Origin of the sequence: Acinetobacter sp. ANC 4216 (assembly GCF_004331195.1) — a bacterium.
Lineage (GTDB): Bacteria > Pseudomonadota > Gammaproteobacteria > Pseudomonadales > Moraxellaceae > Acinetobacter > Acinetobacter kookii.
Window position 1 is genome coordinate 57672 of sequence record NZ_SJOC01000002.1, and the last position, 115343, is coordinate 173014.

The 115343-nt window shown below is 44.7% G+C and carries 98 protein-coding genes, 8 tRNA genes and 1 pseudogene (2 of these 107 cut by a window edge); 52 read left to right on the forward strand and 55 right to left on the reverse strand.

Annotated elements, in window-relative coordinates; all coding sequences use genetic code 11:
* The 8 genes from E0H88_RS01775 to hcaE form a co-directional block, all read right to left on the reverse strand.
* Positions 1 to 759, reverse strand: partial view of a cation diffusion facilitator family transporter gene (locus E0H88_RS01775; RefSeq protein WP_131272880.1) — the 5' portion only. Its footprint begins 180 nt before the window's first position; only the first 759 of its 939 coding nucleotides appear in the window; the start codon lies at positions 757 to 759; its stop codon lies beyond the left edge, outside the window.
* Between the two features lie 268 nt (positions 760 to 1027).
* Positions 1028 to 1930: a DMT family transporter gene (locus E0H88_RS01780; protein ID WP_131272881.1), complete on the reverse strand. Its 903-nt coding sequence runs from the start codon at positions 1928 to 1930 to the stop codon at positions 1028 to 1030.
* A 308-nt stretch (positions 1931 to 2238) separates the two neighbouring features.
* Positions 2239 to 3471 (reverse strand): 3-phenylpropionate/cinnamic acid dioxygenase ferredoxin--NAD(+) reductase subunit, encoded by a 1233-nt coding sequence (gene hcaD / locus E0H88_RS01785; RefSeq protein WP_131272882.1) that lies wholly within the window; start codon positions 3469 to 3471, stop codon positions 2239 to 2241.
* An 11-nt stretch (positions 3472 to 3482) separates the two neighbouring features.
* Complete coding sequence (locus tag E0H88_RS01790; RefSeq protein ID WP_131272883.1) at positions 3483 to 4445, reverse strand: 3-carboxyethylcatechol 2,3-dioxygenase; 963 nt, start codon at positions 4443 to 4445, stop codon at positions 3483 to 3485.
* Positions 4446 to 4515: 70 nt separating this feature from the next.
* Entirely contained in the window at positions 4516 to 5331 is an 816-nt protein-coding gene (gene hcaB, locus E0H88_RS01795) for a 3-phenylpropionate-dihydrodiol/cinnamic acid-dihydrodiol dehydrogenase (RefSeq protein ID WP_076752999.1), read from the reverse strand.
* Positions 5332 to 5333: 2 nt separating this feature from the next.
* Positions 5334 to 5660, reverse strand: a complete 327-nt coding sequence (hcaC, locus tag E0H88_RS01800) for a 3-phenylpropionate/cinnamic acid dioxygenase ferredoxin subunit (protein WP_076752998.1) — start codon at positions 5658 to 5660, stop codon at positions 5334 to 5336.
* Positions 5660 to 6178: a 3-phenylpropionate/cinnamic acid dioxygenase subunit beta gene (gene hcaF / locus E0H88_RS01805; protein WP_076752997.1), complete on the reverse strand. Its 519-nt coding sequence runs from the start codon at positions 6176 to 6178 to the stop codon at positions 5660 to 5662. Before hcaF ends, hcaC begins: the two co-directional genes overlap by 1 nt.
* Positions 6175 to 7542, reverse strand: coding sequence for a 3-phenylpropionate/cinnamic acid dioxygenase subunit alpha (gene hcaE, locus E0H88_RS01810; RefSeq protein ID WP_131272884.1), 1368 nt, complete (start codon positions 7540 to 7542; stop codon positions 6175 to 6177). Before hcaE ends, hcaF begins: the two co-directional genes overlap by 4 nt.
* A 282-nt stretch (positions 7543 to 7824) precedes the next feature.
* Between hcaE and hcaR the strand changes: the two genes are divergently transcribed.
* Positions 7825 to 8724 carry a DNA-binding transcriptional regulator HcaR gene (gene hcaR / locus E0H88_RS01815; RefSeq protein WP_131272885.1) on the forward strand — a complete coding sequence of 300 codons (900 nt, stop codon included), beginning with the start codon at positions 7825 to 7827 and terminating at the stop codon, positions 8722 to 8724.
* A gap of 287 nt (positions 8725 to 9011) precedes the next feature.
* Positions 9012 to 9683 carry a DUF1345 domain-containing protein gene (locus tag E0H88_RS01820; RefSeq protein WP_131272886.1) on the forward strand — a complete coding sequence of 224 codons (672 nt, stop codon included), beginning with the start codon at positions 9012 to 9014 and terminating at the stop codon, positions 9681 to 9683.
* 55 nt (positions 9684 to 9738) lie between these two features.
* On the opposite strand, the gene E0H88_RS01825 is transcribed toward E0H88_RS01820, so the two are convergent.
* The 8 genes and pseudogenes from E0H88_RS01825 to E0H88_RS16305 all read right to left on the reverse strand — a co-directional run bounded on the left by E0H88_RS01825 (position 9739) and on the right by E0H88_RS16305 (position 18273).
* Positions 9739 to 10596, reverse strand: coding sequence for an alpha/beta fold hydrolase (locus E0H88_RS01825; protein WP_131272887.1), 858 nt, complete (start codon positions 10594 to 10596; stop codon positions 9739 to 9741).
* A 295-nt stretch (positions 10597 to 10891) separates the two neighbouring features.
* Complete coding sequence (locus E0H88_RS01830; protein ID WP_131272888.1) at positions 10892 to 12181, reverse strand: OprD family outer membrane porin; 1290 nt, start codon at positions 12179 to 12181, stop codon at positions 10892 to 10894.
* Positions 12182 to 12611: 430 nt separating this feature from the next.
* Positions 12612 to 13631: a 4-hydroxy-2-oxovalerate aldolase gene (gene dmpG, locus E0H88_RS01835; protein ID WP_092819102.1), complete on the reverse strand. Its 1020-nt coding sequence runs from the start codon at positions 13629 to 13631 to the stop codon at positions 12612 to 12614.
* 11 nt (positions 13632 to 13642) lie between these two features.
* On the reverse strand, positions 13643 to 14539 hold the full coding sequence (locus E0H88_RS01840; protein WP_131272889.1) for an acetaldehyde dehydrogenase (acetylating): 897 nt from the start codon (positions 14537 to 14539) through the stop codon (positions 13643 to 13645).
* A 38-nt stretch (positions 14540 to 14577) separates the two neighbouring features.
* Positions 14578 to 15375: a 2-keto-4-pentenoate hydratase gene (locus E0H88_RS01845; protein ID WP_131272890.1), complete on the reverse strand. Its 798-nt coding sequence runs from the start codon at positions 15373 to 15375 to the stop codon at positions 14578 to 14580.
* A gap of 650 nt (positions 15376 to 16025) precedes the next feature.
* Positions 16026 to 16694, reverse strand: coding sequence for an HAD-IA family hydrolase (locus E0H88_RS01850; protein ID WP_131272892.1), 669 nt, complete (start codon positions 16692 to 16694; stop codon positions 16026 to 16028).
* Between the two features lie 277 nt (positions 16695 to 16971).
* Positions 16972 to 17910 carry an RluA family pseudouridine synthase gene (locus E0H88_RS01855; protein ID WP_131272894.1) on the reverse strand — a complete coding sequence of 313 codons (939 nt, stop codon included), beginning with the start codon at positions 17908 to 17910 and terminating at the stop codon, positions 16972 to 16974.
* Between the two features lie 54 nt (positions 17911 to 17964).
* A pseudogene (locus E0H88_RS16305) lies at positions 17965 to 18273 on the reverse strand (hypothetical protein).
* Positions 18274 to 18671: 398 nt separating this feature from the next.
* Between E0H88_RS16305 and E0H88_RS01860 the strand changes: the two are divergent.
* The 6 genes from E0H88_RS01860 to E0H88_RS01885 all read left to right on the forward strand — a co-directional run bounded on the left by E0H88_RS01860 (position 18672) and on the right by E0H88_RS01885 (position 24869).
* On the forward strand, positions 18672 to 22019 hold the full coding sequence (locus tag E0H88_RS01860; protein ID WP_131272896.1) for an Rne/Rng family ribonuclease: 3348 nt from the start codon (positions 18672 to 18674) through the stop codon (positions 22017 to 22019).
* 195 nt (positions 22020 to 22214) lie between these two features.
* Complete coding sequence (locus tag E0H88_RS01865) at positions 22215 to 24056, forward strand: long-chain-acyl-CoA synthetase (RefSeq protein WP_131272898.1); 1842 nt, start codon at positions 22215 to 22217, stop codon at positions 24054 to 24056.
* Between the two features lie 193 nt (positions 24057 to 24249).
* Positions 24250 to 24325 (forward strand) — tRNA-Lys (locus tag E0H88_RS01870).
* Positions 24326 to 24348: 23 nt separating this feature from the next.
* Positions 24349 to 24424: transfer RNA gene (locus E0H88_RS01875), tRNA-Lys, on the forward strand.
* Between the two features lie 58 nt (positions 24425 to 24482).
* Positions 24483 to 24558, forward strand: a tRNA-Lys gene (locus E0H88_RS01880).
* Between the two features lie 235 nt (positions 24559 to 24793).
* A tRNA-Lys gene (locus E0H88_RS01885) sits at positions 24794 to 24869 on the forward strand.
* 106 nt (positions 24870 to 24975) lie between these two features.
* Here E0H88_RS01885 and E0H88_RS01890 read toward each other — a convergent pair.
* Positions 24976 to 25581 carry a hypothetical protein gene (locus tag E0H88_RS01890; protein WP_131272899.1) on the reverse strand — a complete coding sequence of 202 codons (606 nt, stop codon included), beginning with the start codon at positions 25579 to 25581 and terminating at the stop codon, positions 24976 to 24978.
* Positions 25582 to 25894: 313 nt separating this feature from the next.
* Between E0H88_RS01890 and E0H88_RS01895 the strand changes: the two genes are divergently transcribed.
* Positions 25895 to 26158 carry a PspC domain-containing protein gene (locus E0H88_RS01895; protein WP_092819110.1) on the forward strand — a complete coding sequence of 88 codons (264 nt, stop codon included), beginning with the start codon at positions 25895 to 25897 and terminating at the stop codon, positions 26156 to 26158.
* Positions 26159 to 26247: 89 nt separating this feature from the next.
* Here the strand turns inward: E0H88_RS01895 and E0H88_RS01900 are convergent, their stop codons facing one another.
* Complete coding sequence (locus E0H88_RS01900) at positions 26248 to 27348, reverse strand: HPP family protein (protein ID WP_131272901.1); 1101 nt, start codon at positions 27346 to 27348, stop codon at positions 26248 to 26250.
* A 177-nt stretch (positions 27349 to 27525) separates the two neighbouring features.
* On the opposite strand from E0H88_RS01900, the gene E0H88_RS01905 reads away from it, so the two are divergent.
* The 3 genes from E0H88_RS01905 to glyS all read left to right on the forward strand — a co-directional run bounded on the left by E0H88_RS01905 (position 27526) and on the right by glyS (position 32009).
* Entirely contained in the window at positions 27526 to 28881 is a 1356-nt protein-coding gene (locus tag E0H88_RS01905) for an SIR2 family protein (RefSeq protein ID WP_252151965.1), read from the forward strand.
* A gap of 69 nt (positions 28882 to 28950) precedes the next feature.
* Positions 28951 to 29940, forward strand: coding sequence for a glycine--tRNA ligase subunit alpha (gene glyQ / locus E0H88_RS01910; RefSeq protein ID WP_131272903.1), 990 nt, complete (start codon positions 28951 to 28953; stop codon positions 29938 to 29940).
* Positions 29940 to 32009 (forward strand): glycine--tRNA ligase subunit beta, encoded by a 2070-nt coding sequence (gene glyS, locus E0H88_RS01915; RefSeq protein ID WP_131272905.1) that lies wholly within the window; start codon positions 29940 to 29942, stop codon positions 32007 to 32009. The genes glyQ and glyS overlap by 1 nt, the downstream gene beginning before the upstream one ends.
* Before the next feature lie 26 nt (positions 32010 to 32035).
* Here glyS and E0H88_RS01920 read toward each other — a convergent pair whose 3' ends face one another.
* Positions 32036 to 32986 carry a hypothetical protein gene (locus E0H88_RS01920; RefSeq protein WP_131272907.1) on the reverse strand — a complete coding sequence of 317 codons (951 nt, stop codon included), beginning with the start codon at positions 32984 to 32986 and terminating at the stop codon, positions 32036 to 32038.
* 111 nt (positions 32987 to 33097) lie between these two features.
* Between E0H88_RS01920 and E0H88_RS01925 the strand changes: the two genes are divergently transcribed.
* The 3 genes from E0H88_RS01925 to E0H88_RS01935 all read left to right on the forward strand — a co-directional run bounded on the left by E0H88_RS01925 (position 33098) and on the right by E0H88_RS01935 (position 34820).
* On the forward strand, positions 33098 to 33487 hold the full coding sequence (locus E0H88_RS01925) for a hypothetical protein (protein WP_131272909.1): 390 nt from the start codon (positions 33098 to 33100) through the stop codon (positions 33485 to 33487).
* A 370-nt stretch (positions 33488 to 33857) separates the two neighbouring features.
* Positions 33858 to 34193 carry a hypothetical protein gene (locus E0H88_RS01930; RefSeq protein ID WP_131272911.1) on the forward strand — a complete coding sequence of 112 codons (336 nt, stop codon included), beginning with the start codon at positions 33858 to 33860 and terminating at the stop codon, positions 34191 to 34193.
* A 195-nt stretch (positions 34194 to 34388) separates the two neighbouring features.
* Positions 34389 to 34820, forward strand: coding sequence for a hypothetical protein (locus E0H88_RS01935; RefSeq protein ID WP_092819117.1), 432 nt, complete (start codon positions 34389 to 34391; stop codon positions 34818 to 34820).
* A 121-nt stretch (positions 34821 to 34941) separates the two neighbouring features.
* Here the strand turns inward: E0H88_RS01935 and E0H88_RS01940 are convergent, their stop codons facing one another.
* From E0H88_RS01940 to E0H88_RS01950, 3 genes are all read right to left on the reverse strand, one after another.
* Positions 34942 to 35895, reverse strand: coding sequence for a 2-hydroxyacid dehydrogenase (locus E0H88_RS01940; RefSeq protein ID WP_131272913.1), 954 nt, complete (start codon positions 35893 to 35895; stop codon positions 34942 to 34944).
* A 112-nt stretch (positions 35896 to 36007) separates the two neighbouring features.
* Complete coding sequence (locus tag E0H88_RS01945; RefSeq protein WP_131272915.1) at positions 36008 to 36205, reverse strand: hypothetical protein; 198 nt, start codon at positions 36203 to 36205, stop codon at positions 36008 to 36010.
* Between the two features lie 144 nt (positions 36206 to 36349).
* Positions 36350 to 37630 carry a hypothetical protein gene (locus E0H88_RS01950; protein ID WP_131272916.1) on the reverse strand — a complete coding sequence of 427 codons (1281 nt, stop codon included), beginning with the start codon at positions 37628 to 37630 and terminating at the stop codon, positions 36350 to 36352.
* 120 nt (positions 37631 to 37750) lie between these two features.
* Here E0H88_RS01950 and E0H88_RS01955 point away from each other — a divergent pair, with 120 nt between their 5' ends.
* Positions 37751 to 38533, forward strand: a complete 783-nt coding sequence (locus tag E0H88_RS01955; protein ID WP_131272917.1) for a class I SAM-dependent methyltransferase — start codon at positions 37751 to 37753, stop codon at positions 38531 to 38533.
* Positions 38534 to 38544: 11 nt separating this feature from the next.
* Positions 38545 to 39159 carry a hypothetical protein gene (locus tag E0H88_RS01960; RefSeq protein WP_131272919.1) on the forward strand — a complete coding sequence of 205 codons (615 nt, stop codon included), beginning with the start codon at positions 38545 to 38547 and terminating at the stop codon, positions 39157 to 39159.
* A gap of 80 nt (positions 39160 to 39239) precedes the next feature.
* Here E0H88_RS01960 and E0H88_RS01965 read toward each other — a convergent pair whose 3' ends face one another.
* From E0H88_RS01965 to E0H88_RS01975, 3 genes are all read right to left on the reverse strand, one after another.
* On the reverse strand, positions 39240 to 39650 hold the full coding sequence (locus E0H88_RS01965) for a GFA family protein (protein ID WP_131272921.1): 411 nt from the start codon (positions 39648 to 39650) through the stop codon (positions 39240 to 39242).
* A gap of 83 nt (positions 39651 to 39733) precedes the next feature.
* Positions 39734 to 40936, reverse strand: coding sequence for a TIGR03862 family flavoprotein (locus tag E0H88_RS01970; RefSeq protein WP_131272923.1), 1203 nt, complete (start codon positions 40934 to 40936; stop codon positions 39734 to 39736).
* Positions 40937 to 40943: 7 nt separating this feature from the next.
* The gene (locus E0H88_RS01975; RefSeq protein ID WP_171458657.1) at positions 40944 to 41618 is read right to left on the reverse strand and encodes a class I SAM-dependent methyltransferase; all 675 of its coding nucleotides are present in this window, start codon (positions 41616 to 41618) and stop codon (positions 40944 to 40946) included.
* Between the two features lie 83 nt (positions 41619 to 41701).
* Between E0H88_RS01975 and E0H88_RS01980 the strand changes: the two genes are divergently transcribed.
* Together E0H88_RS01980 and E0H88_RS15840 are read left to right on the forward strand one after the other, a co-directional pair.
* The gene (locus E0H88_RS01980; RefSeq protein WP_086195257.1) at positions 41702 to 41887 is read left to right on the forward strand and encodes a DNA gyrase inhibitor YacG; all 186 of its coding nucleotides are present in this window, start codon (positions 41702 to 41704) and stop codon (positions 41885 to 41887) included.
* Between the two features lie 598 nt (positions 41888 to 42485).
* Positions 42486 to 42671, forward strand: coding sequence for a hypothetical protein (locus tag E0H88_RS15840; protein WP_165493262.1), 186 nt, complete (start codon positions 42486 to 42488; stop codon positions 42669 to 42671).
* Between the two features lie 42 nt (positions 42672 to 42713).
* Here E0H88_RS15840 and E0H88_RS01990 read toward each other — a convergent pair whose 3' ends face one another.
* The 5 genes from E0H88_RS01990 to E0H88_RS02010 form a co-directional block, all read right to left on the reverse strand.
* A complete protein-coding gene (locus E0H88_RS01990) occupies positions 42714 to 43358 on the reverse strand; it encodes an MBL fold metallo-hydrolase (protein WP_131272927.1) in 645 nt (214 codons plus the stop codon).
* A gap of 21 nt (positions 43359 to 43379) precedes the next feature.
* Positions 43380 to 44393 carry a ferrochelatase gene (gene hemH / locus E0H88_RS01995; protein WP_131272929.1) on the reverse strand — a complete coding sequence of 338 codons (1014 nt, stop codon included), beginning with the start codon at positions 44391 to 44393 and terminating at the stop codon, positions 43380 to 43382.
* 66 nt (positions 44394 to 44459) lie between these two features.
* On the reverse strand, positions 44460 to 45488 hold the full coding sequence (locus tag E0H88_RS02000; protein WP_131272931.1) for a DUF4062 domain-containing protein: 1029 nt from the start codon (positions 45486 to 45488) through the stop codon (positions 44460 to 44462).
* 126 nt (positions 45489 to 45614) lie between these two features.
* A complete protein-coding gene (murI, locus tag E0H88_RS02005) occupies positions 45615 to 46487 on the reverse strand; it encodes a glutamate racemase (RefSeq protein WP_131272932.1) in 873 nt (290 codons plus the stop codon).
* Between the two features lie 48 nt (positions 46488 to 46535).
* The gene (locus E0H88_RS02010; protein ID WP_092819131.1) at positions 46536 to 47147 is read right to left on the reverse strand and encodes a DUF1285 domain-containing protein; all 612 of its coding nucleotides are present in this window, start codon (positions 47145 to 47147) and stop codon (positions 46536 to 46538) included.
* 184 nt (positions 47148 to 47331) lie between these two features.
* Between E0H88_RS02010 and E0H88_RS02015 the strand changes: the two genes are divergently transcribed.
* Positions 47332 to 49044 (forward strand): electron transfer flavoprotein-ubiquinone oxidoreductase, encoded by a 1713-nt coding sequence (locus E0H88_RS02015; protein WP_092819132.1) that lies wholly within the window; start codon positions 47332 to 47334, stop codon positions 49042 to 49044.
* Positions 49045 to 49188: 144 nt separating this feature from the next.
* Here E0H88_RS02015 and tusA read toward each other — a convergent pair whose 3' ends face one another.
* Positions 49189 to 49446 (reverse strand): sulfurtransferase TusA, encoded by a 258-nt coding sequence (gene tusA / locus E0H88_RS02020; protein WP_092819133.1) that lies wholly within the window; start codon positions 49444 to 49446, stop codon positions 49189 to 49191.
* A gap of 200 nt (positions 49447 to 49646) precedes the next feature.
* Between tusA and E0H88_RS02025 the strand changes: the two genes are divergently transcribed.
* Complete coding sequence (locus E0H88_RS02025) at positions 49647 to 50486, forward strand: CorC family transporter (protein ID WP_092819134.1); 840 nt, start codon at positions 49647 to 49649, stop codon at positions 50484 to 50486.
* Positions 50483 to 52042, forward strand: a complete 1560-nt coding sequence (lnt, locus tag E0H88_RS02030; RefSeq protein WP_131272933.1) for an apolipoprotein N-acyltransferase — start codon at positions 50483 to 50485, stop codon at positions 52040 to 52042. The genes E0H88_RS02025 and lnt overlap by 4 nt, the downstream gene beginning before the upstream one ends.
* Positions 52043 to 52243: 201 nt before the next feature.
* Here the strand turns inward: lnt and E0H88_RS02035 are convergent, their stop codons facing one another.
* From E0H88_RS02035 to gspF, 3 genes are all read right to left on the reverse strand, one after another.
* Positions 52244 to 52579 carry a hypothetical protein gene (locus E0H88_RS02035; protein WP_131272934.1) on the reverse strand — a complete coding sequence of 112 codons (336 nt, stop codon included), beginning with the start codon at positions 52577 to 52579 and terminating at the stop codon, positions 52244 to 52246.
* A gap of 282 nt (positions 52580 to 52861) precedes the next feature.
* The gene (gene gspG / locus E0H88_RS02040; RefSeq protein WP_131272935.1) at positions 52862 to 53365 is read right to left on the reverse strand and encodes a type II secretion system major pseudopilin GspG; all 504 of its coding nucleotides are present in this window, start codon (positions 53363 to 53365) and stop codon (positions 52862 to 52864) included.
* A gap of 72 nt (positions 53366 to 53437) precedes the next feature.
* On the reverse strand, positions 53438 to 54643 hold the full coding sequence (gspF, locus tag E0H88_RS02045) for a type II secretion system inner membrane protein GspF (RefSeq protein WP_131272936.1): 1206 nt from the start codon (positions 54641 to 54643) through the stop codon (positions 53438 to 53440).
* A gap of 152 nt (positions 54644 to 54795) precedes the next feature.
* On the opposite strand from gspF, the gene E0H88_RS02050 reads away from it, so the two are divergent.
* The 8 genes from E0H88_RS02050 to E0H88_RS02085 all read left to right on the forward strand — a co-directional run bounded on the left by E0H88_RS02050 (position 54796) and on the right by E0H88_RS02085 (position 63239).
* Positions 54796 to 57018, forward strand: coding sequence for a primosomal protein N' (locus E0H88_RS02050; protein ID WP_131272937.1), 2223 nt, complete (start codon positions 54796 to 54798; stop codon positions 57016 to 57018).
* Between the two features lie 59 nt (positions 57019 to 57077).
* The gene (locus tag E0H88_RS02055; protein WP_131272938.1) at positions 57078 to 58919 is read left to right on the forward strand and encodes a monovalent cation:proton antiporter-2 (CPA2) family protein; all 1842 of its coding nucleotides are present in this window, start codon (positions 57078 to 57080) and stop codon (positions 58917 to 58919) included.
* A gap of 50 nt (positions 58920 to 58969) precedes the next feature.
* Positions 58970 to 59845, forward strand: coding sequence for an Hsp33 family molecular chaperone HslO (hslO, locus tag E0H88_RS02060; RefSeq protein ID WP_131272939.1), 876 nt, complete (start codon positions 58970 to 58972; stop codon positions 59843 to 59845).
* A gap of 247 nt (positions 59846 to 60092) precedes the next feature.
* Positions 60093 to 60533 (forward strand): DUF2147 domain-containing protein, encoded by a 441-nt coding sequence (locus E0H88_RS02065; protein WP_228143247.1) that lies wholly within the window; start codon positions 60093 to 60095, stop codon positions 60531 to 60533.
* A 431-nt stretch (positions 60534 to 60964) separates the two neighbouring features.
* Complete coding sequence (locus tag E0H88_RS02070; protein ID WP_131272940.1) at positions 60965 to 61432, forward strand: DUF2147 domain-containing protein; 468 nt, start codon at positions 60965 to 60967, stop codon at positions 61430 to 61432.
* Between the two features lie 141 nt (positions 61433 to 61573).
* The gene (locus E0H88_RS02075; RefSeq protein ID WP_131272941.1) at positions 61574 to 62539 is read left to right on the forward strand and encodes a DnaJ C-terminal domain-containing protein; all 966 of its coding nucleotides are present in this window, start codon (positions 61574 to 61576) and stop codon (positions 62537 to 62539) included.
* 10 nt (positions 62540 to 62549) lie between these two features.
* On the forward strand, positions 62550 to 62888 hold the full coding sequence (locus E0H88_RS02080; RefSeq protein ID WP_092819145.1) for a chaperone modulator CbpM: 339 nt from the start codon (positions 62550 to 62552) through the stop codon (positions 62886 to 62888).
* 93 nt (positions 62889 to 62981) lie between these two features.
* Entirely contained in the window at positions 62982 to 63239 is a 258-nt protein-coding gene (locus E0H88_RS02085; protein WP_092819146.1) for an HP1242/YdcH family protein, read from the forward strand.
* A gap of 109 nt (positions 63240 to 63348) precedes the next feature.
* Here E0H88_RS02085 and E0H88_RS02090 read toward each other — a convergent pair whose 3' ends face one another.
* From E0H88_RS02090 to E0H88_RS02115, 6 genes are all read right to left on the reverse strand, one after another.
* Positions 63349 to 64584 (reverse strand): magnesium transporter CorA family protein, encoded by a 1236-nt coding sequence (locus E0H88_RS02090; RefSeq protein ID WP_092819147.1) that lies wholly within the window; start codon positions 64582 to 64584, stop codon positions 63349 to 63351.
* 249 nt (positions 64585 to 64833) lie between these two features.
* A complete protein-coding gene (gene pnp / locus E0H88_RS02095; protein ID WP_171458658.1) occupies positions 64834 to 66921 on the reverse strand; it encodes a polyribonucleotide nucleotidyltransferase in 2088 nt (695 codons plus the stop codon).
* A 269-nt stretch (positions 66922 to 67190) separates the two neighbouring features.
* Positions 67191 to 67460, reverse strand: a complete 270-nt coding sequence (rpsO, locus tag E0H88_RS02100) for a 30S ribosomal protein S15 (RefSeq protein WP_005007057.1) — start codon at positions 67458 to 67460, stop codon at positions 67191 to 67193.
* 962 nt (positions 67461 to 68422) lie between these two features.
* Positions 68423 to 70186 (reverse strand): exodeoxyribonuclease V subunit alpha, encoded by a 1764-nt coding sequence (gene recD, locus E0H88_RS02105; protein ID WP_213074923.1) that lies wholly within the window; start codon positions 70184 to 70186, stop codon positions 68423 to 68425.
* A gap of 63 nt (positions 70187 to 70249) precedes the next feature.
* Positions 70250 to 73948 carry a UvrD-helicase domain-containing protein gene (locus E0H88_RS02110; protein ID WP_131272944.1) on the reverse strand — a complete coding sequence of 1233 codons (3699 nt, stop codon included), beginning with the start codon at positions 73946 to 73948 and terminating at the stop codon, positions 70250 to 70252.
* An 8-nt stretch (positions 73949 to 73956) separates the two neighbouring features.
* On the reverse strand, positions 73957 to 77649 hold the full coding sequence (locus E0H88_RS02115) for an exodeoxyribonuclease V subunit gamma (RefSeq protein WP_131272945.1): 3693 nt from the start codon (positions 77647 to 77649) through the stop codon (positions 73957 to 73959).
* A gap of 183 nt (positions 77650 to 77832) precedes the next feature.
* Here E0H88_RS02115 and E0H88_RS02120 point away from each other — a divergent pair, with 183 nt between their 5' ends.
* Positions 77833 to 78339 carry a hypothetical protein gene (locus E0H88_RS02120; RefSeq protein WP_092819152.1) on the forward strand — a complete coding sequence of 169 codons (507 nt, stop codon included), beginning with the start codon at positions 77833 to 77835 and terminating at the stop codon, positions 78337 to 78339.
* 44 nt (positions 78340 to 78383) lie between these two features.
* Here the strand turns inward: E0H88_RS02120 and pap are convergent, their stop codons facing one another.
* Positions 78384 to 79802 carry a polyphosphate:AMP phosphotransferase gene (gene pap, locus E0H88_RS02125; protein ID WP_092819153.1) on the reverse strand — a complete coding sequence of 473 codons (1419 nt, stop codon included), beginning with the start codon at positions 79800 to 79802 and terminating at the stop codon, positions 78384 to 78386.
* Positions 79803 to 80007: 205 nt separating this feature from the next.
* On the opposite strand from pap, the gene E0H88_RS02130 reads away from it, so the two are divergent.
* The 16 genes from E0H88_RS02130 (at position 80008) to E0H88_RS02205 (ending at position 98760) form a co-directional block, all read left to right on the forward strand.
* On the forward strand, positions 80008 to 80709 hold the full coding sequence (locus E0H88_RS02130; protein WP_092819154.1) for a DUF8198 family protein: 702 nt from the start codon (positions 80008 to 80010) through the stop codon (positions 80707 to 80709).
* 171 nt (positions 80710 to 80880) lie between these two features.
* Positions 80881 to 81825 (forward strand): bifunctional demethylmenaquinone methyltransferase/2-methoxy-6-polyprenyl-1,4-benzoquinol methylase UbiE, encoded by a 945-nt coding sequence (ubiE, locus tag E0H88_RS02135; protein WP_092819155.1) that lies wholly within the window; start codon positions 80881 to 80883, stop codon positions 81823 to 81825.
* 11 nt (positions 81826 to 81836) lie between these two features.
* Complete coding sequence (locus tag E0H88_RS02140) at positions 81837 to 82523, forward strand: ubiquinone biosynthesis accessory factor UbiJ (protein ID WP_131272946.1); 687 nt, start codon at positions 81837 to 81839, stop codon at positions 82521 to 82523.
* A gap of 12 nt (positions 82524 to 82535) precedes the next feature.
* Positions 82536 to 84155, forward strand: coding sequence for an ABC1 kinase family protein (locus tag E0H88_RS02145; protein ID WP_131272947.1), 1620 nt, complete (start codon positions 82536 to 82538; stop codon positions 84153 to 84155).
* A 202-nt stretch (positions 84156 to 84357) separates the two neighbouring features.
* Positions 84358 to 85809 carry a hypothetical protein gene (locus tag E0H88_RS02150; protein WP_131272948.1) on the forward strand — a complete coding sequence of 484 codons (1452 nt, stop codon included), beginning with the start codon at positions 84358 to 84360 and terminating at the stop codon, positions 85807 to 85809.
* A 193-nt stretch (positions 85810 to 86002) separates the two neighbouring features.
* Positions 86003 to 86974 (forward strand): hypothetical protein, encoded by a 972-nt coding sequence (locus E0H88_RS02155; RefSeq protein WP_252151966.1) that lies wholly within the window; start codon positions 86003 to 86005, stop codon positions 86972 to 86974.
* A gap of 139 nt (positions 86975 to 87113) precedes the next feature.
* Positions 87114 to 88193 (forward strand): patatin-like phospholipase domain-containing protein, encoded by a 1080-nt coding sequence (locus E0H88_RS02160; RefSeq protein WP_131272950.1) that lies wholly within the window; start codon positions 87114 to 87116, stop codon positions 88191 to 88193.
* Between the two features lie 248 nt (positions 88194 to 88441).
* Positions 88442 to 89224: a bifunctional phosphoribosyl-AMP cyclohydrolase/phosphoribosyl-ATP diphosphatase HisIE gene (gene hisIE, locus E0H88_RS02165; RefSeq protein ID WP_131272951.1), complete on the forward strand. Its 783-nt coding sequence runs from the start codon at positions 88442 to 88444 to the stop codon at positions 89222 to 89224.
* A 15-nt stretch (positions 89225 to 89239) separates the two neighbouring features.
* The gene (locus E0H88_RS02170; protein WP_131272952.1) at positions 89240 to 90745 is read left to right on the forward strand and encodes a UvrD-helicase domain-containing protein; all 1506 of its coding nucleotides are present in this window, start codon (positions 89240 to 89242) and stop codon (positions 90743 to 90745) included.
* Positions 90746 to 90775: 30 nt separating this feature from the next.
* Positions 90776 to 92146: an ATP-binding protein gene (locus E0H88_RS02175; protein ID WP_131272953.1), complete on the forward strand. Its 1371-nt coding sequence runs from the start codon at positions 90776 to 90778 to the stop codon at positions 92144 to 92146.
* A 389-nt stretch (positions 92147 to 92535) separates the two neighbouring features.
* Positions 92536 to 95373 carry a monovalent cation/H+ antiporter subunit A gene (locus E0H88_RS02180; protein ID WP_131272954.1) on the forward strand — a complete coding sequence of 946 codons (2838 nt, stop codon included), beginning with the start codon at positions 92536 to 92538 and terminating at the stop codon, positions 95371 to 95373.
* 1 nt (position 95374) lies between these two features.
* Complete coding sequence (locus tag E0H88_RS02185; protein ID WP_092819165.1) at positions 95375 to 95740, forward strand: Na+/H+ antiporter subunit C; 366 nt, start codon at positions 95375 to 95377, stop codon at positions 95738 to 95740.
* Positions 95740 to 97548 carry a monovalent cation/H+ antiporter subunit D gene (locus tag E0H88_RS02190; protein ID WP_131272955.1) on the forward strand — a complete coding sequence of 603 codons (1809 nt, stop codon included), beginning with the start codon at positions 95740 to 95742 and terminating at the stop codon, positions 97546 to 97548. Before E0H88_RS02185 ends, E0H88_RS02190 begins: the two co-directional genes overlap by 1 nt.
* 2 nt (positions 97549 to 97550) lie before the next feature.
* Positions 97551 to 98072 carry a Na+/H+ antiporter subunit E gene (locus E0H88_RS02195; RefSeq protein ID WP_092819167.1) on the forward strand — a complete coding sequence of 174 codons (522 nt, stop codon included), beginning with the start codon at positions 97551 to 97553 and terminating at the stop codon, positions 98070 to 98072.
* Positions 98069 to 98344 carry a monovalent cation/H+ antiporter subunit F gene (locus E0H88_RS02200; protein WP_131272956.1) on the forward strand — a complete coding sequence of 92 codons (276 nt, stop codon included), beginning with the start codon at positions 98069 to 98071 and terminating at the stop codon, positions 98342 to 98344. The genes E0H88_RS02195 and E0H88_RS02200 overlap by 4 nt, the downstream gene beginning before the upstream one ends.
* Positions 98345 to 98355: 11 nt before the next feature.
* Positions 98356 to 98760 carry a Na+/H+ antiporter subunit G gene (locus tag E0H88_RS02205; protein ID WP_092819169.1) on the forward strand — a complete coding sequence of 135 codons (405 nt, stop codon included), beginning with the start codon at positions 98356 to 98358 and terminating at the stop codon, positions 98758 to 98760.
* Positions 98761 to 98902: 142 nt separating this feature from the next.
* Here the strand turns inward: E0H88_RS02205 and E0H88_RS02210 are convergent, their stop codons facing one another.
* The 10 genes from E0H88_RS02210 to tpiA all read right to left on the reverse strand — a co-directional run bounded on the left by E0H88_RS02210 (position 98903) and on the right by tpiA (position 106110).
* Entirely contained in the window at positions 98903 to 99310 is a 408-nt protein-coding gene (locus E0H88_RS02210) for a ribosome-binding factor A (protein ID WP_092819170.1), read from the reverse strand.
* Positions 99310 to 102015 (reverse strand): translation initiation factor IF-2, encoded by a 2706-nt coding sequence (infB, locus tag E0H88_RS02215; RefSeq protein WP_131272957.1) that lies wholly within the window; start codon positions 102013 to 102015, stop codon positions 99310 to 99312. Before infB ends, E0H88_RS02210 begins: the two co-directional genes overlap by 1 nt.
* A 10-nt stretch (positions 102016 to 102025) precedes the next feature.
* The gene (nusA, locus tag E0H88_RS02220) at positions 102026 to 103510 is read right to left on the reverse strand and encodes a transcription termination factor NusA (protein ID WP_092819172.1); all 1485 of its coding nucleotides are present in this window, start codon (positions 103508 to 103510) and stop codon (positions 102026 to 102028) included.
* Positions 103511 to 103550: 40 nt separating this feature from the next.
* Entirely contained in the window at positions 103551 to 104075 is a 525-nt protein-coding gene (gene rimP, locus E0H88_RS02225) for a ribosome maturation factor RimP (protein WP_092819173.1), read from the reverse strand.
* 210 nt (positions 104076 to 104285) lie between these two features.
* Positions 104286 to 104362: transfer RNA gene (locus tag E0H88_RS02230), tRNA-Met, on the reverse strand.
* 199 nt (positions 104363 to 104561) lie between these two features.
* Positions 104562 to 104638 (reverse strand) — tRNA-Met (locus tag E0H88_RS02235).
* Between the two features lie 76 nt (positions 104639 to 104714).
* Positions 104715 to 104791 (reverse strand) — tRNA-Met (locus tag E0H88_RS02240).
* 46 nt (positions 104792 to 104837) lie between these two features.
* Positions 104838 to 104922: transfer RNA gene (locus E0H88_RS02245), tRNA-Leu, on the reverse strand.
* A 53-nt stretch (positions 104923 to 104975) separates the two neighbouring features.
* Complete coding sequence (gene secG / locus E0H88_RS02250) at positions 104976 to 105305, reverse strand: preprotein translocase subunit SecG (protein ID WP_131272958.1); 330 nt, start codon at positions 105303 to 105305, stop codon at positions 104976 to 104978.
* A gap of 13 nt (positions 105306 to 105318) precedes the next feature.
* Entirely contained in the window at positions 105319 to 106110 is a 792-nt protein-coding gene (gene tpiA, locus E0H88_RS02255) for a triose-phosphate isomerase (RefSeq protein WP_092819175.1), read from the reverse strand.
* 281 nt (positions 106111 to 106391) lie between these two features.
* On the opposite strand from tpiA, the gene pilB reads away from it, so the two are divergent.
* The 4 genes from pilB to coaE are packed head-to-tail and all read left to right on the forward strand — an operon-like array spanning position 106392 to position 110823.
* Complete coding sequence (gene pilB, locus E0H88_RS02260) at positions 106392 to 108104, forward strand: type IV-A pilus assembly ATPase PilB (protein WP_131272959.1); 1713 nt, start codon at positions 106392 to 106394, stop codon at positions 108102 to 108104.
* A 26-nt stretch (positions 108105 to 108130) separates the two neighbouring features.
* A complete protein-coding gene (locus E0H88_RS02265) occupies positions 108131 to 109357 on the forward strand; it encodes a type II secretion system F family protein (protein ID WP_092819177.1) in 1227 nt (408 codons plus the stop codon).
* The gene (locus tag E0H88_RS16190; RefSeq protein ID WP_131272960.1) at positions 109357 to 110217 is read left to right on the forward strand and encodes a prepilin peptidase; all 861 of its coding nucleotides are present in this window, start codon (positions 109357 to 109359) and stop codon (positions 110215 to 110217) included. The genes E0H88_RS02265 and E0H88_RS16190 overlap by 1 nt, the downstream gene beginning before the upstream one ends.
* 15 nt (positions 110218 to 110232) lie before the next feature.
* Positions 110233 to 110823: a dephospho-CoA kinase gene (coaE, locus tag E0H88_RS02275; protein ID WP_131272961.1), complete on the forward strand. Its 591-nt coding sequence runs from the start codon at positions 110233 to 110235 to the stop codon at positions 110821 to 110823.
* Between the two features lie 19 nt (positions 110824 to 110842).
* Here coaE and E0H88_RS02280 read toward each other — a convergent pair whose 3' ends face one another.
* The 3 genes from E0H88_RS02280 to ppnP all read right to left on the reverse strand — a co-directional run bounded on the left by E0H88_RS02280 (position 110843) and on the right by ppnP (position 113019).
* Positions 110843 to 111760: a DMT family transporter gene (locus E0H88_RS02280; RefSeq protein WP_131272962.1), complete on the reverse strand. Its 918-nt coding sequence runs from the start codon at positions 111758 to 111760 to the stop codon at positions 110843 to 110845.
* Between the two features lie 44 nt (positions 111761 to 111804).
* Complete coding sequence (rlmB, locus tag E0H88_RS02285; protein WP_131272963.1) at positions 111805 to 112554, reverse strand: 23S rRNA (guanosine(2251)-2'-O)-methyltransferase RlmB; 750 nt, start codon at positions 112552 to 112554, stop codon at positions 111805 to 111807.
* A 141-nt stretch (positions 112555 to 112695) separates the two neighbouring features.
* Positions 112696 to 113019 carry a pyrimidine/purine nucleoside phosphorylase gene (gene ppnP / locus E0H88_RS02290; RefSeq protein ID WP_086195201.1) on the reverse strand — a complete coding sequence of 108 codons (324 nt, stop codon included), beginning with the start codon at positions 113017 to 113019 and terminating at the stop codon, positions 112696 to 112698.
* A gap of 522 nt (positions 113020 to 113541) precedes the next feature.
* On the opposite strand from ppnP, the gene recN reads away from it, so the two are divergent.
* Positions 113542 to 115203, forward strand: a complete 1662-nt coding sequence (gene recN, locus E0H88_RS02295; protein WP_131272964.1) for a DNA repair protein RecN — start codon at positions 113542 to 113544, stop codon at positions 115201 to 115203.
* Between the two features lie 63 nt (positions 115204 to 115266).
* On the opposite strand, the gene E0H88_RS02300 is transcribed toward recN, so the two are convergent.
* Positions 115267 to 115343, reverse strand: partial view of an LpoB-related protein gene (locus E0H88_RS02300; protein ID WP_131273009.1) — the 3' end only. It continues 907 nt past the right edge of the window; the window shows 77 of its 984 coding nt (coding positions 908–984); its start codon lies off the right edge, out of view — the gene reads right to left on this strand; its stop codon occupies positions 115267 to 115269.

The following is a 115343-nucleotide window of genomic DNA, read 5'->3' on the forward strand; positions in this document are numbered from 1 at the left end:
ATGCGCGCCCATCTGTTCGGTCAGCACACCATTGGCCGACTGAACCGCCTCATCTCCCTGCGCAATCAACAAGATGTCATTACGCAATTTTGGATCGGCCGTTTCACCCATCAATAATCCCTTGGTTTCACGGGCCAATAAAATGGCAGAAATTGCCAATACTATCCCAATCAGGATCGAAGCCACGCCATCCAGTTCTGGAATATTCAAGGCATGGGCCAGATAGATCCCGATCAGGGCAATCAGCAGACCACATAACGCGGCAGTATCTTCAAACAGTACGGTAAAGGTGGTGGGGTCTTTGCTGTGTCGAAAAGCCTCGAAATAACCTTGCTTGCCTTTCACCTTACGGAATGCTTTTAAGGCCACCAGCCAGGAGGTGCCTTCACATAAAATGGCGATGCTTAGCACAATATAGTTGATAGTGGGATTCAGCATTGCTTCAGGATGCAGCACATGTTGTATGCCCTGATAAATCGACACAATCGCACCCAGTGCAAAAACCATCAATGCCACAATAAAAGCCCAAAAATACAGCTCACGACCATAACCAAAAGGATGCTTATAGTTGGCGGGCTGCTGGGATTTTTTCATGCCATAGAGCAGCAAAATTTCGTTCAGTGTGTCTACCACCGAGTGAATAGCTTCACTGAACATGGCCGAACTGTTGGTGATATAGGCGGCCACAAACTTGACCAGTGCAATTGCCAGATTACCTGCCAGTGCTGCATAGACCACAATCTTATTCGAATCAGACATTCAAATTTGTCCCGGGTGTTTTTTTGTCAAGCGTTGTTATTATCAAATAGATCTATTTGATTTTTATAGCTCTTTGCATAGTACTCAATGTTTTTGTTGTCGTGGTTTATTCTTTTGTTGTTTTTAGCGTAACTGTTGATTATTTCGCCAGTAAGTATATTGATGTTTCATGTGAAACGCTGTGATGAAATATGATGCATTTTCACAATTCACGCAGATTGCAAGCTCATAAAAAGGAAGCCTAAACTTCCTTTTTTATCCTGTTGTATTAACGCAGCTTAGAAAAATACTGCTGGCGCCATTCTTTCCAGAAGTACAGCACAATCCCGAACATCACCATCACAATCCCGAAAAAGGCATTCGGACTGATATGTTCATTATTCAAGGTGGCACCCAAAACCAGGGCAATCACCGGCGTCATGACATTACTCAAGGACACGGTCGAGGCATTCAAACGCTTGATCAGCCAGAAATAACACAGCATGGCCACAATGGAAGACATGATCATGGTAAAGATAAAACCAATCATCGCCCGTCCGCCAGGCATAGCCGTTGGAAAATGCTGCCAGATAAACGGAATGATCAGCAGCGAACCCACCGCAGAAACAATAAGTGAACCGGTCGCCTGGGACATCGGTTTGAGTGGAGCATTAATCTGTTTGACCCAGAAAATCGAGCTGATATAGGACACCATGCTAATCAGCATCAACACCACACCAAGCGGATTGATTTTACTGTCGGCAGAATCGGCAAAGACAAAGCTCAGGCCGGAAACCGCAATCGCCATACCCAGCCATTGCAGCCAGATCAGCCTTTGGGTTTTTAAAATCACATGGCCGATCAGGCCTGCAATTAAAGGGGAAAAACCGAAGATCAGTGCCATTAGCCCTGAAGTCAGATAATTGGCGGCCAGATAGATAAACAGCTGCGCACCAATTAAATTAAGGCTGCCTGCCACATAACTTTTCAAAGAAGTCGAATCAAAAGGCAGCGGGTCACGCATCAGCTTTAACAGGAACAGGGCAATGACCGACGCGCCAAAATAGCGGATGATCAGCACCCACATTGGATGGACTTCCTGCACGCTCCAGACAATTGCCAGTGGCGTAGTGGCCCAGATAAATACCAATAAAGCGTAAATACTTGCCATGACCGGCAGTGATGATTTCATATCATTCTCAAAAAGAATTTGAATAGAATTGATAATAAAGGCGTTCGAAATATACAGTGCCAATAGAATATCGTGACTAGCGGCAAGGATGCCGCTCGCTGAACTGGGGTATAGGGATATACCCTCAGTTCAGCAAAGGATTTTTGTCACCTTGCGCCATGTATGGCTCATCCTTCAAAAGTGAAATACTACCTACGCAAAGTTTTAACAGACTATGAACGTCAATTGCGGTTGTGCTGTTTTTTAAACCACGCATAAAAAACAGACCTATGCAAGCATAGGTCTGTCCAGAAATATCTCAATAAAACTTAAGCAACTTTGCGTAAATCAAGGCTTAAATCAAGATGTTTTTCTGCCTCAAAAGCGGTATTTTTGCTGATCATTTTTTTCAAATGACGCATTTCTTTCGCGGCATTGACCGTAATACCGGCAACGATTTGACCATCGGTCACACCGTACATGACGAATGAATTTTCTGCGCCTTTGGCTGCATCCATTTCACCGCGAATATGCCATTCAGCTGCAGCCATATCGCCCACAAACTGGAAGTTGATATTGAGCTGATCGGTCCAGAACCAGGCCGGATTTGCTTTCGGATGCTCTACACCCATCACGTGACGTGCGAAAATGCCTGCCTGAAGGTTGGCATTTTCCCAGGTTTCAACACGACGGTGTTGGCCATCTTCACGAAGCTGGGTCGCAACGTCACCTGCTGCATAAATATCAGCATTTGAAGTCTGGCAGTTTTCATTGACCTGAATCGCAACATCCACGTCCAGACCGGCATCTACTGCAAGCTGTGCATTTGGCACAATTCCAATCCCGTAAACCACCGCGTCGGCACGAAGTTCTTCGCCACCTTCAAGAGTCACAACCACTTCTTCACCGTCTAACTTGCAGTCTGCAATCTTGGTTTCAAGACGTACATCCACACCATTTTGACGATGCTGCTCAAGCAGGAATTCGCTCAGGATACGTGGTGAACAACGGCCCATGACCATAGGACCCATTTCAATCACAGTCACCTGGCAGTCTTTGTAACGTGCCGATGATGCCAGCTCAAGACCGATCACACCACCACCGATCAGAATCAAACGACGGCCCGGTTGCAGCACAGGAACCAGCGCTTGAGAATCTTCAAGGTTACGCAGGGTATAAACGTGTTTGCCCAAAGCATCGAAGTTCGGTAAACGGCGCGCTGCACCACCGGTTGCAAGAAGCAACTTGTCATAAGCAACAAGGTCACCATTTTGAAGCTCAACCGTTTTCGCCTCGGCATTGATTTTCACCACGCCATTGCCACGAATGGTTTCCACACCCAAATCTGCCAGTTTTTGTTCTGACAGAATTTCGATTTTGGTTTCCTCTGGCTTTAAGATCACGTCTTTAGACAAAGGCGGACGCTCATAAGGCAGATGTGTTTCATCACCCACCAAAATGATTTTGCCTTCGTATTTGTTGGCACGGAGTTCTAAAATGGCGCTAGCACCAGCTTGACCAGCACCGACGATAACGATGGTTTCGATAGCATTTTGGCTCATGGGTTTAATCCTTATTTCAATTCTGCAGATACGATGCCGAAGCCCGCAATCCACTCACTAATATCTTCGTAGCAATGAGTTGTCATTTCATACTCACCGACTTCATGTAATGCAGCAAAAGCAGCCATCCAGGAACGGACTTCCTGACCACCACGGCCACCCTCGACACGAATTTCAGCTTCCGTCATCGCTTCAATGGCCGCAAAGTCTGCTTTCTTGAAAGTTTCAAGCAATGCACGATCCCACTCAGGGTTCAACGGCACTGCAACAGATTTATCACCGGCAGCCAGTTTTTGACCCACTGCGATAATTTTTGCCTGGCGGTTATTACGTGATTCTTCAGACGGGTTACGGCCACAAATCAAGAATTCTTCCACTTCTGGAGGCACTGAGCCCATTTGCGGCGTTGGTGGATCATGGGAAAGACCGCCTGTACCCAGTACCAGTACACGTTCATTTTCCAGGTTCAATGACTTGATGAACTGACCTACCGCACGGCCCAAAGCCACTGTACGTTTAGTCGTTGGCATTGGTGTAGCCGCACCATTGATGAAAACCGGAATGGTTGGATAACGGTCGAGCTGACCGCCACACAGGAAATGCAATGGCTGAGTCACGCCATGATCGGCTTGCATACGATATGAGTACGCAACATCCACACCTTCATCCAACACACGACGCACTAGATTAAGGGCTGTTTCTTCAGGCACATTAATGTGGTCATTGTCTTTACCGTAATCCCAGTCCCCTGCTGCTTTGGCACGAATACCCACGCAGAAGCTTGGCATCAGGTCATAGAAGAAGCCATTAAAATGGTCTGGACCAAAAGTAATGATTAACGTTGGATTATAGTCTTCAACTTCTTTGGCAAGTTTGGCAAAAGCTTCACGAACGGCTTGTTCTTTATGCTTTTCTTGCGGTGAAGCGAATTCCATTAATGGGCTGTGCGACGCACAAATAAGTTTAACGGCCATGAGAGACTCCAGAACGGAAGGTAGCCCAGAACAGGCTACCGAGTAAGTCCATTACATTTCAGACTGAATTTTATTCGTCAAAGAAACCTGCACGTGGTTGACGTAAACCACGAATACCCAGACCACATTCAGCGTTAATTAACACACCGGTCAAAGGACGGTTGTTTTGACGAGATGCCAAGAGCACGTATGAACCCGTCATGTCTTCCGGTTCAGGCAAGAAGTTCAGTGGCATACCACGTGCAATTTTCTCAGGATCGCGGGCATCCAGCAGGCCAAGATTTTCCTGACCCAATGATGCCGCACCTTTGATATTCACATTCATACCTGACGGTGCAACAGCGTTCACTCGTACTTTAGGCGCAAGTTCGTAAGCCAGTTCTTTCATAATGCCGACCCCTGCATGCTTAGATGCTGTATACACGGGGCCTCCGCCTGCCGAGTACAGTGCAGAGTTAGACAAAGTAAATATGATAGAACCTTCAGAAGCTATCAATGCATCCAGCGCAGCTTTAGCACCCAAGATGAGTGACTTGGTATTAATGCCCATGATTTCATCAAAGGCTTTTTCCAGTTGCTCACCCGATGTATTGACGATATCTGCATAATGATCCCAGATACCGGCATTGCCAACGAAACAGTCAAGCTTGCCGAAGCGCTCAACTGTTGCGTTTACAGCACGGACGTTGTCTTCATAGCTGGCCACATCACCTGCGATCGCAAGCACGCGGTCACCGAAATGTTCTTTCAAAGCATCAACTTTTGACTGTGAACGTTGAAGAACCGCAACTTGTGCACCTTCTTCCAGGAAACGTTCAACCAGTGCCCAGCCTAAGCCTGAACCACCACCAGTGATGAGTGCAACTTCGCCTTGTAGCCAACCCATGATTACTCTCCTGCCATTTCTACAAATAACTGACCATCTTCAACAATCACCGGGAAAGTCTGGATTGGATCAGTTGCTGGTAAACATAATGCTTGACCAGTTTTCAAACAGAAACGCGCTGAATGAAGCGGGCACTCTACAGTACCGTCATCTTCAAGATAACCTTCTGACATAGAAGCGTTACCATGTGAACAACGGTCGTTCATTGCGAAGAACTCACCGCCATTGTTGAAGACTGCAAGCGCTTCGATACCGTTTACGCCGCAATCTACTTTCAACGCTTCGCCTTCGTCTAATTCGTCAACTTGGCAAACAAAAATCTTATTCATTAGAAGAACACACTCAGGTTATGTGAGTTATAAGTCACCTGATCAAGGGTAATCTTACGGTTGAAGATCTGGAAACCTTGAGCAGTATCGACTTTGCGGATCTTGTCGTGACGCTTGCCACAGTAGATGGTGACATCTTTCTCTTTCTGTGTACGGTACAACAAGTACGTTACGTAAACGTCGTATTCACCTTCAACTTCCGTTGCCTCAACGATGATGTTAGACACCATGTGAGTGGTACGTGAAGGAGGTTCTTCAGCCCATGCCATACCTGTCTCAAGACGGGCAACACGGCGTTCCAGCAGGTCTTTGGTATCGTTAAATACCCAAGTTGTTGGTGGCTCGATCGAACGACGACGGTCACGAGTTTGAGCGTTCGGTGTGGTACGCAAGGTATAAGAAATATCTTCTGCCAATACGTCTAACCAATCGCGGAATTTCCAGTCGTCAAGCAGCTTTGCTTCACGATAGAGGAACTGACTAATTTGATGTTGAAGTTCTAAACTGATCTGACTCATTTCATAAGCTCCTTCTCGTATTCGTCAGCTGCTTTTTCCACGTCTTCCCATTTTTCATGGATCAATAAATCTGCCCAACGGCGGTACATGCCACGTGCTGCAGTTTCAGAGAAAATGTAGTTGGTAATACCCGGGATACCATCTTCACGAACTTTCTCGTTGCCCTTACCCATTTCCATGATCAAGGCATTCTTACGTGCTTTATAACCACGTAATACTTTTTGGATTTCGATCCAGTTCTCAGAGTCATCTTGCTCCAGGAAACCGGCAGGACCGAAGGCACGCGTTGCAGAACGTTCAAATGCTTCTTTCACTTCCTGAGACGCTTCAGCATCGGCAATACAGAATGCCCAAACTTCAGTTTTGTTTGGACCACGTGGGTGCCATACGCGAAGTGTTGCAGTACCGTTCAACCAAGACAATGTTGGGAACATGGTGTTGTGACCCGCAAGACGTAAAGCACGAACTTCGCCTAAACGCTCTTTCACTTCTTCGTAAGTTTCGCGGAAGTAGTTGGCAACTTCACCGTCAACCCATACGTTTGCATCTGGTTTTTCTGTGAAGAAGAAGCCTGAACCGTGACCACGTGAACCGTACTGGATCGCGTCTTTCGCAGTTTCCCATACAGGACGGGCTGTTTGCGCAGCACCTAATTTTTTAGATGATTCGTCATCAGGTTTTGCACCCAATACTTGAATCGCAGAGGCGTGAGAGAACAATGCGTGATATTGGTCAGATGCGAACTGTTCAGCTGCAAATTTCCAGTTACATTCGATTTCCCACTTGTGTACACCACCGATGATTTCAGTACCACCCGGACGACGATCTAATACGCCATCGAGATACCAGGCGATGTCACCCATGTATTCTTCCAGATCTGGGGTGGTTTCATCCCAGCATCCGAAGACTAAGCCTTTGTAAGACTTCACACGGTTTACTTCAACCAGACCCCACTGCTCTTTGCATGCGCCATGCGGGAAAGCACGCTCTTCAAGCGGGATGTCTTTTAAAGAACCATCAATACCGTAAGACCAGCCGTGGTATGGGCAAGTGAACGCACGGGTATTACCACAGTCTGCGAAGCTCACGCGCATAGAACGGTGACGGCACTGGTTTAAGAATGCTTTGATTGAGCCGTCTTTTTGACGTGCCACAATAATTGGATCTTCACCCATGTAGGTATTGAAGAAGTCACCAGCCTTAGGAATTTGGCTTTCATGGCAAAGGAATAACCAGGTACGACCGAACACACGTTCAAGTTCTAATTCATATAGATCTGGGTCTGTATAGATTGACGGTGAGATACGTCCATTTTGTGCATCGACTAAAGCGTCGATTTCGCGCACATCAATTTTTCCACTCATGAAAAGCTCTCCTGTGACCAGTAACGGCACAAAGTAAATAGACTCAACTTTTCAGCGATAATGGATTTTTAGCCAGTTTTGGGGAAATATTTTTTTTGTTTTAATTAAGATATTTTATGAATTATTTAAAATTTAGCTTTATATATTTAAACACTAATAAAAAATGCAAGATCATTTATTTTCTAAATGGCAGAATAATCTTCACCTAATAGTTGTTTATAGATTATACTGCTACAAAAATATAGTAAGACATTTTTTGGATTACTCTTTTGGACGAGTTATATGGAATTACGACACCTACGCTATTTTATCACCGTTGCAGAAGAACTTAACTTCAGTAAGGCTGCACTAAAGCTTTATACTGCTCAGCCTTCTTTAAGCCAGCAAATTAAAGATCTGGAAGAAGATGTTGGGGTAAAACTGCTTTATCGCACCAAACGCAAGGTTGAACTGACTGAAGAAGGTGCCGTATTTCTCGAGCAAGCCCGCTTAACCCTGGCACAGGCAGATAAAGCCATTGCCATGGCACGCCAGGTTTCCCAAGCCAAACAGCAAATGCTGCGTATTGGCTTTGTTCCGGTGGCGGAAATGAAAATTTTCCCTTATGTGCTGCCGAACTTGCGCGTGCAAAACCCTGATTTAAAAATTGATTTGCTCAGCTTAAACAATAATGAACAAATGAAGTTGCTGAAAAAAGGTGAACTGGATATCACCTTTACCCGACACAACTTTAACAGTGATGAAATTGAAAGTTTATTCGTGCTACGCGAGCCGCTGATCTTTATTTTACCGAAAGACCACCCTTTGGCTAAGTATGAACGCATTCCCGTTAAAGAATTGAATGGTATAGATTTTATTATTCCTGCTGCCGAGCAGTCCTTAACCTTGCATAATGCCATTATGGATTTTGCCCATGCCAATGGGATTGAATTCAATATTGTGCAAAAAGCCGATAACATCCTGTTTAACATCAACTCTGTAGGGATAGGTTTGGGCTGCACCATTCTGCCGGGCTATGTTGCGCCACTGACCATGGAAAATACCGTGATTCGCCCCTTGGATGTGGAACTGCCTTACCTCGACCTGTATGTGAGTTACCATAAAAACAGCAGCTCTGTTGCAGTGAAGAAATTTATTGAATTACTGACCCATGTGTTTTATCTAAACATTAACCGTAATTAAAAAAACTTTTACACTTTTGCACTGAATTAAAGCCACCATTATTTATTAGCAAAATAATGGTGGCTATTTTTATTACAATTTGTGTATTTTTGGACCGGACTAGACTTAAGTCTTACGCTTTTTTCTTATCGGCAATGCTGAATTGATAGGGAATAACGTACAACTTGTTTCCTTCATTCCTCATAAATGACATTTCATCATCGCAAATTACAACTTAAGTCTAATAAATTCTCCACAACTTTTTTAAAATGTTAAAAAACAACAATAACAATAAAGGGTTGATCATTATGCATCCTCTACGCCGTATAAAAACCGGGATTCAGCACCATCTTTATTTCTTTCTGACCTTTCCCTTTATTGCTGTGCTGTATGCTGCTTTTCAGGTGATGACTTCATGGAGCTGGTCCACCTGCCTGTTAATGAGCTGGAATATTGTCATTTATGCTTATTTATTTTTCACCCTGAAAAAACTCTGGCACATTGACCATGCGCATATCCTGCAACGTGCCAAGGAACAGGATGCCAGTAAATGGCTGATTCTTTTTCTGGTGCTGCTGACCTTAATCATCTGCTTCATCGCGCTGATTATTGAAGTGAATAATTTGCCGAGCAACACGCTCATTCAAACCGCTCATATCGTTTTATCCATGGTGACCATTACCTCCGCCTGGTTCCTGATGCATACCATTTTTGCGATTCATTATGCGCATGACTTTTATCTGGCACTCGACAGGAATAATGAAGGCGGGCTAGATTTTCCCAAAACCCCTAAGCCCACTTATCCCGACTTTTTATATTTTAGTTACATCGTCGGGACTTCCGCACAAACGGCGGATGTTTCCATTACCCACTCCGCAATGCGGGTTCTAAACACCCTGCACCTGCTACTGGCCTATGGATTTAATACCACCATTCTGGCCATCACCATCAATGTCGCAGCGAACTTTATCAGTCCTTGAGCAGCAACAAAAAAGGATGACCGAAGTCACCCTTTTGATTTGCTAGACAGCGAAATTAAACGCCACGAGCGGTTAAATAGTTTTTAATGACAGTATTGAACTCATCCGCTTTTTCCACTTGAGACCAGTGGCCACATTGGCTGAAAATGTGTGCATCAGCATTCGGTACGATATTCAGGATATCCCAGGTACGAGATACAGGAATCACCACATCTTGAGTACCATGAATCAACAATACAGGCACAGTGATGTCTTTCATTTTTTCGAAGTCTAACGGGAATTCGAAACGGTCACGGTCACGTGCGCCCACGACGTCCATCAAACGGTTCGATGCATAGTCATTTGCAGCAGAAGCAAAACGTACTTTTACCAGCTCGTCTGTGATCAGGTCTTTGTTTACCACGAACATCGACAATGTTTTCTTGATGCCTTCTTCAGTCAATACCGGGTTGGCATGTGCTTTCAGCGCAGCAGTCTGTTTTGCACCGCCTGTACCCATAGATACGATACCAAGTACACGTTCAGGGTAGTCTAAAGCCAACTGGAATGCCAACCAGCCACCGAGCGAGTTACCGACCAACCAGGTTTTTTCAATGCCCAGTGCATCTAAAGTACGCACCGCATGGTCTACCCAGGCACGGATACCGTAAGCTGTACCTGGCGCTACTACAGTTTGACCATAACCAATAGTGTCGATAGCGATACAACGCGCCTGTTCACCAATTGATGGCAGGTTTAGCCACCAGTTTGCCGCAGCAGATACACCGGTACCTGAACCGTGCAAGAACAGGATAGGCGTACCTTCACCCACTTCGTGATAGTGAGTCAACTCACCTTCTGCAGTTTCAATCCATTTGTCTTCTAAGCCAAAGAATGGATCTGTTGTATATTCAGGGATTTGAACAGTGCTCATACATACTCCTCGTACAGTCTTTAGCTTGCGTTTCCATCTTGATTCAGAATTTAACGTCAAGTTGACTCGGTGAAATTTACTTTTTTACCGCCTTATATTACCTGTTCAAAGCGGTCAAACTGATACAAATTTACGATCAAATACTATAAAAAAACGATAATTTAACTATTTGTTTTTAAAAACTTTATTAAAGAACAAACCCTTATTTTTATTAAGGCATTTAATAAAAAATAGCTTTCTACACAGCATAAAAAAAGCGACTGATTTAAAGCCGCTTTTTTATGACACCACTTAATTAGAACTTATAAGTATAAGTTGTTGCTACACGGTGTTCTTGAAGGTCGTTACCGAAGTTATAGTTGGTATCGATAAACATGTAGTTGAAGCCTAAGCCTTTTAACTTACCTTCAGGTACAACATAGTTTACGATCACGTTATTTTCGTTTTCTTTGCCTTCCTTCTTACCTGCACCTAGATCAATATTGTCACCACGGAAGTGACGTACTGTCGCAGTTAGACCAGGGACACCTGCTTCAGCAAAATTATAGGTATAACCTAAACTCCATGAACGCTCATCTTTACGAATGAAACTTGCAACAGACCAGTTATCTAGGAATGGTTGTGCTACCCAACCGCCCAATGTAGGGAACAGTGCGACATCACCAAAGTCGCCAAACATTTGTTGATAACCCAACTGAACAGTGTGCATACCGTGATTTACTTTAGCACCTGCAGAAACGGCTTGGCTGTCAATCTTGCCATATAGTTTATCGCCAGATTCACTATTGTCAAAATAGCGAACGTGGGTATCTAGTTTGGTTTTTTCAGCCAAAGTCGTTTTGTAGTTCGCAGCAACATAATGCTGTTGATAGATGTTGGTGACATCTGCATACCAGTAGCTACCACCCAATTTTGGTGTAAATTGATGATCTACGCCAACAATGTACATGCCATCATCAGTAGACTTATTCGCCGCTTTTGCTTTAGCAAAATCATTTTGTGGGAACAAGGTCAAATCTTGATATTGATTGTCATAACGTGCATTGATGCCATCAATATAAGCCAAGGTCAGCTTCGTATCTTTAAGCTCTTTAGATTCCAACCAAGCACCGCTATAAGTGGTTAATAATTGGCGCGATGGATCAAAGAACACCACAGGTGACATTGGCTGTAAGTCACCTACTTTTAATTCAGTTTCAGAAACTTTAACTTTCAAAGTTGCACCTAACTTAGCATTATCACGTTCAGTTTTCTTCTCATTTTCATTGTATGGCATATGAATGTCATTCACATTACCACGTGATTTTAGACCAATCGCATATTGTGCTAATAAATCAGCACCCACTTGAATGCCTGCACCAATATCGTGATAACCCGATTTAGCATCTAAAGTGACTGCTTGAGTCCAGTTGCCATAACCTGGGTTATAAACTCCAGCTGTATCTTGGTTATATTCACGGTCTAAATAAAAGTTTTTAAATTTTAATTGGACATTACTGTCGTCAACAAAATCTGCATTCGATGCAGTTGTTCCTAAAGTTGCTGTCGCAGCAAGCATTGCTATCCATAAGTTTTGACGACGCATGGCTGAATTCCTTAGTAATCAAATTAAGCTATGGCGCCATCATGCTCAACAATCACAAGAAACGAAATCCGACCAGAGTATTAAGATTTATTGCCTTTATGGCTATTTCCGCTGGTTTTTATTTTAAAGATTAAGCCCACGTTAAGAACTTTAAACAATAAGTCATTTTATCTTCCTTTCATTTCATTATTGTTAAACCTTTGTTTCAGGGTTTATTTTCAAATAATTCAGGCTTTTTGACCGCAAAAAAAAACTGATTAATCGCTTTTAAGTTTAACCCAGTCGAAAAATCACTTAAGCAATTGATTATATTAATATATTACAACTATTTCATGATATTTTTTATCTATAAAGCCAAGTGTCAAATCAAGGTCCAGCCATAAAAAAAGCGCCCTTCCGGACGCTCTTTTTCGCTTTGACTTAAAATAAATTAAGCATTGGCTTCTTTGGCTTTAGACATGGTCAATGCCAAGTCTTCAATCATGTCTTCCTGACCGCCGACTGTACCACGACGACCAAGTTCCATCAGGATTTCACGTGCAGACACGCCATATTTCGCTTCAGCACGTTTAGCAAATAACAGGAATGATGAGTAAACACCTGCATAACCTAAAGTTGCTGCATCACGGTCGGCACGAATCTGATGGGTCATCATTGGAATGATGAGATCTTCCGCAACGTCTTGCACCTTAAACAGGTCTACACCGGTTTCCATCTGCATACGGTTGGCAACTGCAACAAACAGTTCAAGCGGTGTATTACCCGCACCCGCGCCCAGACCGGCAGAGGCCAAATCGACACGTTTTGCACCCGCTTCAACCGCTGCAACCGAGTTTGCTACGCCCATGCCCAGGTTATGGTGACCATGGAAACCGATTTCGATGTCTGAACCCAGGTTGGCACGTAAAATACCCACGCGATCCGTTACATCTTTAGGCAACATATAGCCTGCAGAGTCAGTCACATAGATACAGTTTGCACCGTAAGACACCATTTTTTGTGCTTCTTCAAGCAGTTTTTCTGGAGAAGCCATGTGCGCCATCATCAAGAAGCCCACAGTGTCCATACCGAGTTTACGCGCAGCAGTAATGTGCTGTTCAGAAACGTCAGCTTCAGTTGAATGCGTTGCAACACGAATGGTTGCAACACCAACATCATGCGCCATTTTCAAATGGTCAACGGTACCAATACCTGGCAGTAAAAGTGCAGACACTTTAGCCTGTTTCAGGTTTGGAATCACCGCCTTCAAATATTCTTCATCAGTTGCCGCAGCAAAACCGTAGTTCACAGAGTTACCGCCTAAGCCGTCACCGTGAGTCACTTCAATTAAAGGTACACCTGCATCATCCAGAGCCGTTGCAATCGCAACCATTTGCTCAGGTGTAGTTTGATGGCGCATTGGGTGCATGCCATCACGTAAAGTCATATCATTAATAATAATCTTAGACATGAAGATGCTCCTTATGCTTCAACTGCGCTTAAAACACGTTCTGCAAACATTTCTGCGGTACGCGCAGCTGCTGCAGTCATAATGTCGAGGTTACCGGCATATTTAGGCAGGTAATCACCCAGGCCTTCAACTTCCAGGAAGATGGATACACGGTTGCCATCAAATACAGGACCGTTCACCAGTTTGTAACCTGGTACATATTTTTGAACTTCCTTGATCATCGCATGCACAGATTCTGTGATTGCAGCCTGATCTGGCTCACCTTCAACCAGGCAGTGAACCGTATCACGCATCATCAGTGGTGGCTCAGCCGGGTTAATGATGATGATCGCTTTACCTGCTTTAGCACCACCGACTTTTTCAATCGCACCGGCTGTGGTACGGGTGAATTCGTCAATGTTTTTACGTGTGCCCGGACCTACAGATTTAGTCGATACAGTCGCGATGATTTCACCATATTCAACCGGTTGAACACGCGAAATTGCGGCAACCATTGGAATAGTCGCCTGACCACCACAAGTCACCATGTTTACGTTTGGTACTTCGCCTGCATCTAACAAAGCTTCCAGGTTTACTGGTGGTACACAGAATGGACCGATCGCAGCAGGCGTCAAGTCAATCATCAACACGCCAAGTTCATTCAACTTACGGCTGTTTTCAGCGTGAACGTAGGCAGACGTTGCATCAAATGCAATTTTGATGTCATCTTCTAGAACGTGAGGAAGTAAACCGTCTACACCTTCACTTGTGGTTTTCAAACCCATTTTCGCAGCACGTGCCAAACCTTCAGAAGTTGGGTCAATACCCACCATCCATACTGGCTCTAAAAATTCGCTGCGTTGTAATTTATACAGCAAGTCAGTACCAATATTACCTGGACCGATCAATGCACATTTAATCTTTTTCATGAACAATTTCTCTTAAAAAACGCTCTTAAAATCTGGACTTATTCAGCAGCGAATGCAGCAGTTACTGAACCAAAACCTTCAATTTCAACCACGAATTCATCACCCGGGTTGGCAACAACCATAGGACCTAATGCACCCGTCAGGATGATGTCGCCTGCAAGTAAAGGACGGCCACGGCGTACCATTTCATCTGCCAGCCAAACCGCTGCGTTTAACGGGTTAGCCAGACATGCTTTACCCACACCTTGAGACACGATTTCTTCGCCGCGTTTCATGATCATTTTGCAGTTAACGAGGTCTAAATTTTCCAGTTTCACAGGACGTGAACCAAGAACATAAGCCGCAGAAGATGCGTTATCTGCCACAGTATCAATTAAACTGATTTTCCAGTTTTCGATACGGCTATCCACAACTTCTACAGCTGGCAGTGCATATTCAGTTGCACTGATAATGTCTGCATAAGTGTGTTTTTCTTGGGTTAAATCTTTGTTGATGATTAACGCGATTTCTGCTTCAACTTTAGGTTGAATCAACAGGCCGGCTGGAATCGCTTCGCCATCGCCATAAGCCATGTCAGCAAACAACATACCGAAGTCCGGCTGGTCTACACCCAGCTGTGCTTGCACAACTTTAGAGGTTAAACCGATTTTACGACCGGTTAAACGGCGGCCTTCAGCCTCTGCACGTTTGGTATTTACTTCCTGAACTGCGTATGCGATATCCACATCAGCACTTTCACCGCCAAGTTGCGGGCGAATCGGTGCAATCGCAGTTTTTGATAATTCAGCGTCACGTAATGCTTGCGCAACTGATTCAACAACAGCAGAATTCGACATCAATGTTTCCTTAAACTGCAAAAATTGGACTTATACCGTTATCGATGGAAATGCGATGAACAACGAGAAAAAAAATCTGTGAACTGATCAAAGCCATCAGCAAATGGGTGCTGCCCATCTTGGCAAACGCGTATATGTATAAACGGTTTTAGAATCGGAAAATTGCGCTTTTTATGCCAATACTTATTTTATTTATGACAATAGCTAATTCCTATAAATTGACTTGGTTTTATTTTAAAAAAACAGTCATATGAACTAAATATAAAAACCGCTTTCTCATCCAAGCTTCGGCTCAGATTGCCAGATTTCTAAAAGAGCCATCCATCTACGACTAAAAGACTAGATACTTTGCCCATTTTTAATACAGCTCATTTATTCGAGCGGGCAGATATAAATAAAATTTATTAAAGATTAATATTTTAAATTCTAGTGATTGATCAGCATCAGCTTTAGTTTATTTACTGCCAAAAACTTTTTTACACTGCCTTTTTCTATTCCCTCACGACCCATTTGAATATCAAGATAAACCTGTCCACCTGGCAACGGAACATCATGAGCCTTCATTTTTTAAGGGACTATTCGCATTAGATGAAATGAAATAAGAATAAAAAGGAGAATCTAAATCCTCCTTTTAACCGATTACACTGAGCTCAAACCGCCTGTTTTAAATTCACCTGGTTTAATAAAAGCTGATGCAAATCTGCGACATCCTCTGCAATGGCCAGCGGATGATAGCGGGCAAGGACTTCAGGCGTATGCACGCCATAACTTACTCCTATACGCGGCATGGCAATATTTTGTGCCATTTCCAGATCATAGGAAGTATCACCAACCATAATCGCATGTTCAGCCTGGACACCCGTTTGGGTCAAAATTTCTTCCAGCATTAAAGGATGGGGTTTAGATCGGGTTTCACTGGCCGCACGTGTCGCGGCAAACAGCTCCATGCTTTGTGTCTGCTTCAAGACACGATCCAGACCTTTACGGCTTTTGCCTGTAGCGACTGCCAGTTTTACATCCGCTTGAGCCAATGCTTCCAGCATGTCGGCAACACCAGCAAACCATTGATCACCCGTTGAGTTGGCAACGTAGTGCTCTGAATAAGACTGTAAAATATCGGCATGCAATTCAGGCACTGCCGGAAATAAACGCTGTGCGACTTCCGGTAAACCTAACCCGATAATACTTTTGGCATCTTCATCGGTTAAGGGTTGCTGGAATTGTTGTGCTGCGAACTGCAAACTCGCCACGATTTGACCGACCGAATCAAATAAAGTGCCATCCCAATCGAAAATGACCAGTTTTACAGGTGTGTTCATAAATGCTTTCCTAGTATTTGATTCAGTATTTAATTGTTCACCTTTCCCTAGCCCTCTCCTACAAGGAGAGGGAAACCCTTTTGCTTAGTCATTCATTTTTTACTAAATCAAAATACTGACTACACGAAGTCTGAGTTAATGACAGAATATTTTACGTGATGTCCCCTCTCCTTTTTAAAGGAGAGGGTTAGGGAGAGGTCATCCCTCTTAGCTTCTTTTTTCTAAAGAACTGAAATTCTGTAGTGGTTTAATAAAGGAGGGTTAAGATGGATTTTTATCAATCCTTCTTCTGTGCTCTAAGTTGCGCCACCAGACTCTGCATATCTTCCGGCAATGGCGCTTCAATCACAGGATAGCCCGGAATTTCCAGACGCATGGCATGCAGGCACAGACGACGTGGATTTGGACCTTTGTATTCCGTTTGATGACCGTATTTATCATCACCAATTAAAGGATGACCAATACTTAAGCCATGCACACGAATCTGATGGGTACGGCCAGACAGCGGTGAAGCATACACCAATGTGCCATGCATGAAACGCTCAGCCACATTCCATTGGGTTTTACTGTCCTTGCCTTCTTTAGACACACGAACCCGGCGTTCGCCATTGGCCAGTTCATAACGGTGCAAAGGTGCATCAATCAGCTGTTGATCCAGGCTCACCTGCCCTTTAACAATCGCGGCATAGGTTTTTTTGATTTTGTGTTCACGCAGCATATCCTGCAGTGTTTTTAAAGTGCTGCGCTTTTTACTGATCATCACCAGACCAGAGGTGTCGCGGTCAATACGGTGAATCAGTTCCAGATATTTTTTGCCGGTAGCCGCACGCAGACCTTCAATCAGCCCATAAGCCACACCGCTACCGCCATGCACCGCAATTCCTGAGGGCTTGTTCACCACCATCAGCCCTTCATCTTCATACACCACACGGCTGAGCAGGCTTTGAGCCACCTTGTCCGAGACCGGTGCCGCCGTTTCATCTTTCGCTTCAAAACGAATCGGTGCAACGCGAATCTGGTCGCCAATATTCAGTTTGGTTTCTGCCTTGATGCGCTTTTTATTGACCCGCACCTGTCCTTCACGGATTAAACGATAAATCCGACTTTTAGGCACACCTTTCAGTCTGGAAAATAAAAAATTGTCGATGCGTTGACCCAATTGATGTTCGTCCACTTCAAACCAGGTGACACTTTGCCATTCTTGCGTAGAATTCATACAGTTACAATGACCCAAAAAATACTAAAATTGATTAAAAACTGATCACTTAGGCTATGCTTTACACAAGAAAGATAAGCTTAGCCCATAGGCAGATGATGCAAGGTTTGATATAGTCAGCGCACGGATACCGCCGTTAGTGTGAAAAAATTTAATTACTTCAATCTTTTTTTGAAGCTCAATATTAAATTTCACCATTCACATTAAATACGGAAAGGTCCCTAAAGAATATGCCGACGCCGAAGGCTTATTATATCGGCAAAAAAGCAAACTGTTGCGTTTAATTGTACTTCGTACATAAATCAGTTTGCCCTAAAAAATATGTCGCCAACCTAGTTGGTTTTTAAACGTAAACTGATACACATCAGATTAGTCGCACCCTGAAGTCGCATTCAGGCTACAACGTTGATGCATTGGATCTGCACATAAAGCACCGATACGATGATAATTCCGTATCAAGATGCCCGATCATGAATTAATGAAGGGACGATCTTCAAGCTACGTGACAGTGAAAGTTACTCACATCCAATGCACCGTTAGTCCGCCAGTGAATCGTTCAGGTGACTTTAATCGTTTATAAGATTGAAGCCGTATTGCCATCTTCAATACGTGAATCAAAAACCGAAGCCCAAAAAAAGGCCGGTAAAAAAGCTCAGACCACAATTGCGTCATTTTGAGATCTGGGTGTTGATCCGTAATGTATGATGTTCGCTACGTGTATAGCGATGTCCTGCTGTGTATCACTATTAGGTGTTACACCCATGAAACGTATGTTGATTAATGCAACACATGCCGAAGAGATTCGCGTTGCACTTGTCACTGGTCAGCGTCTTTACGATTTCGATCTAGAAAATCGTACCCGTGAACAAAAAAAATCCAATATCTATAAAGGTCACGTGACTCGCGTTGAACCTTCTTTAGAAGCTGTTTTTGTAGAGTATGGGGCAGGCCGTCAAGGCTTCCTCTCTATGCGTGAAATCGCAAACTCGTATTACAAGGCAGATCCTCGCCAAACTTCAAATATCCGCGAATTGATCACTGAAGGTACCGAACTTTTAGTACAGGTGGAAAAAGAAGAACGTGGCAATAAAGGTGCTGCCCTGTCTACCTTCATTTCGCTTGCCGGCCGTTATTTGGTGCTTATGCCAAACAACCCGAAAGGTGGCGGTATCAGCCGTCAGATTTCCGGTTCAGTGCGTGAAGAACTGAAAGAAATGTTGGCTTCATTGAATATTCCGCGTGGCATGAGCGTGATTGTGCGTACCGCAGGTATTGGCCGCTCGCAAGAAGAACTGCAGCTTGACTTACAGCACTTGATGGATCTTTGGGCGCAAATCCAAAACACGGCAAGTTCAGGTCCATCACCAATGCTGGTCCATCAAGAAGCCGGTGTAGTGACTCGCGCAATTCGTGACTATTTACGTGATGATGTTGCAGAAATCCTGATTGACTCGGAACAAGCCTATAACGAAGCCTATAACTTCGTGAAAGCAGTCATGCCACGTCAAATCGACAAGTTAAAAACCTATACTTTAAATGAGCCTTTATTTGCTCACTTCGGTATTGAAAGCCAGATTCAAACGGCTTATGAGCGTGAAGTAAAACTTCCTTCTGGCGGTTCAATCGTGATTGACCAGACTGAAGCTTTAGTCTCAATCGACATTAACTCGGCTAAATCGACCCGTGGTCATGACGTTGAAGACACTGCTTTAAACACCAACCTGGAAGCAGCCGAAGAAATTGCACGTCAACTGCGTTTACGCGATATCGGTGGTCTGGTAGTGATCGATTTCATCGACATGACCAAAGACCGCAACCAGCGCATGGTGGAAGCGAAACTGCGTGAAGCCACCCAAAGCGACCGTGCCCGTATCCAGTTCGGTCAATTGTCCCGTTTTGGCTTGATGGAAATGAGCCGTCAACGCTTGCGTCCATCGCTGGAAGAAGCAACAGGTTACGTTTGCCCACGCTGTCATGGTACCGGTATGGTACGTGACTTGCGCTCTTTATCACTTTCAATCATGCGTAAAGTGGAAGAAATTGCACTGCGTGAACGTCACGGTGAAGTTCAGGTTGAAGTTCCGGTTGAAATTGCAGCATTCTTATTGAATGAAAAGCGTCACAGCCTGGTTTACTTAGAACAAACGTCAAATGTCCGTGTAACCGTATTGCCTCACCCGCACCTGGAAACACCACATTACGAAATTTCGTATAACCCTGAAGGTTTTGCCCCAACCAGCTATGAACGTACCGAAGCCACCCGTTCAAGTGAAAAAGAGTTAGGTTATGAAGCGTCTGAATGGCATTTAGGTGAAGAGCAACCAGCCCAGCAAGCTGCTCCACAAGCTTCAAGCCAGCCAGAGCGCAACAACAAGAAAAAACAGCAGCAACATGCTGTTCAACCACAAACTCAAGCCGCTGCCCCTGCTGCACCGTCGACCAGTCCATGTGCCTGGTTAGAAAACCTGTTTGTACAAAAACAGGCCGCAACTGTAGATCAGGCGCGTACTGCAAACAACGCTGCTGCGGCTATTGAACAAATGGTCAATGCTGGCGCCGTAAGCCGTGGTCAATTCGGTCAGGTGGTAACAGCTGCTGCACCTGCACCTGCTGCGACAACAAGCAGTAATGCTTACTTAACGCCAAATGCTCCTGCAAGCAACAAGCAGGAACCTCGTGAAGTTGCAGATAAATATTCTGACAAAGAAGAAAAATCGCAGCGTCACAATAAAAAGCGTAACAAGCCTAAAGAGCAACGCGAACAAGTTCAGCATGACAATCAGCAAAATCAGGTGCATGAAGAAATTGTTCAGGTTCCCCGTCATGAGCAACGCCAAGAACAGCGCCAGGATTCACGTGAAAACAAGCGCCCTTCTCGTCGTCAACAGGCTGATCAGCAAACCGAACAAAATGCTGTGCCACGCCGTGACCGTCGCAACCAGCAACGTCCGGAACGCCCAAATCGCCACCGCGATCAAAGCGTATTGAACGAACAGGCAGCGCAATCAGCTGCACCGGCTGCACCGGCTGCAATTGTGAATGAACAGCAACCTAAAGTCGAAGTGATTGATACACCTCGTCAGGAAGTTCTTGCAACTGCATTGGTGGTTAATGTCGATCAGGCGAAAAGTGAAATTGTTGCGTTAGATTCAGCACCTGCTGTGATTGAAGCATCTATTCCTCCAGCAGCTCCGGTAGCAGCTGAAGCGCAAGCGCCAGTCATCGAGAAGCCAGTGGTCGCGAAGGAAGAAAAACCTGCTGCAACTGAAACTCATGAGCCACACAAGCCACGTTCTGCAGACAAGCGTGCCAGCAACGACCCTCGTATGCGTCGTCGCCAAAAACGTGAAGCTCAGGCAAAACAGGCTCAGGCACCGAAGTTAAGCCCTTCTCAGGTTCCAACTTTGGGTCAATACACCGTGATCAGTCTCATTCGCCATGTTTATGGTGAAGATTGTTCCGTGCTGATTGAACAGTTCGGTTTAATTCCAACATTCAACCGTGCCTTGGTTAAATTTACCGAGCAGTATGCTGCAACGCTTTCTGTTCAGGCAACCGAAGCTGAAATACCAGCACAACCGGTAACACGTGATGTAGCAGTCACCAAAGCCGCCCCTGAAGCAGAACCTGCACCCGTGCTTGACTTGACGCCGCCAAAACCGGTGTCGGACAAACGCGTGGCAAATGATCCACGTGAACGTCGCCGTTTGGCAAAACAGGCTGCAGAACAGGCTTTAGAGCAAGCAAAGCAGGCGCATAACCAACCTGAAACTGCTCCGGCCGAAACTGTTGCTGTAACAGAAGCAGAAACGCCGACAGCCGAAGTGGCCGAAGCCGAAGTAACTCAAGCAGTCGTTGAACCAGTAGCAACTGAAGCAGTGGCTGAACCTGTTGCAGAAACGGTAGCAGCGCCAGTGGAAACTGAACAGGCCGCAGAACCGGTACAAGCTGAATTGGCGGTAGAAGCTGTTCAGCAGGATGTACAAACTCCGGCCGAGGCTACAGCAGAAGCTGAAAAAACCGAAGGTGAAGAAACGGATAAACCTGTCCGTCCTCGTCGTCCTCGCGGCCGTCCACCAAAGAAAGCAACCTCTGCAAATGAGTCATAATTTGTTCTAAAATTAGCTCTCGTGCAATGAAATAAAAAAACCTAGTCATTCCGGTGACTGGGTTTTTTTTGATACTTTTGTCAGATTAGGTTGATTGCACTAGACTGAAACGATTAAAAGACAAGTGTACAAATCATAGCAAGCATATTGCGAACAAATAGACTGTATTGGATTACGAAAAATAATAGGATTCATATGAACCACACTACACCGAGCGATCTTATCGGTATTGCGGATGTTGCAGCCAAAATACCTAAATTTATCAGCAAAGTCCCTCATTTATTGAGTGGTCTCAAACAGGCCTATTTGCGTACATCCAATACTCCAGCAGGCCTGGGAATTGCCTTTGAAAAAGCGGTAAGACACAATCCGCACGGCACGGCTTTATTATTTGAAGATCAGAAATTCAGTTACGAAGCACTGAATGAATGGGCCAACCAGATTGGACACTTTTATTTATCGCTCGGTGCGCAAAAAGGCGACGTGATTGCGGTGATGGTAGAAAACCGTCCGGAGCTGATTGCTACCGTTATTGCCCTGGCAAAAATTGGCGTTACCTCTGCTTTGGTCAATACCTCACAAAGCGGCAAGGCCCTGACCCACAGCATAAACCTAGTCAAGCCAATTGCCGTAATTGCCGGTGAAGAATGCCGTGCAGCTGTAGAAGAGGTTCGCCAAGATCTGGAACTGGCAGCAGACCGTTTTCACTGGTTCGCCGATCAGGCCACGCAACTGGATGCCGGCACAGCACCGCAAGGCTGGACCAATCTTGCAGAAAAAGCGGATCAATTTCCGAAATTCAATACCCCGACCACACACACCGTTCAAGGTAAAGATGGTCTATTTTACATCTACACATCAGGCACGACCGGCCTGCCTAAAGCGGTCATTTTCACCCATAGCCGCTGGACTTTGGCTTATGGCACCTATGGTCACGTGCTGGATTTAAAACCTGATGATGTCATGTACTGCACCCTGCCGCTGTATCACGCCACCGGCATTGTGGTGTGCTGGTGTGGCGTGATTGCAAGCAGTGCAACTTTTGCATTGCGCCGCAAATACTCGACCTCTGCTTTCTGGAAAGATGTCAAAAAATTTGATGCTTCGGCCATTGGTTATGTCGGTGAACTCTGCCGCTATTTAATGGATGCCCCCCCGTCTGAACTGGAAAAAGGTCACCGGGTCACTAAAATGATCGGTAACGGCATGCGCCCGAATATCTGGGACAAATTCAAGGAACGCTTCGGGATTGAAGAAGTACTTGAGCTGTATGCATCCAGTGAAGGCAATGTGGGTTTTAGTAACGTGTTTAACTTTGACAACACGGTCGGCTTCTCACCAACCCCTTATGCGATTATTGAATTTGATAAGGAAAGCAATCAGCCGGTGAGAGATGCCAAAGGCTGGTGTAAAAAAGTCAAAAAAGGTGAAGTCGGCTTACTGGTGGGCAAAATTACCCGCCGTTCACCTTTTGACGGCTATACCGATCCGGAAAAAAATAAGTCCGTGATTATGAAAGATGTGTTTAAACATGGAGATGCATTCTTTAATACCGGTGATCTGGTACGCGATATCGGTTTCCGTCATGCCCAGTTTGTAGACCGTCTGGGCGACACTTTCCGCTGGAAAGGAGAAAATGTGTCTACCACTGAAGTTGAAAATGTGCTCAGTGAATATGAAAAAATTGCTGAAGCCGTAGTTTACGGGGTGGAAATCCCCCATACCAATGGACGTGCCGGCATGGCAGCCATTACCTTGAATGAGGGTGCAGAATTAACCACCCAAGACTTGAAGCAGATGGCAAGCGAGTTTAAAAAATGTTTGCCAGCTTATGCAGTTCCGGTATTTTTGCGTGTTCAGGCACAAGTCGAAACCACAGGCACATTTAAATATCAAAAGAACAAACTGAAAGAGCAGGCTTTTGATCCCGACAAGACCGATGAGCGTTTGCTGGTACTCCTGCCAAATGCAACAGAATATTGTGATTTAACTGCGGAAATATTCAACAATATTCAAGCCTATCAATACCGTTTTTAATTGCAGAGCCGTTGTTTTTTTACGAGATTAAGCAAATTTGTTGTATTTATAATCAAACATCAACAAGTTTGCTAATTTTTACTTGCGCTCGTTTGATAACTTGCTACAATACGCTCCATCAAAACAAAGTGGTGTTTAGAAAGCTTTTATTTTCTTGCACTGCACATTCAGACAAGCGCTGAATGTTGGTTCAGGGTCGTTAGCTCAGCTGGTAGAGCAGCGGACTTTTAATCCGTTGGTCCCGCGTTCGAATCGCGGACGACCCACCACTTATTTTGATTGATCTAGAGATGGGTCGTTAGCTCAGCTGGTAGAGCAGCGGACTTTTAATCCGTTGGTCCCGCGTTCGAATCGCGGACGACCCACCATCTTTTTGAAGGCTTCTGACACGAAGCTTTTTTAGCTTTTAAAGCACTCTTTCTGAATGGGTCGTTAGCTCAGCTGGTAGAGCAGCGGACTTTTAATCCGTTGGTCCCGCGTTCGAATCGCGGACGACCCACCATTCTTTCTTAGGGCTTCTTTCTGTACTACACTTTCCGTACTACAATAGAAACGAAACCTGCAATATTCCGACCAAGACAAACCACACCGTTTCGGTTGATTCGCCATTCTCGAAATTTTGCTACACCGATGCTGCAAAACACAATGCTTGAATGCATTTTTAAAAAATCTTCGATTTTTTCTTGCACTCGGGTGAACCCTTAAAGCGATGCTTTAGGTTCACTAATCCTTACTCAGGGTTGTTAGCTCAGTTGGTAGAGCAGTAGACTCTTAATCTATTGGTCGAGGGTTCGAGTCCCTCACAACCCACCAAATTTCTTTATTATTCATCTTATTTCTACACGTCAATATAAAAAAAATACTGCACCTTTAAAACATTTTTTATCCGTCTGGCTCAATCAAGCCAGTATCCCCTGCTTTAACTGGCTTTCTCCTTAAGCAAACGGTAAGCCTGTTGTGGAAAAGGATTGCCTTCGGCAAAATATTGCTCGTTTAAGGCGGATGCATGTGCAATCTTGTCCAGATCCATGACCAGATTTTGATCTTTATCAATATTATAAAAAAATTCTACGCCATTTGAGCGATACAAAATCACCTGATGATTTTGCACATCATAAGACCAGCGATCTTGACGGTGATAGGGGTTTGAAGCGAAGCTGATTTGCCCCGAATGGATCAGGTTGCGATGGGCAATCCCATCCTCCAGCAAATTAATCACATAATCTGCTGTACCCTCTTTACATCTGACAAAAGGATCTTCACAGCTGATCGTAGCTTGATAACGGCCAATATAGGGCTGGGCACTTTTTGGCATGGTATTTTTAAGCCCTGGCTCGGTTTCCCCTACCGGAACAGTCGCCCGCCCCGCAACATCGGTCAGGCTTTTAGCCTGCTCACCACTCTGAGCTGACGTTTCTTTTCTGATTTGTTGTGCGACAGAATCTTCCAGAGGTTTATTGCAGCCCATTAAAGCTGCACACATCACCACCAAGAAACAGCCGTAATAATCCGTTTTTTGAACCACCTTTTCCCTCCAGGGCGTTAAACGTTCTTTGGCTGTCCCTAGCCATATTTGCCACTACAAAAAATAAGCTACAACGAAATGATCTTTAATTTACACTCATACATTAAAGCTTATTTTATTGATTTTTATTGATATAAATCAACTTATTTAACCGAAGAACATTTTAAATCACGACATCGCAATACGCACTTACATTTACATAACTTAACTATTTTTTATGGTGTGGCCCTTTAAAAAGAATCATTCATCTCCATTTTTTATTTATAAGCGAGTTGTTTTAACTGCTTTGCTATTTTCTATTAAGGAGACCTAGATGGCCAATGTTGGTTTATATCGCTCTAAGCGTCAAAACATGATTGCAGGTGTAATGGGTGGTATTGCTGAACGTTTTGGTTGGAATGTGACTTTACTGCGCATTATTTTTATTCTTGTTTCTGTCATGAGCGCAGCATTCCCGGGAATCCTGGTGTATTTAATCTTATGGCTTGTGATCCCCAAACAGCCCAATACCATGTTTGGTCAGACACCGGCATATAACAACCCGATCCGTACGGTAAATCCGGATCAAAATCGCTAACAACCCGTTGAACTCCATGAGTTGAGTTCGTTTTATGCTACGACTTTTACCCCAATCAGTCGTAGCTTTTTTTTGCTTTGTTTTTTGCTTTATGCCGCCACATTCAGCTGCTGGTTCAATGCCGCAATCATATCGGCACGGCTAATAATGCCCACCATTTTCTGCTTTTCCACCACAGGAATATAGTTAAACGAGCGCTCGACAAAATAAGGCACCAAATCCTGAATCGGTTGCTCCGGCTTTACGGTGATGACCTGCCGAACCATAATGTCCTTGACCTGACGCTGCCATGTGGTTCTTAAATCGGTTGCACGTTTAAACCATTCCACCACTTCGTATAAAGCCAGCGTGCCGACCAGTTGCTGCTGGGCATTAATCACCGGCAGGCTCATTAAATTCATGTGCTTGAATTTATCCAGGGCAGAATGGATATCCTCATTTTCATTCAAGCTAATCACGTCTTTGGTCATGATGTCCTGACACTTAAACTGGCTTATGCCGCGGGCATTGGCTTTCTCCTGGGCTGCCAGAATGATTTTTTGCAAGTCATATTCACTAATATCCAGCAGCTCGGTCTGCTGATCCAGCGTTGCCTGAATATCCTGCGGTTGAATGGTGACTTTTTGCGTTGGTGTCGGGTCTTTAGAACGCTGGTTGATCTGGGCCATTTGCGGATATTGTTTTCCAAGCAGGCGGTTAAACACAATTGCAATCACCAACAACAGCATGGAGTTTAATAACACCGGATAAAAAATAAAATGATATCCCAGCTCATGGACTGCCTCTCCCCCCAAAACGGCAGTAATGGCTACCGCCCCACTTGGCGGATGCAATGAATCGGTAGTCATCATCAAGATAATAGACATCCCCACCGCCACGCTAAAAGCTTCGGTCAGGTTAGGAATATACATGGCACAGGTCACCCCAATGATCCCGGCAATGATATTTCCCACCACCATATTCCATGGCTGTGCCAAGGGACTGGCAGGCACGGCAAACAGCAACACCGAAGATGCCCCCATCGGTGCGATATACCATGCATTGATATCCCCCAGCATCCACCAGCTTATGAAAGATGAAAGTGTCAGTCCAAGTAATGCACCCAGACCGCACAGCAGGCGCTCTTTCAGGGGAAGAACCTTGAAATTGGGTTTTAGAGTATTCAGCCATTCAAGTCGGGAATGAAACACGGCACGCCTTTTATTGTTTTGGGGAAGAAGCTGCAAATTATAGAAGGTTGAAGATTAAAGGTGTATTTATTTTATATCTTATATTTATCAATAAATCTGTGATCTCTTAAATATAAATTTGAAAAACATAACCTTAGCCATAATATAAAGATAAATTTATGACTTTATAAAAAATCAATGACACAAAATCGCGAAGAATTACTTAAACACCTAGCTGCTTCACTAAAAGATGCAAAAGAGCAAGGTGGTGCAATTTTATTAGTTGGTGCTGGAATTTCTGTTTCAGCAGGCATCCCACCTGCACAGCAACTCATGAAAATCGCGATTGAGAACTTTCCTGATTATTTTACTGAAGAAGAACAATGTCTTGCTCAAGAAGACATTAACCAACTGCAATACAATGACATTATGACAAAGTTATCGAACGTTAAGCGGAAAGAACTTTTTAAATGGTTTATTGAAGGAAATAAAACTAAGGGTATTAAAAAAGCAAAACTTAATTTTGCTCATATTGCAATTGCTGAGCTTTTAAAACAAGGTTATTTCAGTCGTATTCTCACTGTCAATTTCGATCCTCTTTTAATTCATGCCTGCTATATGGTCGGCATGTACCCTTTCCCTGCAATTTATGATTTGGGTGCAATGGGTCAAGTTAATGCAGAACTTTTACACGACCCGAGTATTGTTTATTTAAATGGTCAGCATGTAGGTTTTGTACAACGTAATACAACGGATCAGCTTGAAGCACATAAGGAAACTTTAACCCAAATTGTTCGCTCCACAGGTTGCTCGAAAACTTGGGTTGTTGCAGGCTATAGTGGTGAAAATGATCCTTTGATGGATGCTCTAAATGAATTACGCCCTTATAACAACTGGCTTTATTGGCTTGAATATAATGAGCAGGTGCTACAAAAAAGTAGCCATCAATTCTTAGAAAGTGATGAAGAGTGCAAAGTTATTTATAAAGCGGATGCCGATAATATTTTTATGCAAATTGCAGATCTTTTGAACTGTAATTTAGACTTTATAGAAAGTCCAAATGTTGAATTAGCCCTATACGAACGAGAAATTAATTTCCAGACCGCTGGGACTAAACAAAATTATTTTACAAAAAAAATTAAGCATTACAGGCAACTTTTATCACAACCAGAACTTATAAAGCTTTTAGAAGAAGTTGAGGATTTTAATACTTCTCTTATTTTACAAGGAATAACACAAAAAATAATTCATCTTTGCCAATCTTCTGATGAAGAGCAAATGCTTGAACTTGTAAAAATCGGTGATATTTTCAAAAAGCAAATAAATTTAGATGATAATCAATTTCAAAACTTTCAAAAAATTCCAATGCTTTTTGCAAACATTTTTATTCTAGCATATGAAAAAAATATCACTATTGATCCAAAACCATTAACCGATAATGGCTTATTAGAATTTGCTTGGATGTTTTGCGAAGTGGCAGAAAATATACAACCCAATTGCGCTATAGAAATTAGAAACCGTATTAACGATTTAAAAAAGTGCATCAATATTTAAACCTTTGCCACTCCCCTACAAAATCCTTATACTTAGAGCCAATTTTTCTCTAATTTTAATGGATGCTACATGAGTCGCGCCATATCGCATATTGATACATTTCAAGGCTTAATTCTTGCCTTACAAAACTACTGGGCTGAACAAGGTTGTGTGGTGTTACAACCTTACGATATGGAAATGGGGGCAGGGACATTCCACACTGCCACTTTCCTGCGTGCTTTAGGGCCAGAAACATGGAACGCGGCTTACGTACAACCTTCACGTCGTCCGAAAGATGGCCGTTATGGTGAAAACCCGAACCGTTTGCAACATTACTACCAGTTCCAGGTGGTGCTTAAACCCAACCCAGACAATATCCAGCAGCTTTACCTTGACTCGCTAAAAGCCATTGGTATTGATACCCTGACCCACGACATCCGTTTCGTGGAAGACAACTGGGAATCGCCAACACTTGGCGCTTGGGGCTTAGGTTGGGAAGTTTGGCTGAACGGTATGGAAGTGACCCAGTTCACTTACTTCCAGCAAGTCGGTGGTGTGGAATGCTATCCGGTGACTGGTGAAATTACTTACGGTCTGGAACGTCTGGCGATGTACCTGCAAGGTGTAGACTCGGTGTACGATCTGGTCTGGACCAAAGGTCAGTTCGGTACGGTCACTTATGGCGACGTATTCCATCAAAACGAAGTAGAGCAATCCACTTACAACTTTGAATATGCCCCGGTCGACAAACTGTTTGAACTGTTCGACTTCTACGAAGCTGAAGCAACCCGCTTAATGGAAGCAGAACTGCCATTGCCTGCCTATGAACAGGTGGTCAAGGCATCGCATAGCTTTAACCTGCTGGATGCCCGTGGTGCGATTTCAGTCACTGAACGTCAGCGTTATATTTTGCGTGTCCGTACTTTGGCACGCTCAATTGCAACAAGCTATGTTGCAGCACGTGCGAAACTGGGTTTCCCGATGGCGGAACCGCATCTACGTGATGAAGTATTGGCGCAGTTAAAAGCACAAGTTGAAGCAGAAGCAGCTCAAGCAGAAAAAGTGGCGGAGAACAAATAATGTCTAAACATACTGTTTTATTTGAACTTGGCTGTGAAGAACTTCCACCAAAAAGCTTAAAAAAATTACGTGATGCCCTTCAGGCCGAAACCGAAAAAGGCTTAAAAGATGCTGGTCTTGCATTTGATGCAATTGAAGCCTATGCAGCACCACGCCGCCTCGCATTGAAAATTGTCAATGTTGAAGGCGCCCAAGCCGATACACAAAAACGTTTTGATGGCCCTGCGAAACAAGCCGCTTTTGATGCGGAAGGCAAACCAACCAAAGCTTTGGAAGGCTTTATGCGTGGTCAGGGCATCACGGTTGATCAAGTTTCGACTTTCCAGGCCGGTAAAGTTGAAAAAGTGTGCTATTTAAAAGATGTCAAAGGCCAAAGCCTGGACGTACTTTTACCGCAAATTTTACAAAATGCGTTGGACAACCTGCCAATCGCAAAACGCATGCGTTCTGCGGCCAGCCGTACCGAATTCGTGCGTCCGGTAAAATGGGTCGTGTTGCTTAAAGACAACGATGTGATTGATGCAAGCATTCAGGATCACAAGGCAGGCAACGTGACTTATGGGCACCGTTTCCATTCGCCTGAAGCCATTACGCTGAACCATGCTGATGAATACTTGGCGAAGTTAAAAGCTGCTCACGTGGTTGCGTCTTTTGAAGAGCGTCAAGCCATCATCGACCAGCAAGTAAAAGCTCTGGCTGATGAAGTCAATGCGATTGCCATTGTCCCAAGTGACCTTCGTGACGAAGTGACTGCACTGGTGGAATGGCCTGTTGCGTTACGTGCAAGCTTCGAAGAACGCTTCCTAGCAGTTCCTCAAGAAGCGCTTATCACCACCATGCAGGACAACCAAAAGTACTTCTGTTTGGTCAATAGCGACAATAAACTTCAACCGTACTTCATTACGGTGTCAAACATTGAGTCGAAAGACCCTACACAAATTATTGAAGGTAACGAGAAAGTTGTTCGTCCACGTCTTTCTGATGCTGAATTCTTCTTCTTGCAAGATCAAAAGCAACCGCTTGCATCTCGTAAAGAGAAACTTGCCAACATGGTATTCCAGGCTGAGCTTGGCACACTGTGGGACAAATCGACACGTATTGCGAAGTTGGCTGTAGCATTAGCGCCGATCACTGGTGCAAACCCTGCTGATGCTGAAAAAGCTGCCCTACTTGCGAAATGCGACTTAACCTCTGAGCTAGTGGGTGAATTCCCTGAACTTCAAGGTATTGCAGGTACTTACTATGCACGCATTGAAGGCGAAAATGATGAAGTTGCGGAAGCATTAGGCGAGCAATACTTACCTAAATTTGCCGGTGATGTTTTACCAAAAACCAAAACCGGGACAACGATTGCTCTTGCCGACCGTTTGGATACCTTGACCGGTATTTTCGGTATTGGTCAAGCGCCGACAGGTTCGAAAGACCCGTTTGCACTGCGTCGTTCTGCGATTGGTATTTTGCGTCTAGTGACTGAAAACGAGCTTGATGTGTCAATTGAAGACCTGATCAAACTTGCTTTAGCTGCCTATGGCGATGTATTGAAAGATCACGACAAGACTTTGGCGGACGCTGTTGCATTCCTGGAAGGTCGTTACCGTGCCAAATACGAAGACCAAGGCGTTGCTGTTGACGTGATTCAAGCGGTTCAAGCGTTATCACCAAAATCTCCGCTTGATTTTGACAAGCGTGTCAATGCGGTCAATCACTTCCGTGACTTGCCTGAAGCGGCTGCACTTGCTGCTGCCAACAAGCGTGTTGCCAACATTCTAGCTAAAGAAGCAGAGCCGACTGGTGCTGTGGTTGAAGCGAACCTAGTGGAAGATGCCGAGAAAGCATTGTTTGCTGAACTTGCGAAAATTACGCCTGTGGTTGAGCCGTTATTTGCTGCCAAAGACTACACAGCTGCGTTGTCTGCTTTAGCTGCCCTGCGTGCGCCTGTAGATGCGTTCTTTGATGGCGTGATGGTGATGGCAGATGATGCTAACCTAAAAGCAAACCGTTTACGTATGCTTGCTCAGTTACGTGGCTTGTTTACCAAAGTGGCTGATATTTCAGTGTTGCAGCATTAAGTTCTGATTAATTCAAAAAACCCGCTTTAGAGCGGGTTTTTTATTTCATATTTTTCATCAATTTCAGCCATTAGGCTTTTGAAATAGTCATTTTTTTCATCAAGATAAAAATTATATATACGTGCCGCCTGATCATCATTCTCTAGCAGTGATTTTCTCATTAACTCAATTGCGACTAGATAATCTTCAATTTCATTAAACCAATATTCGTTCTGTAATAATCTATTTTCGAGAGACTTTTTCAAGTCAACATATTGCTCTTGGATATGATTTAGAGCCGTATAAGCAAAGAGCTTATTCTGCTCATCATAAATACTATGAATTTTTTCATACCAATAAGAAATCGGCAGCAAGTCAACTAATTTTTCATTTTCAAATTTCTTTTTAACTTCATTTTCCATAACAATTATTTCTTTATTTAGTCTTTTCAACAGAACTATTACTTCATCTAGTTGCTTCTTAAGTAATTTATGAATAGAAATTTCTTCATAAACAGTATGTTCTGCCTTTTTTGAATATCTCAATAAGTCAAAACCTAATTTATTAATAGTGATACGAGAAATAAAATTGTTAAATTCATTCTTTTCTTTCTCGCTTCTTCCTCCTTCATTATTTAGAACTGTATGACCAATCGAAGCATTCCTAACCTTACGGATCTTTTTTAGCTCACTAGTTGTTTCCCACTGAACTTCGAATACTTCATATAGATGCTTCAAACTATCTTGTTGAAGAATAAAACATTGCAAAATTCCATAGCAATAAATGTATTTCAGCCCTGTTTCTTTAGGGAAATCTGTTTGCAAATAATCCTTAAAGGCTATGAAAGTATCTCCTAATACATCTAAAGCACTACATAGCATCCACCACTTGTGCTTATTATTTAATAATGTGTAATGAAGAACTCCACGATTAATATGATCACGCAGCTGATCTTCTAAATTTTCTATTTGATCTAAAGAGTCTAGTAGGTGATCCATATTTATATCTATAGGAATATAGTATTGTTTAAAAATTAGTTTTTAGATCATAGGCAATTTCATCTGAATTTCATATACTCAAACTAACAACACTCAACAAGAAAGAATCACATGAAACTTAAAATGCTTATTTTGACTGGTCTTGCGAGTATTGCTGTTACGGCGTGTACCACTGCTCCCACTATTCCCACACTTGAAACAGGTGTCCTACAAGAAGTTCAGAATCTGGAAGTCTATCCAAACACCATCGACAACAAAGCCAAACTAACCAAATTTACCAACAAATGCATGATCGAATTTACCGGCAACCTGCCAGCGGGAAAAGCCATAGAACACTGGTCATTTAAGGGCAATACCCTCATCACGGGCAGCTCGACCGTGTTTGCTACAGATGGTACAAGTACAGCCACTAACTTTGACCTGAATGATGCTGCAGTGCAAAAAAACTTCCTTGCGCTACGCCATTATTTTCATAAAGATGCTTTAGCACAATGTAACTAATGCCTGACTCATACACCCAGAATCACCGATTCTATATGGATTCGGTGATTCTTCTTCCCCTTCAATAAAAAGTTCCTCATTCGCTTCAATTCCATTCAACTACCGCTCATCTTTATTTATTCTAAAATGTTACATATCAATACTTTGTATCCAGGCCAAATTATGTTTTTTGAAAAAAATTTTTAAATTCAAAAACTAAAAAAGAATAACCAAAAATCACATTCACATATTTGTCCAGATTGTTAATTCGCTGTTGCTAAAACGTTGGAATTTATTCTTAAATTCAAAATTTAGAAATTGGACCGATTAAGATAGTGATCTTATAACTCGGTAAACACTCGAGTTTTATCATGCAAGGATAAATCGAGCTATGAAAACAATCAGAACAATGTTGATTAGCACTGCACTTTTAGCTTGTACTCCCCTTTTCGCCAACCCAACCCCCAACGCAGCTTCAGAGCTAAAAGCAAAAGACAGTGAGCAAAATACTGCTGATAAAGCGGAAAATGTTAATAAAGAGATGAATCAAACTCAAACTGCGGACGAAAACTTTGTCAGTAAAAATTCACAACACAGCACGGATAGCAACGGTTCACACCCGAGCAATATGGACATTAACGGTAAAACGCATGCAGAGCTGGGCATCTATTCAGGAAGAATATATTCAGGATTTACGATTAAAACGCCGAATCAGTATGAAGAATAAATTCATCTCTCAGATCTCGTGAAAAAAGCTCATGTCAATGGGCTTTTTTCTTGCCTCATGAATCCCGGATTGATCTTAAATGTAATAAATCTGTATTAATTTCGCCACATTTCACGTTTTCTCCTCAATTCATTCTTAAAATAAAATCAAATAGAACAGATTAAACGCATTGCCAAAACAGGAATAAAACCCACAATGAAAATGATGAAAACGGTATTAGTGACCAGTGCAATTTTGCTCTCTACTCCACTTTGGGCTCAAACAGGCACAGCCACTCCTGACAGCACTTCAGAGCACAACCAGTCTGCACCCTACGGAGACAACCCTAATATCTTTAAAGTGCTCGGTCATAAGGCACAGCAGAAGGTTCAGAACACGGTGGAAAAGGTGGATACTGCTGCGCAAAAAGGGATCGCCAAGGTAAAACCAAAGGTAGAACATGCGTGGGAAGAAACCAAAGACTTTGCCACTGAAAAATCGGCCATTGCCAAAGAAAAGTCACAACACGCAGCAGCCACGGTCAATCATAAAATAAATGAAACCAAGGATAATATTATTGGCAGTCCAAATGATCAGCCCGCACCGATTATTTCTCACCCGCTAAGCGAATCTTCAACCAATAATTAATTTGCAGCTGCATATGACTGGCTGCTCAAGTACAAGTGGCATAGGTAAAACCAAGCCCAATTTATAAATCAAGCTGACTATAAGCAATCAGCCTCTCATAGAGAGGCTTTTTTAATACAGATTAATTGACCTGTCGAATCGGCTGTCCTGCTTTAAAAGCCTGCACGTTCTGCTGCATCTGCTGCACAATCCGTTGCCGTGCATCCACACTGCCCCATGCACTGTGCGGAGTAATAATCAGGTTGGGAATGTCATCGGCCAAAAGTACATTTCCGTCTTTAGGCGGTTCCACCGTAAGCACATCGGTGGCAGCACCGGCAATTTTGCCCTGGCGTAAGGCTTCGGCAAGGGCGGCTTCATCAACGATTCCACCACGTGCACAGTTAATTAGAAATGCGCTCGGTTTCATGGCATCGAAGGCGTGGGCATCAATTAAATTGTGGGTGTCTTCAGTTAAAGGACAATGCAGGCTCAGGAAATCGACTTGGGGCAATAAATCTGCAAAAGGAATTCGACTGGCATCAGCTGGACGGTTCGGCAATGACCCGACCAAGACCTTCATGCCAAAAGCATCCGCCAGCTTCGCCACAGCCTGTCCCAGTTCACCATAACCGACAATACCCAGCGTTTTGCCGGAAAGTTCGATAATCGGGAAATCCAGCAGACAGAATTGTGAAGCCTTGTTCCACTCGCCTTGCTTTACGGCACGGTCGTATTTGAGTAATGAGGTTGCCAAAGCCAGCATCAAGCTTAACGTATGCTGAGCCACTGCGGCAGTGCCATAACCCTGACAGTTGCACACCACAATGCCCTGCTTACGTGCCTGAACCAGATCAATATTATTGGTGCCGGTTGCGGAAATTAAAATCAGTTTGAGATTGGGACATTGCTGCATGGTCGCTGCATCGACCACGACTTTATTACTGATAATGACCTCTGCCTCCTGCACTCGCTCGAGGAGCTGTGCCGGAGTCGTCGCTGGAAAAAGTGTCAGCTCATCAAATACAGTTTCAAGCTGACTGAAATCCAGATCATTTTTATCCAGCGATTCATAATCTAAAAATACGGCTTTCATGCTGCTTTCCTTGGCTGAGTTTGATGAATATCTAAAAATTATTGCCCAGACATTAAAAGCCAGTTTTACATTCTTTTTCAACCAAATTTAGAGATTAAAAATACAAAACCCACTATTTGGTGGGTTTGTTGATATGCAGTTGAATTGACTTGCGGATTGCATAGAACACATAGATTGCCAGAACAAACACAACAAGCATGCCCCCGCCCATAATGATATAAGTCGGATATAGACTGTGTGCAAAAGTATAGGAAGGTATGGATATAGAGATGAGGGTTAAAAGTACAGCCGGTATAAAATCACGTTTCATCCTTAAGCACCCGTTATTTGTTTATTGTTTAATTTTGAGTCATGAGAACTTGCCTTACCGCTCTATCTTAGACCGATTTAAAGATAAAGCAAGTGATCAAAATTAAAACAAATCGGGCATATGCTCAACCCTGAATCTGTTAGGTTATAGGGCAGATACCGGTTCAGGCTGGGTCACAAATTGCGCCGTTTGCGGAGTATCTTCCAAGAACTCATGACTGCCATATTCGTTATTGCTCAAGTTTAAATGCTTATAACTGAGCAGATAAAAATCACTATATTTTTTAATGACCAAGGGATGCATACCGGCTGTTAAGGCGTCCTGTTCCCTGAACAGTTTCATCACCTGCCGGTCATTCATGGCCACAATATAACGCTCATCATTCAATGCAATTTGTACCAATCCACTGCCTTTGGCAAAGATCGGAATCAGAAATTTATGGTTCAGGGCAATGGCGCTGGCGGCATAGCTTTCAATCTTCTGGCTAATCACATTAAATACCAGTCCATGACCAAAACAGTCCAGTAACTGGCTACGACTTTCCTGTGGCAAATTGACCTGTATGCCCAGTTTCAGTAAATCTTGCTGACTGACCTGTTTATTGCGCAGCAATTCTCTGAGTAAATTGTTTTTGAGCTTGGCATCAAAAAACTGGCTGTCCAGCTGCAAATCATTATTGACCAGAATGGAACCCAAGGCATTGCGGTGCCGGGGCAACAGATTTTCAATGACTTTGCGATAGTAAAACTTGCTGTTCTTTTTCACCTGACGGATTTTGCGGTAAAAATAGATGGCATCAAACTTGTGCAGCAAAAAGTCACGCAACAATTCCGAGCTGGCCAGAACCGCAATGGCATCATGTCCGGTGAAAGGTAAATTCAGGGTCTGAATTTTTGGCAGCACCTGTTCCAGTTTTAAATAATGCGCACGGTCTTCCGGACAATAAGGATCATAGACCACAATATATTCACGTTCAGCTGCAACATCCTGTGGCTGAATGTGCATATTGGCATTCTGTTCAGGATCAAAGAACATGTTGTAGCGCGGGTCTTCGACATCTTCAGGATTGATGGAATACTGCGGCACCAGAGCCACCACGCGTTTTAAATCCAGCAGGTTGGAATACTTGATGACCGCATATCCGCCCATGGAACCGCCATAGCCAATACGGTTTTTAAACGGCGCAATCAGTTCCTGAATCTGGGCAAACATCTCGCGCATTGAACTTTCAGGAAACCAGGACTTTTGCTTGGGCATGATGCCAATTACGTTAAAGTCATATTTATGCAGGGATTTTTCGGCATTAATCGACAGTCCTTTGGCCCGGGTAATTAAATCGCCAAAAGAGAAAATCAGTTCATCCGATGAGCCTTTAAGAAAGATTGCACGAATTTGTTCGTCTTCAAAAATAATGTGTTTATCCATTTCCACACCGAAGCAAATCGGCCCTTTATCAGATTCAATACTACAAATAGACACCTTGCCTATTTACGAAAAGCGACTATGTTATTTTATAGATGCCATGAAGATTAAAAAGCGCAAAATATGACACAATCACTTCATCCTGCTGCTCAAAAAGGCTTCAGTTCTGCTGCTGAACTTTATCAACAAGTACGGCCGAGTTATCCACAAGACATCGTCCATTGGCTACGTGATCAGCTCCAACTGGATGAACAGTCGCAGGTGGTTGATCTGGGTGCGGGTACTGGCAAATTCTTACCTTATTTAAAACAGCTGACCTCACACATCATTGCCATTGAGCCAATTCAGGCCATGCTGGCACAATTGCAACATGCCTATCCCGACATTCAAACGCTGCAGGCATCGAGTGAATCTCTGCCGTTAACGGCACATAGTATAGATGCTGTGATCTGCGCACAATCCTTTCACTGGTTTGCCAATCTTGAATCATTAAGGCAAATTCATCAAGCGCTCAAACCGTCCGGGCATCTGGCACTGATCTGGAATCAGCGCGATGTTCAGGTCGACTGGGTCAAAGCGCTGGCAGACCGCATTCAACCGCTGGAGGGCAATACGCCACGTTATCACAGCGGCCAATGGAAAAAGGTTTTTGAACAGCAAGCGCTGTTTCAGTTAGCAAATACCGAAACGTTTCAGCAGCAGCATGTTGGCACTGTGGAACAGGTGGTGTCCAAACGCCTGCTCTCTACCAGTTTTATTGCCGCCATGTCCGCACAAGAACAGCAGCAGTTAAAAGCTGAATTTGAACAGATCGTTTTAGAGTATACAGGCAAGCATCCCCAGGATGAAATTGCATTTCCCTATGTAACTTATGCCTATGACTTTAAAAAAATTGATCAGAAATAAAGGAACCCATCATGATAAAATTTCAACTCAAACACTGTGGTCTTCCTGTTTTACTGTACTCAAGTGTACTGATGAGTGCCTGTGATCGTAAGCCAGATACCGTATCTCAAGGTGACAAGATTCAGCTTGAAGATAAGGTCATGCAGGAACTGATTACCGAACCGGTAAAAGAATTTAAAAAAACGCCAGAAGATCAACATGATATTGCCTTACTGACCGACTTCGACCAGCGTTTCAGCCAAATGAGTGACGAGATGGAAGATGAACTGGTCAAAATGGAGGATCAGGGTACACTGACGGATGAATTTGCCTATAACCGTAAACGTGACAATATTTACTCGGCTTTAACCATGCTCAAAGAACTGGATTTGAAAACCGAGCAAGGGCGTTATATTCAAGGGCTGATGGCAGAATACTGGCAGAATCAGGCCAAATTCTATGATGAAAACAAAGAAAAAACAGCAGAGCCGATTAAAAATTCAGCAAATCAAACCAAAGGCTTGGGTGAATTTTTACATGCCCAGGAACAGCTGGAACACTGGCAATCCCAATATCCGGACATGAATCAGGCCCAAGCAAAAAAAGCTGAGGCAGCCAAATCCGAAACCACTGAATCTGGCTACTAAAATTGCGGGCATAAAAAAGGGATCCGGTGATCCCTTGATCTTTTAATCCCTTAATCTTTTAACCGCAGGTTTCAGCATGACTAAGGTCGTTCATTATATTGTGGCAGGTCATCACAGATGCTATCCCACTCGGCCTTGGACGCCACAAAAATATGTTGCGTTGGCTTTTGCTGCAGCGGTGTATCCAGCGTACCGATTCTCAGGCGATACAAATCAGGCGTATCGGTTTTTATGCTGATAATGGGCGAGCCACAATCGCTACAGAAACAGCGCTGCGTGGTTTCGCTGGACTGAAACTTTTTCAGTAAATGTTCACCTTGCACAATGTGAAAATCGGCTTTTTTCACCGGGGCATTGGTAGCAAAGGCGCTGCCATTGGCCTTACGGCAACGCTGGCAATGGCATTGTACGATGTCGCCAATTTCGCCCCGAATTTCATAGCGCAAACCGCCACACAAACAACTTCCTGTATATTGCTTTTGTTCAGACATAACTGCTGCATTTTTTATCAAGATTGAGTATGCAACTTAGCATGCTTTAAATAGCAGTTCAAAACCGGCCGCATGATCCACTGTTATTTTTGTGCAACCAGATAGGCATGTACACCATCGCCTGCAGCACGACCTGTCGCAAAACAGGCGGTAAGCAAATAGCCTCCAGTCGGTGCATCCCAGTCCAGCATTTCGCCACAACAAAACACATGCGGATTGGACTTCAATTGCAACTGTTCCGATAGAACATCGCGTTTTACCCCACCCGCACAGCTAATCGCTTCTTCGATCGGACGGAATCCCGCTAAAACAACAGGCAAATGCTTGATCTGCTGGGCTAAAGCCAGCGGATCGTTCCATACGTCTTTTTTAACCAGTTCACGCACTAAATTGGCCTTGGCTACATCCAGTCCCGCCTTACGCCAGACATTACTTAGTGACTGCTTTTTACTTGGTTGTAATTTTTTCGCCAATTGCTCCATGCTTTGCTCGGGGATTAAATCTAGATACAGCTGCATGGTCTGGCCCTGTTTGAGCTGCTGACGCAGTGCACGCCCTTGCTTATAGATCAGCCCGCTTTCCAGGCCATAATGGGTAATCACAATATCCCCCATGCTTTTAGCCTGATCATCCACCCAAGCTTCCACACGTTTTAAAGGCTGGCCAAATACCGGCTGCATAAACTTGGACCAGGTACGCTCCACCCCGGCATTACTGGCCTGAAAGGCTTCAATGTCCTGCGCGGGCAACCATTGCTGCCAGGCACCGTCACTGCCCAGTTGAGACCAAGATACCGCGCCACAAGCCATAATGATGGCATCAAAACCCTGTTCGCTTTCTTGCTGGGTGGTTAAATCCCGGATACACAATTGCTGAGCCTTTAAATTCAACACCTGATGGCGATAATGAAATATCACCCCCTGTTCAGCCAGACGTTTCAACCAGGCACGCAGTAAAGGTGCGGCCTTCATTTCAACCGGAAACACCCGTCCTGAGGAGCCGATATAGGATTCAATCCCCAAACCCTTCATCCATTGCTGAATCCAGTGGGCATCCCATTTTTTTACCCAAGGCGCCAGCCATTCTGCCTGGTCATAACGCTGAATAAATTGCTCAATCGGCTCGGCATGGGAAATATTCAGCCCGGTTTTACCTGCCATCAAAAACTTGCGTGCGGCAGATGGCTTTTGTTCATAGACATGAATCTCATAGCCATCTTGGCTCAAGACTTCTGCAGCCATTAACCCTGCGGGACCTGCCCCAATAATTGCAACACGCTTTTTCATAAACCACTCATTCAGCGTTTTTAATATCAGTTTCTGAAGTTACGGCTTGAACCGGATTTTGGCCTTGCAAAGGCAGGAAATGATCAAAGCGCGTAGTGTAGCCTTCCGGCTTGCTGATGATTAGTTGTTGACACAACTCCCCGCGTTCCAGATACTTAATTTCAAAATGGGTACGCGCCGATGTGCCTGGAATCACTTCTTTGACAAAAGGCAATTTCCAGACTTCAATCAACTGCTGCTGTGCTTCTGCAATATATTCAGGAATGTTGCTGGCCAAAGTGACGGTACCACCCGGCTGTAAGCGTGACAGCAGAAATTCAAAAAATGGCATGTTTAACCAGCGCTGTGCCGGATTATGCGGTTCAGGATTTGGATAGAGAATAAAAAACTGCTGCACTTGAGCAGGCAATAATGCATGCACAATCCACGGCATGGCATCAGCATGAATCACCTGTAAATTCTTTTGTCCTTCCAGAGCATGCTGTTTTTGCATGGCCAGATATTTTTCACGTGTGCGCTCAATGGCAATCAATTTTTTTTCAGGATTTTGAGCTGAAAACAGCAAGGCATGTTTACCTTTACCGGCACCAATTTCCACACAAACTGGATCTGGGCGAATCATTTGAAAATCACGAGGCGCATGCATACGCTGTGCTTGAAATTGACGAATTGGCATAATCAGATCAAACTAACAAAAATCCGCTCAAGTCTAGCAAGAGCGACTGTATTTGCCTAATTGAATCCTTATTTTTTTCGGAGAATAACATGCCGCGTACTTTTCCGTGTCCACGCTGTGGCAAACCATCCACTTGGGAAGGCAATGAATTTCGTCCTTTTTGTTCAGAACGTTGCAAAATGATTGATCTGGGAGCCTGGGCCAGTGATGAATATAAACTGCCGACTCAGGATGCACCGCAAGCAGATAATAGTGGCGAACAAGATGAATTTTAATCGTCTTGCGTGATCCGCAGGAAAACTCGTCTAAAGGTGGATAAAATGGATTGATCCACCTTAGTCAAATGGATTGGAAAGCATGTTCTTATATTCTAAAACCAAAAGAATAATACAAAAAATCAGAAGGATACCAATCGCCGTGATGAGTAAATCCTGACTATAAATCCCCAAACCCAAACATGCCAACATGAGAATAGTAAATATAAACAGGGCTATTTTTATCAATAGTCACTTCACAATTCATCCCTCAAAATAATAAACTATAAATCACGTGATACAAGTCAGCCTTTTATAGAGAAATGTTCATGTGCCTATAAATTTGTTTCTTATTTTCTTCATTACGTAATTCAAATTTACCCACAAAAACAACTTAAAAACAGTTTTTTACAACTGTTAAATTCATATCGTTTACCGATAAAAAGAATAACCTGTACTCACTTTTTAAACTATAATCCTTCTACAAGAATAGCAATAAAATTTTTCTTAATTGAACACTTAAAACTAAACTTAAAAACAGTACAGTTGGGCTATAACAGCCTCATCACGATAAAAACGAACAACAATAAATTTTAAAAGCTATAAAAAGGAGAGCCCCATGGGTCTTTGGTGCTTAAAAATTCTATTTTTTCTGTTTGTCAGCTTCAGTGTTGTGGGGCTGATTTTTGGAATTTATACCCATGATGGCATTATTATTGCGATTGGCATTTTATTCATACTAGCAGCCATTATCATTGCACTGGAATTAAAACAGCTACGCAGTGGACCCTTTCACCGAGATTGATGCAATAATTCATCAATCTCGTACAGGAAAAACAAAAAAGAATTAACCCGCTTTACCTGCTACGAAGGGATTATGCTGTTTTTCAAAACCAATGGTACTTAATGGACCATGACCGGAAATAAATTGCGTTTCATCCGGCAAACTAAAACATTCACGTTGAATGGAATCAAGCAGCTGCTGATGATTGCCGCGCGGGAAATCGGTCCGTCCAATAGACCCTTTAAACAGTACATCGCCTGTCCATAACAGGCCATAGTTTTTGTTATAGAACATCACATGACCCGGCGTATGACCCGGAGCAAAACGGACTTCGAATTGCTCTTGTCCCAGTTTTAAGACTTCTCCACCTTCAAGCCATTGAGTCACCTCTACCTTTTCAGGAACAGGAAAACCATAACGTTGTGATACTTCCTGAATCATGTCGAGCCAGAAGGCATCTTCCTTGTGCGGACCAATTACCGGCACATTCCAGACCTTGCTTAAAGCACCTACCGCACCGGCATGATCCAGATGCCCATGGGTCAACCATAAGGCTGTTACTTTCAGCCCCAAAGCTTCCACCTCGGCTTGTAGTTTTTCCGCTTCACCGCCTGCATCAATCAAAATGGCTTCTTTAGATTCAGCATCCCAAACAATTGAACAGTTTTGCTGAAATGCCGTGACTGGCACAATTTTGACTTGCAGCATGATAATGAAACCTCAGAGAAATTAGTAAGCGAATGTTTGCTTTAATCCATCAAGATTAGCCCGAAGCAGTGTGCTGAGCAAGGCGATATGATCTGGACGACAATTTAATGCCGGAATGTAGGCATATTCTCCACCACCTGCCGACTGGAATATTTCAGCATTTTGCAGCGCTAACTCTTCCAGAGTCTCCAGACAGTCTGCAGAAAAGGCTGGACTCATGACCTGAACCGATTTCACCCCTTGCTTGCCCCATTCTTCCAGCAAGGCATCGGTATAAGGTTTTACCCACTCCTGTTTTCCAAAACGCGACTGGAAACTGATGGCCCATTGCTCCCCGGATAAGCCCAATGCATCGGCCAATAATTGTGCCGTGACACGGCAGCGTTCTGCATAAGGATCGCCTTTATCTGCATAAGGCTGAGGGATGCCGTGGAATGACATCAACAGTTTTTCTGGCTGGCCATGTACGGCCTGATAGTCCCGGACACTTTGTGCTAGCGCCTGAATAAATGCAGGATGCTGATAATAATCGCGAATAATGGACAGACCGGGCAAATTGCGCTGCGTCAAAATCCATTTTGCCAGGGCATCATATAAAGGTGCTGTTGAGGTGGCTGAATACTGTGGAAATAAAGGCAATAAAATAATGTGATCTGGAATATCCTGTGACAAGCGATTCAAGGCAGAATCAATTCCTGGATTGCCATAAGTCATGGCAGGAATGATATTGAGTTCAAATTCAGGATATTGTCCGGTCAATGCTTTCTTTACTTCAATGACTTGATTCAATAGCACTTCACGCATGGGAGAATCTTGCTGCCACACCATTTCATAGGCATGGGCCACACGCTTGGGACGAAAAGGCAAGATAAACAGCCGTAAAATGATTTGCCAGACCGGTTTCGGGATTTCAATGACACGCTGATCGGACAGAAACTGCTTCAAAAACCGACGAACTGCAGGGACCGTGGGTTGGTCCGGCGTACCCAAATTGGCCAAAATAATCGTGACTTTCGTTTTAGGTGCAGAAGACATCAAACCCTTTTCCAATAGAAATGAACTGCTTTACTTTAACAGCTTTCTGCACTTTCTCTATATGGATTAAAACGCAGATTTAAATTGAAAAACACGATCATTATCCAGCAAATTACTTTCAAGTAGCTTTTGTCCCTTGAGGGTCAGCTGCCAGAGCATTCGTTGACGGTCATCCCGGCCTGACGGCACAATCCAGTCATTTTGGCGCATTTGCAGCTTAATATTGTGTAAGGCACGAATATTAATTTGTGCACGGGCAACAGCATGGGCACGTGGCATTTCCATCCTGGCATCTGCCAGACCCGTCTCATTCAAATAATCATTGATGCATTTGGAAAAATATTCTTCTGGTGTTGGATTGACAAACATGCTGCCCAAAATAGACAGGAGCTGAGCCCAGGTAAGTTTCTTCTGAATTTTCAGTTCTTTAAAATTACCATCTTGGTAAGCATGCATACGATATTCAAATGAAAACAGTTCATTCATGGAAACTTTAGGTAAAGACAGGAACGGGTCTACTTCCCGTTTTCCGACTTCGGTTTCCAGCTGTTCAATTTTGGCTTTCAGTTGATCAATTTGATCATGCAAAGCCTGGGTGTTTTGCGGTCGAACCCATCCCGATACCGGATAGCGCTCCAACATTTGTGGCATGTTAAAACGTACGGCCATTTCCAGATCACGCAGGCTACGGTAAGTAAAAATCTGATCCACTTCTTGTTGTAATAATTTGCGGAATTCTAAAAATTTTTCGCGCAATTCAGGTTTTTGATCATGTAAAGACTCATCACGTGATGCAGGGTCTTCATGCATAAAGACAATAATCGGTTTCTGTTTGGTGACGGCATAAATATATTCCAGATGCATATAACCCACACCTGACACAGACTGTTCACCATACTGACTGCCTACCAGCAGGACCACATAGTCGCAATCATCAATCTGACGACGTGCAAATGCAGTGCTTAATGGCGTTCGCTGTTCTAATCCCCAAGAAAAGAAACCCATGCCCACTAAAGTTTGAGCCAAAACGATGCGTTCCGGCTGCATTTCACTGCCAGAAGTAGAAATAAAAACCTGATAACGCTTATCGAGCATTGGTTATCCTCTTCCAATTGCTTATTACATCCTGACTGATACATCCTGAGCAGTCCGGATATAATTCAGCGACCCCAATATAAAAATTTTTTAATATATTTCAAAAGACTAGCCGCATTTGTTTATTTATTCAACACCAATATTATGAATATCCCAAGTCAAATCTTCTTGAATCAGGTACTGCAGCACAGTTTTTAAATTTTCTGCATTATTGCCACTCACATAGCACTCGATGCGTAAGCCATTATTTTGTTCTTGCTCAAATAACAATTGATTTTTGATCAAAATACGGGCTGTTTGTCGCGCAACTGCCAGTCCAGAGTCAATTAATGTCAGTTTCTGACCAAATATAGACTGAATTGCAGATTTTAGGAAGGGATAATGTGTGCAACCTAAAACTAAATAATCGGCTCCCTGATCAACCACAGGTTGCAAAATTGCTTTTAAGGTCGCTAAACATGCCTCACTCATCTGTGCACCACTTTCCACAAAAGGCACCAAATCCAGACAGGTGACAGGAATAACCTGCACATTGGAGGGAATTGCAAAACGCTGGATCACGTCTTTAATCAGCTGACCACGAAAGGTTGCAGGCGTGGCAAGCACAGCCACGGTTTTGGATTTAGTTTGCAAAACGGCCGGTTTTAGTGCCGGTACCAGACCGATAATCGGAAAATTTTCTCCATAATAATCACGTAAATAATCCAGACTGAATGCAGACGCGGTATTGCATGCAACAACTGCGACTTTACACCCCTTCCGATACAACCACTCAATGGCATGCGCTGTAAGTTCACGAATTTCCTGATCTTTTCGTGGGCCATACGGTACATGTGCAGTATCGGCATAATAAACAATACGTTCTTTGGGTAAATGTCTGGCAATTTCTAGTGCGACAGACAAACCACCTATTCCAGAATCAAAAATCCCGATGGGTGCATCAGCGTGTGCCTTAGGCATTGGATCGATTAAAGGATAAACAGGATGAATGGCTGTCATCGTTTCACTTTCAGCAGTTCAAGAAATCGGAAGATCAAAGCTTAAACCTCAGGTGCCCAATTGCAAGTAAAAATCGCCACTTTGTAAGCTTAAAATGGTTTCATTTTTGTCATTTTCAAGCAGCTGTCCCATTTCAATTAAATGAAAAAAAGCAGAACGTTGAATTAATGCATTGATGCCAAAACGCACGTGTACATAAGGACGCAATTCACTTTCATATTCACGCATAAAAATCGGATGCTGCTGATCCACAATCACAATATCCTGGGTGGTCGTGGTGAATTGGATATAAGTCTTTCCATCAATCTCGACCTGATCCACCTGATTGACAAATAAAGGCTCATCTTCTACTTCAATTTCAATCTGCTCAACCGGGGTCTTTAAGTAGAATTTGCCCTGTTCTTTCCAGAGCACGGTTGAGAACAGGTCAATCAGGGCTTGTCGTTTAATCAATTGACCTTCGTGCCACCATTCTCCATTGGCTTTTACCTTTAAATCCATTGTCCCACAATGCTTTGGGTTGAATTGATCCAATGGGGGTATTGACCTTTTGTGACCGGCCTGTGCATCTTTTAAGTATTGTGCAATGCCTTTTAAATTTTTATCATCGGGAATAGCTACTTTTTTCGTCGGATTTGGTGAATTATTTTGATTAATCATGACTAAAGACCCTGCTGACGGAAAAATAATATGATTCAGCCAATTGGCTAGATCGAGGTTTAAAACTATACTAGCCCACAATATAAAAGGCACGATATTAAAATTGTGTCTGGGCACACAGAATACTCATGGCAGCACCGGAATAATGACGGTTGCCACCTTCTAATCATATGAGGAATCCTACATGGAACACATCGAACGTGAATCGATGGAGTTTGACGTCGTCATCGTAGGTGCAGGACCGGCCGGTCTTTCTGCAGCGATCAAGATCCGTCAACTTGCAATTGAAAACAACCTGAACGATCTGTCGGTTTGTGTGGTGGAAAAAGGCTCTGAAGTCGGTGCGCATATCCTGTCCGGTGCAGTACTGGAACCACGTGCCATGAATGAGCTATTCCCGAACTGGAAGGAAGAAGGTGCCCCTTTAAATGTACCGGTAACCGAAGACAAAACCTATTTCCTGCTCTCGGATGAAAAATCACAGGAAGCCCCACACTGGATGGTGCCTAAAACCATGCACAACGACGGCAACTATGTCATCTCGCTTGGCAACGTGGTGCGCTGGTTGGGCCAAAAAGCGGAAGAGCTGGAAGTGTCGATCTTCCCGGGCTTTGCCGCATCGGAAATTCTCTATCATGCAGATGGTTCGGTAAAAGGCATCCAGACCGGTGACATGGGCATTGGCAAGGATGGCGAACCGACACATAACTTCACTCCAGGCTATGAACTGCATGCCAAATACACCCTGTTTGCTGAAGGCTGCCGTGGCCACCTCGGCAAGCGTTTAATTGCCAAATACAACCTCGATAAAGATTCAGATCCGCAGCACTACGGGATCGGCATTAAGGAACTGTGGGAAATCGACCCGGCGAAACACAAGCCAGGTCTGGTGATGCACGGTGCCGGCTGGCCGTTAAACGAAACCGGTTCGTCAGGCGGCTGGTGGCTGTACCACGCTGAAAACAATCAGGTGACTTTGGGCATGATCGTCGATCTGTCCTATACCAACCCACACATGTATCCGTTTATGGAAATGCAGCGCTGGAAAACCCATCCTTTAATCAAGCAGTATCTGGAAGGCGGCAAGCGCATTTCTTATGGTGCGCGTGCCGTGACCAAAGGCGGCTTTAACTCGCTGCCGAAATTCACCTTCCCGGGTGGTAGCCTGATTGGTGATGATGCCGGCTTCCTGAACTTTGCCAAAATCAAGGGTTCGCATACCGCGATGAAATCCGGCATGCTCTGCGGTGAAGCGGTATTTGAAGCGATTGCTGCAGGCGTGGCCAAAGGCGGTGACCTGGCGGTTGCGCGTGTTACGGAAGGCGAAGACCTGTTTGCCAAAGAACTGACTGCTTACACCGACAAGTTTAACAACAGCTGGCTGAAAGAAGAGCTATACAACTCGCGTAACTTTGGTCCAGCCATGCACAAGTTTGGCCAGTGGCTCGGTGGTGCATTTAACTTTATCGACCAGAACGTGTTTAAGGTGCCGTTTACCCTGCACGACCTGGTGACGGATTTCGGTGCACTGAAAACCGTGGATGCGGTGAACTTCAAGCCGAACTATCCAAAACCGGATGGCAAGCTGACCTTTGACCGTTTGTCTTCGGTGTTTGTATCCAACACGGTACATGAAGAAAACCAGCCAGCACACTTGAAGCTGACCGATGCCTCGATTCCGGTGAACGTCAACCTGCCAAAATGGGATGAACCGGCACAGCGCTACTGCCCGGCGGGGGTATACGAAATCATGGAAAATGATGACGGTTCGAAACGCTTCCAGATCAATGCAGCCAACTGTGTACACTGCAAGACCTGTGACATCAAGGATCCTTCACAGAACATCACCTGGGTAACGCCGGAAGGCGGTGGTGGTCCAAACTACCCGAATATGTAATGAGTCTCAGTTGAGATATAAAATAAACCCGCTAAAAAGCGGGTTTATTTTTAGAGATTAAAACACCTTAAAATTTAAGTCGTAAGTGATGAATCAATCTTTCAATCACACATCTCTAATCACGTATTTTAAATAAAAAAATCATTAACCCTTCTTCACCAGATAATGGAACTCTTTATTGCCGTTTTCATCTAAACATTCTTCCTGCAATAACAGCTCATGTCCCAAATGCATGCAGAATTTCGGAATATCCCAAGAGGTTGAATTATCTGTTGCAAATACTTCCACCACATCGCCAGACTTGGATTTACGAATCGCCTGATGCAGCATCATCACCGGTTCAGGGCAACGTAATCCACGGGTATTTAATTGAATGCTTGGAATGACAGAGGGTTCAGACATCAGAAAACTCAGGTTTAAAATCTGCGGTTATTTTAGCATAAACATAAAGGTCCGGTGATATGCTGCAAAATGAAGGAGATAGCTTGGTTTTCTGACCTAATTAACTCTGATTTAGATGAAGATTAGCGATAGACAACTGTATTTTCTACGGTATGATTAAAATTACATTTTTTAGATATTAAGCGTCTTTAGGAAAGATCATGCACGAGGAATCAGGCCCGTCGTGGGGCATGCGCGGCTTACGCAAATGGCTGAGTACAGCACCCGAAACTCGCGACGAACTGTTAAAATTAGTACAAGATTCACGTCGTTTTTTAGAACCCGATACTGTTGCCATGCTTGAAGGCGTGCTTGACCTTCCGGCAACCAAGATTCGTGAGGTCATGACCCCACGAACCGCCATGATCAGCTTGCAAGAAGATGATCAGCTGCTCGATATTCTGCATGTCCTGGTAGAATCTGCACATTCACGTTTTCCTGTTTTTTCATCTGATCAACCGGATAATGTGGTCGGCATTTTATTGGCCAAAGACCTGTTGCCTTTCCTGACCGAACCTACCTCCAAAGTAGATATTCGCGCCTTAATGCGCCAACCGCTGTTTGTGCCGGAAAGTGCCCGTTCCGATCAGGTCATGCGGATGTTGAAAAACACCCAGACCCATATTGCAGTGGTGATTGATGAATATGGCACGACTTCAGGTTTGGTCACCTTAGAAGACATTCTGGAAGAAATTGTCGGTGAAATTGAAGATGAACACGACAAGGTCGATGAAGAAGCCCAGTACATTATTCCCGATAACGATCCACACACGGCGAATACCTGGCTGGTTCAGGCACTTACACCAATTGAACACTTTAACAATGTTTTAGATGCTGATTTTTCCGATGATGAAGTAGAAACTGTCGGCGGTTTATTGCTTCAAGAAATGGGTCTAGTCAGCGATTTACAAGGTCAAGTGATTGAACTTGAAAATTGGGAATTTACCATTTTAGAAGCAGATGCACGTACTATTCATCTGATTCGAGCTGTCCGTAAATGAGAACTTACTTTGATAAGCTGTTAAATTCATCTCAACAACACAAGCAGCTCCCTTTTATTTATCCCTTTTTAATTTCGCTTTTTTCAGGTGCCGTGTTCAGTTTTGCACTGGCACCTTATTATTACTGGTGGCTGGCCATATTGTCGCCAGCTTTGCTCTATGCTTCGCTGCGTAAACGCTCTGCTCCACAGGCTTTTTTCATTGGCTGGGCTTATGGCTTTGGCTTGTGGTTTGTCGGGGCCTTCTGGCTGTATACCTCAATCCATGTTTATGGGGATACCAGTGCTTTCTTAAGCGTACTGATGATTGCCTTCATGGCCTTGGTGATGGGGCTATTTACCGCACTGCAAACCTGGATCTATCGGCGCTTTTTCCCAGAAACACCCCTGACTTTTGCACCTCTCTGGATATTCTTCGAGTGGGCCAAAACCTGGGTATTTACCGGTTTCCCCTGGCTATTTGTCGGTTATGCCTTTACCGAACGTTTCCTGGATAGCTATGCGCCCTTATTCGGTATTTTCGGTGTATCGTTTGTGGTGATTATACTGGCCTGTGCGCTGGTGGAAATTCTGAATAAGCGAGTGTTCTGGATCATCCCCTCAGCCATCTTGCTGCTGGGTGCCTGGGGAGCTTCTTATCTTCAATTTGTTGAAAAAAAAGCTGAAAAATCGCTTTCCGTTTCCCTGATTCAGGGCAATATTCCGCAAGACCTGAAATGGCTGACCGAATACCAGATCAAAACCCTGATGATCTATGCCAATCTAAGCCGGACCGAATGGGGACGGGATCTGATCGTCTGGCCGGAATCTTCCATTCCAATGTTCCAGACGGATATTGAACCGTTTTTAGATGCCATGAAAGTTCAGGCCAATAAAACCGGAACAGCATGGGTGACGGGTATCCCCTACTGGGATTTGAAAGAATCACAAATTGAACAACACCCGATGTACTACAACAGCATTATGGCAAGCGGTGATGAATCGAACGGTCTGTATAAAAAACAGCGTCTGGTTCCTTTTGGCGAATATGTGCCTTTATCTGGCTGGCTCAGCTGGGTACTGCCTGCATTGCAAAATGATCCGTCCATGAGCGGTTTTTCTCGCGGAGCGCACGACCAGAAACCGTTAAATGTGAAAAATCATGCACTGGGTGCGGCGATTTGCTATGAAGTGGCTTATCCCAACCTGACCCGTCGCAATGCCAGTCAAAGCGATTACCTGGTGACGGTGTCTAATGATGCCTGGTTTACCGGTACGGCCGGACCTTGGCAGCACTTGCAGATGGTACAGATGCGTGCCAAAGAAAATGGACGCTGGTTTATTCGTGCCACCAATACCGGGGTGACGGCCTTTATCGATCATCACGGACATATTGTCAAACAGGCACCGACCGACCAAACTGCAATTCTTCGTGGTGAACTGCCTGCGATGCAGGGGGAAACCCTGTATATGCGCTTCAGTGATTGGCCAGTATTGATTGTGTCATTCTTGCTATTACTGCTGGGTTGGCGCTTCCGCCCACGTAAGGTGGATGTTTCGTTTAAATCACGGCGTTGAAATTCCATCTGAGCTCCCTTCTTCAAGGGAGAAACAGTCCCCCTTTCGAAAAGGTGAGCAGTACACTGCGCAAGGAGGGGGATTAAGTATTTTCACAAGCCACCACAAATCCCGCCCAACCTCCCTTTTCCAAAGGGAGGAGCCTTTTAAAAGTAATTAAAAAAACCGAGATATTTATCTCGGTTTTTTATGCACTGGATTTTATAATTGTGTGACGAGATAAGAAATCATGCTTGCTAAAAGCAACATGGGAATGTAACGATAAATGCTCACTATACTTTGTTCTAAAACTGAAGACTGTTCTTGTTTTAATTTTAATACAGTCGCTTTTAATGCAGACCAAAAGCACAGTACAAACAGGGCACTGAATAAACTGATGGCAAAAAATCCGACCATAATCTGGCTACTGCCTTCCGTCGCATTCCATAAGTTTAAAATGCCTTGACTGATGGGAAGTAAGCTCAAAATTAAAAGAACAGACTTGAGCATTGCCCAATGAAATTGGTTAATTTCATCCGATATTATAAATGCTTTCATTCCATTCTCCTTGGCTAAAAAATGCCTTTAAGAATATTATGCTCAGTTTTAATTAAATAAAAAGACTATATATCTGGATACTTTACAATTATTGTAATCAACAAATATGGGAATCATTCTTATTATAAATCTTAAATCATGATTATTATATAATTTCTTTTAAATTCAATATTTTAATATATATTTTATAATTAAGATTTATTATCACTTCATCCTTTATTGAATAACCAGATGAAGTGAAGTGATATATTTTATACCCTTAAAATAATTAAGGATTTTTAATTAAGGCTGATAATAAATATCGGCATCGGTATCTTCACCGCCTTCTTTACCGTCGGCACCAAAAGAATATAAATCGAATGCCCGACCTTCAGCACCGGGAATCACATATTGAATATCATTGTCCCAGCTGTCTTTCGGATAACCACCTTTGACATAACCGCCCTGCATCCAGTTTTTAGCCGAAGCCGGCTGATTTACCAAGGCATCTAAACCGCCATCTTGCATGGACGGATATTTCCCATTATCCAGTTTGTATTGGTCTAAAGCCCCGGCAACGCCTTTCAAGGTAATGGAAGTGGTATCAACCTTGGCTTTTTCACCGCGCCCCATCACATTAGGCACAATCAGTGCAGCCAATACACCTAAAATTACAATCACCACCATCACTTCAATGAGGGTAAAGCCTGAGGCACGATTCACTCGAGTGCCACTCGAGTGTGCCGCAAGTCCGAAAGCTGTGCTTGAGGAGGAGATTTCATTCACAACCGGTTCAGTCTTTTTCATTCAATTTCTCTCATTCATCTTTAGAAAGTTTGATTCACTTTCGATTTTTCGTAGAATTTACTCTATTTCTGTTTAAATCATATTATTCATATTCACAATTGGCAGCATCACTGCAATCACGATCACCAGCACAATACTTGCCATCAAGACCAGCATCAAAGGCTCAAGCAATGCCAGCAAAGTAGAAATCAGTGTAGTCACTTCCCGATCCTGCATGGTCGATGCACGCTCTAACATACGATCCAGCTCGCCCGATGCTTCGCCACTTTTGATCATTTGTACCATCATCGGTGGGAAATAACCACTGCGTTCCAGTTGTGTCGCGAGGTTGCCCCCTTCGGTGACTCGCTCGGCGGCCAAATTGACCGAATCACGGATGACCCAGTTATTACTCACCGCGGCGCCAATTTTAAGTGCATCCACCAAAGGTACGCCAGACTGAGTCAAAATAGATAAGGTGCTGGCAAAACGTGCTGCATTTATACCACGTGATAATTTACCCAATAATGGCAGTTTGAGCGTTAAACGATCAAACGCATAATGCCCGGCGGATGTTCTTAAAAAACGAAGCAAAGTAATAAAACCCAGCACACTGGCGATCAGCAAAAACGGCCAGGCCACACGAATAAAGTCACTGGCTTTCATCAGCACGACCGTAATCCACGGTAATGCCTCCTTGCTCTGGTCAAAAGTCTTGACGATGTCAGGCACCACATACGTCATCAACCCCATCACAATGGCAAAGGACATCAGCATGAGAATAACCGGATAAATCATCGCACCCTGCACTTTTTTTTGCATGGCAAAGCGGTTTTCGGTGTAATCTGCGAGCTGATCCAGAATTAAATCGAGATGTCCTGAGCGCTCACCAGCGGCAATGGTCGCAATATAAAGCTCGGGCAAACGTCCGGATTGCTGTAAAGCATTGGCCAAAGAATGCCCCTCCAGTACTTTTGAACGCACGGACATCAACAGGTTTTGCACATGGGCTTTTTCATTTTGCTTGCCTACCGCCCGCAGCGCCTCTTCCAAAGGAATTCCGGCTGCCACCAGAACTGAAAGCTGACGGGTAAACAGGGCCAGATCATAGGCCGTGATTTTTTTCTGAAACCAGCGTTTTGAGTTATGCTTATCTTTTTGCTCCACAGGATCAACCGTCACAGGAATAAGCGCTTTGTCTCTGAGCTGTTGACGGATTTGACGTGCTGAATCACCCTCTAACACGCCTTTTTGCTGCTTCCCTGAAGCATCAATGGCAGTAAATTGATATGCAGGCATTGTGATGCTCTAATTTTCTAAAATTTGCTTCAGCGCGGTTGCGTCTGACCACCAAAATCATTCATATTCTTATACATAAATGATTTGCTCACTCTAACATAACTCTATCCTTAGCACGACGAAATTTGATCAGGACCATTTGACCTTTATTTATGCCAAATACACCATCGACTCCAGCCGACATTTATCGCATTCGTGTTGCCGTACCCGTACATCTCTATGACTGTTTTGACTACACCTTAACGGCTGAACAATACCGGCAAGCTGAAGTTGGGGCACGTGTGGCCGTGTCGTTTGGACGGCAAAATCTGGTGGGTATTATTGTTGAAAAATTAACGGCCGATACCCCGATTGATCCGCGTTTTAAGCTCAAAGCCATATCTGAACTGCTGGATGATCAAGCGCTGTTAGATCGAAAAATTTTAAGCTTGCTCACCTGGTCCGCACAATATTATCAATTTCCGGTTGGCGAAGTTTTTCAAAGCGCCCTGCCGACATTTTTACGTCAGGGCAAACCCTATAATTTATTGGCCCGAATGTGGAAAGTGCTGGATTTGCATGCCGAAGACAAGCTGACGCGCTCTGAAAAACAGCAACAAGCCTATAAAGTGCTGAAATTACATCCTCAAGGCACCACGGAAAATATTTTAAATTTAGCCGGAATTGAAACGGCGACCCTCAAAGCGCTGGAAAAAAAGGCGGTTGTGGAGTGTATTCTGGAACATCAGGATTTTAGTCCGCAGCCCGTCACCTTGGCACAAATGCCCTTAACCGCCAATGAAGATCAGAAAAAAGCCATTCAACAGGTGTTAAAAGCCCAGAAAAAATATCAGGCCTTTTTACTGGATGGTTTGACCGGAAGCGGTAAAACCGAAGTGTATTTGCAAATCATGCAAGAGGTGCTGAAACAGGGCAAACAGGTCCTGGTTTTAGTGCCTGAAATTGGCCTGACCCCGCAGACCATCAGCCGGTTCCAGTCACGTTTTCATGGCAACATTGTACTGCTGCATTCAGGACTGAATGATTCCAAGCGCCTGCAAGCCTGGCAGGCTGCACAAACCGGCAAGGCTTCGATTATTTTAGGGACCCGTTCAGCCATTTATACGCCGCTGCCAAATCTGGGCTTAATCATTCTCGATGAAGAACATGATCTGTCATTTAAACAGCAGGAAGGTTTTCGCTATCATGCCCGCGATGTCGCCATGTATCGGGCCCATCTTGAAAGCTGTCCAATTATCTTAGGTTCGGCGACCCCTAGCATAGACAGTTATGCGCTGGTTGAATCGGGGAAAATGACCCGTTTGCAGCTTAATCAGCGTGCCGGTGCTGCACTGATGCCGAAGATTCATTTGATTGACCTGAAAATTGCGCAAAAACAGCATGGCATTAGCCAAAACCTGATCGATGAAATTCAAAAACGTTTAGACAAAAAAGAACAGGTGCTGGTGTTTTTAAACCGACGCGGTTATGCACCGGTACTGATTTGTGAAAGCTGTGCCTGGCAGGCCAAATGTCCACATTGTGATGCCAATTTTACCGTGCATCGACAGCCCTATCAGCATCTGCATTGTCACCACTGCGGTACCATTCATCGTATGCCGGAACATTGCCCGCAATGCAATCACAGCGAATTAAAATCGATTGGCATGGGCACAGCCAAAGTGGAAGAACATCTGCAACAGCTTTTTCCCAATTTCGACGTGATTCGGGTCGACCGCGATTCCACCAGCCGGGTCGGCAGCTGGCAAAAAATTTATGACAAGATTCAGAAAAGTGAACCGGTGATCTTGCTCGGCACCCAGATGCTGGCCAAAGGACATCATTTTCCCTATGTCACTTTAGTGGCCATTTTAGATATTGATTCCGGCCTGCTCAGTGTCGATTTCCGTGCCACCGAACGCACGGCGCAACTGATCGTACAGGTTGCCGGGCGTGCCGGACGCGGTGAACGCAAAGGTGAAGTCTATTTGCAAACCCTGAGACCGGATCACCCCCTATTAAATACCTTAATTGACAAGGATTACCGGCATTTTGCCAGACAGACCTTAAAAGAACGTCAGGCTGCATTATTGCCCCCTTCTCGTTATGCCGCCTTAATTCGCTGTGAATCGAAAAGTCAGGAACAGAACCAGGAATTTTTACAGCAGCATGCCCAGGCTTTAAGACAGGTTTCGGAAAACCTGATTGATATCTGGGGGCCGATTCCTGCCCCGATGGAACGTAAGGCCGGACGTTATCAGGCACATATGGTGCTGTTGTCACAGGACCGGGCCCGATTACACTTTTATATCCGTGGCTGGTGGCAAAATATGTTGCATCAAAAGCCCTCAGCCATGAAACTTACCCTCGATATAGATCCTCAGGAATTAAGCTAAGTCCACGTTCATGCTTTGCTTAATTTTGTTGACATTAAAATAAAGTCCAGGATGAACCGATGTCGCTACTGTTACAAATTACGATTTTTCTGGGTGCTTCGCTACTTTTAGTGCCGCTCGCCAAGCGTTTTGGCATTGCCACGGTACTCGGCTATTTGTTTACAGGTATTCTGCTCGGTCCCAGCGTATTCAATATTGCCAGTGATCCGGAAGCGATTCAGGAACTGGCCGAATTTGGCGTGATTTTGCTGATGTTCATTATTGGTCTGGAGCTGCGTCCACAACGGCTGTGGGAAATGCGCAAATCCATTTTCCTGATGGGCAGCCTGCAAGTCGGGATTACCGGGGTGATTCTGGCCATATTGACTTTTTTTGTCTTAAACCAAAACCTTTCTGCCAGCTTTGTCATTGGTATGGCGCTGGCACTGTCCTCCACCGCCTTTGTGTTACAGCTGCTTTCAGAAAAGCAGCAGCTCAATACCACCTTCGGGCAACAATCTTTTTCAATTTTATTGTTCCAGGATATTGCGGCCATTCCGCTCTTGGCGATTATTCCCTTATTGGCAGGTACCGAATCAACCCATCATGGGGTGGCCTATTTTGCCGCAATTATTGCGACTTTTAGCGGCCTGTTCCTGTTTAGCCGCTACATGATGCGTCCTTTTTTTCGCTTTGTGGCCAAAAGTGGCGCGCATGAACTGATTACCGCCGTCGGTTTATTTATTGTGCTGGGCGTGGTGGCATTGATGGATGTGCTCGGTATCAGCACGACCCTCGGCGCTTTCTTAACCGGGGTGTTGCTGGCCGACTCTGAATTCCGACATGAGCTTGAAGCCAGTATTGCACCGTTTAAAGGGCTGCTGCTGGGCTTATTCTTCATGACGGTGGGCATGACCACCCAATTGTCACTGCTGGTGGATATGCCCTGGCTGATTATTGGCGGTGCACTCATTTTAATGCTGGTCAAAAGCGTGACCCTGACGACCATTGCCCGCTATTTAAACTATTCATGGCGCAACAGCTTGCTGCTTGCGACCTGTCTGGCTCAAGGCGGTGAATTTGCCTTTGTGGTGCTGAAAGTCGCAATGAGTGAAAAAGTACTCACTCAAGCCATGCTTGAACCTCTGACCTTGATTGTGACCCTTTCCATGGTACTCACCCCAATGTTGTACTGGATCATCAGCAGCTGGGTTATTCCTTTAATAGATAAAGAAAAAGCCCCGGTCTATGATGAAATTCCAGACATCCACAACCCGATGATCATTGCCGGCTTTGGCCGTTTCGGACAGATCATTGCCCGTATTGCCCATTTACAGCACCAGTCTTTTACCGCCATTGACAGTAACCTGGAAAAAGTCGATTTCGTACGCAACTATGGCGGCACGGTATACTATGGTGATGCCACACAACCCGATATTTTACGTTCCGCAGGCATTGAACACGCCAAAGTTTTTGTCCTGGCGATTGATGATATTGAAGACTCCATGAATGTGGCGCGCCATATTCGTTTAAACTATCCCAATCTGAAACTTTTGGTGCGCGCCCGAGACCGCCATCATGTGCATTTACTGCGGGATTTGGGGGTCGAACAGATCTGGCGTGAAACCTATCTGTCCTCGCTGGGCATGGCTTATCGTGCTTTACGTGAATTAGAGATCAGCGAAGAAGATGCGTATAAGAGTATTGAACTGTTCCGTGATTACGATGAGAAATTATTGCTTCAACAGCAACGGGTTTATACTGATGAACAGAAAATTTATGAAACCCATCGTAATGCACTGGCAGAACTGGAACATCTATTTGAAAGTGATGCACAAATTCGTCAAGAACCTACTGGCGTCAATTTACAACGCGGTCTAGAACATCAGCGTATTGATGTCACAAGAGATGATAGTAACTAGCTTGTGTTTTACAATATAGACACCATTAACACGGGCTATTGGAGAAATTTATGTCTGAATTACGTCAACGCTTTTATATTGAAAATTGCCCGATTCGTGGTGAAGTCGTCCATCTGGAAAGCGTTTTGCAAACAATTCTCGCGCAGCGTGATTATCCGCAAGCCATTCAAATTCTTTTGGGGGAAATGCTCAGCGCTACCGCCTTGTTAGCGAGCACCCTGAAAATTAAAGGCCGGATCAGCCTGCAAATTCAGGCAGCGGGCACCTTTAAATGGGCAATGGCGGAATGTAATCATTTAGGCCAGTTACGCGCATCAGCCGATTATGAAGAAGATCCACGCTTTTTCCAGGCGGAAAACAGCAGTACGGTGTTTAATGCCCTGGTCAATCCGGTACTGTTTATTAATATCGAGCCTGAATTCGGCGAACGCTATCAGGGTATTATTGCGCTTGAGCATGATACCTTGGCTGGCTGTCTAATGCAGTATTATGATTTATCAGCACAAATTCCAACAAAAATTGTGTTGGCGAGTACAGCTGAACGCTCTGGCGGTCTGCTGATTCAACTCTTGCCACGCAATAGTGAAGAAGAGCAGCAACGTGTGGATGAAGACCTTTGGCCACGCCTGACCATGCTGACTGAAACCTTAAAAGCGGAAGAACTCACAGATCTTGAACCGACTGAAATTCTTTACCGTTTGTATAATGAAGAAGATGTGCGTTTACCCGAAGCTGAACGATTAAGCTTTGGCTGTACCTGTTCTAAAGAACGCTGTGCCAATGCCCTGATTCAAATTGGTGTAGAGGCAGTTCGTGAAACTTTAGAGTTCCAGAATCCGATTACCATGGATTGCCAGTTCTGCAGCACCCGCTACACATTTACTGCCGAAGAAGCTTTTGGGTTATTTGGTAAACACCTCAGTTGATTTTATTCAAGTGAACAACATCAGGACAGCTATAATCGCTGTCCTTTTTTATCTTCGCAAAAAATTAAAAATAAAATCCATTATTTTCTTATCCTTTTTTACCTCATTTTTTTACACTTGTATTTTAAATATTTTAGCGTAAAATTTCATTTCAAAATAAAGCAAAACAATCTCAAATAATGCTTTATATTTAATGCATAAAAATAAATTAATAATTGGAAATATTGACCACATGAACACAAAAATAATGCTTAGTCTATTATTACTGCTGACCTGTCCTTTTATTCATGCAAAAGCCCTTGATTTAGTGGGTACATGGAAAGCGATTGATGATAAAACAGGATATGCTCGTGCTGACGTTCTGATCACCAAGAAAGAAAATGGAGGGTATCTGGGAACAATTATCCAGGTCCATGCCATTCCAAACCGTACCGCCATTGATCATTGTGAAAAATGCAAAGGTGCACTCAAAAATGCCCCTCTGATTGGCTTACCGATCTTGTCAGGATTTAGGCAAAATCCTAAAAAGACAGATGAATTTATTGATGGTCAGGTACTTGATCCCCTTTCAGGTCATGTCTATCAAGGTAAGGGACGTCTCAATACACGAGGCAATGTCCTGACCTTACGCGGCTTTATTGGAGCCAGTTTGCTCGGCCGGACCGTTTCCTGGATTAGAGTGGATTAACATGCTATTCATTCAGCACAAGTTTTTATCTCTGTCCTGTTAGAAACTTGTGCATCCTCCACATTTACAATCCCAAAATCCAGTGCAACATTCATCTCTATAGCCAATCCATAAATTATTCTTTTTTATTCACTTAGATATATCAAAAGATAAATTTCATGATTAAAACCTATAAAAATAATAATTTTTCCTCATGAAAAACCATATTCCGCATTCCGGTAAAATATTCATTGAATAAAATCTTAAATCTTTAATATCGAGTTCGGGTGTTTTTTAATCAAAAGGAAATTAAAAAATAAACCACACAACACTCCCCTTTGTTTATGTGACTTATTTAGCAATTTAATCATTTGATTTTATAGATACTTATCGCTATAAATTAGGCGTTTTACTCTAAAAATATAAAACATTCATTTCAACAGGGGGAATTAATGAAGAATGTATATAAAAGTGTTGTGACAGGACTACTATTAGCAACCCTATCTTCATTCAGTTTTGCAGCAAACGATAATGACCCTTTGGTCGGCAAATGGAAAACCATTGATGATCGTACTGGTTATTCACGTGCCGATGTAGAAATCAGTAAAAAACCGGATGGCACCTATGAAGGTATCATCGTCGAAACCCGGAGTGTGCCGGGTACAGAAAAGATGGTCATCTGTACAAACTGTCCGGGCAACTTAAAAAATAAACCATTTATTGGCTTACCTTTTATTTGGGGATTTAAACAAAATCCAGATAATCCACGTGAATTTAATAATGGTCGCGTACTTGACCCGATTGGCGGCAAAGTTTACAAAGGCAAGGCACGTTTAAGCAGCAATGGTAAGCGTTTAACCATTCGTGGTTTTGTCGGCGTATCGGTGATTGGTCGTAGTGTGACCTGGATTAAACATTGATCTTATTCATAATTTGCGAAGGTCCCTATTTAGGGGCCTTTTTTGTCATGATTTGAAACAATAAGGTACAGATCTATACTGTTTCAAATTTATGAAAGGCATAATAATGATTAAAACATAATCAATTTTATCTTCTTATTTATGTCTAAAAGTCATTACGAAGTTCTTGGCATTAGTCGCAATGCCACACAGGATCAAATAAAGAAAGCTTACCGGAAACTGGCCCGAAAATACCATCCTGATGTTAGCAAAGAGAGTGATGCTGAAGAAAAGATGCAAAGCATTAATGTTGCCTATGACACCTTAAGCAACGAAGAAAAAAAAGCCGAATATGATTTTCAGCTGGATCATCCTGAAGCTTTTTATCAATCCGGGGCACAGACAGGAACCGGTGGTTTTGACAATACCCAGTTCTATCGGCAGGGCTTTAATCAGCAACATTCCGGTTTTAGTGGCTTTGAAGATCTGTTTGGACGTTTTGGTTCGGGTTTTGGTGGTAGTAACTATCAATACCAGAACCAGCAAAGACAGCAACAGCGCAGTTATCAAGGCGAAGATCAGCATGCCAGTATAGAAATTGATCCTGAAATTGCTTATCACGGTACAACCCAACGGATTACCTTGCAGATTCCCACTTTAAATGCTTATGGAGAACCTGAAGTTCAACGCAAGACCTTACAGGTGAAAATCCCCAAAGGCATGAAAGAAGGTCAACACATTCGTCTGAATGGCCAAGGTCAGAGTGGCATTAATGGCGGCAAAAATGGGGATTTGTACATTGAAATTCACTATAAGGATACTGCCCAGATTCGGGTTGAAGGGGCCGATATTTATTACAGCGTGAATATTTCCCCTTGGGAAGCTGCACTAGGGCAAAGCATTGAAATCTCTACGCCCGAAGGTAAAAAAATTCAGGTAAATGTGCCTAAAAATGCCAAAACCGGTCAACAGTTAAGGCTTAAGGACCAAGGAATTCCAAGCAAAGTCCCGGGTCATCTTTACCTGGTTTTAAATATTGTGTATCCAACTGCGCAAACTGAACATGAACAGCAGGCTTATCAAGCTTTTTCCGAAGCTTTTGCAACATTTAAGCCGCGCAATGATTAAGGAGAACATCATGACGACTATTCATTATCGTGAAATTATATCTGATGAGTTTAATCCTGCAGATGTCATTGATGAACATTACAGTTTTGATTTAAAGCATTTTGCTGATGCGTGCGGGCAAAGTCCGGAATGGGTTTTACAACTCCTTGAATACGATATTCTGGACACGCGTCCAGAAGAAAGAATTCATCAATTTTTTGGTGATGATGTTTCGCGTGCACGTCGGGCCTACCGTTTGCAGCGCGACTTCGATGCCAGCTTTTCTGCGGTGGCAATGATGCTCGATTTGATTGATGAAGTGCAACAATTACGTAAACAGGTCAAGCACTTAAATGTAAAAGGCAATTAAGGCTACTTTGCTGTCTCCACCGTACCTTTTATAGATCAGGTATGTGGTGGTTATTTTATTCTGAAATTCAACGCTGGAGAATAATCTAGGCTTATGAAAACCAAAGAATGCAATAAGAAAGTGAAGAGAATGTTTCCTGAACATCAGGAATTGATCCATAAACTACGGCATGATGATCCTCATTTCGCAAAAATATTTGAGAGTCATCAGGAACTTGATAAGGAGATCGCCCAGCTGGAGCTTAATCCGGTGAATTTAATTAATGATGATATTGATTCATTAAAGCGCAAGAAACTTAAAATGAAAGATGAAATTTATAAAATTCTGTCCCAGAATGCTCAAGCAGGGTAATCTTGTCGCAAACAGCCAATGGCCAAGACCATTCTGGATTTAATTGAGCTGTACTGATGGCACAGCAAACACAGTAAGTCTGGATAAAAATATGATAAAAACTGACCTACTATTTAAACTTGGTCAGTTTTTCCACTTCTTTCATGGTTTCTTTGACCGATTGCTTAATCGGCTGATAGTTTAAAAACCAGAACAGGTTCACGTGTTGATCCTGATGCTGTTGGGCCAGTAAATCGATGACGCTCTTTTCCCCACGCCCCACTAGATGGCGACGATAAAAATAATAAACCAGCAGTAATGTAGTAAGCAGCATCACAATCAGCATGCTCCAGAACCCGGTTGGAGATTTTAAGCCTGGAATAAACTCAAAATTCATTCCATACACCCCAGTCAATAAAGTTAGAGGGGCAAATATCGCGGTAATAATGGCCAGAATACGCATATTTTCATTGGTCTGGTTGGCAATTGCAGAGAAATGCAAATCGATGGCTGCCTGAATGGAAGCACGCAGTCGAACTGTATGCTTTTGAATTCGTTCGACATGGCTAACTAAATCATTCATCCGTACCAGCATAATGTCTTGCCGTTCAGATTTTTTCTTGCCTTTTAAATGGGGGTAATTATCGACAATTTCATCGCGTAGCTCTTGTAAGGTATCAATCTGTTCTTCGCAGAGATTTTCTACTTGCTGAAAAGACATGCTTTCCTGTAATAACTGATCCCATTTGGTAAATCTGCGATGGCCCTGCAGTAATTCTTGCTGCCAGAACTCTACACGTCGGGTCAAAGGTACACGCAAATCTAAATAGCCATCTACAATGCTATTCAGCAAGCGTAAAGCCAAATCTAAAGGTGTAGTAGAAACTTTACGTGATTTGTTTTGCTCCTGCACAGAACGGGTAAAATTCATTTCTATCCGTGAGATATAATTCTCAACTGCCCTGTTGCCTTGTTCACGTACCGTAATCAGCACTTGAGGCGTCATGATAAAACTCACCGGTGTGGTGGCTAGACCAAACATCTTTTCATGCTGTTCCAGCGCTTGTGCTCCGGTTTTTATATCGTCATCCGGAGTGATCAGTTTACGGAAAATCAGCAGGTCATAATCTTCCAGAGTATCGAAGCTGCAGGGATGCTCCAGATTTAAAATATCTTTCACATGAAATTCATTTAATATCAGCTGAGTATATTGATAGATTTCTTTTTGCCACTCATCCGCACGATTCACCACATCTTCCCGGGTGCAATCAATCCACAGGAAGACCGGTTCAGCAGTAGCATTTTGGTCTTTTTGTACAAAAATATGCTGTTCGGTGGGATGTTGGTAGAAATAATAAACCTGCATATCAACAATTCTCTAGGGTGCTTTCTTATTGTCTAATTGATGGAAATTTCAATAATTCAATCTGCAATAAAATTATCAGCGGTGCGAAAGCGTTAAGCAATAACATACAATTGAATTGGCATCTTTGAAATCAAATTTTATGACTGCCCACAAAAAAGCCCTGAGCCAACCAAAGGAATTCCTTTGGCGCAGCTCAAGGCTTTTCATCATTTTGATTCACATGAGCTTAGTCATGTGAAATTCAAACACTTATGCTTGTTCGATGTCTTTCATGGTTAACTTGATACGACCACGGTTGTCGACATCAGCAACTTGAACCTTGATTTCCTGACCTTCAGACAATACGTCTGAAACATTGGCAATGCGTTCGTTCGAGATTTGAGAGATGTGAAGCAAACCGTCAGTACCCGGAAGAATGTTCACAAACGCACCGAATTCAACGATACGGATCACTTTACCGGTATAGATTGTACCTGGTTCGATTTCAGCAGTAAGCGCCTGGATTTTTGCAACCGCAGCCATCGCAGCAGCTTTAGTTTCACCAAATACGCGAACTGTACCGTTGTCTTCAATGTCGATTGCCGCTTTGGTTTCTTCAGTGATTTGACGAATCGTCGCGCCACCTTTACCAATCACGTCACGGATCTTGTCAGGGTTAATGCTGATCACCTGGAACGTAGGCGCGTGCATCGAAATTTCAGGACGGGCACGTGAAATCACCTGGTTCATCGCATTCAGGATATGCATACGACCTGCATATGCCTGGTTTAATGCAACTTCCATGATCTCTTCAGTGATACCTTCAATCTTGATATCCATTTGAAGTGCAGTAATACCGTTTGCAGAACCTGCAACTTTAAAGTCCATGTCGCCAAGGTGGTCTTCATCACCCAGAATGTCAGAAAGCACTGCGAAACGCTCGCCTTCTTTGACTAGACCCATTGCAATACCGGCAACTGGTGCTTTAAGTGGAACACCTGCATCCATCAGTGATAAAGAAGCACCACATACAGAAGCCATTGAAGATGAACCGTTCGATTCTGTAATGTCAGATACAATACGGATCACGTACGGGAAGCGGTCAGCTGCAGGAAGAACCGCTTGAACACCACGACGCGCCAGACGACCGTGACCAATTTCACGACGTTTAGGACCAGATTCACGACCTGTTTCACCTACAGAGTATGCAGGGAAGTTGTAGTGCAACATGAAGTTGTCAGTTTTTGTACCCGCTAATGTATCTACCATTAACGCATCACGTGTATTACCCAAAGTCGTTGTGACCAAGGCCTGAGTTTCACCACGTGTGAACAATGCAGAACCGTGTGCACGATCTAGAACGCCAACCTGTACGTCAAGGGCACGAACGGTTTTGGTATCACGACCGTCAATACGTGGCTTACCAGACAAGATGTTGTCACGTACGGTACGGTATTTAAGATCTTCAAACAATTCGTTCAAGTCATCTGCAATACCGGTTTCGTCATTTTCTGGAACGAACTGGGCAACTGCTTCAGCTTGTAATGCATCCAATGCTGCATAACGGTCTTGTTTAATTGCAATCGTATACGCTTCAGAAATTTTTGCTTCGAACGCTTCTTTCAGTTTCGCGCGAAGGTCTTCGTTTTTAGCAGGAGCAGTCCAAGTCGATTCTGTTGCACCCGCAGCCGCAGCAAATTCTTTAATAGCTTGAATCGCAATTTGCATTTCGTCATGACCAAAAAGCACAGCGCCCAACATCTGGTCTTCTGAAAGTTCTTTCGCTTCAGATTCAACCATCAATACTGCAGATTCTGTACCCGCAACCACCAGGTCAAGGTCAGATTCTTTTAGCTGTTCATTGTTCGGGTTAAGAACGTATTCACCGTTGATTAAACCAACGCGCGCACCACCGATTGGACCACGGAAAGGCGTACCTGCAATTGCAAGCGCAGCAGAAGTACCCAGCATTGCAGCGATGTCAGCTTCCATTGTCTTGTCAGAAGATACAACGGTCGCAGTGACCTGAATTTCGTTGTAGTAACCTTCTGGGAACAATGGACGGATTGGACGGTCGATCAGGCGTGAAATTAAAGTTTCAGATTCAGACGCACGGCCTTCACGTTTACCGTAACCACCCGGTATACGACCAGCAGCATATTGTTTTTCTTGATAGTTAACAGTCAGTGGGAAGAAGTCCTGACCTGCTTTAGCAGTCGGTTGAGCAACCACGGCAACCAGTACGGTTACACCGCCCATAGTAATCAGAACGGTGTTGGCTTGACGCGCAACACGACCTGTTTCCAGTACAACTTGATGTTGACCAAATTGAAATTCTTTACGAACAATATTAAACATTGACATGTATTTTTCTTTCCTAGTTCTTTTGAACAGTTATTCTAGTGGAGACCCCTAAGGTTTGGCATTCACATCGACTGCATAAATGACAAAGCTTAGAAGCCGACCTCACTAGACTATAAAAATGTATGAATACACTATTTTTAAACACAAAGAAGGAGCGAAACAATCGCCCCTTCCCCATTACCTAACCAAAGCCAGGTATATTCTTAATTTTCAGTAATACGGCATTTAACATGCAATAATCCGAAAAAATAAGTTTAATCGAATTAACGACGTAAACCTAAAGCAGCGATCAAAGCGCTGTAACGAGTAGCGTCTTTACCTTTAAGGTAGTCAAGAAGCTTACGACGTTGGTTAACCATACGGATAAGACCGCGACGGCTATGATGGTCGTGTTTGTGTTCTTTAAAGTGACCTTGCAAATCATTGATTTGGGCAGTTAAAAGAGCTACTTGAACTTCAGGTGAACCAGTGTCGTTTTCAGCGCGAGCAAATTTAGCAACGATCTCTGCGCGATCTGCGTTTGTTAAAGCCATTCGATTTCTCCGAGATGCTTAAAAATTACATTTGATAGAAATCAATTGATTTCTCAATTGACTGCCGTGCATCACTACAGCAAGTGCGTTATTTTAAGGGAAAATCCGGGGGATTGCAAAAAGAGAAACCGCTTTTCATCTTTTTATATCAATCGATTGAAAAAGCTTTATTTTTTCCTTTCTTTGATTCTACTTTGAATTTATACCTGGCCTGTTAACGTTCATTCAAAAAAACCGGAAAACTCTATTACAGATGAAAAACACCTATTTTGATTTTTTCTTATGGATGGAGGATAGAAAAAAGCCCAAGCTGGGCTTGGGCTTTTTTTTGCGCTGTAGTTTCTTATGTTTTAATTATTATTCTTTTATTTATAGTCATAATTTACGCTTTTCGCGTTTATCGTTATAAACATTCCGTGTGTAAAGCTTTACTTCCTTATGTGGTAGATTCTGCCACAAAACATTGTGTAAAAAAGTCGACTTTCTCGTATCTACTTGTAAGTATTTTCGTACACTAATTATTATTTTTTATATTCCACACAACTCCAAAAACCTATCTTATGCAATTAAATCAAATACTTAAAATCAAACAAAAATTTAACTTATACAAAAGCGCACCTGTCTGCTATATTTTATTTTGACTTATACCACAATCATTTAATAGTGTTCATTTCAGCCAATCATTTTTGTAATAAATCGCTTAATTGTGCATATAAAAAAGCCCTGTAGTCTCTCCCAAAACTACAAGGCTTAGCGGCTGTAAGTTTCCTCTTTATCCTTACTTCATTGTAAGTTCGCTGTCTTTCGACATTATTATTATATGATGGCGATTTTACTCAACTTTCCGTGTTGAGCTTTTTATGTGCAGCAATCATCTCAAAAACATTCCTAAAGCTCTATGCGCCAATTTCTCGAATCGTTGTAAGTAATTTCGTACAAAAAACCGGATTATTCATTTATGATTAACATTTTAGTGAATTGTTAATTTTATCTAACACACCACTTTTTCTTATGGTTTTGATGGTTAAAGCTTGTACAAAAGCCTCTTGATCAGCCAGCACACTCACCACTTTTTTGGCACGGGTAATTGCGGTATACAGCAATTCTTTACTGAGCAAATTTTTCGCAGCCTCATCCAACACCACTGCGGTATGGGTAAATTCCGAACCTTGTGATTTATGAATGGTCAGTACGAATGCCGTTTCAATACTTTTCGGTAAGCGGGTTGCAGGCACCCATTTTTCCAGACTCGGGAAATAAACCTCAAACTGTGACTGTCCATCTCGGCTACGCTTAAAACAGATCCCGATGTCCCCGTTCGACAAGCCCAGTTGATAATCGTTATAGGTCATCATGACCGGACGACCGACATACCAGTCGCCTTGCTTGCTCATCAGTAGCGATAAAGCCTCCAGTAAACGCTGTTCAATTTGCTGGTTCAGTTGGCCTAAACCGAAGGCACCATGGCGAATAGCCGCCAAAATCCGGTAATCGTCAAAGGTCTTGACCACCTGAGCGACCCAAAGCTCAGGTTCATCAGCGGTTAAATAGCTTTTCAGCACTTCAATATAAGGCTGGTAGCCCAACATCAGTTTGTCGTAATACGTTGTCCGGTCAAATTGCCTGGACAAATGAGCAGGAAGATATTCCAGCTGGATCTGATCCGCCATTTCAGCCTGCAAGGACACCGCCCGGATTTCACCCGGAGCAACCACTTGCTTGGCAAACTGCTCGAGTAATGCTGCATTCGTTTGCACAGATTGCTGTTTTTGAATAAATTGTGCCATTTGCCCAATCAATGCCCCCGCTTTAAAACGGCGACTGTTCACCAGATGAACGCGATTTTCAGCCAGAGCCGGGACATTTTGTAAGTCGGCCAACACGGCTCCCACGTCCACTGCGGCCAGCTGGTCAGCATCGCCCAGTAAAATCAGGCGGGCCTGATCCGGTACGGCCGACAGCAACATATTGGCCAGACTCAAGTCCAGCATCGAGGCTTCATCCACCACAATCACGTCATAGGGCAAAGGCTGCTGGGCATGAAAACGTGGCTGATAACTGTTTCCCAACCCCAATAAACGGTGAATGGTAATGGGATTCAGCTGCCTGAGCTCATCCGTCACCAGGTCTTGCAGTTTTTCATCATTGAGTGAGTTTTGCAGCGCTTCTTTCATGCGCTGTGCAGCCTTACCGGTCGGTGCAGCCATGGCAATGCGAATATTTGGCATCGCCTGATTCAGCACGGCAATAATTCGCGCCAGAGTATAGGTTTTTCCGGTTCCGGGTCCGCCCGTAATGATATTCAGTGCCTGCTTCGCCACCATCTGCAAGGCCTGAACCTGATATTCATCCGTCAATAAATCTGGATAAGCGGCAAGATCGACAGCGGGAATAGTTTGCTGTTTGAGACGGAGCACTTGCTGAGCCAGGGACTGCTCCATCGCCCAGTAACGGTACAGATACAAATGCTGCTGATCGAACACAAAGGGAGCGATATTTTGCTCGACATTTTCAGCCAAAACTACTAAATCATGCAGTGTATCCGCCTGCTGCCGAGTTGCAGAAATACAACTGTCACCGTGTTGAACCGCGTCCAGAACCTGTTCAATAATATCGCTGCTATTTTCCTGCTGTGCTGCATGACTAAACGGCTGCTGGCGAATAAACCGACTCCAAGTGCTGATCCATGCAGCGCTTTGATCATCTTTATATTGTTTATTTTCCACACAGTTATCCTCAAAGTTATCCACAGCTTAATCTATTGTTTAAAATATACTAATTTTGACAATTCAGGCACTTTTGCTGCTTTTATCTTCAGCAAAACAGCCCAAAATCGCATCAAGCCGCAGTATAAATTCGGCCTCTGGCTTCCAGTGATAAAAGCCCTGTTCCGCCTGTCCGTTCATACCGCGCAAATACAGATAACTTGCGCCGCCCAAATGTTTTTCAATGTCATAGTCCTGCATGTGGACTGTTAAATAGCGGTGCAACGCGACCAGATACAAACCGGCCTGTAACCAGTAGCTGGCCTGCGACATGCTCTGCCGAATTTCCACCTCCAGATAATGCGACTGATCGGTGCCTAAAAAGTTACTTTTATAATCGGCAATATGATAGTGCTGGCCATCAAAATACACCAAATCGATGGAGCCGGTGAGATAGCGTGCCGAATTGGCCGGGTTAAAATCCAGCATGTCAATGCCATGTTCCGCATACAATTGATGGATACGCTGGATGGCCAGGACATGGTCCGACAGGGACAGATAAAAGGGAAATTCGGCCAGATATTCATGTTCATTCAGCTGATTGAGCTGAAAATCCTGATGCAGAGGCGTTGTTAACACCTCGGCTAGCCATTCACCCATCCAGCCAATCAGCTGTTCTTCATCGACCTGCTGAAACTCCTGCTCATATTTTGCCAAAAGTTCTTGCCATAAAGCAGGATAATCATTCTTAAAACGGCGGCGAATTTCTAAAGGCCAATCCTGCTGGTCCTGGAAATCGATATGTTCAAAAATTTCATGCAGGAATGTTCCCGCCACGGTGCCCATCGGGAAATTGCGTTTGATCCAGGACAGCGGTTGGTGGGCAACAGTTTCAAGCAGCTCAACGACATGAATTTCATCTGCTGCACTCGGCATTTGTTCGGTATTCACCGCCAAGGCATCCATGGCCTGCTTACGGCTTAAATGCTGGGCCAAGGCACTGAAACTGGTTTTGGAACGTGGATAAAAACGCTGTGCTGGAAATTGCAAAGCCTGTAAAGGCAACAGCTCCTGCTGCCTGGCTTGCAGCTTGAGCGGTCTTTCATGGAGCAATGCTTCTTCAGCACTGGCAGGATGCGCAAAGTCTTGCCCACGCCAGAAAGCCAGACCATGACTGGACTTGCCTTCCTGATCCTGCAACAGGACATAGACCCGATGGCTGGCCCGGGTCAGGGCCACATACCACAGCCGATGCTGCTCTGCCACGGCACGGGCATTGTGCTGTTCAATCGCGGCCTGTTCCAGCAGGTTCTTGTCATTCACCGCCACCACCCGCTGGATGTCCACTTTTCCCGTCACCGGATGGACATGTTCGACTGTGGAAAAGTTCAGGGTCTTGTTCATTTCCCGAAAATCTTTATCCGCCCCGAGCAGGAACACAATTTTAAACTCCAGTCCTTTGGACTGGTGGATGGTCATCAGCTGCACCCCGGCCTCGTTGGACAGTTTGCGTTCCAGTTCCCACTCGCGTTCCGCCGGAGATTGCAGCTGTTTCAGATACCAGTGATAGAGCTTTTGCGCGCCCTGATACTGTTCACTGTGCTGACACAATAATTCGGTCAGATGACGCAGATTGACCACGCTGCGTTCATTATCGCGGCTTTGGGTGGCGACCAGATTTTTCCAGACCTGAAACAGGTTCAGACAGTATTGCCACGCGGTTAAAAAGCCTTTTTGCAGCCACATTTCCCGAATGCAGTCGAAGTCGTAAATGAACTGGCTCAAGCCATCGGCCTGGGCTTCCAGCTGTATCAATTGCTGTAAATTGAAACCCAATAAACGGCTGAGCAAGGCACGCTTGATTTTGCCTTCGTCATACGGATGCATGATGGCTGCCAGTACTGCCCCCACATCCTTGGCAACCGCATGGTCAAACACACTGCGCTTGGAAGGACGGTTAACCCGAATGCCCAGACGTTCCAGTTCATACTGGGCTTTATCCAGACCGTCATGGCTTTTCGATAAAATCGCGATGTCATTTTCAGTTAGGTATCTGGGACCGGTTTTTTCTGCCAGATAGAGTTTTTCTGCAATACCCTGATTGAGTAAATCACGAATTTTCCAGGCCACCTGCAGCGGCTCATGCTTTTTATCATTCAATAATAACCAGCGCAGCGGCTGATGATTTTCCCCCTGCGCATCGATGAGTGCCGGATGGGGACGTGAACCGGCTTCCACCGGGCTATAAATCACCTCTTCACCAAAATCCATCTGCCGCTGAAACAGGGCATCCACCGCCTGCACCAGCACTTTAACCGAACGGTGATTATGGCGCAGGCTGTATTGCTGCCCCTGTTTGGACAGCACATCGGCACGGGCTTTGTTATAGGTCAGCATGTCGCCGCCACGGAAACCGTAAATTGCCTGTTTCGGGTCTCCGACCATAATCATGCAGCCCTGCATATAGCGTTTCTGGTCGCGCCAGATCCGCGCCAGCATATTGTCTTGATCCTGGTTGGTATCCTGAAATTCATCCACCAGAATCAGGGGATAACGGGCTTGCACAAACTTGGCAAAGCGTAGTCCCTGCTCGCCTTGCAAGGCTTCTGATAGCGTGCGAATCTGCTGGGCAAAAGTGGTTTCGCTTTTCTGCTGCAGGACTTGCGGCAGGCGTTTTTTCACTTCTTGACTTAAATAAAACTTCAAATAGGCATCCAGCAAATCCAGATCCAGATTGAGCTGGGACAAAGCTTCGCAAAAACTTTTTAGCGCTTGCATCACCGGATGCTGTTCAAACTGATGCAACACCTCTTCTGCACATTTATTCAGAACTTTTTTGGTCGCCAGATCGGTCAGATTTTTCAGGGTGGTTTCAAAATGTGGGGCAAATAAGGCATAGCAGCGCTGTTCAGCCAAAGCCTGAATAAAAGCCGGTAAATCGTCACACAAGCTGCGTTGCATCAAGCCATCGGTACGCCATTTTTTGCCAATAACCGAATGATATTGACCCTCTGCCGAATAATAATCGCTCAGGCCAGCAATCAGGCTTAAATCCAGCTGAATAAATTCATCCACCAGTTGCTCAAACTGGTTTAAATCCAGCTCGGGCGCCTGCACTTCCTGAAACTGTGCCGAGGCAAAGTTCAGGCTATTTTCCACCACCGGAACATAGGCATCCTGCGACTTCAGCTTTTGATTCAGCAGCAGATAATCGACCACATTCTGCGGCTGCAACTGAATCCATTCACGCAACACATCATGAATCAACTGATAAGTATAGCTTTTGGCATCATCGGTAATATCGGCCCGTTCAATTTTGCCGCTTTCAAAGGAAAACTCGCGCAGCAGCTTTTGGCTGAAACTGTCCAGTGTGCCAACAAACAGCTCATCCAGCTGGTCAATCACCAGTTTTAAACGTTCACGGGCAAAATCCACTCGCGTGACATAGTCGCTTAAAACTTTCTGGAATAAAGGATCGGATTCAGCTGCTAATTTGGCCTGAAGCTCTGCTTGGGTCAGGGTTTGACAACTGTCGAAATAACGCAGGGTTTCCACCAGACGTGCCCGGATACGGTTTTTCAGCTCTGCGGCGGCGGCACGGGTAAAGGTGGTGGCAATGACCTGATTGGGCAGATACGGGCCAAGGAAAATCCGCACCATCAGACTGGACAGGGTAAAGGTCTTTCCGGTACCGGCTGAAGCCTCAATCCAGTGCAAGCCCTTGAATTGCATGTCCACAATCGGGTTAAACGACATTGGTTGTATTGTTTGAGGATGGTTCATATTCTTTTTTATTCTTTAATGGCCTGTTGATGCATAAACACCGGTTGATAAAGCTGATAGGAAAATTGTGCGCAGGCATCTTCCAGCAAGGCGGTGGCATCCTGTTCCTGTAAAATAAACTGCCAGTCGCGGTGCATTTGGGTGGCTTCGTTATCCGTCACCGAAAAGCCGCTAAACTTGCCATCTTCATGCCAGTCTTTATAGATCACATCCATATCGTCAATGCACATCTGGTTGTGTTCATTCGGCTGCCAGTCATGTTCTTTATCTTTTTCAGCAATTTTCAGCAGCAAGGCGGCTGGCAACACCAACGGCTGGCTCTGCCCATATTTCCAGGCGGCCAGCCAGTGATCCAGCCACTCACGCGCTTTATTCGAGGTCACGCCATGACATAAAATGGTCCGGTCACTAAACACCACAATCCGCGCCAGTTTTTCACCACCCTCCCCTAAATTCAGATAGGCTAGCCAGAGCAGATATTCCAGCCAGACTTTGGCACGGCGCTTGGCACGCGCGCTTGAAGCATCCAGACTGACCCATTTTTCTGCACTGTTTTTCGGTAAATGAATGTTCATATACACATGATCATTCACCTTCCACACTTGCTGTGTGGTCGGGGTCACTTCAGGGGCATATTTCAGCAAGCGGTCTTTTAAACGCTGCTGTTCAACCACACTCATTTGCCAGCTGCTTTGTTGCAGTTTGCCTATCGGCAGCTGATCCATCAGCAACTCAGGCTGTGCCGTACCCTGCTGTTTTTGCAGGAACTGACGTACGGCATAACGCCCCAAACCATCCAGCAACAAGGGTTCCTGTACGGCAGGCAGATCTTCAGGACGCAGGTTTTCCACACCCAAGGTTTTTAAATATAAACGTGCCGGGAAAGTGACGTCCTGAATCCACTGATGACTGTCCAGCACCAAGACATCCTGCTGCAGATGCTGATAAGGCGTATTCACCCATGACGAACGCTGTCCGCTGGCATGCCGAATCTGTCCCGCCACACAGAACCACTGGTCCTGATATCGCACCGGTCGGGCCGATTCAAATCCGACCGGATCAAAAGGCAATAAAGGATGCACATGATACAGCGAGCGTAGTTGCTCTGGCACTTCCACACCATTGATCTCTACAGTGGCATCAGTTTGGTTGTCCGCTTGTTTGCCCTGAACGATAAAAGCCAGATGCTGCACCAGTTCCTGCACCACGGTGGAGGGATCAAGCACTTCTCCATCGTTAATGTCAAAGCCGTTATAAAACAGCCACAGGTTGTCCTGAGCCAGCAGCAGATGGTCTAAAAATGCGCCCTGATCATCTTCCAGACGCGAACGGTCGCCGAGCTGGGGCTTCAGCAAATCCATCAAATCAAAAGGCAAATGCTGGCTACGATTGGGAAACTTGCCGCTGTCCAGTCCAAGTATCACAATCAGTTTATATGGCACAGGGCGAATCTGTCCGATCTGGCTAAAGGTAATCTGCCCGGTCGGTTCGGCATGGTCCAGCTGCATTTCCAGGGTGTTGTTAATTTCTGCCAGTAAATAAGGCAGAGGCAAACTTAAACTGCGCAAGGCATGATGATCGTGCTCATCATAGAAACTGGCCAGGGTCAGCATCCGTTCCTGTTTTTTGATGATTTTATACACGGTCGATAAAGACTCGACACCGCTTTCTTCAAACTCGGCAATATCCTGCATCAGGCGCTTGAGCCATTGCTCCACTGCTACATTTTGGCCTTGCTCATGCGCAATCATCCAGTCCCGGCGTGCATCAAAATCCTGATAAATCTGGATCAGCTTGCCAATCAGCTCAAAATCGCTGGGCAGAACCTGGGCAAAACTCAGCGTGCCCTGAAACAGGCGATGCTCAGGAATGGCAATCCCCAAGGCCAGGCGGTCCAGCGCAAATTTAAAACTGAAACGATAATCTTCATCACCTTCACACAGGCTACGCTTTAAATGCTGCGCATCCAGTCCACGTTTAAAGCCGGCAGCAACCAGCAATTCCGTGATGCGTTCAATGGCATTGACCTCTAAGCCATAGCACTGCTGGGTCGCATTCAGGCTCAGCCAGTCGGCAAAATCTTCAATGCTGAAACGTCCCTGAATCAATTCAATCCGGCCCAGTACCGCTCGCCAGGCATTCAAGGCATCCAATTGTGCCACACCGGCAATTTGAATCGGCAGGTACACGCTATCCTTGGACAGTTGATGACTACTGCCCGCTTTTTGCTGAATCAAGTCGCGTTCACTCGGCGGCGGGGCAAATACGCTGCGGATCAGCGGTTCCAGCTCGCTTAGACTTGGACTGAGGACCAGAATATCACTTGGTCGACGCGGTGCATCTTTCGTGCCCTGTGCCAGCCAGTGAATCAGCTGTTCTTTTAAAACTTCCAGTTGGCGCAAGCTGGAATGGCAGACATGAATCTGAATGGAATCATCCTGTTCATCCAGTACATATTGATGCTGCTCCGGCTCCACCAGATACAAGATATCGGACTGGATTTTCCCCAGTAAATTTTCCTTATACTCATCCACAAAGGCATCTGCCCAGACCCCATCTTCCCCCGACGACAAGTTTGATAATAGGGAGAAATGGTCACGCGCCTGCTTGCCAAAACGGGTCAATAAAGGATGACGCGACTCACGCTGTTCTGCATTGAAATTTAAGGTAAATTCCTGGAAAAACTGTTCAATATCGGCATCACTGGCCTTAGGATTTTTCGCAATAAAGCGCTCTTTTACCCGCAGGTCATAGCGTGCTTTCCAGTTCGGATCGACACTGTCGGCCCAATATTCCTGTGACGGGTTATAGTGCAAAATATAGATATCAAGATACTGTCCCAGACGGCGTAAAAACGCCAGCTGCATGGGAGGCAAATCCAGCAAGGTAAAAATCACCAGCTGTTGCGGCAATCTTTTGAGTGCCGCCTTGCGTGTCTCGGGATTATCCAGAACCTCCCAGAACATGGCATCAATACTTTGCATCTGTTCAAAGTCCTGATGAAACACTTCCTGCCACAACCAGCGCTGCCAGGCTTCCAGTTCACGGGCCTGATTCAGGGTAAATTCAGAAATGTCGCTATTGGTTTTAAAGAACATGTCCTCAATTGGAAGTTCCTTATTTTGTCCCCAAGCCTGCAACCAGTTAGTTGGACAGCTGCACATCTGCGCGGGACAGTTTTTATGGCAATGTCCGCGATATTCCATGTAATGGCTAAATAGGCGCGAAACCTGCTCTGCCACCCAATACAGCATGCCCTGCTTTTTCAGCTGTTTTTCGATGCCCTGTTCCAGGCGGTCAGCGCTGTCATAAATGCGCTGGACGATGGAATGCAAAGGATGATCGAGTTGTAAAGGATTCTGTTCACTCTGGATAAAGGCTTTCAGCGCCTGAAACACGCGCCACTTGATAATAATTCGCGGAATATTGGCTTTACGTACCTGTTCTTTTTGATCGACCAGTACCCATTGATAGGCGGACCACTGGAAACCGCGAATCCGGTGATGAAACTGTGTATTGGCACTGATGCCTTTTTGTTCGGCCAGTTTCTGGGTCAGCCAGGCTTCAACCGCATGCGAAGGCACAATAAAATGTTGGGTTTGCAGCACCTGAAAAGGCGTGGTGGCAGGCTTATTCACGGTCGTCAGCATGGCGTGCACCAGCACATCAATACGCTGACTTTGAATCACATGAATGGCCATTATTGAATTACCCCAATATTTTTTAAAAATGAAACGCCTACAAAAGCATAAAGATTATTTACTATACAATGGCATCTGTCTATGTCACTTTTAGGTGGATGCTGAATTTAAAAATGCTTTGAAATTCACACCTTAATGATGGTTGAATAGAACAAATAACACGAAATTTAAGGTATTTACATGATGAAAACAGACAAAACTCCAGACACAATCGACCCTAATTTAAACTTGGAAAGCATTCGGGCAGAATGCCTAGAACTTGTCAAAAAACGTGCTTACTGCTCTGCAGGAGCAGCCGTCATTCCGGTTCCATTTCTGGATGTGGTCATCGATGTCGGAATTTTGTCACAACTCATTCCGGAAGTGAATGCACGTTTTGGTTTGGCTCCGGAACAAATCAGTGTCTATGATCCCAAAACCAAACAAGTGCACTGGCAGGAACTGCGTAAACGTGGGGTAGAATTTTCCGGCCTGGTGGTGGCGCGTACCGCAGTCAAAAAATCCCTCAACAATGTGGTAGCCAAGGTCATCACCAAACAGGTGACCAAATTTATTCCTCTGGGCGGTCAGATTGTGGCTGCAAGTTTAGGCTATATTGTGATGAAAAAAGTCGCAGGCGCTCATGTAGAAGACTGTTACAAAATTGCCAAAGGCATTCAACAAAAACAGCAAGCCCAGATGGCGAGTTAATCCCCCTCTCGATTTCATAAAAAATTCATCCTGCAGCTGAGAGCCTAATTGGCTCTCAGCTGTTTTAAAATGGCTCTTAATATTTCTAAGCGTGCGGTATTTTTGTCATCGTTGGCAATAATATGCCACGGTGCATAATCGGTGCTGGTACGTTCAAACATGTCGGCGGCTGCATCCAAATAAGCATCCCATTTTTCCCGATTGCGCCAATCCTCCGGAGTGATTTTAAAGCGCTTGTTTGGCGTCTCTTCACGGGCTTTAAAACGGGTGGCCTGTTCGTCCTTGCTAATCGCCAGCCAGAATTTGATCACCACGGTTTGACTATTGACCAGATCCTTTTCAAAACGGTTAATTTCCTCATAAGCCCGCTGCCACGCATGCTCGCTGATCAGCCCTTCTACTCGCTCTACCAGCACCCGCCCATACCAGGAACGGTCAAAAATCCGGATGTCTTCATTGGTCTGCAACTTGGTCCAGAAACGCCATAAATACGGATGGCGCTTCTCATACCGTTCTGGGGCTGCAATACTGTGAATATCATATTCACGCGGATCCAGGTTTTTCACCAGCCGTTTAATGGCTCCACCCTTTCCTGCCGCATCCATGCCTTCAAATACAATAATGGCTTTGCGGTCATCAAAACGTAGCGCCTCGGCTACTTTTACCGACAGTTCTTTCAGTTCTTTTTTATAGTCTTCCTTGGTCGTGGGCTGATTTTCAGGATGCAAAAGCAGCTCTGGAACAGCCGCCGGTTTCCATTTGCTTTTCACTTCGCTCACATGCTCTGGACAGTTTTTCATCGCCGCCAAAATGATCTGTGCAAATTGTTGATTACGGGCTTTTTCATCCTCACAATCAATGATGTTCCAATCCTTGATAAAACGCTGGCTGAGCTTTTGCAAACTGTCGTACTGCTTTTTATTACGCCAGTCCAGACCATGTAATTTATGCCAGCGCACTTCATGGGGATCCAGGTTATCCATTCGCTTCTGCAAGGACTTCCAGGACAGGTCAAACCAGACTTTTACCACATCGACATGATTATTTTTTAAGTCCTGCTCAAAGGCCTGCATATCGGCAATATAAGCATCAAACTGCGATTCATCCAGAGGCTTGGACACATGCAAAGCCGTGGCCAGCAAATCGCTATACCAGTTGCCAAATAACACCATGAGCTGGCCTTCGGCAGGAATAGAATTTGCATACGGCTGCCAGTAGGTCTGTTGATTGTTGAACATGTTGGCTGCATCGGCCTTGACCAGCAAATAACGCGGATCGACCCATTCACGCAGCTGCTTCACTGCCTCGCCCTTTCCAGCCAGCTCGATGCCATTGACCAGCACCAGCACACTTTTGGCATTATTCTGACCCCGAGTATTTCTTAGCAGGTATTGGGCTTCAATCAGATTCAGGGAAAGCTCATCTTCATCCAGCAGCGGATTTGTTGTTTTTTTCAGTGTCATCTGTTCCCCGTCCTTTATTCTAAATCTCAGTCTATTCAAGCATAATCCAAGGCTGAATTTGAACACATAGTGTTTATGTTGCTCATAATTGCTGCATTTTCTAGCAAACTGACTTAATTTAAATCATTTTTCTGGCTGTTTGTCATAGCGACTTTGTCCGTCTCGCTCTAATATTTAGCCATCTAAAAAATAATAGAGACACAGCATGTCTAAACTGGCTGCATTAGATGATCTTTTAGAGTTGTATTATCAATTGAATTATCATCAAAACCCTGAGATTTTTCGGCGTCTGCAAGATGTACAGGCCTGGCAAAAACAGCGCATGCAGGCCACCCATAGCAAACAGTTTGCTGAAAAGCAGAATGTGTTGATGGCGGAGTATTTCCTGAACCGTCTGTATGGCGGTCCGGATTTTGATGCACTGGCTGAGCAGATTGCCCGTTTGATGAAATATGCGCACAAGGCTGAAAAGCTGATTCCTGAAAATGCAGTGAAAACAGGCACATCAGGCGTATCTTTGGCCATTTTGGCGGTGCAGCTGGATGAACAGGTGGCGATGCAGCTCCTTGAAGATTATCATCCGCACGAAACTTTAAACGATGAAATGATGCGTTTGACTTATCTTAAACTTGATCAGGGGCAATCCCGTTTAAGACAGCTGGATTTACTCGACCAGCTGGGTTTTAGCCTGGATAAGTACATGCGCTCTTTTATGGTTCAGACGGCATTTAAAATGTGTAAAGGTGCAGCCAGCAAATATAATTTCGACATTATGTATGAATTTATGCAGGATGGCTTTTTGGCCATGAAACCGTTAAAGTCAGCTGAGAAATTCGTGAAGGATTTTACCGCGGTTGAACGTCAGATTATCCATAAAGTTCATGCCGGCGATCCTCACCCGTTTTAGTCAATTATGTTGTGATGGAAATAACAAATTGAGCAGTGAATAAAAAATACAGAGCAGATTTCTGTATATTATTCATAACAATTGCATGCTGATTGCTGTACAACGTCCTAGAATCTGTCATCATGCAAGCACTGCAACATTAACCCTATTTTTATGTTAGGAGTGACTCTAATGTCTAACGAAAAGCAAACGCCTACCTCTGCCTCTGAGCTGGCACAAAATACAGACAAAGTGAGTCCTTTCTTAACTGAGCCTCTTCCGCAAGGCACTGCCCAAGGTCAGCAACAATCTTTACAACAACAGTTGACCGATACGCCAGTGACCGGTTCAGTACCCAAATACAATCTGCCGCGTGGCGCCAATACCGGGAATGTCGGTCCGACCACCCACTTCGGTTACCAGACTGTCAGCAGTGAAGATAAAGCCCAGAAAGTCGCTGAAGTATTCCACTCGGTTGCCAGCAAATACGACATCATGAATGACCTGATGTCCTTCGGTATTCACCGTTTATGGAAACGCTTTGCCATTAATATGTCAGGCGTACGCCGTGGTCAGCACGTACTCGATATTGCCGGCGGTACTGGTGACCTGGCCAAAGTCTTTAGCCGTGAAGTCGGACCGACCGGCCATGTGGTTCTTTCAGACATCAATGAATCGATGCTGAATGTCGGCCGTGACCGCTTAATTGATGCCGGCTGTACCAATGTGGACTTCGTTTTGGCCAATGCTGAAACACTGGAGCCATTTGCAGACAACAGTTTTGACCTGGTGACGATCAGTTTCGGTTTACGTAACGTGACCGATAAAGATGCTGCGCTGGCTGCCATGTATCGTGTACTTAAGCCAGGTGGCCGTTTATTGGTGCTTGAATTCTCTAAACCTGTATTCGAGCCATTTTCTAAACTGTATGACCTGTATTCGTTCACAGCTTTACCGATCATGGGTAAAATTATTGCCAACGATTCTGAAAGTTACAAATACTTGGCCGAATCCATCCGTATGCATCCTGACCAGCGTACGCTTAAAGGAATGATGGAAAATGCCGGCTTCCAGAACTGTGATTACCACAACCTGACGGGTGGTATCGTTGCCGTTCACCGTGGTTTTAAACTTTAAGGTTCCCATTCATGTGGTCAATTCTGGCACTGGGTGCCGTTGAACGTGTGATTCACCATTTCATTGATCTGGATGTGATTACCCGTATCCAGTTAAATGCATTGGCTGGCAAAATGCTGCGTGTGGTGATTGCCTCACCGCAGCTTTCTGTAGATGTATTCTTTGATGATGGCAAGGTTCGCCTAGAGCCAACAGCCACTGGACATACTGAAGCTACTTCGATTTTTGAACAGCGGCCTTATGAAGCCAACAGCTCACAGATTTCTGAAGCCACTGCGACTTTACAAGTCGGCAATGTCGTTGAACTGCTGAAACTGCTGGTTTCAGATGAAGTCGGCAATATTCCGCTGCAAGGGGACTACAAGTTATTACAGGAAATCCAACGTATCATGCAACAGGCTGAACCGGATTTGGCTTCGCATTTAAGTCCGTGGGTTGGCCCTGCCCTTGCCCATGAACTGGGCAAAATCCAGCTGGCACCGAAACATTTAAAACGTTCTTTAGAAAGTTATTTATTCTTTGCTGAAGATGCGTTAAAAGAAGATACAGGCTTATTTGCTGCACGTTGGCAAATGGATGATCTGCAACAAGATACCCGAATTTTCAATCAAAATTTAGACCGTGCTGAAGCCAAAATTCAACAGCTTCAGGCACAGATTGATGCTTTAGATACACCTCCTGCTTCACCTCAAGATTAGGTAATTAGATTTATGATTCCGCACGTTTCACGTTTACTCGAACTTTGGCGCATCGCCGCGCACTATAGACTCGACACGTTGTTTCCTGCGGAAGAATTACCGGAAAAAGCCCGTCATGCTTTAAATTTTATTCGCATGCACCCTGCGGCATGGTCAAGCCGTGAACGTAAAAATCCGCTCAAGCTGAAAGAAGCTCTGGAAGAAATGGGGCCGCTGGCGATTAAATTGGGACAGCTGCTTTCAACCCGCCGCGACCTGATGCCACCTGAAGTTTTACAGCAGCTGGTCTTATTGCAAGACCGGGTCAAACCCTTTGACAGCAATGTGGCTAAAACACGAATTCAGCAATCGCTAAAAGCCGATGTCAATACGCTGTTTGCCCGTTTCGATGCCCAACCGCTGGCCGCTGCCTCGATTGCGCAAGTCCATACTGCTGCCCTGCATGATGGTCGCGAAGTGGTGGTAAAAGTTACGCGTCCCGACATTCGCACTCAAATTCTGCAAGATTTTGAAATTCTGGAATGGCTGGGTGCAGCGCTGGAAAAACGCCTGGAAGCCGCACGTGCCCTGCATTTATCGGAGATTATTCAGGACTATCGCCAGATCATTCTGAATGAACTGGATTTGACCCTGGAAGCCGACAACACCCGTCGTATGCGCCATTATTTCACCGGCTCAAGCATGATGTATGTGCCTGAAGTCTACATGGACAGCAAAGATGTGATGGTGGCTGAACGCATCACGGGGGTTCCGATTTCCGATACGGCGACTTTTGACCAGATGGGCATGAATCGTGCGGATCTGGCGGAAAAAGGCCTGACCATTTTCTTCACCCAGGTGTTCCGTGACAACTTTTTCCATGCCGACATGCATCCGGGTAACGTATTTGTCGAAACCATCAACCCGGCCAATCCGCGCTTTATTGCGCTGGACTGCGCGATCATGGGAGAGCTCTCCAAGCATGACCAGATGACCGTCGCACGCATGTTACTTGCGGTCATGAACAGCAACTTTATGCAGCTGATACAGATTGTGCATCAAGCTGGCTGGATTCCACCGGGTACCGACCAGGATGCCCTGGCACGTGAAATGCGTCGCACCGTAGGTCCAATGGTATCAAAACCGATGAGCGAGCTGGATTTCGCCGGCATTCTGATTCAGGTGATGGATATCGCCCGCCGTTTCCATCTGGAAATTCCTCCACAGCTGATGTTATTGCTGAAAACACTGGTGCATGTAGAAGGTTTGGGTACCGACCTCTACCCGGATCTTGATATCTGGAAACTGGCAAAACCGATTTTAACTGACTGGATCAAGGCCAACATGAATCCAGTCAAAAATATGAAGGAAATCGGCCAGCAGATTCCAGACCTTCTGCTGGGTGCACAGGATTTGCCAAGTCTAGTGATTGACAGCCTGAATGGTTTAAAAAACCAGTCCGCCTGGCATTCCAAACAATTGCATGAACTGCAAAGCATGCGTCTGCAGATGGAACATCAGCAAAAACGCAGCTGGATTTTTGGTAGCCTTATGGCAATTTTGTTATCAATTGCGATTATTGCACCATGGTATGTGTCTATTATTTTGATCATGCTTGCGAGTTTGCTGGCTGTCTGGCGAATTGCGAAATAAGATTCCCTATTCAAAAATAATATCAGCCCGTTTATGATGGGCTGATTTTTTCATAATATCTAAAGTGATTATTCAATTATTATTTATAATGATTTGTTGCATTTAGTTCAATTTAGATGTTTTTTTCACTTATTTTTTAACCATTTTTTTGTTATAAAGTTAAGCATCACTCATAACTAAAACTTAGGCTTTAGGGAATACTATGTTCAATCAGACTTTTAAACTAACAACATTAGCAATTGCAACTTCATTATTAGCGGCTTGTGGTGGGGGCGGTGGTGGTGGGAGTTCTGAAGCACCTTTTGCGCCGAAAACTGTTTCTGGTACAGCTGTGGATTTTTATGTGGCTGGCGCAGATGTTGATTTTACTAACCTTGCTTGTCAAGAAGCCTATCCAGATCTGAAAACAGATGAAAACGGTAAATTTACTTTCAACACAACAGAAAACTGTCAGGAAACAGGTTTTATCATTACCGGCGGTATTGATACAGTGACTCAACTTCCATTCCAAGGTCAATTAAAAGTTAAGTCTAATAACTATCAAGCAGCATCAACCACTGAAATTGTTGCAAGCCCTTTGACTACTTTGCAAGCAGAACTTCCAGCAGCAGATTTTTCTCGAGTTCTCAGCAATTTAGGCTTTAAGCTAAATGAAGATGTAACGACATTTGACCCAATTGCAGAAGGTACAAATGAACAAAAGGCAGCAGTATTTGTATTACAACAAATTTTCACTCAACTTGAAAATTCAGGTTTAAAAATTGAGCAAGCTGCACAAGCTATTCAAACCGCTTCTTCGACAGCACCACTTCTTACTGACTCAGGTGTGAATTCTAGTGTAGTAACAGCTGTGTTCACCGCTGCTATAGCATCTACAACCGACACCAATGTTCAACAAGCTTTAACTGCAAGTCAAACCAACGTAGAAGCTGTTACTACCATTATCAATACTGCTCTGACTTCAGCTGAAAATGCTAAGTTAGAAGATTATTTAACTGGCGACTCTACCATTATTGGTGAAATTCAGGATAACATTGCATCTGCCAGCTATAGTGGACTGAGCATTGCAAATAAAAATATTCAAGACATTATTAATTCTCGAAGTGATGCACGTCTATCAGTGGATAAGAATGCAATTGATTCATTAGCACAAGTGAAATTCAATTTAAATAAAGCAGCTACAGGTACAGATTTTATTAAATTAGGCTTCCAGACTACTGCTGCAATTGGTCAAAATGGCCAGCCTGAAACCTTGACCGCGTATATTAGCGAGGTAAATGTTTCGTTTGATAATACTACTGCTATTAACAAAATCATTATCCCTGCAGGCACTATTATTGAAATTGAAACTACGCTAGCAAATGCACCGAAAGGCTCATTTGAAGTTGCGGAAGATACAGAATTCCTAGGTGATTCAATTGCCCTAACAGATCTGGTCGCAGCTTTCCCGATTTTAAGTCAGCCGTATAATAATTATAAAAACTTGATCGTCTCAAGCAACCAGGTAAACGCTGAGGTATCTGTTTTTGTAGCTCCAACTACTTATCCAGTCTCTGCAACCTTAGGGTTGAACCTGGGTACATTTGGTCTTCCAAATAAAGCTGCAACTGTCTTTAGTGGATTTACTTCTACAGGCTACTTTGTCATCCAATAATCATAATTAAAAAAGCCAGTGATCATCACTGGCTTTTCTCTCACTTCCTATTGGGTAATTCAAGTTGAAAAATCAATCATTACTTTTTATTTCTGCAGCATTCATTATTTCTCATACTTATGCCGCACCCGATGATTTGTTTTTACAAGCCACGCCTGCTAAAAATAAGCTTACGACCAATGCAAGTCTGGATTTGGTTAACGATACTGTCGACTTTTTAGATTTACGAGAAAGCGAAGGTGTTCAAGGAGACGCAGGAGATTATATCGGTGCACATATAAGTGCCCAATATCAATTTCATCCTGAATGGTCTATCAGTGCTAGCTATTGGCGTCGAGAAATTGAGTTCAGAGAAGATACCAATAAGTTACATTCTGGAGCCTTAGGCATTACCTACTTTCCGGAAAGTCTTTCGACCGATCGATCTAATCTTGCTTTTAAACTGTCTCTCTGGGGCAATCAAGCCGATGAGCTAGCAAAAACCTCCCCTACCAATGTGAATGGCCGTACAATTAATGAGGTCGTTGTTTCCAATCCTCGTGACACTCAAATTCAGCTAGATACTATTTATACCCATAAAATTGACTTTATGAATCAAGTGAATTTATTTGGTTCTTTAGGATATAGCAAAGTCAAAGTGGATGAATTGGACTTGATGGTTCATTTGACCGGCAATGGACGCGATTGTAAGGCCAATATCAATATTGACTCGAATAATCAGTTAACCGGAACACCCATTGGTCGCTGCCTGATTGACGGTCTAATCGTACGGGATATTGATATTGGAAACTATACTGATCGATTTGATCTTGATGTCCAAAAAGATCTTAACTATGACGCTTATTATGCAGGTCTAGGCGGGTCATGGAACTGGCGCTATAAACAATTTGAAAGTCAGCTTGCCTATCACTACCAACGCCTGTGGCGCGACAATATCGATGACCGTGTTGCTAATTTTGGCAACCAGGCGATTAAAGACAATCATACTATTGGTGCCAAGTTCAGTTATGACTTTACACCGAAACTGACAGCTTACCTGCAAGGTCAGATTTTCCAAAATAACTTAATTGGCTATGTACCCTTCTTATATAATGGGGTCACTGCTTCCCGTTTAGACAAACGCTATGGATTGGCTTCTATTGGCATTCAATACCGCGCCTTCTAAGCCTCAAAAAAAGCCTGAGCCCTTCAGGCTTTTTTATTGCCTATATGACTCCAAAGTCACCTTTGGACACTTCTCGCCATTGGGATCACTTGGTTTTCGCTTAAAATGAGTAGACATTTGTATATTTTAATGAGAAGCCATGACGCAAATCTTGCATAAACGCCCTGCTTCATTAAATATCCGTGCTGGCAAATTGGCACGTCAACTGATTGAAAAAGAAGGCTTGCAGGCAAATTTTGTCGATATTGTTCCCGGTGCTGCAGGTGGTCCCAAAGGCATAGGCATTCAAGGCCTCGATCAAGCCATTTTTGGCAATTTCCTGGCACAAGCACCACAGCGCAGAACCTTGATTGGCTCATCCATTGGCAGCTGGCGTTTTGCCAGTATTACGGCCTGGGGCGCAAAAGAAGGGACGGAGCGCCTTGCAGAGCTTTATACCAACCTGTATTTCCATAAAAAAATGTCTCGTCAGGAAGTCGGTAAGATTTGTCGCGACATGCTGCTCAATCTGGTGCAAGGCAAAGAACAGCAACTGGTTGAGCATCCCGACTATCACCTGACCGTCATCTCGGTCAAAGCCCAGCACATTTTCCAGAGTGACAAATCCCTGCCGTTAATGGCATCGGTGGCCGGAATCATCAGCAGCAATGCTTTGGCACGCAAACACAACCGTCTGTTTATGCAACGGGTGATCAGCCAGCCGGAGATGGGAACACAATTTAAAGTCAATGATGAATTTACCACGCATTATCAGCCCCTAAATCTCAGCAATGTTACCTCCTGGCTAATGGCTTCCGCTTCTATTCCCGGCGTGATGGCAGCCATCCGCGATATTCCCGATGCCCCGAAAGGCAGTTACCGTGATGGAGGGTTAATTGACTATCACCTTGACCTGCCGTTTCAGAGCCAAGGCATTGTGCTGTATCCGCATTTTAGCGACAGCATTACTCCGGGCTGGTTTGACAAGATGTTGAAAAAACGCAAGGCCAATCCGGAAAATCAGGCACGCACCTTATTGCTTTCCCCTTCTGCCGAGTATTTAGCGTCCCTACCGCTCGGTCGCTTGCCGGATCGTAAAGATTTCACTTTAAAAGGGCTGGACCAGAAACAGCGAATTCAGATGTGGAATCAGTCGGTAGCAGAAAGCCAGCGCTTGGGAGACGAGTTTTTGGAAATGGTGGAGAAACAGAATTTTCCGCAGTTTATGCAGGACTTATAAAATCAAGTAGAGGAAAAGCGATAGATGATGAGGCTTCACTTGGTGCTTGATGAATGAAGCAGCTGATTTTCCTAGGGTTGGCATATTATAAAACTCTTGGTGAATAAAGCACATGAACCTTTTCAGTCAGAAATCAAAAGGTTCATGCGTATATTTTTTTCTCAAACAGCCGCTAATCACGTACACTATACAGCTGCGATTTTTTATTCGCTGTTTTCCATTTTGAACATATTTTTGGTGAAATTCTCATGAACAACGCGCAATGGCTCGATGAAGTAAAATTTAACGAACAAGGTCTGATCCCTGCCATTGCCCAGCATCATCAAAGCGGCCGTGTGCTAATGGTGGCCTGGATGAACCGTGAGGCTTTGGCGCTCACTGCCGAGAAAAATCAGGCGGTATATTTCTCCCGTTCACGCAACAAGTTATGGCACAAAGGTGAAGAATCCGGTCATTTCCAGACTGTGCATGAAATCCGTCTGGACTGTGATGCCGACGTGATTATTTTGCAGATTGAACAGCATGGCGGTATTGCCTGCCACACCGGTCGTGAATCGTGTTTCTATCGCAAATTGACTGCGAATGGCTGGGAAATTGTCGATGCACAATTAAAAGACCCAAGCCAGATTTATGCTGAAAAATCAACCAACCCGCATACCCTGGCCATGAATGCCTCGACTGCCCAATCTGAACAAGTGGAAGTTTTAGATTATTTAGGTCAGATGATGGCAGAGCGCAAGAAAGCCGACCCGGATTCATCTTATGTCGCCAAGCTGTATCACAAAGGCTTGAATAAAATTCTGGAAAAAATTGGTGAAGAAAGCGTTGAAACCATCATCGCAGCCAAAGACTTTAAGTCTGAAGCCAATGCAGACAATAAAAACGACCTGATTTATGAAGTTGCCGATTTATGGTTCCACACCATTGTGATGCTGGGTTATTTCGACCTTGACCCACAACTGGTATTAAACGAGCTGGCCCGTCGCCAAGGCCTGTCTGGCTTGGTGGAAAAAGCCAATCGTCAGCATTAATTCAGTCTTTTTACCGTGTCAGTAGCTAAAAAGCCCAATCCTACCTATGAGCAAGCACTTGCCATAGATAATGCGCGTCTGGGCAATTCCTTCAAGGTGATTGCCTATGCTGGCACAGGTAAAACCACCACCCTGCAAATGATCAGCGATGCCATGCCCGAGCGCCGTGGCATGTATCTGGCGTTTAACAAGGCCATTGCAGCAGAAGCACAAAGCAAGTTTCATCGCAATGTCGACTGCCGAACCTTTCACTCGCTGGCTTTTCGCAGTGTGCCACGCGGTGTCACCGACAAACTTCGCTTACCGCGTTTGAGTCCGAGTTTTATCGCCAAGGAATATCGGCTGCAACCGATTACCCTGCGCCGGATGATGGGCGGCCGTTATGAAAAATATGTCATGATGCCGTCGCGTCTTGCCAGTCTGGTGGCCAATGCCGTCAGCTATTTCTGCTCGACCAGTTCGCAGTATCCGGCACCGCGACATCTACAGGCACCGAGCTGGCTGCATCCGGACGATATTGAAGAACTCCAGAAGCATCTTTATCCCGCCATTGAACGGCGCTGGCTGGAGTCGATTGATCCCAATCATCAGGCCGGTATTGGGCATGATATTTATCTGAAACTCTGGGCGCTGTCTGAACCAAATATTCCAGCAGACTATGTACTGTTTGATGAAGCACAAGATGCCGATCCTTTGATGCTCGGAATTTTGCTGCGTCAAAGAAATACCCAGGTGATTTATGTCGGCGATGCCCATCAACAGATTTATGCCTGGCGTGGTGCGGTCAATGCCATGCAACAGCTGCCGCTGCCGGAATCGCGCCTGACCACCTCGTTCCGTTTTGGTGAAGAAATTGCCTTAAATGCCAATGCCATTTTGGGTGCGTTAAATGAAACCGTGCCCTTGCTTGGCAATCCGCAACTGAATTCTAAAGTGGTGAATAAACCGCATACCAAACAGCGCGATGCAATTTTGTGCCGTACCAATGCCCGTGCCATGGAACTGCTGCTGTCCGGACTGGTGCATGGCGACAAGGTCAGCTTGCAGGCCGATCATGTCAAATTAAACCGTTTTGTCGATGCCGCGAGCATGCTGAAACAGGGCCGCCGCGTGACCGACGTGCCGGAACTGGCCTGGTTTAATTCCTGGCACGACGTGCATGAATACTGTGAAACCAATGACGGCAGTGACATTAAACCCTTAGTGAAACTGGTGGATGATCACGGTACCGATCCACTCAAAAGAGCCTTGGCCAAAATCACCCCGATTGAACAGGCCGACTACATTATCTCGACCGCCCACAAAGCCAAAGGCCTGGAATGGGACCGCGTGCATATCGAAGATGACTATCAGTTCAAGGTGAATGAAAGAGACCATAAAATTAGTGACGAAGAGTTAAGATTGCTTTACGTGGCCTGCACACGTGCTAAAGTAAGTTTAAATATTCACCACATTTACGATCTGGTACAACAGCTGAAAAAGCAAATGCCGGTATCGCTGCGTAAAGCGGTGGGAGAATAATTTTAGCTTTAGCTGCAAGGCAGGTGTTTTATGAAAATTGACTCTATTCAACTCAAACACGCGCTTCATTTTGCCGATCTCAAGCTGAAATTTAATGACAAGCCCATCACCCTGATTCTGGGCGATCAAAGCTCCGGCAAAACCGGTATTTTAAAATTTACCTATCAGGCACTGACCTGGTTTGCAGCCCGCTATAAAGACCTGCGTGCTGCCGGTGTGGTGATGCTGGATCAGGACATCATGTTCACCCGCCTGCAATCCAAAATTGATATTCGGATTCACATTCCTCCCGATATCGGGACTTTAAATGCCGCTAGCGAAGCTGGCGACAAGACCCTGACAACCTGTGACTGGCAAATTTATAAAACTTTAAACAGTCATGGCATTGGTACCAGCAAGGCCGAAACCCAGCAATTAGACAATCTGGTGGAGCTCTATCATAACGCGCTGAAGCACGATCAACAGCAAGGCTTGCCCCTGATTGCCTATTACCCGGCAGAACGCTTTGTCCATGAAATGAATATTCAGAGCAAAAATAATCCGGTGGTGTTTCAGACTTCACATGCCTATGAAATTTCCACCATTCCCTATACCACCTTTAGCCGTTTCTTTGAGTGGTTTCGTGAAATCAGCGATATTGAAAATGCCCAGATTGCGCAGCTGTTTCAGCAGCTCATTACCAATTCGTCCATCCAGAAAAATAAAGACAAAGATTTTTTACAGCACTTGGTCAATGCCCAGAAGCAAATGAATGCGCCAAGTCTGGATGCCTTAAAACAGGCTCTCAGCACCGTTCTTCCCAATTTTGAAGATATTTATGTGCAGTATCAGCCCAAATTGCAGCTGATGGTGAGTTATGCGGGAAAAAGCATGCTTTATCAGCAACTTTCCAATAGTGTTAAAAACTGGATCGCCCTGGTGGGCGATATTGTACGGCGTTTGTGCCTGCTCAATCCCAAAAGTTTATATCCCTGTCTGGAAGGCGATGGCATTTTGCTGATTGACGCGATTGATCACCAGCTCGATCAAAATACTTCGCAAGTGATTTTACAGCGCCTGCATCAGGCGTTTCCGCGCCTGCAAATTGTTGCCACCGGCAACCGCATGGAATTACTGGAACATGCAGCCGAATATCAGTGTTTAAAACTGGAACATAAGCAGCTGTTTGATATGCAATTGCAACCGCTCAAGGAAGAATTTGATTCAATTTATGAAAATCTGGTGTTTAATGAGGAAGTGATTGAAGCCGATGCCTTAAATGAGCCTGCATCAGAAAGTATTACCCCGCAAAGCCTGCTAGAGCAGATCCAGCAGCATTTAACGCCAGAACAACAAGCAGAATTATTGCACTTAATCCAACAACCGGATGACACCTCCTCTTCCTCTCATCCTATTTCCTGACACAAAAGATTGAAAGGTGTTAAAAATACCCGGTATGTTTAAAAAATTCAGTTTCAGCATTGCATCTGGCTAAACACGCTACGCCCCTCAAGCATAGAGGGGCGTATAATAAGTCAGGGAAGTATTTATGAAATGTCAACCAACCCGGGTGTGTGCGCAAAAATAATCGATGTTGTTTTACTCATGCAATAAGATCATGTATATTTAAAGTTTAATAGTAAAATCCGATTCTACTATGACTTTTTTTACAGGTTGCGCAACACAGCTTGTTTTTCATTTTTTAACTCAAACCGGCTTTCAAGATTGAGAAGTTTGGATTGTTCTTTGCAGTCCTGTGATCCTTGAAAGATAAGATTCACGCTTAGGTGTTTATAGCCTAACTCACGACTTTGGATATGAGTGTGCTACCGATTATTATCTTGTTACCGTTAGTACTAGGCACAACCCTTGTCTCGTGGCTGAAATTTTCACGCGGGGTAACGGCTTTAGCGGCTGTAGGGGTCAGCCTGAGTAGTCTGACCCTGTTACTGCTGCAAGCTAAAGAGGTGTTTAATGGCGGAACAGTCACACAAACCTGGGCCTGGTTACCCCAGTTAGGCATCGATTTAAGCTTTCGTCTGGATGCCTTGGGCCTGTTATTTTGCTTGCTGATTAGCGGGATCGGAACGCTGATTTATATTTATGCCTATTATTATTTAAATCCTAGAAACTCCCTAAGCAAACTCTATCTTCTGCTGATGCTGTTCATGGCCTCCATGCTCGGCATCTCTCTTTCTAACAATTTAATTTTATTGCTTATTTTTTGGGAACTCACCAGTATTTCCTCTTTCCTGCTGGTCGGTTACTGGAGCAATTACGAGGCTGCGCAGCGCGGTTCGCGTATGGCTCTGACCATTACCGGTATGGGCGGTCTGGCCATACTGGGTGGCTTCATTCTGCTCGGTCAAATCACCGGAACCTATCAGATTGACCAGATTTTGACGATGAAGGATCAAATTCAAAGTCACTCGCTCTTTGTCCCAAGCTTGCTGCTGATTTTACTGGGTGCCTTCACTAAAAGTGCACAGTTTCCGTTTCATTTCTGGCTGCCGAATGCCATGGCTGCACCAACGCCGGTTTCGGCCTATTTGCACTCTGCCACCATGGTCAAAGCCGGTATTTTCCTGCTGGCACGTTTTACGCCAATTTTTGTCGGTGCAGCGCTGTATCACAATATCGTCACTTTCGTGGGCTTGTTCACCCTGTGTATGGCTGCCTTCTTTGCCATTTTCAAGGAAGACTTAAAAGGCTTGCTGGCGTATTCCACCATCAGTCATTTGGGCCTGATTGTGTGCTTACTGGGGATCGGATCACCCCTGGCCGTTGCAGCAGCCATTTTCCATATTATTAACCATGCGACCTTTAAAGCCGCCCTGTTCATGCTGGCCGGGATCATCGACCATGAAACCGGAACCCGCGATTTGCGTAAACTCAGCGGCATCTGGCAACTCCTGCCCTTTACAGCCACCCTGACCATGATCACCGCCGCCTCTATGGCCGGCGTGCCCCTGACCAATGGCTTCCTGTCCAAGGAAATGTTCTTTACCGAACTTTTGGCCAACCTCTCTGGTCCGGTGCTCATTGTTTCCGCCATTATGGCAACGCTGGCCGGAATTTTTGCCGTAGCTTATTCGGTACGTTTGGTGCATGGGGTATTTTTCGATGGTCCGATTGGCTTAGAGGTACCCAACCGACAAGCCCATGAACCGCCGCTGGGCATGCGCGTACCTGCAATACTGCTGGCAGTTTTATGTATTTTGGTTGGCCTATTGCCGGCGCTGCTGGTGGAAAATATTGTCAATGCAACTGCACGTGCCAGCACTCAAATGCCTGACTTTGCCGGTAGCCATTTGGCCATCTGGCATGGTTTTAACCTGCCTTTGCTGATGAGTATTGTTGCACTCTTGGGTGGGGTAATTTTCTATTTTTCTTTGGCCAAAGGCGGTCGCATCCGGGAAATTGATCTTGATCCTATCTTGGGCAAATTCCAGGGCAGAGTGCTGTTTGATTTATTTTTAAAACATCTGTTACTGAGTTCACGCAAGTTCAAACGGCAAACTGAAAATGGTTCACTGCAAAGCTATCTGATGTGGATTGTAGTGTTTAGTGGTGCTTTGCTGACTATGCCCTTTATCAATCAAGACCTGACCAGTGGCACACGTGAACTTGTCCATGCGCCAGCAATTGCCATTGTGTTGTGGCTGCTGTTGTTCTCAGCCTGCTGGATGATGCTGTGGTTTCACCATGAACGGATTAAGGCCGTGCTGATTAGCGGTGCGGTCGGACTTGTCGTGACTCTGGTGTTTGTGACCTTATCGGCACCCGATCTGGCCCTCACCCAAATTACGGTCGATGTGGTCACGACAGTATTGCTGCTGATGAGCCTTTCCCTGCTGCCACAGCTTACCCCTTATGAATCCAGTGTTTCACGGCGCTGGCGCGATGCCCTGATTGCCATTGGCGGTGGTCTGGGCATCGGCTGGATTAGCTGGCTGATGCTGACCCGTGACCACAACTCGATTTCATGGTTTTTCATGCAGCAGTCGCTTCCGCTCGGTGGCGGTTCCAATGTGGTCAACGTGATTCTGGTCGACTTCCGGGGTTTCGATACCTTTGGGGAAATTACCGTCTTGGGTATTGCTGCGATTGGCGCACTGTGTCTGATGGATGGCATGCGTGCACACGGCACCACCATCACCCAGGGACTGACCTACCGCTTTAATCCATCTCCGCTGATGTTCCGGATTACCGCATCCTGGGTATTGCCTCTGGCACTGGTGGTGAGCCTGTATATCTTCCTGCGTGGCCATAACCTGCCCGGCGGTGGTTTCATTGCCGGCCTCATTACCGCTTTGGCCCTGGTGATCCAGTACATTGCCTTAGGGCAGGATCAGGCTGAACAGATGCTGAGAGCCAAATCAGGCCGTTTATATGAAATCTGGATTGGTTCAGGTCTAAGCATTGCGGGGCTGACCGGACTCGCTGCCTGGTTCTGGGGACGTCCATTCCTGACCAGTGCCCATGTGCATATCGCTCCGCCCCTGTTGGGTGATATCCATTTGGCCTCTGCAGCATTATTTGATGTCGGTGTCTATGTCACAGTCGTGGGTGCCACCATGTTGATGATTTCAGTTCTGGGTGACTCGCGCCACTCCAGCATGTCCGGTCCAGTATTGAAGGGGGAATAAAATGATTAGTCTAGAATTTTTACTTGCCTCTGCCATTGGTCTACTGGTTGCCACGGGAATTTACCTGATCTTGCGTGCACGTACTTTCCCTGTGGTTTTAGGGCTGGCCATGATTGGCTATGCAGTCAATTTATTCCTGTTTGCCACGGGACGAATTCAGGTCAATGCACCCGCTGTCCTCACGGAAACCAGCAAAGTGACCGATCCTCTACCTCAGGCTCTGGTCTTGACGGCCATTGTGATTGGCTTTGCCACCACGGCCTTTATTGTCCAGCTGGCTTTGCGCAGCCGTTATGAAAGCGGTACCGACCATGTCGACTCAAAAGAAGAAATCAACCCGATTGACCCGCGCGAGGATGAGCCTTAATGAATGCCATCATCCAGTTCTGGACTGAACACACCCCAATATTCAGCATTTTAATTCCGGCATTTACCGGTTTCTTACTGGTGCTTTTGGGCAATCCCGGCAAAGGTTCATTAGCGCACGACTGGCGGCAGCCTTGGCGTCGTGGCATCAGTTATGTTTCTTCAGTCCTGGGTTTAGGCACTGCCGTACTTTATTTAATTTTGGCCAGCAGCGGGCAAGTCACGACCTATAACCTCAGTGAATGGGCGGCACCGTTCGGTATTGTGCTGGTTCTGGATCAGCTTTCCGCACTGATGCTGGTGCTGACCTATGCCCTGGCAACACCCATCTTATGGTTTGCCAGTCACGCATGGGATACCCAAGGGCGTTATTTCCATGCCATGTTCCATTTTTTGCTCATGGGCTTGTGCGGTGCCTTCCTGACAGGCGATTTATTTAATTTATTCGTATTCTTTGAAATCCTGTTGATGGCCTCTTATGTCCTGCTGCTACACGGACAAGGCAAGGCCCGTTTCCAGCTCGGCATTCACTATGTCACCATCAACCTGCTGGCCTCTGCGCTGTTTCTGATTGGTCTGGGCATGATCTACGGCAGTGTCGGCAGTTTAAACATGGCCGATGTCGCACGTTTAATTCCGCTGTTAGAACCGGACCAGCATATCCTGGCCGTTGCAGGCGGCCTGTTGTTATTTGTGGTCTTTGGCATCAAGGCAGCCATGTTGCCGGTCGGCTTTTGGCTACCGAAAACCTATGCTGTTGCCACCACTCCGGTGGCTGCCATTTTCACCATTATGACCAAAGTGGGGATCTATGCCATTCTTCGCGTCAATGGCACGATTTTTGATGACCGCTTAAGTCAGGGCATTCTGGCAAACTGGCTGCTTCCGATCGGTTTGATCACCTCGGTGTATGGGGTAATTGGTGCCATTGGTGCCGAGCGTTTACGCCGTTTTGTCGGTTTTATGATTTTATCTTCCATTGGCACCCTGCTGATTGCCATTTCATTATTCAATACCTTGGCCTGGGCTGCAGGACTGTACTATCTGGTACATAGCACTATTATTGGCGCCGCATTTTATCTGCTCTGCGGCTGGATTACCTCGCAACGCGGTACATTCAAAGACCATTTCAACATCGCCCCGCAAATGAAACAGCACAAAGCGGTGTCACTCACCTTCTTTTTCATTGCCTTGATGATGGCGGGCTTACCGCCTTTTAGTGGCTTTTTAGGCAAGGTTTTTATCTTGCAGGCCACTTCACATTCCCCTTATCAGGGTGTGATTATTGCGGTGGTGCTGCTGGTGAGTTTACTCAGCATTCTCGCCTTTACCCGGGTGGGGTTCATTCTGTTCTGGCGTGCCAGCAAACCTGAAAGCCAACCGGAAACCGAAGCCTTCAAAGCGTATCAAGCCATACCCAATCATGCACCAACACGCAATGACCAAACCATTTATCTGCTGTTGTCAGGCCTGGTGCTGTATATGGTTTGCGCAAATCCAATTCAGCAGTACATGTTCAAGACGGCGGAACAGATCCAAAATAATGCTGTGTATGAAGACGCGATTTTGCACCGGGATGACTTGAATCAGGTGATTAGCGTACAGCCCTTCAATCCTGAAAATTTACCTGAAACCAAATATGGTGGTGAAACCGTCGATCCGAATGCGCATCTGATTCCTTACATCATCTCTAAAGAAACTTTAGAAGGTGAGCACATTTCACAATATAAGCAACGCCAGATCAGGCAGCAGCAAGATCAGCAAGCTGCTGATCCGGATGATGCCAAACTCAAGCCTATGGAGCCTTAAGCATGCAAAAAACATCGTTTTTGGACCGCTGGCTGCCGCATCCCTTCGTGTCCGTGATTGTGGCCTTAAGCTGGATCATGCTGGCACATAGTCTTGATCCGGCAACCTTGCTGATGGCCTTATTGCTGGGCATTACCATTCCACGTCTAGTCAAACCGTTTATTGGCAACACACCCAATATTCACTGGATTCTGGCCATAAAATTATTCTTTGTAGTGTTATGGGACATTATTGTTTGTAATATTAAAGTGGCCAAACAGGTGCTTGGTCCCACCCATAAACTGCATCCGAAATGGTTTCGCGTGCCTTTGGAAACCCAGCATGAACAGGTCAATGTATTGCTGGCCCTGATCATTACCACTACGCCGGGTACCGTGACTGCCGGGATCGATCATGATCGTGGCGATATTCTGGTTCATGCCCTGAGTACCGATAATGCCGAAATCGATATTATCGAAATTAAAAACCGCTATGAAAAAGCGCTGATCGAAATTTTTGATGTGGAATTAGGAGAAGATTCATGAGTATTTTGCCTTATGCACTGGGTCTGTGTATGGTCGCAATCACCATTTCCATGTTTCTTTGCCTGATCCGCATGGTGATCGGCCCTTCCATCGTGGACCGGCTTTTAGCCCTCGATACCCTGTTCCTGAATGCGACCTGTCTGGTGGTCATTCTGGGCATCTACTGGACCAGCACCTCCTTGTTTGAAGGCGCGTTACTGGTTGCCATGCTTGGATTTGTTTCCACCGCAGCCTTGGCACGCTACTTTACCACTGGCCATGTGGTCGATTAGGAGCAACAGCAATGCAACTTCTCATGGAAATCCTGGTCTCGATATTTTTGTTGATTGGCTCATTCTTCATGCTGGTGGGCGGCATTGGTATGGTTCGTCTGCCCGATTTATTTATGCGCCTGCATGCTCCGACCAAGTCCAGTACCTTGGGGCTGGGGAGCTTCCTGATTGCTGCCATGATCTTTTCAGCCTTTCAGGGACGCTTCGGTTTTGCCGAACTGTTATTGACCTTGCTGGCGTTCATTACTGCGCCCGTATCGGCAAACCTCATGGCACAGGCAGCACTGCATTTACGTTTACGCTCAACCAGTGGCGAGGTACCTGAAGCACTTGAACGCCCCTTGCCCTGGCAACGAAGTCGTCGTCGCCCTCCGTCTAAAGACCCTCACAACAACTCCCATGATGATCTCGGCTAAACGAAAACTAGAGTCTTTCTTATTTTTAGTGGTTGGGCTATTTTCAATGAAGTCTACGGTAATATGCTGAAATCCAGCTTATTCCAATCAAAATTTCAGCCCATAAAAAAAGCCACCCGAAGGTGGCTTTTCTTTTTAGCGATTATTCATCATCTTTTTTTGCATCATCAGCTGGAGGCAAATCCTTCACTGCTTCTGCAATCAGACCAAACATATAGTTGCCATATGCGTTGGTTTTGTCGTAATGGAAACGCAAGCGAGGCGTTATACGTGTCTTGATACGACGACTCAGTTCGTGGCGCAAGAACCCGGATGCCTTGTTTAAGACTTCCAAGGTATCTTTGTTTGCCGCTTCACTCTGCTCATCGCCCAGCTCACGCCCCATCACGGTCACATAAACTTCGGCATATCCTAAATCTGGGCTAACTTTCACCGCAGAGATGGTCACCAGACCACCCAAGCGTGGATCTTTCAGCTCTTGGCGAATCAGTTCAGACAACTCGCGCTGAACTGAATCTCCCATACGCTTCAGACGTTGACTACCCGCCATTAAAGACTCCGTTTAATCAATTGAACATCATACACTTCGATCTTGTCTTGTGCTTTGATGTCTTTATAGCCTTTCACTGCAAGACCACATTCCATACCGGCACGAACTTCTTCCACCACATCTTTATAGCGACGAAGAGATTCAAGCTCACCCTGGAACACCACCACATCATCACGAAGAACGCGGATTGGCTTATTACGGTGCAACACACCTTCAAGCACCATACAGCCTGCAGCTGCACCGAATTTGCTTGAGTGGAACACTTCACGTACTTCAGCAACACCCAGAATTGTCTCACGGTGTTCAGGAGCAAGTTTACCGCTCATTGCTGCTTTCACGTCATCAATCAATTGATAGATGATGCTGTAGTAACGAATGTCGATACCGTCTTCATCGGCTTTTTGACGCGCAGTATTGTCCGCACGCACGTTAAAGCCAAGCAGTACCGCTTCAGAAGATTCAGCCAGCGTTACGTCAGACTCGGTAATTGCACCTACGCCTGAACCAATAATACGTACTTTCACTTCATCGGTTGCCAATTCAGCAAGTGCCACGTGCAATGCTTCCAAAGTACCGCGTACGTCAGTTTTGAGTACCACGTTGACAATAGGCACATCTTTTTTGCCCATTGATGCCATGATGTTCTCTAGACGCATTGCACTTTGACGTTCAAGACGTTTTTGACGTTCACGATCCATACGCGCATCGGCAACTTCACGTGCTTTTTTCTCGTCATTCACTACAAGAACTTCGTCACCTGCCATTGGTGCTTCTGGAAGACCCAGAATTTCTACAGGAATCGATGGACCCGCAGATTTGATACGTTGACCATTTTCATCCACCATCGCACGAACACGACCGTAAGATGCGCCTGCAAGAACAAGATCACCCACTTTCAATGTACCGTTTTGAACCAGGATAGAGGCAACCGCACCACGACCTTTGTCCACGCGAGCTTCAATGACCACACCTTGCGCAGCACCTTCTTCAGATGCTTTCAACTCTAGCAATTCTGCTTGAATTGAGATCAGGTCTAGAAGTTCATCAATACCTTGACCTGAGTGTGCTGAAACCATGGCAACCGGTACATCACCGCCCCATTGTTCAGGTACGATTTCTTTGGTGGTCAATTCGTTCAATACACGGTCCGGATCGGCAGACTCTTTATCCATCTTGTTGATTGCAACAATGATTGGAGTCCCGGCAGCACGTGCATGGTCAATGGCTTCTGCAGTCTGTGGCATTACACCATCGTCAGCTGCAACAACCAGTACCACGATATCTGTCGCTTTGGCACCACGTGAACGCATTGAAGTGAACGCTGCGTGTCCCGGGGTATCCAGGAAAGTAATAATGCCCTTATCCGTTTTAACGTGATATGCACCGATATGCTGGGTAATACCACCCGCTTCGCCTGCAGCCACTTTGGTACGACGGATACGGTCAAGCAGCGATGTTTTACCATGGTCAACGTGACCCATGATAGTTACGACAGGAGCACGAGTGGTTTGAGCACCACGCGCTTCTTCAGCCGCTTCAAGCAAATTGTCTTCAGCTTGGGTATCAGAAACCAATACCGGATTATGACCCATTTCTTCAACAACAAGCGCTGCAATCTCTTGATCAATCGCCTGGTTCTGAGTAACCAACTCACCCATTTTCATGAGTGCCTTGATCACTTCACGCACCTTCACCGCCATTTTCGCAGCCAGGTCAGCTACGATAATGGTTGAACCAATTTCAACATCATAAATTTGTTTTTTAACTGGCTTTTCAAAGCCATGCTTGTTCGCCTGACTCGATTTTAAACCGCGTTTATGCGAGTTATCACGGAAAGACTGCTCTTCACCACGACGACCACCCTTTTTCGGTGCACGCGCATTGGTGGTGTTGCCACCACGTTTAATTTCACGGTCTTCTTTAGCAAAAGAGTCTTCATAAGCCTGACCGACAAGACCGGCAGCCAGTGGAGAATCATCAATCACGCGAATTGTTGCTGTGGTATCTTCAGAAGAGTACTTGGAAGCCATTTGACGCATTTGTTCAAGCGTACGTTGTTGTGCTTCTTCAGCCGATTTACGACGTGCCGCTTCTTCAACTGCTTTTAACTGGGCAGCTTGTGCTTCACGTGCTTTCTTCTGTTCTGGTGTTTCAGTCACTTTAACCGGCTGTTTTACAATCGGCTTGTTGTTTGACTTGCGTTTTACCACAACCGCTGCTTTCGGTGCTTCTTGCTTCGCAGTTTCTTGCTTCGCTGCTGCACGCATTGCTTCTAAAGCCTGTTTTGCTTTAGATTCAGGCTGTTGCTTAGTTTCTTCAACTTTTGCTGCTGGTTTTTGCTCAGCTTCACGCGAATTTTGTTCAGCTTGCGCCTTCGCTAAAGCTTCAGCTTTAATCTGTTCCGGATCTGGCTTAACAAATGTATGCTTCTTGCGAACTTCTACATTAATTGTCTTCGCCTTACCTGATGTACTTGCCACTTTAGCAGTACTGGTTGTTTTACGTTTCAACGTGATTTTTCCTGCATTCCCATCGTCTTGACCATGAACTTTCTTCAAATGGTTAACGAGGGTATTTTGTTGTTCAGTGGAAATAATATCTTCAGCTTTACGTTGCGGTAAACCTGCGTCACGAACCTGCTCTAGGAGCTTCTCAACGGGGCGATCCACGCTGAGAGCCAACTCTTTAATCGACTTGTCCGTCATATATTTCCTCCTAGTTAAACCATGATTCGCGCGCTTTCATAATAAGCTGACCCGCTTTTTCCGCACCTAAACCTTCAATATCTGCGATATCGTCAGTAGCTTGGTCAGCTAAATCATCTACAGTCACCACACCGCGAGCCGCAAGGGCATATGCAATTTCCTGCGTCATCCCTTGCATTGCAACAAGTTCTGCACTTGGCTCTTGAATGTTTTCTTGTTGTTTTAATGCGTCTGCCAATGTAATTTCTTTCGCACGGCTTTGCAATAATTCAACAGTTTCTGCATCCAGTTCAATTTCATCAAATGTTTCAGCTGGTACATAGGCAATTTCTTCAAGCGAAGTAAAGCCCATCTCAACCAAAGCCATTGCCAAGTCTTCTTCAATATCCAGACGGGTGACAAACATGTCGAGATATTGTTGAGCTTCATTTTGTTGACGTGCGTAGAATTCCTCTTCGAGCATCATATCCAGTTTGTAGCCAGTCAATTCAGAGGCTAAACGGACATTCTGACCTTGCGAACCAATGGCACGTGCCAACTGGTCGCTCGCCGCAAAAATGATATCTGCACTGTGAACATCTTCATCAATCACAATACTGGATACATCTGCAGGCTCTAGCGCACTAGCGATGTACTGTGCCGGATCGTCCGACCACACCACCACATCAATACGTTCACCATTGAGTTCTGACTGTACAGCCTGGATACGTGTACCACGCATACCAATACAAGCGCCTACAGGATCAATACGGTGATCGTTGGTTTTCACAGCAATTTTAGCACGAACGCCCGGCTGGCGTGCAGCTGCTTTAATTTCGATGATTTCTTCAGAAATTTCAGGAATTTCTTTCTTCATCAATGCAATCAGCATTTCAGGACGTGAACGTGACAATAACAGTTGTGCACCACGACCTTCACGGTTCACGCTATACAAAATCGCGTTTACACGTTGCTTCGGACGAAGAATCTCTTTAGGAATCATCTCTTCACGGGCAAGATAAGCTTCAGCATTGTCACCCAAGTCAATAATAAAGCCATCTTTAGTTTGCTTTTTCACTTCACCGTAGATGAGTTCACCGACTTTAGATTCATAGGCATCAGCAACCAGAGCACGTTCAGCTTCACGAATTTTTTGCACAATCACCTGTTTGGCAATTTGCGCAGCAATCCGACCGAAATCGATCGATTCCACTTCGAGTTCACGAATGTCACCAATCGACCATTTGGCAGGATCCACATCCGAAATCGCATCCTGACATGCCGGCATTTCGTGATCTTCATCCGCCACCACTTCCCATTGACGGAAAGTACGGTAATCACCAGTTTTACGATCGATTTCCACACGTAAACGTGCTTCTTCCGAGTTTGTGCCTTCATAAAATTTCTTTTTAGTCGCAGCAACAAGCGCTTGTTCTAGCGCTTCAAAGATCGCTTCACGAGGTACACCCTTTTCGTTACTAACCGTTTCTACTACGGTAAGAATTTCACGTGCCATAAGTCACCTATTCGTTCAGATTCTTATTTATTTGGATAAATTAATCTTGGTAAATCAAATTTGCTTTGTCGATATTATGACTGTCAATCTCAAGGACCTGTTGCTTTTCAACTTCCACTTGAATGAGTTCATTTTCAAGATCAACGGCAATCAGTTTGGCTTGAAATTTACGACGGTTATCTACAGCACTGATCAGACGCAGCGCAACGGTTTGTCCGATATAACCCGCCATCTGTTCAAGCTGGAAAAATGGACGGTCCCAACCCGGAGAAGAAACTTCAAGTGAATACTCACCAGAAATTGGATCATGTACATCAAGCATGGCACCCACTTGCTGTGTTACGCGGACACAGTCTTGTACGCCGATACCTCGACCCTGCTCAAGCTCGCCATCTTCATTCAGGACAGGTTGCTCGTTATTTTCATCTGCTTTATCGATATAGATACGCAATAAAGAACGTTTACCTTGAGGAAGAAATTCAATTCCCCAAAGATCGACATTGCATGCTTGCACTGCAGGAGCGATTAAGTCTTGGAGTGCTTGAGTTTTATTTGATAGCTTCATTTACTCTCGTCATTATGCTGCGATTTAATGGTCGCGGTGACCGGTTCAGACTAACTCAACTATATTAGTAGTGAAACATGACGATTTGACCAATAAATGTCGGACACTACACGATAGCCAATAAAAAAGGGCGTAATCGCCCCTATTTACACAGAAAAACCAAAGTCCACTGTGCAAAAAGGCCCACTTTTTGTGAGCCTTTTAGAAACTTGGTAGCGGGAGCTGGATTTGAACCAACGACCTTCGGGTTATGAGCCCGACGAGCTACCAGACTGCTCCATCCCGCATCAACGTGCAAAAATTATATACAATCTGCTGATCATTTTCAATCAAAACTGTTCAGTGATTGCTTGATTAAGTTGCACCTTAATCAAAAACGGTAGCAGGAGCCGGATTAAACCAACAGCCTTCGCCGGTTTATAAAGAGTTGAGCCCGAGGAGCAATCAACTGTTTAATAAACAGCATTTCTACACATTCTAAAAACTTGGTAGCGGGAGCTGGATTTGAACCAACGACCTTCGGGTTATGAGCCCGACGAGCTACCAGACTGCTCCATCCCGCAACAACATTACAAAAATTTTATCTCACCTTAAATAAACAAGGTGCCTATTTCAGTTTGCATCTAAAATAAGATTGATTGGTAGCGGGAGCTGGATTTGAACCAACGACCTTCGGGTTATGAGCCCGACGAGCTACCAGACTGCTCCATCCCGCATCAACAGATTTGCTGCTTACACTAACTTATGTTCTGGATTATAAGTTGGTGCGGAAGGGGGGACTTGAACCCCCACGCCCGAAAGCACTACCACCTCAAGGTAGCGTGTCTACCAATTCCACCACCACCGCAGCTGTGACGCATTCTAGTCGGATCACACCCAAAAAGAAAGAACTAAATAAATTTATTCGCCAGTTTTTGGTGCAACTGGTGAAGTTTCACTCGAATTTACCGGAGTTGTGGTTGTTGTTTGTACCGATTTTAAGCTATAGGCATCAGTGGTTTGCTTTTTGGCAAACACCGCTAAACTTAGGCTCGTGACAAAAAATAAAGCGGTTAAAATTGCGGTTAAACGGGTTAAAAAATTAGCCGAACCCGAAGCACCAAAAACGGTTGCTGCGCCACCACCACCAAAGGATGCACCTGCATCGGCACCCTTACCATGTTGTACCAGAATCAATACAATCATTAAAATGGCTAAGATAATATGTACTACCAGCACAAATGCATGCATGCTGAACTCCTAATTATTTTGTATTTGCAAAAGCCTGAGCAATTTTATAGAAAGACTCTGCATTTAAAGATGCACCACCAACCAGCGCACCATTAATATCTGGACAGGCAGCCAACTCTACTGCATTTTCCGGCTTAACACTACCACCATATAAAATTGCCATGCTGGCACCCAAAGGGGTAATTTGGGTTAAACCTGCACGAATTTTGGCATGCATGGCCTGTGCGTCTTCAGGTGAAGCGGTTTTACCCGTACCAATCGCCCAAATGGGTTCATAAGCCACCACTATATTTTTCCACTGCTCAGCCTGAACAACTGTGGCAATATCACAGATTTGTTGCAATACCACCTGCTCTGCCTGACCATTTTCACGCTGTTCCAGACTTTCACCTACGCAATAAATAATGGTTAATCCTGCATTTAAGGCATTTTTAACTTTTTCATTCAGGATTGAGGCAGTTTCAGCAAAAAATTCCCGACGTTCTGAATGACCAATCAGTACAAAATCAATTTGCTGGTCTTTCAGCAGTTCGGCACTCACTTCACCGGTATATGCTCCTGTACCGGCAATACGGGAAACATCCTGCGCAACGGGATAAACAGGACGTACTGAACTTGCCAATTCTGACTGAACACTACCCAAGGCCAGCATGGTCGGTGCAATACCTAAATAACAATCTTGTTCTTTAATTTCATTGTTCTGCAATAATTTTTTAAAATCTTGCAGCAACGCTTTTGCATCTGCCTGCATTGGGTTCATTTTCCAATTGCCGACAACCCAAGGAGTAATAGCCGAACCCGACATACAGTAACCTATTAAAAACAATTCATTAAACCGCGCATATTCTACACGGAATTCAGCATTTTTTAGAAAATTTTCATATGGCTTTTTTATACTCTTCTTATTTTTGCAATCGATCTTCTTTTACTCTCCGGAAAAACTTCTCCCTGTAATTACGACTGGTTCAAAGTTTTATCTGATATTAAGTAGATGACAACATTTTAAGATATGGTATTTTTATATAACAAAAGTATAATTCAATGATACCAATTATAAACAGATTGATTAAGCAGGCATATTAAAGCATGGCAGCATTACAAGGATCACCAAGATTTACGGGTTTTATTCGGCGTTTAGTCGAAGATGGCTTAGTTTCTGCTGAAAATATGCAGAGTGCAATATTGAATGCGAAAAAAGCCAATCAAGATATTGTCCCTTTTTTAATTGATCAGTTGAAAATTTCCTCTCTGGATATTGCAGAAAAAATCTCTCAAGAATTTGGAGAACCTCTTTTTGATTTGAGCGCCTATGACTCTGCTCAAATTATCCGGGAAGGGCTGGATGAAAAACTCATTAGCAAACATTGCGTTTTGCCCATTTTTAAACGCGGGAATTTACTCTACGTCGCAACCAGCAATCCCACCAATATAGATGCCATGGATGCGATTCGCTTCAGCAGTAAAATGAATATTGAAGCGATTATTGTAGAACACCAGAAATTACACAAACTCATTGAACAGAACTTTACCCAGGCGGACAGTTTTGAATTTTCTGATGAAGATATCGATCTAGATCTAGAACAAGAAGACCTGAACAAACCAGCTGATGAAGATGATGGTCCCCAAGGGGATGAAGCTCCCATCGTTAAATATATTAATAAACTGTTAATTGATGCCATTCGTATGGGGGCTTCGGATTTACATTTCGAGCCGTATGAAAAGTCATATCGGGTCCGTTATCGTATTGATGGTGTGCTCCGCCAGATTGCCAATCCGCCGTTGCAGCTGTCCACACGCCTGGCCTCGCGTTTAAAAGTCATGTCGCAAATGGACATTTCTGAAAAGCGCTTGCCTCAGGATGGACGGATTAAACTGAAGCTTTCGAAAACCAAGGCCATCGACTTCCGTGTCAACTCATTGCCTACCCTGTTTGGAGAAAAACTGGTCCTGCGTATTCTGGATCCATCCAGTGCCATGCTGGGCATTGATGCATTAGGCTATGAACCCGAGCAAAAAGAACTGTTTATGCAAGCGCTGGAAAAACCTCAAGGCATGCTGCTGATTACAGGTCCAACCGGTTCCGGTAAAACCGTATCGCTCTATACGGGCTTGAATATTCTGAACCGTGAAGATACCAATATTTCAACGGCCGAAGACCCGGTAGAAATCAACCTGGAAGGGATTAATCAGGTCAATGTCAACGCTAAAGTCGGTTTAACCTTCTCTGCTGCGCTTAAATCATTTTTACGTCAGGATCCTGATATTGTCATGGTCGGTGAGATTCGAGACCTGGAAACCGCTGAAATTGCCGTAAAAGCAGCACAAACCGGTCATATGGTGATGTCTACACTGCATACCAACAGTGCACCCGAAACCTTGACGCGTTTGCGTAACATGGGCGTTCCATCCTTTAACATTGCCACCTCGGTCAACCTGGTGATTGCACAACGTTTAGCCCGTCGTTTATGCTCTCAATGTAAAGTGCCTGCAGATATTCCAGAGCCCAGCTTATTAGAAATGGGTTTTACCGAAGAAGATCTTAAACATCCAGAATTTCAGGTATATCAACCTGTAGGCTGTTCCGAGTGTCGTGAAGGTTATAAAGGTCGTGTCGGTATTTATGAAGTCATGAAAGTAACCCCTGAAATTTCGAAAATTATTATGGAAGATGGCAATGCACTGGAAATTGCAGCAGCATCTGAAAGATCGGGGTTTAATAATTTACGCCGTTCAGGATTAATTAAGGTTATGCAGGGGGTGACTTCCCTTCAGGAAGTCAATCGTGTAACCAGTGAATAAATGAAATTTAAAATAAGGATAAACGCATGGCTGTCAAAAAAGCACAGATGATGCCCGTCTTCAGTTATGAAGGCATTGATCGCAAAGGGGAAAAACTTAAAGGGGAATTACCTGCACGTAATATGGCACTTGCCAAAGTGACCTTACGCAAGCAAGGCATTACCATTAAACATATTCGGGAAAAACGTAAAAATATTCTCGAAGGGTTAATGAAAAAGAAAGTCACCACCCTGGATATCACGATTTTTACCCGCCAGCTGGCCACCATGATGAAAGCCGGTGTACCACTTGTACAAAGCTTTGAAATTGTCGCAGAAGGTCTGGAAAATCCAGCGATGCGTGAGGTGGTACTGGGTATTAAAGGTGAAGTGGAAGGCGGGAATACCTTTGCAGGTGCACTTAAAAAGTATCCACAATATTTTGACAACTTATTCTGCTCACTGGTTGAATCTGGTGAACAGTCCGGTGCCCTGGAAACTATGCTGGACCGTGTCGCGATTTATAAAGAGAAAAGCGAACTCTTAAAACAAAAAATTAAAAAAGCCATGAAATATCCAGCAACCGTTATTGTGGTTGCTGTGATTGTGACCATCATCTTGATGGTTAAAGTGGTTCCGGTATTCCAAGATCTGTTCAGTTCTTTTGGTGCTGACCTGCCAGCTTTTACCAAAATGGTGGTGAATATGTCTGAATGGATGCAGAAATACTGGTTTATTCTGATTATTGCGATTGGTGCCATTATTGCAGGCTTTCTGGAAGCTAAAAAGCGGAGTAAAAAATTTCGGGATTTTCTCGATAAAGCAGCACTCAAAGCCCCTATTTTCGGTGACCTGGTTTATAAAGCCATTATTGCGCGTTACAGTCGTACTCTAGCCACTACCTTTGCTGCCGGTGTTCCCTTGATTGATGCCTTGGAATCCACTGCAGGTGCAACCAATAATGTGGTTTATGAAACTGCCGTAATGAAAATTCGTGATGACGTGGCCACCGGACAACAATTACAATTTGCCATGCGGGTTACCAACAAATTTCCCTCTATGGCGGTACAGATGGTCGCGATTGGTGAAGAATCTGGTGCGCTGGATGCCATGCTGGATAAAGTCGCAACGCATTTCGAAAATGAAGTCGACAATGCTGTGGATGGCTTAACCTCGATGATGGAACCCTTGATTATGGCCATACTGGGTGTATTAGTCGGTGGTCTGGTAATTGCCATGTATCTTCCAATTTTCCAAATGGGTTCTGTGGTTTAATGCAAGATTTCATTTCTTATTTTATGATTAACCCAACTGCTTTATATATTGCAGTTGGGCTTTTTAGTCTGTGTATCGGCAGTTTTCTCAATGTCGTGATTTATCGAACGCCGAAAATGATGGAGCAAGAGTGGCGGCAGGATTGTCAAATATTGCTGCATCCTGAACAGGCCATTATTGACGAAACAAAAATCACCCTCAGCAAGCCTGTTTCAACCTGTCCGAAATGCCAGACTCCCATTCGCTGGTATCAGAATATTCCTGTCATCAGCTGGCTGGTTTTACAGGGCAAATGCGGTTCTTGCAAAAATCCGATCAGCATTCGCTATCCACTCATTGAATTGTTAACTGCACTCTGTTCCCTGATCATTGTGGCAGTATTCGGCCCTACCCTACAGATGCTGTTTGGTCTAGTTCTCACTTGGGTACTGATTGCGCTGACTTTTATCGACTCTGACACCCAGCTTTTACCTGACCGTTATACTTTACCTCTGGCAGCGCTGGGTTTAGCAGTAAATAGCTATAGTCTCTATACCAGTCCAACTTCTGCCATCTGGGGCTATATTATTGGCTTCCTGTGTTTGTGGATTGTCTATTATCTGTTTAAGATCATTACCGGCAAAGAAGGTATGGGCTATGGCGATTTTAAACTTCTGGCTGCCTTAGGTGCCTGGATGGGGCCATTTCTGCTGCCCCTGATTGTATTGCTCTCTTCCTTTGTCGGCGCTGTGATTGGCATTATTCTGCTCAAAATACGCAAAAAAAATCAGCCTTTTGCATTTGGCCCTTATATTGCGATTGCCGGTTGGATTGCATTCATTTGGGGTGAGCAAATCATGAAAATCTATTTGGGACAGTAATTTTTAGGGATTTATATGACGTTTATCTTGGGTTTAACTGGCGGAATTGGCAGTGGAAAATCAGCCGCCAGTCATTGGTTTGAAACCCAGGGCATTACTGTCGTTGATGCCGATATTGTCGCGCGAGAGATTGTAGCCAAGGGACAGTCCGCCTTACAACAGATTCATGCGGCTTTTGGCGATTGGGTTCTATTAGACAATGGCGAGCTGAATCGTCGGGCTTTACGCGAACATATTTTCAAATATCCTGAAGCACGTAAAACGCTGGAAAATATTACTCATCCTGCGATTCGAGAGTCTATTATTCAACAGCTGCAGGCTGCGACCAGCCCCTATGTGATTCTGGTTTCTCCCCTGCTGTTTGAAACCAGCCAGCATGAACTGACTGATCATACCCTGCTGATTGATGCATCGATTGATTTGCAGATTCAGCGGGCTGCCATGCGTGATCACCAGTCAATTGAACAAATTGAAAAAATTATTCAGGCACAAATGCCACGTGAGCAGAAGCGTCGCTTGGCTGATGACATTGTGCTAAATGACGGTCATCTTGACCATTTATATAGCCATTTAAAACCGCTGCATGAAGCGTATTTAAAACGCTGAAATTAAAAAAGCAGTCGCCTTAGGACTGCTTTTTTTGTTGCTCGAGCTGCTTCTCTAAACTGTCCTGACGACCCATCCAGCGCCAAGGCTGTAATGCACCAATCGCCATCCCGATCAAGCCACAAATAATGGCCAGACTTAAAGGTTCACCCAATAGCGGCACGGCCAGAATGGCCGCAATAAACGGGGCCAAAGTGACAATACTCCCTGCCTTGAATGCACCCAGACGCTTAATGGCTTCTACATAAGTCAGTGTAGCGACAATGACCACAAAGATGCCGTGAAAAACTACCTGGAGCATTAAATGCACAGGTTCAGGTGCGGTTAAATTTTTCGGTAAAAACAGCAGATAGATCGGTACATAAACAATTGCCGACCAGATGGCAACGCCTGCCATAGAATGCCAGGCTGAGAATTTCCATTGACGCAACAATACCGTAAAAACACCCCACCAGATCGCACTCAGGAAAAATAGCATGTCGCCAAAACCAAAAGCCACACCGGTTTCCTGATACATCAAGAAACTCATGGCAGTGATCGCGCTCAGCATAATCACCAAACTGATCCAGATGTGTTTATCCAAAGGCTGTTTGAATAATACCAATCCAGCTAAAGCTGTACACAGCGGGAGACAGCCATTCAGGAAAATAGCTGCATGTGCCGCCGGCACATAATGAAAAGCACTATAAGAAGTCAGGCAATACCCGACCCCGCCAATCATCGCCAAAAGGAAAGGCTCTTTTTTCCATAAAAAAGCGGTGTCTTTTTTATAGAGCAAAATGGGCATCAAAATACAAAATGCCAGTGCAAAACGTAAGGCAGTAATATCCCAGGCACTAATTCCCCACTGGGCATTCAGGCGTGAGGTAATGGTAAATCCACCCCAAATACACATGGTAATAGCGACATAAAGATAACCTTGAGACCGGGGTGACATAGCAGACAACTTTTAAATAGCAAATAAATAGCAAAGAAAAAAAATTACACGTTACGCTGACGACAGGCTTCATACAGTGCCATCCCCGTCGCCACACTGACATTTAAGCTTTGCAAGTTCCCTGCCATGGGGATATACACGGTCTGGTCACATTGTGACTGGGTAATTGGACGCAAACCTGTATCTTCAGCACCCATCACGACACATACTGCTGTACCGGTAAAATCAAATTTATCCACGGGTAAGGCTTTTTCATCCAGCATGGTTCCAACTACACGTACATTAAATTCATCTTTGATATGGCCCAAAGTACGCGCCAGATTGGTCACCTGAATGAACTTCACCTTTTCTGCGCCACCGGCCGCAACCTTACGTGCAGTTGGGGTTAGGCTTGCAGAACGGTCACGTGAAACCACCACTGCTTCAACCCCCATGGCAGCCGCTGTACGGATACATGCGCCCAAGTTATGCGGATCGGTGACCTGGTCCAGTGCCAGTAACAGCGCTTGAGGATTTTGCTTCAGTACGGCATCCAGATCCTGTTCATTCAGTACCGGATGCGGACGCACTGCAGCGACTACGCCCTGATGAAAAGGCTGACCGGCCAGTTTTTCCAGTTTGTCACGGCTGGCTTGTTGCACGCTAATGCCGAAAGGTTCAGCCAGAGCCAGCACATTTTTCAAACGCTGGTCATCACGGCCTTTCAAGGTAAATAAAGTCAGTACGCGCTCAGGCTCGAGTTCCAATAATGACTCCACCGAGTGAACGCCATAATAATATTCTGGTTTTGCCATGAACGGCCTCTAAAATCTATGGTGACTATGGGTAACGATGCAAAAAGAAAAATCCTGCAAAGCAGGCTTTACAGGATTGATGCTTGAATCTAGTTTAACCGATTCAGGTTAAAATTTCTTTGTCTTATCCGGGACGAATGCTTAGCCTTCGAAATGGCAGACATAATCGAGGACTTCATCGGTCTCGATTTTAAAGCGGCTATTGCCTGGCACATAAAAAGACTGGCCGGCACGGAACAGTTCACTTTCAGTTTTGTCGCCAATTTGTACACGGCATTCACCTGAAATAATTTCCATACGTTCAGGTACATGTGTTTGAAAGGTCAGTGCCTGTTCTGTTGGCAAAATCACCCCTAAGGTTTTTTTTGTGCCATCTTCAAACTGCACGGTATGACTGATACACAACCCGTCGAAATAAACATTCGACTTTTTGACAACCGAAACATGATCAAACTGATTTGACATGCGTATTCTCCAGATAATGCGCATTTATAATTTTTGCTCGAGCTAGTTTAAAGCTGAGCATTAAACTAATCAATCGCTGTTTCCTACCGCCAAATCAATATTTTTCAATTTTTTACAAATATTTTTTGCAGGCTGAAAAGAACAACTGGCGATTTGTGCACGAACCTCTGCATGAATGAAATTATAAGCATAAATTGCTGCTGATGTTGCCCCGACCAAAGGCGAATAGCATTCTCCAGCATGGATTAGGTCTTCAAATCATCAACAGTATAGAGTCTCTTATCTGGTCCAGGTTTTGCGCAGCCGGATAAATTTGGACTCCAATTTTCTCTTTTTCTTAAAATAAGCTGCAATTTATTGATGGAAAATTTTATCGGCTATTTTCACACACAGGTTTCATTTTCAGCGCCGAGATAAGGTAAGATATTGATGTTTTAAACCCTTTTAAAATAAAAGCTGTCTTGTGACCAAAACAAAATTTCACTATCTTAGACTAAAACTTTTCGCAGCTTGGATGCGTTTATGCTGACACATTTAACTCTGATCAATTTTGCTTTAGCCGATCACTTAGCCATTGATATTGAAAAAGGTTTCAATGTCCTGACGGGTGAAACCGGGGCGGGTAAGTCGTTATTACTGGATGCCCTGTCTGCCTGCCTGGGTGAACGTACCGACACCAATTATGTACGTTTCGGTTCGGATAAAGCCGATGTGACGGCCATTTTTAGCTATCAGGAACACAGCCCTGAAGCCGAATGGTTAAAAGCACATGAGTTGGATGACGAATCAGGCGAAATTCATTTAAGACGGGTGATTTTTGCCACGGGTCGTAGCAAAGCCTGGATTAATGGTCGTCCAAGTAGTCTCTCTGAACTGAAAGAGATTGGCCGCTTATTGGTACAACTGTATAGTCAGCACAGTCAGCAACAACTGTTAGAGCCGCCCTATCCCAAGCACTGGCTGGATCGTTACAGCAACTTTTATCAGCCTGCGCAAGAGGTCCGTAATGCCTATAGCACCTGGCAAAAAGACATTCGTCAGCATCAAGCGGCTTTAGATGCACAAGCCACCCGCAAACAGCGCATTGAAACTTTAGAGTTGCAACTGGAAGAACTCGAAGACATCACCCAGATTGACTATAAAGAGATTGAACAGGAATTTGACCGTTTAAGCCATCATGAACATATCATGCTGGACTGCGGTTATAGCTTAAATGTGCTGGATGAAGCCGAACAAAACCTGACCCAGGAACTGTCTTCAATTATTCGTCGACTGGAATCGCATGCCGGCCGTAGTGAACAGCTTGCTGAAATCTATAATTCACTGATCAATGCACAAAGTGAAATTGATGATGCAACGGCAAACTTGCGTCAGTTTATCGACCGGCAAAGCTTCGATCCAGAACGGATGGAAGAATTGAACTCACAACTGGAAATTTTCCACCGTTTAGCCCGTAAGTACCGCACTCAACCAGAGACATTGAAAGAAGAATACCAGGCCTGGCAGGCTGAACTGGAACAGTTGCATCAGCTGGAAGACCCGGAAACTTTGGCTGAACAGGTAGAAGTGTCTCATCAGGAATTTTTAGCCAAAGCGCAATATCTGGATGAAATTCGCCGTGAAGCCGCAATCCCCTTGGCAAAACAACTGACTGAACAGGTCAAGCAGCTGGCTTTACCGGAAGCCTATTTTGAATTCAAGTTTGAGCCTTTAGAACAGCCAGGTGCTGAAGGTCTCAGCTTTATTCAACTGCTGTTTACTGCGAACAAGGGAATTCCCCCGCAGCCTTTGGCCCGCGTGGCATCCGGTGGCGAACTGTCGCGTATTGCCCTGGTGATGCAAGTCATGAATGCTGAAAAAACCGAAGCAGAAGTGCTGGTCTTTGATGAAATCGACGTCGGGATTAGTGGCGGTACTGCAGAAATGGTCGGCCGTTTGCTGGCTGATTTGGCCCAGCATGTACAGATTTTATGTATTACCCATCAGGCTCAGGTGGCGGCACAATCCGATCAGCATCTGCTGGTGAAAAAGCGTCAAACCGATCCGGCCAGCAGTACCATCATCAATCTTGCCGAAGAACAGCGCATTGATGAACTGGCACGTATGACCGGCGGCGTCGAAATTAATGACACCACACTGCAACATGCCAAGCAGTTACGTCAACTTAAGTTTCAACAGGTATAAAAAACCAGTACAGCATGTACCGGTTTTGAACTTCAATGCAAATAACGTTGCTTTGAGGCCGACTTACCATTTGATCGGTTTTTCACTCGATCCTGGGGTCATGTCATAGGTTGGAGTAAAACCGGCATCTTGTCCCTGAT

Bases quoted from the DNA above. Each gene is read 5' to 3' on its own strand.
- E0H88_RS01940 (WP_131272913.1), bottom strand. From the start codon at position 35,895: ATGAAAGCCGTATTTTTAGATTATGAATCGCTGGATAAAAATGATCTG.
- E0H88_RS01935 (WP_092819117.1), top strand. From the start codon at position 34,389: ATGAAAATGATGAAAACGGTATTAGTGACCAGTGCAATTTTGCTCTCT.
- E0H88_RS01830 (WP_131272888.1), bottom strand. From the start codon at position 12,181: ATGCGTCGTCAAAACTTATGGATAGCAATGCTTGCTGCGACAGCAACT.
- E0H88_RS02175 (WP_131272953.1), top strand. From the start codon at position 90,776: ATGAAAATTGACTCTATTCAACTCAAACACGCGCTTCATTTTGCCGAT.
- E0H88_RS01850 (WP_131272892.1), bottom strand. From the start codon at position 16,694: ATGAACACACCTGTAAAACTGGTCATTTTCGATTGGGATGGCACTTTA.
- hcaR (WP_131272885.1), top strand. From the start codon at position 7,825: ATGGAATTACGACACCTACGCTATTTTATCACCGTTGCAGAAGAACTT.
- E0H88_RS01965 (WP_131272921.1), bottom strand. From the start codon at position 39,650: ATGTCTGAACAAAAGCAATATACAGGAAGTTGTTTGTGTGGCGGTTTG.
- E0H88_RS01845 (WP_131272890.1), bottom strand. From the start codon at position 15,375: ATGTCGAATTCTGCTGTTGTTGAATCAGTTGCGCAAGCATTACGTGAC.
- E0H88_RS02190 (WP_131272955.1), top strand. From the start codon at position 95,740: ATGAATGCCATCATCCAGTTCTGGACTGAACACACCCCAATATTCAGC.
- infB (WP_131272957.1), bottom strand. From the start codon at position 102,015: ATGACGGACAAGTCGATTAAAGAGTTGGCTCTCAGCGTGGATCGCCCC.
- E0H88_RS01790 (WP_131272883.1), bottom strand. From the start codon at position 4,445: ATGGCCGTTAAACTTATTTGTGCGTCGCACAGCCCATTAATGGAATTC.
- E0H88_RS02185 (WP_092819165.1), top strand. From the start codon at position 95,375: ATGATTAGTCTAGAATTTTTACTTGCCTCTGCCATTGGTCTACTGGTT.
- hcaE (WP_131272884.1), bottom strand. From the start codon at position 7,542: ATGAGTGGAAAAATTGATGTGCGCGAAATCGACGCTTTAGTCGATGCA.
- E0H88_RS02090 (WP_092819147.1), bottom strand. From the start codon at position 64,584: ATGCAGGTTTATTATTTCTACCAACATCCCACCGAACAGCATATTTTT.
- E0H88_RS01970 (WP_131272923.1), bottom strand. From the start codon at position 40,936: ATGAAAAAGCGTGTTGCAATTATTGGGGCAGGTCCCGCAGGGTTAATG.
- E0H88_RS02210 (WP_092819170.1), bottom strand. From the start codon at position 99,310: ATGGCGGGTAGTCAACGTCTGAAGCGTATGGGAGATTCAGTTCAGCGC.
- E0H88_RS02265 (WP_092819177.1), top strand. From the start codon at position 108,131: ATGGCTGTCAAAAAAGCACAGATGATGCCCGTCTTCAGTTATGAAGGC.
- E0H88_RS02075 (WP_131272941.1), top strand. From the start codon at position 61,574: ATGTCTAAAAGTCATTACGAAGTTCTTGGCATTAGTCGCAATGCCACA.
- E0H88_RS01950 (WP_131272916.1), bottom strand. From the start codon at position 37,630: ATGGATAAACACATTATTTTTGAAGACGAACAAATTCGTGCAATCTTT.
- coaE (WP_131272961.1), top strand. From the start codon at position 110,233: ATGACGTTTATCTTGGGTTTAACTGGCGGAATTGGCAGTGGAAAATCA.
- E0H88_RS16190 (WP_131272960.1), top strand. From the start codon at position 109,357: ATGCAAGATTTCATTTCTTATTTTATGATTAACCCAACTGCTTTATAT.
- E0H88_RS02130 (WP_092819154.1), top strand. From the start codon at position 80,008: ATGTCTAAACTGGCTGCATTAGATGATCTTTTAGAGTTGTATTATCAA.
- E0H88_RS01780 (WP_131272881.1), bottom strand. From the start codon at position 1,930: ATGAAATCATCACTGCCGGTCATGGCAAGTATTTACGCTTTATTGGTA.
- E0H88_RS01820 (WP_131272886.1), top strand. From the start codon at position 9,012: ATGCATCCTCTACGCCGTATAAAAACCGGGATTCAGCACCATCTTTAT.
- rimP (WP_092819173.1), bottom strand. From the start codon at position 104,075: ATGAAGCTATCAAATAAAACTCAAGCACTCCAAGACTTAATCGCTCCT.
- secG (WP_131272958.1), bottom strand. From the start codon at position 105,305: ATGCATGCATTTGTGCTGGTAGTACATATTATCTTAGCCATTTTAATG.
- E0H88_RS01895 (WP_092819110.1), top strand. From the start codon at position 25,895: ATGGCCAATGTTGGTTTATATCGCTCTAAGCGTCAAAACATGATTGCA.
- E0H88_RS01905 (WP_252151965.1), top strand. From the start codon at position 27,526: ATGACACAAAATCGCGAAGAATTACTTAAACACCTAGCTGCTTCACTA.
- E0H88_RS01930 (WP_131272911.1), top strand. From the start codon at position 33,858: ATGAAAACAATCAGAACAATGTTGATTAGCACTGCACTTTTAGCTTGT.
- E0H88_RS01980 (WP_086195257.1), top strand. From the start codon at position 41,702: ATGCCGCGTACTTTTCCGTGTCCACGCTGTGGCAAACCATCCACTTGG.
- E0H88_RS02025 (WP_092819134.1), top strand. From the start codon at position 49,647: ATGCACGAGGAATCAGGCCCGTCGTGGGGCATGCGCGGCTTACGCAAA.
- ppnP (WP_086195201.1), bottom strand. From the start codon at position 113,019: ATGTCAAATCAGTTTGATCATGTTTCGGTTGTCAAAAAGTCGAATGTT.
- glyS (WP_131272905.1), top strand. From the start codon at position 29,940: ATGTCTAAACATACTGTTTTATTTGAACTTGGCTGTGAAGAACTTCCA.
- E0H88_RS02150 (WP_131272948.1), top strand. From the start codon at position 84,358: ATGTTCAATCAGACTTTTAAACTAACAACATTAGCAATTGCAACTTCA.
- E0H88_RS01825 (WP_131272887.1), bottom strand. From the start codon at position 10,596: ATGAGCACTGTTCAAATCCCTGAATATACAACAGATCCATTCTTTGGC.
- E0H88_RS01990 (WP_131272927.1), bottom strand. From the start codon at position 43,358: ATGCTGCAAGTCAAAATTGTGCCAGTCACGGCATTTCAGCAAAACTGT.
- gspF (WP_131272936.1), bottom strand. From the start codon at position 54,643: ATGCCTGCATATCAATTTACTGCCATTGATGCTTCAGGGAAGCAGCAA.
- hcaD (WP_131272882.1), bottom strand. From the start codon at position 3,471: ATGAGCCAAAATGCTATCGAAACCATCGTTATCGTCGGTGCTGGTCAA.
- tpiA (WP_092819175.1), bottom strand. From the start codon at position 106,110: ATGTCGGGTTCGGCTATTACTCCTTGGGTTGTCGGCAATTGGAAAATG.
- E0H88_RS02200 (WP_131272956.1), top strand. From the start codon at position 98,069: ATGAGTATTTTGCCTTATGCACTGGGTCTGTGTATGGTCGCAATCACC.
- E0H88_RS02050 (WP_131272937.1), top strand. From the start codon at position 54,796: ATGCCAAATACACCATCGACTCCAGCCGACATTTATCGCATTCGTGTT.
- nusA (WP_092819172.1), bottom strand. From the start codon at position 103,510: ATGGCACGTGAAATTCTTACCGTAGTAGAAACGGTTAGTAACGAAAAG.
- dmpG (WP_092819102.1), bottom strand. From the start codon at position 13,631: ATGTCTAAGATTATTATTAATGATATGACTTTACGTGATGGCATGCAC.
- hcaC (WP_076752998.1), bottom strand. From the start codon at position 5,660: ATGAATAAGATTTTTGTTTGCCAAGTTGACGAATTAGACGAAGGCGAA.
- E0H88_RS01855 (WP_131272894.1), bottom strand. From the start codon at position 17,910: ATGAATTCTACGCAAGAATGGCAAAGTGTCACCTGGTTTGAAGTGGAC.
- E0H88_RS02160 (WP_131272950.1), top strand. From the start codon at position 87,114: ATGACGCAAATCTTGCATAAACGCCCTGCTTCATTAAATATCCGTGCT.
- hcaB (WP_076752999.1), bottom strand. From the start codon at position 5,331: ATGGGTTGGCTACAAGGCGAAGTTGCACTCATCACTGGTGGTGGTTCA.
- E0H88_RS01945 (WP_131272915.1), bottom strand. From the start codon at position 36,205: ATGAAACGTGATTTTATACCGGCTGTACTTTTAACCCTCATCTCTATA.
- E0H88_RS02015 (WP_092819132.1), top strand. From the start codon at position 47,332: ATGGAACACATCGAACGTGAATCGATGGAGTTTGACGTCGTCATCGTA.
- pnp (WP_171458658.1), bottom strand. From the start codon at position 66,921: ATGTTTAATATTGTTCGTAAAGAATTTCAATTTGGTCAACATCAAGTT.
- murI (WP_131272932.1), bottom strand. From the start codon at position 46,487: ATGACAGCCATTCATCCTGTTTATCCTTTAATCGATCCAATGCCTAAG.
- E0H88_RS02035 (WP_131272934.1), bottom strand. From the start codon at position 52,579: ATGAAAGCATTTATAATATCGGATGAAATTAACCAATTTCATTGGGCA.
- E0H88_RS02080 (WP_092819145.1), top strand. From the start codon at position 62,550: ATGACGACTATTCATTATCGTGAAATTATATCTGATGAGTTTAATCCT.
- E0H88_RS02085 (WP_092819146.1), top strand. From the start codon at position 62,982: ATGAAAACCAAAGAATGCAATAAGAAAGTGAAGAGAATGTTTCCTGAA.
- lnt (WP_131272933.1), top strand. From the start codon at position 50,483: ATGAGAACTTACTTTGATAAGCTGTTAAATTCATCTCAACAACACAAG.
- E0H88_RS02280 (WP_131272962.1), bottom strand. From the start codon at position 111,760: ATGTCACCCCGGTCTCAAGGTTATCTTTATGTCGCTATTACCATGTGT.
- E0H88_RS01925 (WP_131272909.1), top strand. From the start codon at position 33,098: ATGAAACTTAAAATGCTTATTTTGACTGGTCTTGCGAGTATTGCTGTT.
- E0H88_RS02145 (WP_131272947.1), top strand. From the start codon at position 82,536: ATGATTCCGCACGTTTCACGTTTACTCGAACTTTGGCGCATCGCCGCG.
- E0H88_RS02065 (WP_228143247.1), top strand. From the start codon at position 60,093: ATGCTTAGTCTATTATTACTGCTGACCTGTCCTTTTATTCATGCAAAA.
- E0H88_RS01960 (WP_131272919.1), top strand. From the start codon at position 38,545: ATGATAAAATTTCAACTCAAACACTGTGGTCTTCCTGTTTTACTGTAC.
- recN (WP_131272964.1), top strand. From the start codon at position 113,542: ATGCTGACACATTTAACTCTGATCAATTTTGCTTTAGCCGATCACTTA.
- E0H88_RS02205 (WP_092819169.1), top strand. From the start codon at position 98,356: ATGCAACTTCTCATGGAAATCCTGGTCTCGATATTTTTGTTGATTGGC.
- E0H88_RS01865 (WP_131272898.1), top strand. From the start codon at position 22,215: ATGAACCACACTACACCGAGCGATCTTATCGGTATTGCGGATGTTGCA.
- pilB (WP_131272959.1), top strand. From the start codon at position 106,392: ATGGCAGCATTACAAGGATCACCAAGATTTACGGGTTTTATTCGGCGT.
- hcaF (WP_076752997.1), bottom strand. From the start codon at position 6,178: ATGAGTCAGATCAGTTTAGAACTTCAACATCAAATTAGTCAGTTCCTC.
- glyQ (WP_131272903.1), top strand. From the start codon at position 28,951: ATGAGTCGCGCCATATCGCATATTGATACATTTCAAGGCTTAATTCTT.
- E0H88_RS02070 (WP_131272940.1), top strand. From the start codon at position 60,965: ATGAAGAATGTATATAAAAGTGTTGTGACAGGACTACTATTAGCAACC.
- E0H88_RS02010 (WP_092819131.1), bottom strand. From the start codon at position 47,147: ATGATTAATCAAAATAATTCACCAAATCCGACGAAAAAAGTAGCTATT.
- E0H88_RS02120 (WP_092819152.1), top strand. From the start codon at position 77,833: ATGAAAACAGACAAAACTCCAGACACAATCGACCCTAATTTAAACTTG.
- ubiE (WP_092819155.1), top strand. From the start codon at position 80,881: ATGTCTAACGAAAAGCAAACGCCTACCTCTGCCTCTGAGCTGGCACAA.
- E0H88_RS02055 (WP_131272938.1), top strand. From the start codon at position 57,078: ATGTCGCTACTGTTACAAATTACGATTTTTCTGGGTGCTTCGCTACTT.
- tusA (WP_092819133.1), bottom strand. From the start codon at position 49,446: ATGTCTGAACCCTCTGTCATTCCAAGCATTCAATTAAATACCCGTGGA.
- E0H88_RS01840 (WP_131272889.1), bottom strand. From the start codon at position 14,539: ATGAAAAAGATTAAATGTGCATTGATCGGTCCAGGTAATATTGGTACT.
- E0H88_RS01955 (WP_131272917.1), top strand. From the start codon at position 37,751: ATGACACAATCACTTCATCCTGCTGCTCAAAAAGGCTTCAGTTCTGCT.
- E0H88_RS15840 (WP_165493262.1), top strand. From the start codon at position 42,486: ATGGGTCTTTGGTGCTTAAAAATTCTATTTTTTCTGTTTGTCAGCTTC.
- E0H88_RS02140 (WP_131272946.1), top strand. From the start codon at position 81,837: ATGTGGTCAATTCTGGCACTGGGTGCCGTTGAACGTGTGATTCACCAT.
- hemH (WP_131272929.1), bottom strand. From the start codon at position 44,393: ATGTCTTCTGCACCTAAAACGAAAGTCACGATTATTTTGGCCAATTTG.
- E0H88_RS01860 (WP_131272896.1), top strand. From the start codon at position 18,672: ATGAAACGTATGTTGATTAATGCAACACATGCCGAAGAGATTCGCGTT.
- pap (WP_092819153.1), bottom strand. From the start codon at position 79,802: ATGACACTGAAAAAAACAACAAATCCGCTGCTGGATGAAGATGAGCTT.
- rlmB (WP_131272963.1), bottom strand. From the start codon at position 112,554: ATGGCAAAACCAGAATATTATTATGGCGTTCACTCGGTGGAGTCATTA.
- gspG (WP_131272935.1), bottom strand. From the start codon at position 53,365: ATGAAAAAGACTGAACCGGTTGTGAATGAAATCTCCTCCTCAAGCACA.
- E0H88_RS01920 (WP_131272907.1), bottom strand. From the start codon at position 32,986: ATGGATCACCTACTAGACTCTTTAGATCAAATAGAAAATTTAGAAGAT.
- E0H88_RS02115 (WP_131272945.1), bottom strand. From the start codon at position 77,649: ATGGCCATTCATGTGATTCAAAGTCAGCGTATTGATGTGCTGGTGCAC.
- hslO (WP_131272939.1), top strand. From the start codon at position 58,970: ATGTCTGAATTACGTCAACGCTTTTATATTGAAAATTGCCCGATTCGT.
- rpsO (WP_005007057.1), bottom strand. From the start codon at position 67,460: ATGGCTTTAACAAACGCAGATCGCGCAGAGATCGTTGCTAAATTTGCT.
- hisIE (WP_131272951.1), top strand. From the start codon at position 88,442: ATGAACAACGCGCAATGGCTCGATGAAGTAAAATTTAACGAACAAGGT.
- E0H88_RS02195 (WP_092819167.1), top strand. From the start codon at position 97,551: ATGCAAAAAACATCGTTTTTGGACCGCTGGCTGCCGCATCCCTTCGTG.
- E0H88_RS02000 (WP_131272931.1), bottom strand. From the start codon at position 45,488: ATGCTCGATAAGCGTTATCAGGTTTTTATTTCTACTTCTGGCAGTGAA.
- E0H88_RS02110 (WP_131272944.1), bottom strand. From the start codon at position 73,948: ATGAACCATCCTCAAACAATACAACCAATGTCGTTTAACCCGATTGTG.